Origin of the sequence: Nocardia africana NBRC 100379 (genome assembly GCF_001612635.1) — a bacterium.
GTDB classification, from domain to species: domain Bacteria; phylum Actinomycetota; class Actinomycetes; order Mycobacteriales; family Mycobacteriaceae; genus Nocardia; species Nocardia africana.
Genome location: NZ_BDAV01000006.1, coordinates 452,599 through 567,941, shown reverse-complemented (window position 1 = coordinate 567,941; position 115,343 = coordinate 452,599). Strand labels below are relative to the sequence as shown.

The following is a 115,343-nucleotide window of genomic DNA, read 5'->3' as shown; positions in this document are numbered from 1 at the left end:
TTCCGGCGGTGCCGCCTCGCTCAACGAGGAACGCAAGGATTATCTGCGGTCGATCGGCGAGAACCGCAAGACGGTGCACACCGCCGAAGCCGAGCTCTACACCTATCTGCGCCACACCCATCCCGGCCCGGCCGAGATCGCCCGCCTCATCGGCGGGAAGCGGATGTGGGAGGTGCAGGTGGCCAGCCCGCAATTCCTGCGGGTGCGCATCGGCCGGGGGCGCATCGCCAATCAGGTCCGCGTGATCGTGCCCGAGGCCGCCCCGACCTCCGATCTCGATCCCGTCGGCGTCGTCGAGGTCACCCGTTTCGCCAAGGCGTATTCGACGGTGGGCGGGATGCCGGTCGCGATCAACCTGCTGTCGGCCCCGCAGGTGGGATTCGACGGCGATCAGGAGGCGGTGGCCGGCTTGGTGCGCGCGATGGTCGCGGAGATCGCGGTGTTGCACGGACCGGATCAGGTGGCCGTCGCCGCCGTGCTGTCCGATCCCGATGCCCCGCGGTGGGCGTGGCTCAAATGGCTTCCGCACACCCAGCATCCGAGCGAAACCGATGCCATCGGTTCGAGCCGGATGGTCTATCGCACGGTCGCCGAACTGCGGTCGAAGGTGCTCGCCGGACTCAACCGCGGCCCCTTCTCGGCCAACAGCCAGCCCACCCTCGATCGCACGCATTACATCCTGCTCGTCGATATCAGCGGCCCGGCCAGCGAACGCGATGTCTCGGGTGTGGACGGCTGCACCTGGGTGCGGTTGGGCAGCACAGAACAGAGTTTGCCGCGCGCACTGAAATTCACCGTCTCGCAGGATCGCGAGTTGCACGAGGTGACCGCACGCGGGCTGCGCCGGGTGGGTGTCGCCGATACGATCTCGGTTCCGGCCATGACGGCCCTGGCCCGCGCCCTGTCGCCGTTCCGGCTGTCCACGGTGGTGGAAGCGGTGGTCGCCGAACAGGCCGGTACCGGGACATCCTGGGAGGAAATGGTCGGAATCGCCGACCCCGGCGCGATCCGCGCGGAGCAGCAGTGGCCGCGACGCCGCGACATCGACCGGGCCCGGCTCAACATCCCGTTCGGCCACGACCCCGCCGGACAGGTGGTCTACCTCGATATCAAGGAGTCGGCCGAGGAGGGCATGGGCCCGCACGGCATGTGCATCGGCGCCACCGGATCCGGTAAGTCGGAATTCCTTCGAACCCTGGTCCTTTCGGCCGTCGCGACCCATTCGCCGGATGTGCTGAACCTGCTGCTGGTCGACTTCAAGGGTGGTGCGACCTTCCTCGGCTTCGACCGCCTGCACCATGTGACGGCGGTCGTCACCAACATGGAGGAGGAAGCCGATCTCGTCACCCGTATGGAGGACGTGATCAACGGCGAGATGGCGCGCCGGCAGCGCGTTCTGCGCGATGCCGGCAACTTCGCCAATGTCGCCGACTACGAGCGCGCCCGCGAACAGGGCGCGCAGCTGGCGCCGCTGCCCACCCTGCTGATCATCCTCGACGAGTTCGCCGAACTCCTCGAACAGCATCCGAACTTCGCGAAACTGTTCGTCGCCATCGGCCGGCTGGGCCGCTCGCTGCGCATCCATCTGCTGCTCGCCTCGCAGAAGGTGCCCGCGAACCGGATGGGTGAGCTCGAAGCCCACCTGTCCTACCGAATCGCGTTGCGCACCAACCAGACCAGCGACTCCCGCGACGCCATCGGCACCGCCGACGCCTATCACCTGCCCAAGAAGCCAGGGTCGGGGTATCTGCGGGTCGGCGCGGGCGATCTGCAGCGATTCCAGGCCGCGTACGTGGGCTCGCCCTATACGCCGCCCGCACAGGCTTCCTCACCGGCGGACGCGCAGCGCGCCCGCCGTCCCGGTGGCGGATACAAACCGCCGCAACGGTTCACCGCCGCCCACGTCGCCGCCACGCGCCCGGAACCGGTCGTCGAGCCGCGGCTCGTCCTGCCCGACGCCGAGGACGACAACGATGCGGTGACTCTCATGGAGACCGTGCTCGCGCAGCTGGCCGGACACGGCCGTCCGGCCCACAAGATGTGGTTGCCGCCGCTGGGTGTGCCGCCCACCCTGGAACGTCTGGTCACCGCCGTTCAGCCCGGGACGCTGCAGATTCCACTGGCGATCGTGGACAAGCCGCGCCAGCAGCGTCAGGACGTGTGGACCGTGGATCTGTCGGCCGCGGGTGGTCACCTCGCCGTTGTCGGTGGACCGCAGTCGGGTAAATCGACCGCCTTGCAGACGTTGGTGATCGCGACCGCACTGACCCACACTCCCGAACAGGTGCAGTTCTACTGCCTCGACTTCTCCGGCGGTCTGTCCGGCCTGCGCGGCGTGCCGCATGTGGGATCGGTGGCCTCGGCGCGGGAGGGGGACCGGATCCGGCGAACCTTCGCCCTGATCACCAACCTGATCGCCCACCGGCAGACGCTGTTCAGCGAGCTGGGAATCGACAGCATGCGCGAATTCCGCCGCCGGCGTCAGTCACCGGCGGAATCGGCGGAGCTGACCGCCCGCGGCGACGAACACGGTGACGTTTTCTTCGTCATCGACGGGTGGGATATCGGATTCTCCGTCAATGGGCCGTATTTCGACGAATATCTGCCCGTGATGGAAACCATTGCGCTGCAAGGCCTCAACTTCGGAATCCATCTGGTGATCAGTAGTTCGCGCTGGGCGGCCATCCGGCCGAACGTCAAGGATCTGCTGCAGACCCGGCTGGAATTGCGGCTCGGCGATCTCACCGACACCGTCTTCAACAATCATCGGGCCGTGGTCGCGTCCATTCCGCCCGACCGTCCCGGCCGCGGCATTTCGGCCGACGGCCTGCACATGCTCACAGCGCTGCCCCGGATCGACGGATCCGGCGACGCCGAGACCGCCGCACAGGGAATGAGCGCGGCGATCGCGGAATTGGAGCGGCGGTTCGAGGGACGCCGGGCACCCGCGGTCAAGCTGCTGCCGGCCCAGATCACCATGGCCGAGATCGTCACGGGGCGGCAGGCGCCGCAGACACTGGCGCAGCGGCTGGTGCTGCCGTTCGGGGTCCGGGAATCCGATTTGAGCCCGGCCACAGTCGATTTCGGAGTGTCCACGCATTTCGCCGTCATCGGCTCGCCGGGCTGCGGCAAGTCGACCGTGCTCGCCGCGCTGCTGGAATCGATCCGCACCCAGTTCACCCCTGATCAGGCGGTGGTGGTGCTGATCGACTACCGGCGTCAGCATATGGAGGCGATTCCGGACGAACAGCTGATCGGCTATCTGACCAGCGAGCGCGACCTCATCGACAGCCTGCCCGGCTTCGCGCAGAAGATGCGCGGCCGGCGCCCACCGGACAACGTCACTCCCCAGCAGTTGCGGGAGCGTTCGTGGTGGAACGGCCCTGAGGTCTTCGTGGTGGTCGACGACTATCACATGGTGGCCGCGCGTGGTGGACTCAATCCGCTGGATCCGTTGAAGGACCTCATCGTCGACGGTCGCGACACCGGATTCCATCTCATCGTCGCCCGCAATATCGCGCAGGCCGATATGGCCCTGTACGACAACGTGCTCGGGCAGATCAAGAATCTGAACAGCTCCGGATTCATCATGGACGGCTCGAAACTCGACGGCATGTTGATCGGTGACGTCAAGGCCACCAAACAACCGGTGGGCCGGGGCATCTTCGTCGAGCCGCTGCAGTCGCGCCGAGATCTGGTCCAGGCCGCATGGATACCACGGCCGGAATAGCGCGAAGGTGTGGTGTATTCCGCACGACATTCCCAAGGGCGGGAATGCCATAGCGTTCTTTCTGTAACCGCTCACACCAGAGTCGGCGTCACTTGTGAGGAGACCTCCATGTATCTCCAGTTCAGTCCGGAAGTCATCGCTGCTGTTTACAGCACGAACACTGCTGTCGCCACCACGTTGTCCGGCTTGATGCAGTCCGCGGCCGCGGCCAGTACTCCGGCTCCGCCGAGTGCGGATCCGGTGAGCGCGGGGCTGTCGTCCGCCTTCACCAGTTATCAGGGCGGCTTCTTCAACATCACCAACAACGGCATCACGAAGTTCCACGAAGGGAACAGCAAGCTGCCGGAATCGATTCAGCGATACGAATTCAGCGATGGCGAGGGCGGGGCGCAGGTCGGTTCCGCCGGCGCCGGCGTCGTATCTATCTGACGACTCGGCTGGGAGTGCGTGATGGACGCGGTTTCCGGTGCGGCGGCTGGGGCCGCGGCCGGTACGAGTGTGGCCGGAGACATCGGCTGTTCCGCGGCAGACCCCGCTGCTACTGCGCAGGCGGCGCTCGAGCTGGCTATTGTGGCCGGCCTGGCGGTGGAAGCGATGCAGACGCTCGCTTTCGGCGCCCTTCCGCCGGAGGTGAATTCGGCACAGCTGACCGCGGGCCCCGGTCCGGCTCCGATGATGGCCACCTCGGCCGCCTACGGGGCGGTAGCGGAGGCATTGTCGGCAGCGGCCGGCGGATTCGAGGGATCCAACGGAGTGATGCAAGCTTCGTGGCAGAGCGAAGCCGGTGATCGCGCACACAGCGCATTCAGCAATCACACGATGTGGTATCGGGAACAGGCCGGCGTCGCCCAGCAGATGTCGAACCTGGCAGCCAACGCCGGAGCGGCCAACCTCGCTGCGCGCGCGGCGATGCCGCCCTTGCCGGTGATCCTCGCCAACCGGGCAGCTGCCGCGGTGCTGACGGTCGAGAACATCGCATGTCAGGGCGCGGTGACGCCGCTGCTCCTGGAAAACGAAGCAGAGTACCTGTGGATGTGGGTACAAGCGGCGCAGACGATGGAGTCCTACCAGGCGGAATCGACAGCCCTGATCGCCGCCATGCCGCCACCGTTGGTGGCGCCGACCATCGCCGGCGAGGGCGGAAGCCCTCCGGGGACAACGTATTTCAGTCCAGCCGATCCACCGCCGCACAGCGGTGGCGGCGGGTACCACGGGACCTCAGGTCCCGGCGGACCGAGCGGGCCGAGCGGGCCGAGCGGGGGTTCCGGCGACGGTTCCGGCCATGTCACCGGAGACGGGCTCGATCCGGCCAAGCCCGCGGGGCCGACCGATACGGCCGTCGATCCCGCTCAGACCACGCCAGGCGGGTCCGAGGCCCAGAGCGCGCTGTCGGATGTCAACAACACCATGTCGTCGATGACCGACTCGCTGGGCAATTCCGGCGGTGACGGCGGCTATCTGACCGAAGAGCAACACGGCTTCTACGGCACGTCACCGTACTCGACGACCCTCATGGGCCTCAACGGTGGTGTGGGCAGCGCGGTCACGTTCTCGATGGTCCGTGGCGGGCTCGGCGCGGTGCCCGCGTCCGGCACCGGATTCCGGATGCCGGCCAACTGGGGCCAGATGGGAGCCAAGGCATTCGGCCCGCTGCCCGGTGAACCGGCCACCGGTCCGGTGCCGCCACGCAACGTGCCGCGAGGTGCGGTGGCGCCCAAGGCGCGGATGCGCCGGCGTCGCGACGACGAGAGGAAGCCCTCGAAGGTCTTCGTGCCGGGTGACCACGAGGAGGTGCCGGTGCTCGAGAAGGCGCCCGTGGTCGGCGTCATCGAATACGCGGACGACGACCACACGATCGACTCCGTACCGGAATTGGTGCCGGCACTCGGTGTGCTCGACCGCATCGAGGACGAGCCCGTCCCGGTCTCGATGGATGTCCCCGGTGAATACCGGAGTCGCGACTAGCGCGCCGGTCACCGGCCCCGGGCATCCCCTCAACGTCTCCGCCGAGCGCGGAGCCGACTGTGAAACGAACTTCGAAAGGAATGAGAAATGACCAACCCCAATATCTTGCAGGGAACATCGGACGACTGGAACACCGGTGCCACCAAGACCGCACTGGCGCTCGGTGAGCTGGAGAACCAGCTCCGCACCCTGGATGCGACTCGGCACGGTTTGAACACCGCCGTCAAGAGTCAGCACACGGGCACGGCGATCGACAGCACCCTCAACGATCTGCACATCAGCGGTAAGAATCTCGCGAACGAACTGCAGCGCATCCTGTCCGAGATCCAGAAGCGCGGTGGCAAGGTCGACATGGACGACCTCGACGCCGCACAGAAGGTGCTCGCCGGCGATGGTAGCGACGGGAGTCTCAACATCACCGACGGATCCGGCGGTGCCTTCACCAGCACCGGAATGTCCGGCAAGATCAACACCTCCTTCCCCTCGTAGCCGCTGGTAGCGCCGCAGATCTCATTCCCGGAAAACACACGAAAGGTCCGATGAATCATGGCCGGAAATATGTACTTCAATTTCGCTCAGGTCGATGAGCACCACACCACGCTCAAAACGCTCGGTCAGGCGATGGAGGACAATGTCAACAACCTGAAGAACCTTCAGGGAACGCTGGCAAACCTCCTGGGTGGTGCGGCCTCGGAGGCATACCAGGAGGTCGCGGGGAAGCTGAACGGTTTGCTGCTGGCCCACCAGTCGAACCTGGTTCGCCTCAACACGCAGATCCACTTCGCCGCCGGTAGCCAGGGCATGGTCCAGATCGCCGACAAGGCCAGCGCCGCGAGCATGCGTGGCTGATGCGCAGGAGGATCCGATAGCGATCGATCTGAATGTCGATGCCGCCCTGCTGCTTCGGCATCTGGTCGGCATCGACTCCTATCCTCCGGTACTGGCATTGCTGCCCAATATCTACCGCGTCGAGGATCGGGAACGGGTGTACTCCGTCGTCACCGATCAACTGACCGAGGCGGGGATGATCGTCGACGGTCAGGTCCACCCGACGATCGAACATTGGCTGCACTGCCTGTACCGGCCGGATGTGGAATTGATCGCCCGGATCGTCGACACCGGTCTCGACGGCGGTCCGAAAGGCATGCTGCGGCTGTCGTTGGTCCGCTCGGACGAGACACAGGTGCTCGCGGTGCGGTCCGACGACCATGTCGTCATCCAGTCCGTACCCGCGGGCGACCATCGCCTGGACACCCTGACCGAGGCGTTGTCGGCCGCGCTCGGGCCCGCCCAGGCGCTGGATTTCACGCCGCTGTCGGCGTGGGCCGAAGACTTCGACGAGGTTCCGTCCGAGCCCGACGAGCGCCGGCGGGCGCTGGTCGAACTCGGCGCCGAGCCGCGCACGGCGAGTCTGCTCTCCCGCGTGCTGAGCGAGGTCGCCCGGCGTGCGGAAATCGTCGTGACCGAACATCATGACGGTGCCACACCTCGGCCCGAGGTCTGTATGACCGTGCTCGACAGCCTGCCGGGCCGAATCATCGTGACTCCGAGTGTGGCGTTGGACGGACGGATTCGGGCGACGTACGCGCCCGGGGACGACGCGGCATTGCACGCCGGCGTCGCGGCACTGGTGGACCTTCTACCCGGGCGCAGCTGGTTCGAAACCAGTCGGGTCGAATAGGACCGTCCGCCGCGTGTTTTCGAGAGGATGAGTGACATGAACCGAGCACCGAGTACGAATGGGCATGCGGCCGAGGCCGTCCGGGCTCGGGGTGGTTACGACGCCTTCTTCGCGGCGGTGCCCGATCAGCCGGGTCCGGCGCCCACCGGCGCCGGTGACTCCGCTGCCTCGATGTCGCCCGCCTCCACAGGTGTTCCCGGAAATGCCGCCACGACAGCGGGTTCCGCATCCGGCGCGGCCGCCCCGCTCCCGAGCGAACCGGTCGGCGCGATGTCCGCGGACGCCGCACGTCCTGCCGCGCCCCCGACCGGAGCACCGCAGTCGAATACGGCACAGACGAATTTCCCCCCGCAGGCTTCGGTACCACCGGGATCCGCGCAGCCGGGTTCGGCAGCACCGAATTCCGCCCAGTCCGGCGCGGCGTCGGCCGCGCCCACGCAGCCGGGTCCGGTAGCTCCGAGTTCGGTGCAACCGGGGGCCGCGCATCCGGGTGCGACGCAATCGGGATCCGTGCAGCCGGGCCCCACGCAGCCGAGTTCGGTACAGCCCGGACCGGCGCAGTCGGCGGCGGCGCGGCCGGAAGCGCACGCGACCACCACGGACACCGCGGCGTCGCAGGCTGCCCCACCGGCGGCCGAAACCGCCGCTGCCGGTTGGCATTCCGCCACCCAGGCCGCGCCGGCGACGTGGCAGCAGACGGCGACCTCACCGCACACCGCCGCGCCGACTCCCTACTCCGCGACGCCGTCGTCCGGTGCATCGGCCGCCTCCCGGGTACCGGAGCGCGTCGAGCGCGGTGTGCAGAACTCCGAGCGCGTCGAGATCCTGCCCGCCGCATTGACTTCCGCGGAACTGCTGGCCGATATCGCCGCGGCCCATCGCGCGCAGCTCAAATCCACCAGCGGAGTGCGGGGTGCGCTGAACAAGGTCGGCTTCAATCTCGGTCTGTCGCCGTCCGAACAACGCAAACAGGATCGCCGTGGCCGTATCCGCCGTCAGCTCAACAGCACCTATCAGATCGCGGTGATCAGCGTGAAGGGCGGCGTCGGCCGCACCACGGTGACCGCTGCACTCGGTTCCACCTTCGCTCGCCTGCGCCCGGACCGGGTGGTGGCGATCGACGCGAATCCCGACTTCGGCGATCTGCCGACCCGGACCCGGCCGCATCCCTACGGTTTGACGCTGCGGGATCTGGTTCGCTCACCGAATCTCGAGGCGTTCTCGGCGGTTCACTCGTTCACCTCGATCAACGATGCCGACCTGGCCGTGGTGGCCTCGCCGTGGAATACGGAATCGGTCGAGGCGCTCTCGGGTGGTGAATACTCCGCCGCCGTCGAGATCCTGCGCCGCCACTACAACCTGATGCTCGTGGATTGTGGTACCGGAGTTCTGGATTCGGCGACCGGGAGCGTATTGAACACCAGTGACGCGGTTCTGGTCGTCACGCCCGCGACCGTGGGCGGGGTGAAGGGCGCGGTCGCCACCCTCAACTGGCTGAATTCGCATGGGATGCAACATTTGATCGCCAAATCGATCGTCGCGATCGTCCACCACCACCCGGTCAAGCCGACGGTCGAGGTCGACCAGATCGAAAAGCTCTTCGCCACTGCTCAGCGGCCCACCTTCGAACTGCCCTACGACGCACATCTGTCCGAGGGCGGCGAGATCGATCTCCGATTGCTCGACGAGGATACGGCCCTGGCGTTCGAGGAACTCGCCGCCGCCCTGGCCGACGGCTTCCCCGGTTCGCCGATGGCCGGCGGCGAACGCGGAGGGTGGCGATGACCGCTGCCTACGCGACCGCCCCCGCGGCGGCCGCGCCCACGGCCGAGGTGGCGCGGGCCCGGATCGCGATCATGGTCGCCACCTATCAGGTCGATGTGGTGGTACCGACCAAATTCACCATCGAGACGTTCATCGACGATCTGCTCGGCGTCCTGGCGCGCGCGATCGACGACGAGAACGTGGATTTCACCCCGCCCAGCGGCCAGTGGAGTCTCGCTCGGCCCGGTGAGCCGCCGATTCCCCGGTGGCGCAGTCTGGCCGACCACGACGTGGTCGACGGCACGGTGCTCATGCTCACCGCGGTGGAGTCGGCGGAGATGTTCACCCCGGTCGTCGAGGACATCACCGACGCCCTGGCGATGATCAACGAACGCGAATTCGCCGAATTCGACCGCGGCACCATCGCGATCGTGGGCGTCAGCGCTCTGGGCGTGAGTGCGGCCGCGGCGGCCGGCATGCTGGCGTGGTCGTGGACCGAGACGGGCTCGGTGTGGTGGTGCGGTCTGCCCGCCCTCTTGCTCGGCGTGGCCTACTGGGTGGCGGCGCTGGTCGTGCGCGGTCGGCGCGTGGCGCTGGGCATCTCGCTGGGCCTGGCGCTGTCGGCCGTGCCGCTGCTGTCCGCCGGTGGCGCGATGCTCGTCCCGCCCGCCTACGGCGAGCCGGGCGCGTTCGCCGCGGCCAATATCGCCGCCGGGGCCGTGGTGGCCGCGGTGTCGGCCGCGACCATGATGCGCGTGACCCGTTTCGGGATCGCCACCCTGATGTCGGTCACCGTGCTGGGTGTGGTGATCACCGCGGCCGCGGTGCCGGCCACCTATCTCGACCTCGCGCTGCGCCAGGTCACCGCCGGACTCGTCTTCGCCGGCCTGATCGTGTTGACGGCCGCGCCCCGGCTGGCGGTCGTGATCGCACGCATCCGTCCTCCGGACCTGCCCGACCCGGGCAGCGAGGTGTCGCCGTCGACCCTGACCGACATCTTCGACGCCGAGGCGGCCCGGGAGGCCGATCCCGAACTCGACGAACAGGACGAGCGCGACCGGCGCCGGGCCCATTCCGGGATCGAGGCCCGTGCCCGGCTGGCCGTGACCAGCCTGCGGGGACTGATGGCCGCGGTCGCGGTACTGCTGTCGGTGGCGACGGTCGTCACCGCGGCGGCGAGTCCGGGCGGGATCCGCGAGATCGTGTTGTCCGTGGCGGTCGCCGGAATTCTGGTGCTGCGCTCGCGCTGGTTCCCGGATCGTGTGCAGGCTCTCGCGCTGGTCTCGGCTGCCGCGGTCACTCTGACCGGCCTCGGGTTCGTACTGGTCGGCGCCTATCACACTCCGGCGGCCCGGCTGGTGGTCGTACTCCTCGCGGTGGCCGCCGCGGTCGCGGCCTGCGTCGCGGCGCTCCGGCTTCCCGGTACGCGCCTGTCGCCGGTGACCCGCCGCGTCATCGATCTGATCGAGTACGCCCTGATCGTGATCGTCCCGGTGATCGCGTTCTGGATCATGGGCATCTACACCGCTATGCGAGAGATCTGATGCGTGCGATCCGATCCGCGAGCACGGCGCTGGTCGCGGTGCTCCTCCTGTTGGGTGCCGGGCCGGCCGCCGCGTTGGACCCGCCGGATGTGGTGGTCGGCGCGGCACCGCCGGACGGTCCGCCCGGACCCGAGGTGCCGACCAAACAGGACAAGGGCTGCCTGGCCGTCGGCCTGCTGCCCAACAGCGACGTCAAACAGACGCCCCCACCCGAACAGGCCCTGGATCTGCGCCAGGCGCGAGCGCTGAGCCGTGGCGGCGGGGTCACCGTCGCGATCGTCGATACCGGTGTCGGTCCCAACCCCCGGCTGCCCAATCTCAGCGGTGGTGGCGACTACGTGTCCGCCGGTGGCGACGGGCTCTCGGACTGCGATGCGCACGGCACGCTTGTCGCTGGAATCATCGGTGCCACAGCGGATTCCGCCGACGGATTCAGCGGTGTCGCACCGGATGCCAGACTGGTGTCGATCCGCTACCGGTCGGGCGCCTTCAGCCCGGAACAGCCGCAGGGCGACGAGGCCACCCAAGCTCCCGCCCGTGAGCTGCGGAACATGGCCCGCGCCATCACCCACGCGGCGAATCTCGGTGCCGGGGTGATCACGGTGTCGTTGCCGATCTGTGTGCCCGCGGATTCGAAAATCGATCAGTCGATGCTCTCGGCGGCCATCGGATTCGCCGTGCATGTGCGCGGCGCGCTCGTCGTGGCCGGAGCCGGCAACACCGGCACCTCGGGGTGTCAGCAGAACCCGCCGATCGATCCGAGCCGTCCGCGCGACTCCCGGAACTGGGGTGCGGTGCAGACGATCTCGACGCCCGGGTGGTTCGGACCGGATGTGCTGACCGTCGGATTCACCACGGCCACCGGCGCCCCGATGGCGGATTCGCTTGCCGGACCCTGGGTTTCGGTCGCCGCGCCCGGCACCGGGATCGAATCGCTCGGACCGGGCGGTGGCGGCCTGATCAACGGCGTCGGCGCACCCGACAAACTGGTCGCCGTCGGCGGCGCCTCGTTCGCGGCGGCCTACGTGAGCGGGGTGGCGGCGTTGCTGCGTTCGCGCTATCCCAACGAGACGCCTCGGGAGATCGCCGCGCGCCTGCAGGCCAGTGCGCACGCACCGGCCCGTGGCATCGACAACACGGTCGGTGCGGGCATGATCGATCCGCTTGCGGCACTGAGTCTTCGGACCGCACCGCGGCAACCGGCGGGCCTGTTCCGCTCCACCGAACTCGTCGTGCCGCCGCCCGCGCGCGCGGCCGACCGCCGCCCGGCGATCGTGGCAGGCATCGTCATTCTCGTCGCGATCGCGGCGGGGGTGGGGGCGAGCTACGCCGGCACGGTGATCGGGAGACGCCGTTGAGCGTGGCGAACATCCGAATCGGTAGTCCGGAGGGCGGACCGATCGTGACGGCTTCGATCGCCGCCAGTTTCGTGCTGGTCGGTGTGTGGGGGCGCGCACCGCTGTGGGTGGGTCCGCTGGTGGTGGTGGCGATGGCGACCGCGGTACTGGTCCGCGTCGACGGGCGTACCGCGGTGCGCTGGTTCCTGGACTGGTGCTCGTACCGGGCCGGTATGGCGGCGCGGGCCCGGGAGCGGGCCCGGCCCCGCGAGATCCACGATGTGGAGGTCGCCGCCGGAGTGTGCGGTATCCACACCGACGAATCGACGCTGGTCGCGATGATCCAGCTGGCGCCCGACCTGGACCTGCCCACCGTGATCGGTGAGGAGACGCTCTACACCGAGGACGTCGTACCGATCGACACGCTGATGTCGATGCTGGATCAGTACGGGATCGCCGTCGATATCGACATCGTGACCACCGGCCAGCGGGTCCGCCCGGCCACCAGCTACAGCATGCTCTACGACCAGTTGATCGGCACCCATCCGGTGGTGGGGGAGCGGATGACCTGGCTGGTGCTGCGCTTGGACCAGCAGCGCAATCTGGCCGCGCTGGCCCGCCGCGGCCCGGTCGAGGTCACGGGTCCGAAAGCCCTTGCCACCGCGGCACATCGGATCGCGTCACGGCTGCGGGAGCGGGGTATCTCGGCGCACGCGCTGCCCGCGGACGCCTTGCGGGAGGCGACCCGGTTGCTGCACGCCGGGGTCGAACCGGCGGAGCTGCGGGAGCGCTGGGGGCAACTGGAATCCCCGGCCTCCGGACGTTGCGTGACCAGCTTCTCCATCGACTGGACCCGGCTGCACGGTGCGGGCCTCGACGATTGCTGGAATTGGAATCGCGGCCGGACCACCCTCGTGGTCAGCCTGGCCGGCGGCGCGCTCGGACCGCGCGGAATCGTGCGCTATGTCGGTCCACCGGTCACCTCGGCGCCGGTCGATTATCTGCGGCGGCTCGGCGGACGGCAGTCGACCGCCCTGCTGGCGACACTGCCGACCGGAACCCCGGTATCCGCGCTGCCGCCCGACGACACCGGCAACGACATCGCCTCCCCGGAGCTGCTGGCGGAGCTGCCGATCACCATCGGACCCAACGGGCAGATTCTCGGATCGATCAGCGGCCGGCCGCAGCACGCCCTGGCCCTGCCGCTGTTCGACCCGGCGCGCTACAACCCGCGCCGCCGCACCATCGATGTGCACGCGGATCTGCCGGTGGCCCAGCAGATCGTGCTGCGCGCCATGGTGGTCGGCGCCGACGTCGAAGTGCATTCGGCGCGGCCGCACCGCTGGTCGCAGCTGGTGTCGGCGGTCGGCGACCCCTCCTCGCTGCGACTGGCGGCCGAATCCGGGCACACCGACGGGGACGGCGGCACCACCGGCGCGCCGGCCACCATCGCGGTGTTCGACCAGATGTCACCGCGTGCCTCGTCCGCGCACACCACCGTGACCATCAACGATCCGGGTACCTCGCGTCGCCGATCCGTGGATCTGGCGATCAACCAGGTCACCGCGACGTCCGTGGATGTCAGCATTCCGATGCGCACGGTGCGGGTGGATCTGATCGAGCCTCGCGGCGAGACCCGCTATTACGACAATCCGGCGCCCCCGGCGGCGGCAGGCGATAGACTGGCGATCACGGCCCCGCAGGTAGGTGGTCCTGGTGCCGACTGACGAATCGGGACGGTAATGTTGATCAATGTGGTGGCGGACTCCCAGACCGATGGTGATATTCAGCCCCCGGACGGCGACGACTCGCTAACACCCCGGCAGAGCGCGGCGGCGATCTTCTCCCGCCGCCTGTCGGAGCTGATCGCGGAATCCGTGGTGTCGACCGAGGACGGCTCGACGCGCTCGCTGACGCTGTATTCGCTGGCGCAACACCTGGAACTGGCGTACCCGGACGTGCCGGTGTCGCAGTCTGGGCTGTACCGGCTGGTGCACGGAGAAGCGATCCCACGGTTGGATCTGATCATCGCGCTGGCCCGGGTCTTCGACGTGCCACCGGAGTACTTCGTCACCGACCGTCCGGACTGACCGGCGAAAACTGTTCTCCCCAGCGGGAATAGTGCCGATGAGGCACGGGTGTGATTGTCGCTACCATCTCCGAACATGCCCGCCGAGGACCAGGAAGATCTCTTCCTACGCCATCGCGGCGCGGTCCTGGACACGCTGCTCTCCGACCCGTCGTTCGGATCGCCCGAATTCACCGCCGACGCCCCGGCTGCCGGTCCGTCGGCCGGCGAGCACCCGAATGGCGTTGGTGCCGTGGCGGATTCCGATTCGGTGCCATCGGTCCGCAGGGTGAACTCCGGTCCGAAGGCCAGTGACCGGATCATGGCGCTGCTCAGCGGTGAATCACCCGCCGGGTCCGCTCAACTCGAATTCACCTCCGACTTCTCCGAGCGTTCGGCCCGGCTCGGCGCGGCGGCGGAGGAGTCCGAGCAACGGGCCGCCGCCGCGCCCGAATCCGGCGAGAAGCCGCCCGAGCGCACCTCGGCCGGTGGGCCGCAATTTCCGCAGGTGGTGCTGGCCCAGCTCCGGAAGCCGAAGATCGCCCTGGCCGTCGCCGCGGCGCTGGCCCTCGTGCTCATACTGGTGCTGGTCACGACCGGCGGTAAGAAGAACGACCACGACCACCTGGCCGTGGTCACTCCGGTGGCGGCCGCACCGCCGTCGTCGAAGCCGGGCTCGGGTCCGGAATCGGCGCCTTCGGAGCCGAACAGCGCCCCGATCAAGGTCCGGTCCGCGCAGGCGCATTGCCCGGCCGGCAGCACGGATGCGATGGACGCCTTCTCGGGTGAGCCGGGCAAGGCGTGGTCCTGTGTGCGGGCGTTCAAGATCGACGGACAGGTCATGACGATCGACCTCGGCAAGAAATACCAGGTCGATTCCATCGGGATCGTGCCCGGCTGGGACAGTGTCGGCAGCGACGGTGCCGACCAGTGGAACAAGTACCGCACGGTGAGCCGGGTGTCCTACCTGTTCGACGATCCGACCGCGACGCGATATACGCAGCAGACGCTGGATCAGCGCAGTCTCGTGGTCACCAAGATGTCTCCCGCGGTGAGCGCCTCGAAGATCACCTTGACGGTTCAGCAGTCCAAGGGCGACCCCTCGATAAACACCACCGCCATCTCCTCGATTGTGATCACGGGACATTGAAACCTCCCCATTCGATCTGCCGGTACTGCTCCCATCGCAATGGCGGAGACGAAACCCGTTGCGGCCATTGCGGAGCCCCGTTGCCGCTCGGTCCCGAGGCCCGCGTCGACGGCGCCGCCGCCGGTCATCCGCTGCTCGCCGATGCCGCCCACACCGCGCTGGAGGCGGGCCGGCTGATCGCGCGCACCGCGGGTGCGGCGGAGAAGGTGGGCGCCGAGGTCGCGAAGGCGGGAGAGGGCGCGACCAAAGCGGCCGCGGAAGCCGAGAAGGGCGCTGCCGCAATCGCTTTGCCGGAGGTCAGCTGGAAGGTGGCGATCGCCGCGATCGCCGCGCTGCTGGTGGTCGCCGTCGTGGTGATCCGTTCCTGCGCGGTGGATGCACCGCCGATGATCGGACAGCTCACCCCCGTCGAGGCGCTCCCCGATCTGGTGCGGGCGGCGTCCTCGTGCCGTCATGTCGACAGCGGGCCGGCGGTGGACAACTGTGTGATCGCGGCCGATCATCCGCTGTTGGCCGGCGGCATCGCCGACGGCCGGCAGCTGACCTTCACCGTGCGGGCCGATCCGCCGCAGAATCTGACGGCGGTGGTCAACGGCTGGCGCGTCGCCGGCGGCACGGTCATCGCCGACGGCACGGTGTTCGTCGCCATCGGTCCCTCGGCAACGGTGTGGTATGCAGATACCCGCAGCGGTCTGCGCATCGAGACCGCGACGTTCGCGAATCGTGCAGGCGCGCAGACATTTCTGTTCCGATCCGGTTTGGTTCGCTGAGAAACCGGGTAAAGGCGCCCAATCCTTGTTACACTGAATAACGTGCCGTTGTTTAACGGTACGTTCAGACAGTCCGCACTACTGCGGTACCGATTCCGATCTCGGGAAGGCACGGGTCGATGGTGGCAACTACCCAGCAGACGATTTCATGGAAGCGATTCCGTGATGATCCGACAGATCTGGAGGCGGTGTACTTCCGCTGGATTCAGCCGGGAGCCGCGGCGCCGACGATCACCGACCGTGCCGAGCAGATCTTCCGGCATCATCTGGAGCTGGCCGCGGGACGGCGGCCGGGAACCGCGGTGACCAGGCTGTATCGCTCCGAGGACGGCAGTGGTCTGGGTCCGGCGCTGCAGATCGTCAACGACGATATGCCGCTGCTGGTGGATTCGCTCACCGCGGCGCTGCAGCGCCTCGGGGCCACCGTGACCGAGGTGGTACATCCGGTCTTCGACGTCCTGCGGGACCGGCGCGGCCGGTTGCGGGCGATCGCGCCCAGCGAGGGATTCGATGTGGCGCAGGCGAATTCGGCGAGCCGGTCGGAGGGCAGCGGAAACGTCGTCACCGAGTCGTGGATCCATGTGCAGCTGGGTGCCGGGGATTCCGACGCGGTGCTGGACCGGATCGAGCGGGCGCTGCCACCGCTGCTCGGCGAGATCCGTCAGGTCGCCCACGATACCGAGGCGATGACCCGCACGATGGGAACGCTGGCCGCGCGGCTGGATTCCGTACCGCAACCGTCGGCGACGGAGGCGGCCGAATGCGCGCAGCTGTTGCGCTGGCTGACCTCCGGACACTTCACGCTGCTGGGATACGGCTACTACCGGGTGCATCCCGGCGCCGATGGTCCTGAGCCGCAACAGGTGTCCGGCACCGGGCTCGGCGTGCTGCGCAACGGATCGGGCGTGGATGTGGGCACGCCCGCACCCGGTACGGAGCAGATTCTGCGGCTGTCGAACGGCTCGCTGGACTCGCTGCTGCCGGGGTCACCGGATGTGTACGTGGTCAGCGTCGCCGACTACGCGGCCGAGACCACGCCGTCGGTCGCCGGAAAGGTGGTGGGCGAGCACGTTTTCGTCGGCACCTTCACCGTCAGCGGCTTCCACGAGAACATCCTCGACATCCCGGTGATCTCCCGCCGCGTCCACCAGGTCATCGAATGGGCCGGCCTGGCGCTGAATTCGTTCTCCGGGCAGGCGCTGCTGGAGATGTTGCAGACCTTCCCGCGTGTCGAGCTGTTCTCCACCGATGCGCGCCGCCTCTTCGAAACCGTCTCCGCCGTCATGAATCTCGGCCTGCGGCGCCAGATCCGGCTGTTCCTGCGCCGCGATGTGGGCAGCAATGCCGTGTACTGCCTGGTGTATCTGCCGCGAGACCGCTACTCGACCGAGGTGCGGTTGCGGATGCACGAGATCCTGCGCCGGGAATTCGATGCCGAGCAGATCGCCTATTCGGCGCGCGTCACCGAATCCGAGCTGGCCGTCGTCTATTTCACGGTGCACCGTGGTGCCGACGCCGAACCGGCGGACATCACCGAATCCAATCGCGAACGCATTCAGGACCTGCTGTTCGCGACCACCCGCAGCTGGAGTGACCGGCTGGTCAGCGAGGCAGCGGGCATCGCGGAAATCGCCGCCTCGGTCGTCCAGGACTACGCGAACGCGTTCCCGGCGACCTATCAGCAGGAGTACGAGCCCGCCCGGGCGCTCGACGATCTGTGCCGGCTGCAGCGGCTGGCCGACGGGCAGATCGACACCGATCTCTACCGCACCGCCGGCGCCGCGTCGGGCGAGTGGCGATTCACCCTGTACGTCGCCGGCACCGAGGTGTCGCTGAGCCGGGTGCTGCCGCTGCTGCACAGCCTCGGCATCGAGGTCGTGGAGGAAAAGCCCTACCGGCTCGAATTGCCCGGCGCCAGTACCCGGTGGATCTACGACTTCGGCCTGCGGGTCGCGCCGAACGTGCTGCGCGGTGCCGGTGAGGGCGATCCGGAGGCCGATCTCGATCGTGCCGTGGCGCTGGAATCGCTGCCGCACACCAGTATCCGGAAACGCCTGCCGGAGGCGGTGTCGGCGATGTGGTTCGGCGATTGCGAGGTCGACGGACTCAACGAACTCGTACTGCGCGCCGGGTTGCACTGGCGCCAGATCGCGATGCTGCGCGCCTATGCGAAATATCTGCAGCAGGCGGGATTCGCCTACACCTTCGCCAACATCACCCGGGTGCTGCTGGCGCAGCCGAGCACCGCGCGCGCCTTCACCGAATTGTTCGAGGCCTATTTCGATCCCGAGCATCTCGGGCCGGTCGCGACCGCGCGGGCCGCGGGAATCTCGTCGCGGCTGCAGGACGAGATCGATGCCGTGGTGAGTCTCGACACCGACCGGATCCTGCGGGCGATTCTCGGGTTGATCACGGCGACCCTGCGCACCAACTATTTCCGCCGCGACGAGGACGGAAATCCGCCCGCGCATCTGTCGTTCAAGTTCGACCCGCACGCCATTGCCGAATTACCGCGTCCGCGCCCGAAATTCGAGATCTTCGTCTACTCCCCGCGGGTCGAGGGCGTGCACCTGCGCTTCGGCGCGGTAGCGCGTGGTGGATTGCGGTGGTCGGATCGCCTGGAGGATTTCCGGACCGAGATTCTGGGTCTGGTGAAGGCGCAGGCGGTGAAGAACGCGGTGATCGTGCCGGTCGGCGCCAAGGGCGGATTCGTGGTGAAGCGCCCGCCGGCCGCGACCGGTGACGCGGCGGCCGACCGCCAGGCCATGCAGGCCGAGGGCATCGCCTGCTACCGCACCTTCATCTCCGGGCTACTGGATCTCACCGACAATGTCGATCACGCCGGCGGTGAGGTGATCCCGCCGGCGCGGGTGGTGCGCCGCGACGGTGATGACACCTATCTGGTGGTGGCCGCCGACAAGGGGACGGCGACGTTTTCCGATATCGCGAACGATGTCGCGAAGAAATATGGTTTCTGGTTGGGTGATGCGTTCGCGTCGGGTGGTTCGGCGGGGTATGACCACAAGGCGATGGGGATTACGGCGAAGGGTGCGTGGGAGAGTGTCAAGCGGCATTTCGCGGAGATGAATGTCGATACCCAGCGTGAGGAGTTCACGGTGGTGGGTGTCGGTGATATGTCGGGGGATGTGTTCGGTAACGGGATGTTGTTGTCGGAGCATATTCGGTTGGTGGCGGCGTTCGATCATCGGCATATTTTCATCGATCCGGATCCGGTGGCGGCGTCGTCGTTCGTGGAGCGGAAGCGGTTGTTCGGGTTGGCGCGGTCGTCGTGGGCGGATTACGACACCTCGCTGATCAGCGAGGGCGGCGGCGTATTCGATCGCTCCGCCAAGGCCATCGCGATCACGCCGCAGATCCGCGCCGCGCTCGATCTGGACCCGGGCGTGAGCACGCTGTCCCCGCCAGAAATGATCCGGGCGATCCTGCTGGCGCCGGTCGATCTGCTGTGGAACGGCGGTATCGGCACCTACATCAAGGCCAGTACCGAATCCCACGCCGACGTGGGTGACAAATCCAACGACGCGGTCCGCGTCGACGCGGATCTGTTGCGAGTCAAGGTGATCGGCGAGGGCGGCAATCTGGGCGCGACCGCGCTCGGGCGGATCGAGTTCTGCAAACTCGGCGGCCGGATGAATACCGACGCACTCGACAATTCCGCCGGTGTGGACTGCTCCGACCACGAGGTGAACATCAAAGTTCTGCTGGGAGCGGCGATTTCCTCCGGCGAGCTGGCGGCCTCGGACCGCAACGCCCTGCTGGCCGAGATGACCGACGAGGTCTCGGCACTGGTGTTGCGCGACAACATCTCCCAGAACTTCCGGATGGGTCTGTCGCGCTCGAATGCGGCAGCCATGGTGGAGGTGCACCGGCGGTTGATCGCGGAACTGGAGACCCGGCGCGGCGTGGACCGGCAGCTCGAGGCGCTGCCCTCGGACGCGGAACTGGACCGGCGCGCCGCGGCCGGCACCGGGCTGACCTCGCCGGAGCTCGCCAATCTGCTTGCGCACGTGAAGCTCTCGCTCAAGTCGGATCTGCTCAGCGGTGATCTGCTGGACAGTAGTGCGTTCGAGGCGCTGCTGCCCGGTTACTTCCCGACACCGTTGCGGGAGCGCTTCGGCGCCGCGATCGGCCGGCATCCGCTGCGCCGGGAGATCCTGGCCACCATGGTCGTCAACGATATGGTCGACTACGGCGGCATCACCTACGCCTTCCGGCTCGCCGAGGAGGCCGGCGCCACCACCGACGACGCGGTGCGCGCCTTCACCGCGGCCGTGGAGATCTTCGATCTGCGGTCGTTGTGGGAGCGCATCCGCACCGCGCCGATGCCGGCGGCGGCGCGCAACGAGCTGGAGCGGGAGACCAAACGCACCCTGGATCGGGCGGCGCGCTGGCTGCTGACCAACCGGCCGCAGCCGATCGCGGTCGGCGCCGGCATCGCGCGCTACCGCGACGGGGTGCGGGCGCTGGCGGCACGGGTGCCGGCCTGGCGGCCCGGCGCGCTCGCCGACGATCTGATGTCGCGCTCCGGCGGACCGATCGCTCACGGCGCACCCCGGGAACTGACGGAGGAGGTGTTCCTGCTGATCCATCGGTTCCCGCTGCTGGACGTGCTCGACATCGCCGATATCTGTGAACGCGACGCCGACGAGGTGGCCGCGCTCTACTACGCGCTGGACGCCCACTTCGATATCCAGCGGCTGCTGTCCGCGGTGGCCGGACTGGATCGCGGCGATCGGTGGCAGACGTTGGCGCGCTTGGCCGTTCGCGAGGATCTCTACGATTCGCTGCGCTCGCTCACCGCCGACGTGCTGACCACCACGGAACCGGTCGACACCCCCGAGGAGAAGATCGCCTACTGGGAATCGACCAACCGCTCCCGGCTCAGCCGTGCCCGCGCGGCACTCGGGGAGATCTTCACCTCCGAAGCCCACGACCTGGCGACCCTGTCGGTGGCCGCACGCCAGGTCCGCAGCATGGTCGGCAGCGCCGAAACGACGGCGACGGTGCCCAGCTGACCTGCCGGTGGGTTCGGGTGCGCCGCCTGGGACCGGCACACCCGAACCCACTCCGGAAACCCGCCGACGCCGCCCACCCGAACCCGGGTGGGCGGCGGCGGTATATGCGACCCGGTGCCGGGGATGGGCAGCTCGGCGGCTCACGCCCCGGCGGCAGTTCCGCAGTCGCCGCAGAACCGGGCTGCCGGCGGAAGTTCCGCACCGCATTCGGTGCAGTGACGCGGGGCGGCGGCCAACCGGGTACCGCAGTGCATGCAGAATCGCGCGGTGCGGGGATTGTCGGTAGCGCAGGATGCGCAGAGCACCTGCTCCGAAGCGGCGGAGTCGTCACCCTGTGGCGCTGCGGACGGAAGCGGCGACTCGGCGCTCGACGAGGCGGCGGGGGAGCCCGGCGTCGCGGAAACGCCGGCCGGCGGGGGAGGCGGCGGCGAATCCGAGATCTTCGGCCCCGGTGCGGGTGAGGGCTGCAGGGCCGGTCGGCCCGCGGGCTGCGGGAACGGTTGCGCGGGCGGCGGTGTGGATTGCTGCGAGGCCCAGGGCACCGTCGACTGCTGCCCCATGCCCGCTATCGCGTTGAGTCCCAGGGCGGCGCCGAGGAATCCACCTTCACCCCCGCCGCCGTGCGAATGCGCCATACCCTGTCCCGCGCCCAGGGCCATTTCCCCGGCGGCGTAACGCTGGAAGTCGCCGGCGAGCCGGATGTAGGTGACATCCTTGGCGAGTCGTTTGAGCCGCTCGGCGTCCTCGGGCGCCAGGGTGATGTCGAAGTTGCCCATGCGCGAGATCCGCATTCCGTACTCGTACAGCGTGAGATTGGTCTGGCGCACCACCGCGGACTCGATCGACTGCAGTTGCGCCGAGAGCCCGAGCACCTGCCAGTCGCCCTGCGAGATGCCGTGCGACACGGTCATCTTCATCGACTTGAGCAGCAAGTCCGCGCACCAGGCCCGAACTCCGGCAGGATCGGTGAGATCGGTGGTGCCGACCAGGGAGGTGATCAGTTGCGCGGGATCGCGGACGGCCAGGGCGAATTCCCCGAAGACCCGCAGCGTCACGATCTGTTCGCTGGCGGGGTCGACGATGTCGTCGAGCCGGCCGCCGAACTTGACGCCCGCGAATTCGCGCGTGGAAACGAAATACAGCTCCGCGCGGTAGAAGTTGTTGCCGGTGACGGTGTCGACCAGAGCGCCCAGCACCGGAAGCTCGTCGGCGTCGACGCGATGGCGTCCCGGCCCCATCGTCGCGACGACCCGGCCGGACTTGACGAACAGCGCGATCTGATCGGCGTTGACGATCGTCCGGCTGTAGCGCCGGATGTTCAGATCGGGCCACTTGTAGACCAGCTGGTCCTTGCGGCCGTCCGGGACGGCGATGAATTCCCGTTCGAACCAGGCCATATCCTCGCCCTTCCTCGGCCGTTGACGTTATCCAGCGTACCGATACCTATCGGTATGTTCCACCGCCGACCTCGGCGGATGGCATTTCCGTTGTGTTACAACCTATCCCACCTGTTGAACGTGCCGTTGAATGACGGTACATTGCCCATAGATATGATCGCCGTCACGTGAAAGGTCCTCCCCCATGACAACTGTTCGACCTCCCTCGGAGGCGACGGCGCCCGCGGACGCGCTGCATGCCGAGGATGCGGGCTATCACAAATCGCTGCGCCCCCGGCAGCTGCAGATGATCGCCATCGGCGGTGCCATCGGCACCGGCCTGTTCCTCGGCGCCGCCGGCCGCCTGCACGACGCGGGGCCGGGCCTTTTCCTCGTCTACGCCGTCTGTGGAATCTTCGTCTTCTTCATCCTGCGAGCGCTCGGCGAGCTGGTGTTGCATCGCCCCTCCTCGGGATCGTTCGTCTCCTACGCGCGCGAGTTCTACGGGGAGAAACTGGCTTTCGGCGTCGGCTGGATGTACTTCTTCCACTGGTGTATGACCGGGATCGTAGACATCACCGCGATCGCGACGTATGTCCACTACTGGGGAGGGACCCGCGCCATTCCGCAGTGGCTCATCGCGTTGATCGCGCTGGCGATCGTGGTGAGCATCAACCTGATCTCGGTGCGCTGGTTCGGTGAACTCGAATTCTGGGCGGCGCTGATCAAGGTGATCGCGCTGGTCGCCTTCCTCATCGTGGGCGTGGTGATCCTCGGCGGCCGCTTCGAGCTGGACGGCCAGACCACCGGTCCGAGCCTGCTGTCCGCGCACGGTGGTCTGTTCCCGACCGGACTCCTGCCGCTGGTCACCGTCACCACCGGTGTCGTCTTCGCCTATGCGGCAGTCGAATTGATCGGCACCGCCGCGGGTGAGGCCGAGAATCCGGAGAAGATCATGCCGCGCGCGATCAATTCGGTGATCGCCCGCATCGCGCTGTTCTACGTGGGTTCGCTGGTACTGCTCGGGCTGCTGCTGCCCTACAGCGACTTCCACGCCGGCGAGAGCCCGTTCGTCACCTTCTTCTCCAAACTCGGGGTGAACGGCGCCGGGACCATCATGAATCTCGTCGTGCTGACCGCCGCGTTCTCCAGCCTGAATGCCGGGCTGTATTCCACGGGCCGGATTCTGCGCTCGATGGCGATGAACGGCAGCGCGCCCAAGGTGGCCGCGCGCATGTCGAGTTCCGGTGTGCCGTACGTCGGCATCCTCGCCACCGGCTGCATCGCGCTGATCGGTGTGGGACTCAACGCGATGGTGCCGGACAAGGCGTTCGAAATCGTGTTGAACATGTCGGCGCTGGGCACGATCTTCGCGTGGACGGCGATCATCCTGTGCCAGTTGCAGTTGTGGCGGTGGTCGCGCATCGGGAAGGCGGAACGGCCGTCGTTCCGGCTGATCGGCGCCCCGTACACCAGCATCGCGACCCTGGTGTTCCTGGCGGCGGTGGTGGCCCTGATGGCCGCCAGCGACGACGACGTGCAGCGTTTCGCCGTGCTGGCCATGGTGTGCGTCATGTTGCCGGCGCTGGTCGCGGGCTGGTTCCTGGCCCGCCGGAAGGTCCTGGCCATGGCCACCGAACGCCTGGGCTACACCGGCCAGTTCCCGGTGCTGGCGGAACGTCCGCTGCAGAACGAGGCGGCCGAGCCGGCAGCCGAATCCGGGGAGCCGGAATCAACGCCCGACGCCCAGAAGTAGTCGCCGCCTCCGCCCCGGTACCACCGGGGCGGAGTTGTTCCCGGCCTTGGGAAGTTGGCGAGCGCGGGACCGGGAACGGGGAACGAGAATGAGGCCCCGGTTCATCAGCGGCCTCGGGAGGTTTCTCATGCCGGAGCGACCCGATACGCCACTCCCACATCCGTGGGCGAATCGCCGCATCCGCCGCAGCGAGGTGCGCGGACCCGACGCGCATCCGTGGGCGACGCGGCGCAACGGTGGGGGAGAACCCTCGCAACGACTGCGCGTCGCGGTGGAATCTCCGGGCGAACCGTCCGCGCGGCAGTTCGGCGGAAGCGCTATCGAGAAGGACGGTGCCGCAACAAGTTTCGCGCCGGATCCGTTCTCCGGTCCGGTGACCGCGGATGTGGAGGCCGACACGCTCGGCGCCGACACCGGTTCCGGCCGCAGCGCGCGCTCGCGGCCGAGTCCGCGCCGGCTGGGCGCCGGCCTGGTGGAGATGCCGCGGGTGGTCTCGGTGGATCCGCGGGCCGCGGTGCTGGACGACCCGGAAGTGCCCGAGGAGAAGCGGTTCTGCTGGAAATGCAACTCCCCGGTCGGGCGCTCGGGCGACGCGGGCCCCGGACAGGTGGCGGGAGACTGCGGAAAATGCGGGTCGCCGTTCAATTTCCGGCCGATTCTGCAACCGGGCGAGGTCGTCGCCGGACAGTACGAGGTGCAGGGCTGCCTGGCGCACGGAGGTCTGGGCTGGATCTACCTGGCCGTCGACCGCAACGTCAGTGATCGCTGGGTGGTGCTCAAGGGCCTGCAGAATCCGCAGGATTTCGAGGCGCACGTGGTCGCGTTGGCGGAGCGGCAGTTCCTGTCGGAGGTCGCCTATCCCGGCATCGTGAAGATCTACAACTTCGTCAAGCATCGCGGCCCGGGCCGCGATGTCGCCGACGGCTACATCGTGATGGAGTACGTCGGCGGGCAGTCGCTCAAGCGCGTGCTCGATCAGCGTGCGCCGCAGCGTATTCCGGTGGCCGAGGCCATCGCGTACGTGATGGAGGTACTGCCGGCGCTGGACTACCTGCATTCGTTCGGGTTGTCCTACAACGACCTCAAACCCGACAACATCATGGTCAGCGAGGACGAGGTCAAACTCATCGACCTCGGCGCGGTGGCGGCCATGGAATCGTTCGGAAGTATCTACGGCACACCGGGTTTCCAGGCGCCCGAGATCACCGAGACCGGGCCCACCGTCGCCTCCGACATCTATACCGTCGGCCGCACGCTGGCGGCGCTGGTGATGCAGTTGCCGCGCGACGAGCGCGGCCATCAGCTCCCCGAAATGCCGGAGCCGCAGGCGCATCCACTGCTGGTTCGCTATCCCTCGCTGTATCGGCTGCTGTGCCGCGCCACCGATCCCGATCCGGCGCGCCGATATCCCTCCACCTATTCGATGTACTGCCAGCTCACCGGCGTGCTCCGGATGGTGCTGGCCACCGACACCGACCGGGAACATCCGCAGGCCTCGGTCGAATTCGGTTCTATGCGTGGTGATTTCGGTATCGAGACGCTGATCGGACAGACCGACGGAATCGTGGACGGCCGCCATCGGATGCCGACCCTCGACGCGCGCGCGGTGGTGGCCGCCCTGCCGGTTCCCCTGATGGACAGCACCGACCCCAGTGCCGAACTGATGTCCACGCTGCTGCACGGAGATCCGCGGCACGCGCTGGACACGTTGCGGCGCATACGTGATCGGATCGCCTCCGGCGTGCTGGCCGACACCGGCTCCTTCGAACTCGAGGGCGCCCTCACGGCGGTGCGCGCCCATCTCGATCTCGGTGAGGTGGAGCCCGCGCGGGCCCTGCTGCGGGAGCTGATGATCGACTACGACACCGACTGGCGGCTGGCCTGGTACCGCGGTATCGCCGATCTGCTCGACGGCGCCTTCGAGCACGCCTACACGCAATTCGACACCGTGCACGCCATGCTGCCCGGCGAGATCGCCCCGGCGCTCGCGCTGGCCGCCACCGCCGAACTGGTCCTGCAGCATCTCGAACTGCCGGCCGATCCGGATCGATGGCATCGGGCCGCGGTCGACTTCTATCGGACCGTCTGGCGCACCAACCACGGGGTGGTCAGCGCCGCGTTCGGACTCGCCCGGCGACTGGCCGCCGACGGCGAGCTGCTCGACGCCGTCGCGGTACTCGATCGGGTGCCGGTGTCCTCGCGGCACTACGCGCTGGCCCACATGACCGGCGGCCTGCTGCTGGTGTCGCGGCCGGTGGCGGAGGTGACCGAGGAGGACCTCGTCGCGGCGGCGCAGCGCCTGGAGGCGCTGCCGGAGGAACCGCGGGCGCTGCAGTTGCAGGTCGTCGTGGTGGGCGCGGCGCTGGAATGGCTGCGCGCGGGCGGGCAGCCGCGCCGGCCCGACGCGACCCTGCTGGGCTTCGCCCTCACCGAACCGGGTCTGCAGCGGGGGCTCGAGACCTCGCTGCGCGCCCTCGCCCGCACGGCGCCGGGCCGGCTGCATCGCTACCGGCTCGTCGATCTGGCCAATCAGGTGCGTCCGCGCACCCGATGGTGAACCGGCTCAGGCGACTCCGCGCACGCGCCAGAGCACGACGGCCACCGGCGCCGCGGCGATCAGCAACAGCCACAACCAGTTTCCGGCCGCCCACGCGGCCGCGACCGCGAAGACCGTGATGGCGCCGGCCAGGACGGCCAGGGAGGGCAGCGGATTGGCCGGCGCGGGCGCGGCGGGGGGATCGGGGGTGACGACGGGCAGATCGGTGAACAGCGCCGCCAGCTCGACGCGGGTATCGGCATGGGTCGCCAGTGCGGTGCGCTCGTCGAATTCGGGCAGGGTCAATCTGCCGGCGCCCAGTTGCTGTGACAATTCCTGCAGTGCGCGCTCTCGCTCGGCGGCGCTGGGGCGCGCGTCCGCCATATCGTCCATGCACAGCAGGATAGGTCCGCTACCCCCGCGGATCGCAATCGAACCGCCAAGGATGGGAACCGGCATGCCGCCGCACACTTTCGATCCGCGCATGTTTCAGTGTGGTTTCCTTGATGTATGACGACCCGGACCGAGTACACCATCGACGAGCTCGCGCGTGAGGCGGGGACCACCGTGCGCAGCCTGCGGGTGTACCACGAGCGTGGTGTGCTGCCGCCGCCGCAGGTCAAGGGTCGCACCGGCTTCTACAGCGCCGAACACCTCAACCGGGTGCGGACCATCAGCCGACTGCTCGACCGCGGCATCAAACTCAACGGCATCAAGGAACTGCTCAACGCCTGGGATCGCGGTGACGACCTCGGCGACATTCTGGGCGTCGCGGAGCCCGATGCGTCCTCGGGCGCCGAATCGCCGGCCGGTGCGACGATCGCCGCGACCGACCTCGCGCAGCGATTGAGCGAGGTGCCCAACGGACTGGCCCGGGTCGTCGCGCTCGGCCTCTACGAGCCGGTCGACGCCAGTACCTATCGCGCCGCCGATCCGGTGCTGCTGCAGGCCGCCGACCGGCTGGCCGCCGCGGGCGTGCCGGAGCCGGAGATCATCGCCGAATTCGAGCGGCTGGCGACCGAATGCGACCGGATCGCGCGCCGCTTCACGGCCCTGTTCCAGCGCACGGTATGGACCGGCTTCCAGGATTCGACGGGCACGCCGGCCGATGTGGCCGGGCTGGCCGCGGGCTCCGAGGCGATCCGGACCGTCCCGGCCCAGGCCGGCGCCGAACTGATCGGCCGGTTCGTGGCCCGATATCTCGATCAGGACAGCGCGCTGAACGAGGCGCTCGCCGACTCCTGAGCGTTCGCCGCGACAATTTCCACCCTCCATCCCTGGGGATAGTTCGCGGTATAACGTGCCGTTGTATAACGGTACATTAATCGTGTGGCCAATACTTCCGTCCACGAGCGTCGGAAGTGCACGATTGAACGGAGACACACCGATGACCGCAGCCACCTTTGCCCGCACCGCCCGAGCCCTGCTGCTGGCCGCGACCGTCGCGGGTGCCACGGTTGTGGGCCTGTCCGCCGGTCCGGCCGCGGCGCAGGCGCCCGGACCGTACTGTATGTGGGCCGGCGCCGCCTTCGCCCCGGGGGCGCAGGTGCACGCCGGCGGCTGGGCATTCAGTTGCCACAGCGACCTTTTCGGTGCCGCCCGGTGGAATGCGGACGGCCCGTCCCGCCGCGCCGACACCGTGGCCAATCCGGGCGCGCTCGGTAACCCGGCCGGTCGCTTCAGTCCCGGCGCCCGCCAGCCGGGCACCTCCTACAACGACTACTGCGTGGGCGATCAGCTGATCGCGGGGACCGAGGACGTGTACGAGGCGGTTCCGGCCTCGGGCGGCCTCTACTGGCGCGCGGCCGGGCCGATCTCCTCGTGGCGTTTCGAAGGCGAGGGCCCGGCGCCGACTTGGCGCTCGTCGAGCCTGTGCCGCGACGGCGAACTGCTCTGATCCGGCCCCTATAGGTATCGGGCGCAACCTACTTAAGTAGGTGCGCCCGAACATTACCGATGCGCGCCGCCCCCACTCGGGGGAACAATCACTCGTCGGCAAGTAACGGCAGATGGGTGAGCGATGGCAGGCGTGACACTGTGGATGCAGATGTCGCTCGACGGATACGCGGAGGGGCCCGACCAGGAAATTCACTGGCCGGTGGTGGACGAAGAGCTGTGTGAGTCCTTCCTTGACGAACTGCGGGCGGCCGAGGTGTTCGTCTACGGCCGCAAGACATTCGAGATCATGGCCGCGTTCTGGCCCTATGCCGATGCCGATCCGGCCATCTCACCGTTCTACGTCGAATTCGCGCGCTGCTGGAAGCGCACCCCGAAACTGGTGTTCTCCCATACGCTGCGCGATCCGGGCTGGAACACCCGGGTGGTCGGTGCGGATCCGATCGCCGAGATCGCCGCGCTGCGGGCGGGCTCGACCGGACCCGTCGTGGTCTTCGGCGGTGCGCAAACCGCCTCGTATTTCCTCGAACACGATCTCGTCGACGAATACCGGCTGTTCGTGCATCCGCTGCTGCTCGGCGGCGGTGTGCCGCTGTTCCCGAAACCGCTGGACACGGCGGGATTGCAGCTGGTGGACATCATGACCTTCGACAGTGCGGTCGTGCAGATGCACTATCAGCAGGCCGCACCGGTCGCGCGAACGGGGTAGCCGCAGATCGCGGTATCGAATCCGGACACGCGACGGGGGCGCGGTGGGCTAACTTGTTCCTACTATGTTCCAGCGATCGCGTATCGGTGTCCTGCCCGCCACCAGCAGTGAGTTCGTGGGCAGGCGCGCGCAGCGAGAGCGGATAACCGCGCTGATCGCCCGCGGCGCGCGGCTGATCACCCTGACCGGCCCCGGCGGCATCGGCAAGACCAGGCTGGCCATCGAAACGCTGCGCCGCGATGTCGACCTGCCCACGCGCTGGCTGGCGCTCGCGGAACTGGACGGCGACACCGCGATCGCCGAACTACGCGATTTCGCACCCCGGCCGGACGGCGCCCCGCACATACTGGTTCTGGACAGCTGCGATCGGCTGGTGAGCGCCCTCGCGCCCGAGCTCGCGGATCTGCTCGAGGCCGACCCGGCGCTGACCGTCGTGGCCACCAGCCGCGAGCCGATCGGCTGGATCGACGAGCAACTCGTTCCGGTGCCGTCGCTGGATCCCGCACAGGCGTTGCGGCTGCTGCGAATTCGCATGGAACTCACCGGCCGCACGGCCGGCGCCGAGGACGACGATATTCTCCGGCGGATCTGTGCGCATATGAGCCACAATCCGTTCGGCCTGCGGCTGGCCGCCATCAGGTTGCGGCACCATCCGCCCGCCATCGTGCTGCACGAGGTGAGCGGCGATGCCTACGACCGCCGCCTGCAGTGGTCCGACAGTGCCCGGGTCGGGGTGGAAGCGCGCCACCGCGATATCGGCGCCAACATCGCCTGGTCCACCAGTCGCTGTTCGCCGGCGGAATCCCTTCTGCTGCAACGTATGTCGGTTTTTCCGGGCGGTTCGGCGGGTGGCGGAGCCGATCGGGAGGCGATCGTGGCGATCTGTGCCGACGACGCGTTGCCGGAAGCGTCGATCGAATCGACGCTGGACCGGCTGGTGGAACGTTCGCTGGTGATCGTGCGGCTGACCGGCACCTCGGCACGGTGGTATCTCACCGAATGTGTACGCCTCGTCGCGCGCGCCGAACTGCACCGGCGTGATCCGGTCGAGGCCAATCGGCTCGCTGCCCGGCATCTGCAGCTGCGCCGGCTGGAGGTGCGCCGCGCCGAGGGGGCCGTGCCACAGCAGCCGTGTGTGGCCGCGGCGCCACCGCCGGCCGAGACAGTGGCGGTGCCGCGCCCGGAGTCGGATCGCTGGGAAAGCCTGTCGCGCGCGGAACGTGAGGTGGCGGTGCTGGCGGCCGCGGGCTGGCCCAACAGTGCCATCGCCGTGCGCCGCCACAGTTCGGTGCGCACGGTCGACGCCCAGGTGGCGATGGTCCGGCAGAAGTTGCAGATCACCTCGCGCGGAGAGATCGCCCGGCATCTGCCCGCCGAGGCCCGGGAACGGATGCGCTGCGAGGCCCGGGCCCGGCGCGAGAAGACCCGGTCGTGACCACACCGTGGCTCTCCCAATTCGTCGGCCGGACAGCGGAATTGCGCAGCATCGCCGAACTGCTCGACCCCGGTGGGCCCCGGCTGATCACTCTGCTCGGGCCGGGGGGAATCGGTAAGACGACGCTGGCCACCGAGGCGTTGCGCCGATCCCAGCGGCCCGGCCGCGATCACGTGCTGTGGGTGCGGTTGGCGCGGCTGGAAACCGGCGCCGATGTCGAGTCGGTCGCCGAGGAGATCGTGCGAACCGTCGCACCGACCGCCACCACCGGCCGCAGCGCGGAGGATTGCCTGCTCGACGCGTTCGCCTCGCTCGGCGCCGCTCGTACCATCCTGGTCCTCGACAACTGTGAACACGTCCTGGCTCCGGTGGCGCGGCTGATCGTCGAGTTGCTGAGCGTGAATCCGGACGTCACCGTCGTGGCCACCAGCAGGGAACCGATCGGCTGGACCGACGAGCGGTTGGTGCCGGTCCCGCCACTCGCCAAAGACCATGCGGTGGAACTGTTCCGGCGGCGCGCGGAACTGACCGGCCGGCCGATCGCCGCGGATCCCGCGACTCTGGAACTCGCTGCCCGGATCTGCCGGCAGGTGGACAACAATCCGCTGTTCATCCGGCTGGCCGCGGCCCGGCTGCGCTACCGCCCGCTCGCCGAGGTGCTGCGCGATCTCACCGGCACCGACTCCGAGGCGTGGATGCGCTGGTCGTCGGGCGTGCGGGCCGGCGCCGACGAGCGTCATCGAAACGCCGGTGACGTGATCGCCTGGTCCTACGGGCTGTGCACCGACGCCGAACGCCTGCTGCTGGAAAGGATGTCGGTCTTCGCGGCCGGATTCGATCCCGGTGACGAGGAAACCCGCAGCGGCGGAATCGAATACAGCGCGGTGGCGCAGGTCTGCGCCGACGAGGCGTTACCCGAACCGGTCATCGCCGCCACGCTGGAGCGTCTGGTCGAACGGTCGCTGGTGTCGACACGCATGACGGCCACTTCGGTGCGCTATTTCCTGCCCGAGAGTGTGCGGGCGTTCGCCCGCCTTCGGTTGCAGGAGCGGCCGGACGGTTCGGCCTCGCCGTCCGGTATGCCTGCCCGCCATCGCCGCTACTTTCGTGACAAAGTCGTTGCCGGACAGGCGATGTGGTACGGCCCGGACGAGATGGAGTGGATCGACTGGGTCCGCGGGGCATGGAACGACGTGCTGCTCGCGGTGGAGACCAGCCTGTCCGATCCGGCCGAGGCCGTGATCGGACTCGAGATCGCGACCGTGGTCATGGCGTTGCGGGTGCCGTTCCTCACCGGCACCAACCGCGCGGTCACCGGGCTCACCGAACGCGCCCTCGCGGTGATCGGCGACGATCCGGCGTTGTCGTCGCTGCGGATCACCGCCAAGGCCTTGGTCGGCTGGATCGCGGTGTGGCAGGGACGATTCGACTATACGTCCCGGCTCCTCGGCGAATGTGCCGCCGAATGTCTCACCGATCCGGTGCTGCGCCGGGAATGGCGGGAGCACACTGCCGACGACATCGGACTGCCGGCCCAGGTCGAATTCACCTGGGGACTGGAACTGTTCCTGATTCGCCTGGACCTGCGCTCGATCGAGGTGTTCTCGCGCGCCCGGCGGAAGTTCGCCGCCGTCGGGGATCGCGGCGGCACCCAGCGCAGCGATCTGTTCACCGTGCTCGCGGCAGCCAGCCTGGCGACCCCGGAGGTCGCCGGACGGGTGGTGCGCCGCCATCTGCACGACGCGGCGAAAACCGATGCGCCATGGGCGGTTTCGTGGGCCGAGTTCGCGGAACTGGTCGCCACCATCCGCCACGGCGACCCCGCGGACGCCGTGCGCCGGGGCCGGGCGGCGGTGGCCGCGCATCTCGATCGCGGAGATACCTGGACCGCGGGCTGGATCATCCATTTCTGCACCGTCGCGCTGGCCACGATCCTGTCGCGGCGTCTCGAATCCGGCACGCGCCCGGACGAGCTCGCCGCGGCCGCGCGGGAGATCGCCCACCTGCAGGGTGGTACCGCCGCACTGCATCGCTCGATGGGGATCGCCTCGGACCGGGTGCCGCTGGTGGTGGAGGGATCGTCGGCGGCGCGTGCGGCCGCGACCGCGGTGCTCGGTGCCGAGCGCTACGCCGCCGCGGTGCGTCGCGGTGCGCGGATGCGGCCGCAGGAGAACGAGCTGCAGCGGTATTTCCTCGGACAACTCCAGATCGCCGACGACGCCGACGCCGGCCCGGACGACAGGCGGTGGCGGGAATTGTCCCCCGCCGAGCGCGATATCGCGATACTGGTGGCCGCCGGTTGGACCAACAGCGCGGTCGCGGTGCGCCGCGGGACGTCGGTCCGGACGGTCGATGCCCAGGTCGCGACCATTCGCCGCAAACTCGCGGCCGCGGACCGCTCGGCGATCATCCACCGCATTCCCGGCGAATTGCGCGATCGCGTGCGTGCCGAATCACTGCAGCCGCCGGGACGCCCGCGCCGAACCTTCTGAGCCCGCGCTCGGTCGACTCCAGTTGTCGCCCAAGGCTTTCAAGGCCCGGTCCACGTCGTCGGAATCGTTGTGGACGTGAAACGACACCCGCAGCGCACCCGCTCGGGCCGTGGTCACCACCTGGGCGTCGGCCAGAGCGTCGGCGGCGGCCGCGGCGCCCGGGATCGAGACGATCGGCGCTCGTCCGGGCACGGGCGTGTAGCCGAGATCGGCGAGTCCGGCGCGGAAGCGGTCGGCCAGTGCCAGGTCGTGCGCCTGGATCGCCGGAATCGTCAACTCTTCCAGCAGTTCGGCCCCGGCCAGCGCACTCACCACGCCGAGCCAATCGGGGGTGGCGTCGAAGCGGCGCGCGGTATCGGCGAGTCGTTGCGGCGCATACATTTCCGCCCAGCGATCCGCGGCCGCGTACCAGCCCGGCGCATGCGGGCGCACCCGGTCGGCGATCTCCGGCCGGATCGCCAGCAGCCCGACACTGCGGGCGCCGAGCAGCCATTTGAAGCTCGCGCACACCCAGATGTCGGCATCGGCGAATCGCAGCGGCAGCCAGCCCGCGGCCTGCGAGACGTCGAACAGCAGCAGCGCGTCGTGCGCCGCGGTGGCCTCGCGCAAGCGCGCCGCGTCGACCGTCCGGCCGTCGGCGGACTGAACGAGACTGCAGGCCACCAGCGCGGTATCCGGTCGAACCTCGTCGGCCAGTCGCTCCAGTTCCACCGTGCGCACCCGCAGGTCCCCGCGGTAGCGGAACGGATTGGGTACGGAAGCGAAATCGCCTGCGGCGACGAGCACTTCGGATCCCGGGGCGAGCGCGGCCGCGGCCGGGCCGATGAGAGCGGCGGCCGAATTGCCGATCGCCACATCGGCTGCCGTCGCGCCGTCGAGGATGCGGGCATAGGCCGCGCGCAGCCGATCCACCCGATCGTCGTAGCCGGAGGGTGCGCGATGTCCGCGCGCCCACCCGTCGAGCACCTCGCGTACCGCGGTGAACGCACGGGCGGGTGGGATGCCGTACGAGGCGGTGTCGAGATAGGTGGTCTCGACCGCGAATTCGTGGCCGGCCGGAGCGGGAACATACGCCGAGGAGGTCATGAGCCCATGGTCACCAGCGAGTGGCCCGCCGGTCCATAGCCACCCGTGCCTCGCTGGACCGGTCGAAGGAGCCGTGCGGACTCGCGACGACCGGCCGGGCGACGTCCGACCTCAGCTCTCGTCCGGCGCGCCGGCCGTCTCGCCCTCGGCCCGCAACCGCTGGGCGGCCGCGTGGTCGTGGGTCGGCACCACCGTCACCGTCGTGCGCGCCAGGTGCAGCCGGTGCAGGGTGCGGAAGGTCAGTTCGCGGTCGTCGTCCGCCAAACCGCCTGGGTAACTGGCCTTCTGGCGGACCTTCTCGATCTGCAGGTGATGCCAGGCGGCATCCCCGGCGAGCAACACCCAGCCGCGCCGCGTATGCGCGAGCACGCCGATACTGCCCGGCGTGTGCCCGGCCAGATCGACCAGTACCACGGTCCCGTCGCCGAACAGATCGTGGCTCGCGGTGAAGGTCAGCACCGGCGGTCCGTCGAGGTCGTATTCGACCACCGGCCGTTCCCGCAGCGCATCGCGGACGCCGCCGACCGGCGCGACCGGACCCGTCATGACCCACCGCTGCTCGACGCGATGCATGTGCACGGGAAGTCCGGGCAGATCCAGCAGACCGGAGACATGATCCCAATGCGCATGCGTGGGCAGCGCGAAATCCAGCGGTCGCGGATCGTGTTCCCGCAGCGAGTCGACGGTCGCCACGGTGGCGGCCGGTGGCCGCACCGCGACCCGCAGGACCGCCGGGAGCTGCGCGATCGCGCGCCGTTCGGCATCCAAGCAGACGCCGGGATCGACCACGAACCGGGCCCGCGGATGTTCGACGACGAAGGCGGTCAGCGCGTTGTCGATGCGGCGCGGGGTGAACGTTCCCTCGACGACCGCCGGCGTCGGCACCGACCGCGGCACCTGCGGCAGTGCGCGCACCGAGACGACGCCCTGGGGTTCGGGCAGCCCGGCGTCGGGAATCGAGGCCAGCAAGCGCCGGTCGAGACGGCGGGGCAGCATCAGCCCGCGCACGGAACCCACTGCGGCAGCGCAGCATTCGAGCACACTCGGTGTCTTCACCGGATCCGGCATGTCAATCGTCCGTTCTGTGGAGGGGCCGCGAACGACGGGATCGTCGCCACGTTTCGTGGCACGATAAAACTCGAGGTCGACATGAAGTAAAGGGGTTGAGGCCGGCGATGGACGACGGACTGAGGATCGGCGACGCCGCCGTGGTGGTCGGGGTCGAGGCGCATGTGCTGCGCCACTGGGAATCGGTCGGGCTGCTGCATCCGGCCCGCAGTCCCTCCGGGCATCGCGCCTACGACGAACAGACCCTCGACCGCGCACGGCTGATCCGCACTCTGCAGCGCACCGGGTTGTCGCTGCGCAGGATCCGGGAACTCGGCATCGCCGGACGTGACGAACGGCTGGCCCTGATCGCCGACGAGCGGGCACAGCTGCGGCGCCGCATCGACCTGTTCGAGGCCACCGATCGTTTCCTCGCCCACATTCTCGACTGCCGGCATCCGATCCTCGCCGAATGTCCCGACTGCTCCGGTTTCCTGGCCGAGTACGGCGACGAACGCGACCTCCACGAATTCGCGGATCGAGCCCACTCACCGCTGCCGGCTCACTGAGGCAGGCGTGACCGGCTGCCGGGCCGTTGCCGCGCGGTCTTGTTGCGGTACATCGCGGTATCGACGGCGTGCATGAGATCGTCGACCGCCTCGGGCTGCCGGGTGACCAGCGCGGTTCCGATCGACGCGCCCACCGTGATCGAGCCACCGGCCACCACGACCGGTTCGCCGAGTGCGGCCAGCACCCGCGACGACATGTCGACCAGTTGTGCCTCGCCCGCACACCGCTCGATCAGGACGATGAACTCGTCGCCCCCGATGCGCGCGGCCAGCCCATCCGGCTCTGCTGCCGCCCCCAGGCGTTCGGCGACCGTGCGCAACACGCGATCACCGACGGTGTGCCCGTAATCGTCGTTGATCTCCTTGAACCCGTCCAGGTCGAGGTAGCACAGTCCGATCGGCGGCTCGGCCTGCGCCAGCCGGTCGAAGAACAGCAGCCGATTGGCGAGCCCGGTCAGATCGTCGTGATGGGCTTCGTGCCAGAGCCGGTCGGCCAGCGCCTTGCGCTCCGTGATGTCGACGGCCACCCCGATCAGGAATCGCACGTTGCCGCGCGCGTCCCGCACCACCGACATGGACAGGTCGATATCGGAATGGTGACCGTCGGCCCGGGTGAGCGAGGTCTCCATCCGGAACCGGTCCGAGGCGCCGCTCAGCAACTGCTGGAACTGGGTGTAGGCCTCACCGATGTTCTCCTCGCCCAGCACCGCCGCCACCGACCGGCCGATGATCAGGTCGATCGGCACACCGAGCATCTCGGCGAACGCGGCGTTCACGTCGCGGACCCTGCCGGTCGCGGCGTCGATGGTGCCGATGCCCACCGAGGCGCCGGCGAAGATGGCACCGAACCGGGCCTCCGACAGTTGCCGCCGCGCCTGTTCCTCGCGGACCGCGGCCAAGGCCGCGCTGAGCGTGGTCTCCTGTTCGGCCAGCGCGGCGCCGCGCAGTGCCGCTGTGAAGCCGGCGGCGAACTCCCCGGCCACGGTGACGGCGCGGTCGCGCACGGTCTCATAGCCGGGGTCTGCGGGGTCCGGGCAGATCTCGGCGACCATATCGCGGCAGATCACCGCGACCGATCGGCTCACCGCCGCATCGTCGCGATAATTCGCGGCGACCAGCGAGGAGGCGGCGAGCCGGGCCGCCTCGATGCCGACGGTGCCGCGCAGTGTGCCCAGCAGTTCCTCACACAGGCCGGTGAGCAGGGTTTCGATCTCGGTTCGCGTCAGCGTCGGCGCGACCACGCCGTCGAGTGCGTCGGCCCACCGCGCCGCCAACTCCTGCGAACCCACCCTGCGACCCCTGCCTATCCCGTGGACCCCGTCACGCCTTGCGCCCCACGCCGGCCAGACCGAGGGAGCGGCCCGGTGTTTCGTGCAGGTCACGCTCGGATTCCGGGCGCCACAGGGGTAGTTCGACAACCCCCGGTTCGACCGGTTCCCAGCCGGTGAACATGTCGACGATGGCGGCGCGGTCGCGAAAACGGATGCCGACGCCGCTGGTCGATTCCTCGTGGATGCGAGCAGCCGCCTCGGGCCGGTGTGCCGAGGACAAATGGGAGATCGCGATATAACTTCCCGGCACCACGGCGTCCCGCAGCGCGGCGACCTGCTCGCGCGGACGTTCCTCGTCCTGCAGCAGGTGCAGCACGGCGACCAGCAGCAGTCCGACGGGACGATCGAAGTCGATCAGGCCGGTCGCGCGGGCGCGGGCGAGCAGTTCCTCCGGCTTGCGCAGATCGGCCTCGATGGCGTCGGCACGGTCGTTGCCGTGCAGGATGGTGGCCGCATGGGTGACCGCGACCGGGTCGATGTCGGCGTAGAGCACCCGGATCGTGGGATCGATGTCGTGCGCGACCTCATGCACGTTCCCGGCAGTGGGAATACCCGATCCGATGTCCAGGAACTGCCGGATCCCGGAGTCGATCATGAACCGGACCGCTCGGCGCAGGAAAGCACGGTTGCTCAATGCCAGCCGCGGCAGATCCGGCACCAGTTTGCGCCCCTCCGCCGCGGCCTGCCGATCCACTTCGAAGTTGTGGGAGCCGCCCAGGAGCGCGTCGTACATCCGGGCCGGGCTGGGCCGTTGCATATCCACGCCCTCGGGAGCCCATGCTGGCCTGTCCACTCGAATCCCCTCTTGCCGATCGAGAATCGGCTCGCCGGACCGGAAGGCTCGGAGCCGATCTTGTCGAAGCCCAACTGTACGCCCACGCGTGCCCGGTCCGCGGCCACGCGTCGGCAGCTCAGACCAGATTGATCGAGTCGAGGACGCGCGCCCCCAGCTCGGCGTCCCCGGTGATCGCGACCGCGCCCGCCCGCCACGGCAACCGCCGGGTGCCCCACTGCGGAAACTCCAGCGCCAGCGCGGCGATATGGGCGGCGGCCCCGGCGGCCTGGCCGGGGCGCACCCGCAGTCGCCCTCCCCGCGGCTCGATCCGCCAGGTACCGCCGCCGGGCCCGGTGAAGGTCAGCGCCACCGGGGCATCGAGCCAGCTCAGCGCCTCGCGATGAGAGCGTTCCAGCAGTACGGTGAGCCAGGTCAGGATGGCGTTCATGCGCAGCGCGTCGGTGGGTGGCGGGGGGAGGTCGAGCGCGGGCGCGATGTCGTGGCGCAGATGCGTGTGCCAGTCGAAGAGGAGCATCGCCGGAATCAGATCCAGCCGGTACCAGCCCAGCTCACCGATCGGGAGCTGCATGCGCCGGATCCCCGCCGCGGTGAACACCGACAGCGCCCGCACCCCGCGCCGCGACCAGGTGTCGAATTCCGGTAGGACGTGACGCGTTGTGTGCGAACGTTTTTCGTCCACCAGCTGTTCGTTGAGGCGCTCCAGGTCGCGGGTGGCCACGATGGCGGCGGCACTGGGGGTGAGCAGGGCGCGCACGCCGGTCGTCATGTGGATGACGACCTCGGCCACCGACCATCCGGCGGCCGCGCTGGGCGCGGCCCACTGCTCCTCGTTCAGCTCCCCGCAGAATTCGATCACCGCGCGGCGCTCGTCACTCAGGCCGGGCAGGTATCGCGAACTCATCGGCAGACCTCGACGACCACCGAACTCCTCATGAACAGCGCACGCTACCGGTTCGTGGTCGCCGGGAGCCAGAGCGCGCGCCGATGCCGGCCCCGGACCGGCGCCTCGGCACACACTGCGGCGCCCTCGTCGCCCGCGCCCGCCCGGGTGCGCTGGAGAAGGGCCCGTCCGAGCTGTTCGCCGAAACATTGCAGTGGTCTCGTCCGAGGACCAACCGGCGGCCATCGATGATTCCGCATGCCGCGTGGTGCGCGCGGCCGAGTTCGCCGCCCGCGGATCGGCCGGTTCGCTGTGCTGTTGCCGATGGGTTCGCCGGAACCTCGGCGCCGTGCACGATGTGGACTTGTCGGTGCCATGGGGCATGCTCTTGGCACGCAGATGTCTACGAGCCCGCCCGGAGTACACCATGTCGTCCCCACGAACGAAACCGCAACCGTTGTCCGACACCGAGATTCGACAGATAGCGGCCGAGCTCGCCGACGGCCGGCCACCCATGGTGTGGTTCACTCCGGCGGCAGTGGGAGTATCCGAGGGGCGTTCGGGCAAGGTGATCGCACTCGGCGATCCGGCCGACGGCGATTTCCTGCAGATCCGCCCGACCGGATCGAAGGACGTCATGTCGTTCTCGCCGACCGAGGTGACATTGGCCAAACCCGCCCGCAAGGACAAGCGCACCACCACATCCGAGACCACCGGCGCCACGCCGCCGGCAACGAGGAAGGACACCGCAGTGAGCATGTCGTCGTCTGTGACCGCGCCCTCCGCGCCGCCCACTCCGGCAGCGGTGCCCGCCGCGGCGTCGAAAGCGCCCGCGCCGCAACCTGCTTCGGAGCCGAAACCGGCCGCCAAACCCGCCGCCACGCCCGCCCGCACGCCGCGCGAGAAGCCGGCCGCCGCCGCCCGCAAGACCAAGGCTCCCGAGGTGACGGTCACCCTGTCCGGCACCGCCGACGGTGAATGGACCGTCGATGTGGTGCACGGCAAGAAGCGCACCATCAAGGGGCTGTCCGTGGCCGGTGCCGCGGTGGCCCAAGCGGCGAATCTGCTGCACCCCGAGGTCGCCGAGGTGGTGGACTCCGTCCTCGACGCGGTTCGAAACTCCCAGCGCGCCAAGGTCGAACAACTCCAGGCCGAGCTCGAACAGGCCCGGCGCCTGCTCGACGAGCTGTCCGGCTAGCCGGGCCGCACGCCGCGATTCACTCGCATACACGGCTCCCTCCGAATACCCGGCCGCGGCCTTGCGTTGACACCGATGACAACGTTTAGCGTGGCGGCTGCAGTGGCGAGAGGGAATTCATGCTGATCGGAGAACTGGCCGAGCGAGTGGGAACGAGCGCCCGGATGCTGCGGTACTACGAGCAGCAGGGGCTGGTCCGTTCCCGGCGGTCGGCGAACGGCTACCGCGTCTACGACGAACACGAGGTGGACGTCGTACGCAAGATCCGGGATCTGCTGGAGCTGGGATTCGATCTGGCCGACACACAACCGTTCGTCACCTGTCTGCGGGGTGGCAACGGGTCGGGTGACGAATGCCCGGAATCGGTCGAGTCACTGCGTCGCAAATTGGCCGAGATCGACGACGCGATCGCGCGACTCGGCGCCGCACGCCGGCATCTGACGGACCGGATCGACGCTGTCACCGGACCGCCGCCGAAGTGTGCGTTCACCTGCTAACTCGGAGGGTTTCCGGATGCGTTTCGCGGTCAGCTACAGCACGGCATTCAACGGCACCGATCCCGATCGGCTCGTTGCCTTCGCCCGGCATGCCGAGGACTGTGGATTCGAGGGGCTGTACGTACAGGATCACATCGCGTTGTATCCGGGAGCGGACTACGGCGCGGGCGAATTGCCGCCCACCCTGCCGTATTTCGATCCGCTCGATTGCCTGAGTTTCGTCGCGGCCGTCACCCGGCGCATTCTGCTCGGTACGGGTGTGCTGTTACTGCCCTACCGTCATCCGGTCGTGCTGGCCAAGCGGCTGGCGACGATCGATGTGCTGTCCGGCGGCCGGATGCGGCTGCTCACCGTCGGCCTCGGCAGTCTGCCGGGGGAGGCGCGGGCGCTCGGGGTCGACTACGGCACCCGCGGCCGCCGCGCCGACGAGGCGATCGACGTGCTGCGGTTGCTGTGGTCGGGCGGCGCGGAGGGTGTCAGCCACCGTGGTGAGTTCTTCGCTTTCGACGATCTGTGCAGCTACCCCAAACCGCACGGTGTGAGCGAACTTCCGATCCACGTCGGAGGTTCCAGCGCGGCGGCCGCCCGTCGTGCCGGGCGGCGCGGCGACGGCTACTTCGCGGGCGGCATGCTGACCGAAGCCGAGCGCGACCGGCAGTTCGCGCTGGCCCGCGACGCCGCCGTCGAGGCGGGCCGCGACCGCGCGCCTCTCGAATACACGCGATGGGGGTCGGCCGATATCTCCGTCGACCGTGCCGGACAACTCGCCGAACACGGGGTGCATCGCCTCGTCGTCGGATTCGCCGGAGCCGAACCCGCCCGGCAGCATGATCAGATGTCGGAATTCGCCGAACGTTTCGCGCTCGCATCCGAGAGCGCGGGCAGCGACCGGCTGCCCGCGATGTGACGCCTCCTCACACGGCCGGTTCGTGCCGGCGCACTCGCCGCCGGCTCTCGGCCTGGGGGAGGTGACGCAGGTCGTCGTGGAAGGCGCAGCCGAGCGAATAGTCCTTGGCGTGGTACATGGCCGAATCCGCTTCGCGCAGTAGGTCGTAGATGGTGGCATCGGTGCTGCGCGGACCGCTGCAGGCGATGCCGATGCTCGCGCCGATGGTCACCTCGGTGACCGACAGTTCGAAGGGTTTGCCGAAGGCGGCCAGCAGTTTCTCGGCCAGCACCGCCGCCTCGGCGCGGTTGGCCCCGGCCAGCACCACGAATTCGTCGCCGCCGTAGCGGGCCGCGACGTCGTCGCGGTGAATGACGCGGCGGATGCGGGCGGCGGCATTGGCGATCAGTTCGTCGCCGACCGCGTGGCCGTAGCTGTCGTTGATGGTTTTGAAGCCGTCCAGATCGAGAAACAGCAGGCAGATCGGGCGACCGGCCCACAGTTCGCGATTGCGCGCCGGGGCGCGCAGCAACGCCGACCGGTTGAGCAGGCCGGTGAGCATATCGTGGTCGGCCTGGTATTGGGCCCGGCGTTCGCTGCGCGCACTGCGCACGATCGCGCGCTCGCTGCGCACCAGGACCCCCACCAGCAGCGTGGCGAGCAAGGCGGACACCACCACCCGGTCCACCGTGCCGACCCGCGCGCCGACGGTCGGCACCAGCGAGGCGACCACCAGCGTCACCGCGATCACGCTGGCGCGCTGCCGGGACTGGTGCGGATGCACCCGCCGGGCGCCGCCGAGGGTGACCATGGTCGGATGCAGCGCCGCCAGCCCGACCATCGCGTAGGCGACGAGCAGCGGCGTCAACAGGACACGTGCGTCGAGATGCACGGAGCCGGCGGACTGCAGGTTGTAGCCGAGGTCGGCCAAAAGGATCGCCAGCAGGCCGACGTGTACCAGCCGCAACGAGGTCTCCGAGCGCGACGACGTGACCACGGAGTGGGTGACCAGCGTCAGCAGCAAGGCGTCGATCACCGGATAGATCGGCATGATCAAAGCCGAGGCGTCCCACTGCCGGGTGTTGTGCAGCACCGGGGAGATGAGGAAGGTCCACGAGGCGAGCAGGGCGCCGAGCGCGATCAAGCCGGAATCCAGCACCAGGTCGCGCTGACAGCTGGCGCGCCGCGGCCACAACCAGAGGAAGGCGGCGACGCCGACGCCGCCGTAGCCGGCCAGCGTCGCCAGATCGTCGTACGGCGGGAAGCCGCTGCCGGTGAAATCGCGCAGCACTGTTCCGGCGGCGAACAAGACGCCGGAGAGGGCGAGCAGATACCAGGCCGCCGGTGCGGGCGGCCGATGCCGGCGCACTCCCGTCCCGATCATGGTCAGCGTCGCGACGACGACACCGAGCACCGCGGTCAGCGACAGCGCCGGTGATTCGGCGATCGCCAGGAGCACCACGATCAACACGACGGGGACCGATAGTGTTGTGCGCCAGAGATTTTCCGGCGGCCAGGTGCGTAACGGCCGGATGCGGTCGGTGTGGTGGTGCTGTGTGCCGGATGTCATCAGCCCCCCTGCTCCGCGTCGTCGTTCGGGAACCGAGCCGCGTAGTAGGTTTGTGAATCCTCGATCGCGACTTCTACGTTCGCCTGTTCACCGATCGCACTGCGCAGTGCGTCGGCAAACGAGAATTGAGAATTGTTGTACGAGCAGATGTCCCAGCCGACGACCCCACCATCTGCCGCCAGGATCTGGACAACTGTACTGATCATGGCATGAAAAGCCACCCCGTGTCGCGCAGTTGGGGTAACAAGGGTGAAACCTGCATAGTAAATCGCATCGCGCTCGGCGTGTTGCGGAAACCGTGTCGCAAAATACTCCGGACTGATCCACGGCACGGTGTCCAGATGTCGCGTCAACGTGGTGAGCCCGACCGGTTCGCCGCCCGGTGTGCGGGCCACGATCTTGTCGACCCGGGTGTCGGTCATCTCCGCGCGGAACTCGTTGCGATGCAGCACCTGCCGGGCGACCGCGCGCGTTCGCAGCGGTCCGAAGGCCTGCTCGTAGAGGTCGTGGAAGAGGTCGATCTCGGCGTCCGCGATCGCCGCCTCGATGGTGATCTCGATGCCCGGCCACGACGCCCCGGTGCCGAGGGCATCGCTCACGGACGATCCCAGCCGCTGGCCCGGTACGCGGCCAGCACCAGCGCGCACGTGTCGCGGCCGTCGGCGCGCGCCGCGACGGTGGCGGTGTGGACCGGGCCGAAGCGCCCCGGCCGCGCGGCGGTCATATCGGCGAGGCTGGCGTGGATGAGATCGTCGACCTGCTCGGTCGTTTCGGCGGCGTGTTCGACGAACAGGCCCGCGCCGGAGCCGTCCGCGCACAGCGTCCAGCCGATCCCGGCGGCGGCGGTGGAACCGGGGGACCGCGCGTGCCCGAGGGCGTAGACGCAGTAGAGACGATCGCCCCAGCCGATTCGCTGGCGCACCCGCGCCGTCCGTCGCAGCTGCGCCCGGGGCGGGATCACCGAGGATAATCGGATCAGATTCGCCTCTCCCACACCGAGTTCGCACAGGGCCGCGTCGAAGGCTGCCACCTCGGTAGCGCCCGTTCCCGTCGCCGTGCCGATCTCGATGGTCAGCGTCGCGGAGCCCTCGCGATCGCGATCACGGCGGCCGAGCGGGTCGAGCGAAGTGTGAGTTGTGAGCATCGTGTTCGATCCTTCCCGGGGCTCACCAGTGTGGCATTTTGCAGGGCGGTGTTTCTCTAAATTCTTCCTTCGAAGAGTGGCAGATCGGCCCGGCGCGCGCCGCGCGGGCGGCGGACTGGCCCCGGAGATGCACTGGGGCGCGCTACGATCCGGGCACATCGTGACCCGGTCGACCGCTGGTCTTTCCGACAGGAGATCCGTATGCAGCCTCTAGCTCAGCTACCGCACCGGCTCGATTCAGCGGCGGCGGTGCTGGGTTCGGATCAGCTCCGGCTCGATGCCGCACCCGTCGATTACGCCTTGGTCGCCGTGTATTTCGTCTTCGTCCTCGGCATCGGACTGATGGCCCGCGCACGGGTCTCCTCGAGTATCGATTTCTTCTTGTCGGGTCGTTCACTGCCGGCCTGGGTCACCGGTCTGGCCTTCATCTCCGCGAATCTCGGTGCGGTCGAGATCATGGGTATGTCGGCCAACGGCGCCGAATACGGCATGCCGACCATGCACTACTTCTGGATCGGCGCGGTGCCGGCCATGCTGTTCCTCGGCGTGGTGATGATGCCGTTCTACTACGGCTCCAAGGTGCGCAGCGTCCCGGAGTTCATGCGGCGCCGCTTCGGCACCGGCGCGCATCTGGTGAACGCGATCAGTTTCGCGCTCGCCCAGGTGCTGATCGCCGGGGTGAACCTCTATCTGCTGGGTTCGATCGTCAACGTGCTGCTGGGCTGGCCGCTCTGGGTGTCGGTGATCGTGGCGGCGTTGATCGTGTTGTCCTACATCACCCTCGGCGGCCTGTCGGCGGCGATCTACAACGAGGTCCTCCAGTTCTTCGTCATCGTCGCGGCGCTCCTGCCGCTCACCCTGGTCGGGCTGCATCGCGTCGGCGGTGTGAGCGGTTTGAAGGACCAGGTGAGCGCCCGGCCCGACGGCGCCGAACAGTGGCATTCCTGGCCGGGCCACGAGCTCAGCGGTTTCTCGAGCAGCGTGCTGTCGGTGACGGGCATCGTGCTCGGCCTGGGCTTCGTGTTGTCCTTCGGGTACTGGACAACGAATTTCGTCGAGGTGCAGCGCGCGCTGGCGACGCATTCGATCTCGGCCGCGCGGCGCACCCCGATCATCGGCGCCTATCCGAAGATGTTCATCCCCTTCATCGTCGTCATCCCCGGCATGGTCGCCGCGCTGCTGATCCCGCAGATCGCCGAGTTGAAGAACACCGGCCACGGTGACGCGACGTACAACCAGTCGCTGCTCTATCTGATGAAAGAGGTTCTGCCGAACGGACTTCTGGGCGTCGGGCTGGCGGGACTGCTCGCGGCGTTCATGGCCGGAATGGCGGCCAACATCTCCGCGTTCAACACCGTCTTCAGCTACGACCTGTGGCAGCAGTACGTGATCAAGGACAAGCCCGACGGTTACTACCTGACTGTCGGCCGCCTCGCCACCATCGGCGCCACGGCCATCGCGATCGGCACGGCGTTCATCGCGGGCAGCTTCTCGAACATGATGGACTACCTGCAGACGCTGTTCTCGTTCTTCAACGCGCCGTTGTTCGCGACCTTCATCCTCGGCATGTTCTGGAAGCGGATGACCCCGACCGCCGGCTGGGTGGGTCTGGTGTTCGGAACGCTCAGCGCGGTGGTCGTTTTCATCCTGAACAAGGCCGGGGTGTTCCATCTGTCGGGGCAGGGCTCGAGTTTCGTCGCCGCCGGTGTGGCCTTCGTGGTCGATATGGTGCTCAGTATCGCGGTGAGTATGTGGACCGCGCCGAAACCCGACGCCGAACTCGTCGGGCTGGTGTATTCGGAGACGCCGAAGGCCCAGCTCAGCGATCCCGATGCCGCGACGCTGCCGTGGTATCAGCGACCGGTGCTGCTCGCCGGCATCGCCCTGGTCATCGTGATCGCGCTGAACATCTTCGTCGGATGAGGAAGTGACGCCATGCTTTTCGATATTCGCACCATCGTCGGCTCCCTGCTCGGGTGCTACGGACTGATCCTCGTCGTCACCGCGCTCGTCCACGACACCGCGGCCGATCGGGTGCGCACGGGCGGCTGGAACATCAACCTCTGGGCCGGGATCGGGATGCTCGTCGCGGCGGCGGCGTTCCTGCTGTGGGTGGTACTACGCCCGGTGCGGGAACTCACCGAAGCCGAACCGGAGCCGTCCGGCACACCCGGCGACTCGGCGGAACACTAGCGGCTCAACGGTATTCGCCCTCGTGCTCGAGCACGTCGAGCACGTGCTCGGCGATGGCCATACTCGAGGTGGCCGCGGGGGAGGGCGCGTTGCGGACCGCGGTGATCGGGCCGAGGCGGTGGATGCGGAAATCGTCGACGAGGTCCCCGCCGGCATCGACGGCCTGCGCCCGCACACCCGAACCGGCCCGGAACACATCGTGCACGCCGATATCCGGGATGTACCGTTGCGCCGCTCGCATATACGCTCGCGCCGACAGCGAGCCGTGGACCTCACGCACCCCGGTGCGCCAGTGCCGGCGTGCCATTCGCCAGGACCCGGGCCAGGCCGCGAGGTCGCGCAGGTCCCGCGCGGAGACCGCGGACCGGCGGTATCCCTCCCGGGCGAAGGCGAGCACCGCGTTCGGCCCCACCTCGACCTCCCCGTTCACCCGGCGGGTGAAGTGCACGCCGAGAAAGGGATACCGCGGATCGGGCACCGGATAGATCAGTCCGCGCACCAGCTCCTTCTTCTCCGGCCGGACCAGCATGTACTCGCCCCGGAACGGGACGATCCTGGGGCCCGGCACATCACCGGCCAGTCCGGCCACGGTATCGCTGTGCAGGCCCGCGCACACGATGAGCCGATCCACCACGATCGCTGCGGCGTCCGAACTGACGCGGATGCCGTCCGGGGCGCGCGTGACGTCGGTGACCGGGAACGACAACCGGATCTCCCCGCCGGCGGCGGTGATCTCGTCGGCGAAGGCGGCGGCGATCCGGGGGTAGTCGGTGATGGCGGTGTGCGGCGAATGCAGCGCGGCCAGACCCGTCGCATGCGGTTCGATCTCCCGGATCTCGCCGGCGTCGATGCGCCGCAGTCCCGGCACGCCGTTGCTGCCCGCCCGTTCGGCCAGCGCGTCCATCCGCACCACGTCGCCCGGGGTGACGGCGACGACCAGTTTGCCGACCTCGTCGTAGGGCAGCCGCTTCTCGGCGCAGTAGTCGCGCAGCAGCTGCCGTCCGCGGGCGCAGAGGGTGGCCTTCAGCGAGCCGGGCTCGTAATAGATTCCGGCATGGACGACGCCGGAGTTGTGCCCGGTCTGGTGGGCCGCGACGCGGTCCTCCTTGTCCACGACGACGACCCGGATGCCGGGCCGGCGGCGGACGAGTTCCCGGCCGATCGCGAGTCCGATGATGCCGGCGCCGATGATGCCGACGGTCTGCTCCGGCACGCTCACTCCCACTCTCGCCCGAGATCGGCCATTGTGCTCGTGGTCAATCTACGGGCGGTCTCCGGCGATCGCGTGTCCGCGGCGGGCCGAACACCGCGGTGGTCCGGCTACCGTCGAGACCGGTTTCGCGTGAACCTCGTGGCCGCGGCGAGGACACCCAGTGCGCCGAGCACGATGCCGATACTGCCCAGCCATCGAGCCGTGGTGTCGGTGTCGTGTTCCTCGGCCGAGGCCGCGGCGTGGACGTCGCCGTGGTTGTGCGCCCCGCCCGCGTGTGCCGGCGCCAATAGCAATGTGGGAGCGGGGAATTCGGGTTCGGTGTCCCCGGAGGAGGGTTGGTCCCATGTCACGACCCGGCCGTCGGCATAGCTCTGGGTGGCGGGCAGGGTGACGGTGTCGGCATCCGGCAGCCCGTCGGCCAGCACGGCGAACTGTTCGAACTGCCCGGCCTGGATACCGCTGCCGGGGTCCGCCATCCAGGTGACGGCGACGACCCTGTGCTTGTCGTCGCGGATGACCTTGGTCTTCCAGCCCGGCACCGGTTCGGTTTCGGCTTCGGTCAGGGCCGGAAGCTGCACGCTCAGCTCGGTGGTAGCGCTACCGGTGGCCGATTCATTGGGGACCCGGAAGGTCAGCACGGCCGAACCGCCGCGCGCCGCGTCCGGACCGGAGACGGTGACGTGGGCCGATGCGGGGGCGGCGGCGAGCACCGACACCACCGCGGCGGCGATGCCGGCGCATGCGGTGCGGTGGAGCCGGGATTCGTTCATAACGCGGTCACTCCTTCGCGAAAGGGGAAGCGGAGACAACCTGTGCCGATCGTCTGCACGATATCCCGGAAGGGCGGTGCCGGTGCCGATCCCTGCGGATTGCGCTGGGCACCTTCGCCGTTCGCCTGTCGGCGGACAGCCCGCACCCCGATGTCCGGCAGATCACCGGAGATCGGGGTGCGGGCGTCGCACGGTCTCGCTACCTCACTTCGCGGGGAACGGAGAGTTCACCGTGGTGAAGTACTGGGCCGCGGCCAGGACCGCGACCGGGGCGGTGACCAGCAACTGACCCGCGAGAGTGCCCAGCGCGCCGATGGCCACGATGCCGCCGAGGCAACCCACCACCGCGGCCGGAACGAACGGGCCGAACATGCCGACGATGGTGGCCGCCGCGATGGTCGCGCCCGCGATTCCGCCCAGGACGCAGCCGATTCCGGCGCCGCCGATGCCGCCCACCAGGGTGCCGATCGAGGCGCCCGCGCTGAGCGTGCTGGTCATCCGGCTCCACGCGGCCTGCTCGCGGTCGTAGGGAGTCTTCCACGGCGCACTGTCCTCGAACGGCATGGCGACCGGCTGATAGGCCGCGTGCGCGAGATCGAACTTCGGAGTCAGGGTCGCGGTGCGGTCGTGGATCTGCGCCTCGATCGGGAAGACGAAGTCGTCGACCCGGAACGACAGCTGCGTGCCGGCCAGCACGGTGCCGTCGGCCGCCTTGACGGTGAAGACGCCGTTGTCGGCCGACAGCGATCCGGCATCGGTGGAGATGACGGTGCCGGTCGGCGTGGTGGTCGCCTGGAAGCCGACCGCGCCCGCGTCGGTGGGGGTGGCGCCGACGGTGGCCGTGCTCAGGCCCAGGGCGGCGGCGACGAGGGCGGCGGTGGCGGCGATGTTCTTGATTCCCATGGTGATGAATCCCTTTGTGATATCAGGTCAGTGAGAGTTGCTGTAGGTGTGCCGACTGCGCCGAATGCGGGCATGAGGCAGCCCCGGACGACCGAAGACGGTGTGTCCGCTGGAGGTACGGCGCACTCGGTAGATGCCGGCCGATGGCTGTCGGCGGCTGTTACGATCCCGGCCGGGCGCGGTCCATCGCGACGGGCGACGTGATGTCGCGCGTATGCGCGGGAAACACGTTCCGGCGCAGCGGAATCAGGTCGGCAGGTGCCGTAACCGAATGCGGTTCAGGACTTCAGGCGAGTGCTCCCCGGCGCCGTCTCGCGATCAGGCCGAGGACGACATCGACGATCAGGAACGCGAGCAGGCTCATGCCCAGGACCGGTGCGAACCATCCGATCCCGACGGTGACCGCGATCAGCGGCACACCGATCCACAGCGGCGCCCGGCGCAGCACTCCCCGCGCCGGTGCCCGCCCGACGGTGAACGGGCTGTTCTCGCGGGTCGGACGCCGTCGCCACCACATCAGATAGCCGCGTCCGATCACGGTGATCAGCGCGATCATCGTGGCCAGCAGCAACAGCTGATTGGCGAGGCCGAACAGCATGCCCATATGCAGCTGAATACCCCAGTTGGCGAGTTTGGCCATCAGCGGCCAGTCCGCGTAGCGCAGGATGTCGGTGACATCGCCGGTCTTCCCGTCCACCGCGATCGCGTCCTGGGTGTAGACCCCGGACAGGCGGCGTTCCTTGACGGTGAAGGCGGTGGTGTCCTTCGCCGGGATCGTGATCTCGACCGGACCGTCGATACCGTGCCCACGGGCCACCGCGAGGACCTTGTCCACTTCGGCGGCGCGGTCGGCGGAAACGGGCGTCGACATGTGGTGGCCGCCGGTGTGTTCGGCATGTTCACCACCGGCCGGCATCGACGGCATCGGCGCACCCGGCAACGCCGTGTTCACGACCGGTGTGGTCCAGCTCAACTGCTGCCGCATCGACGTGATGTGCTGACCCGCATACTGTGACCAGGTCATACCGGTCGCCGAGAGGAAAAGCAGCGGCAGCACGATCCACATCCCGACTGTGGCATGCCGGCCGACGCTGCGCGGGCGACTGGACTTCGACCGATCCGGCCACAGCAGCCGCCGCAGCGAGCCACGCGAGCGGCGCAGCCACATCACCACACCGGCGAGCGCGATGATCCACATCCACGACGCGGCCATCTCGCTGTAGAGCCGGCCCGCGTCGCCGAGATGCAGGTTGCGGTGCAGCACATCGATCCAGGTGCGCATGGGTAGCGCACCGGTGCTGCCGTACACGACGCTGTCGCCGACGGACGTCGCGGTCGCCGGATCGATGAAGACCGCGCGCCGCTCGGATTCGCCGAGGCCGGGATCGGTGAAGATCACGCGGGTGGTGTCGCCCGCGTGCTGCGCCGGGTCGACCGCGACCAGCGCGAGTCCCGGTTCGGCGGCCACACCCGCCGCGATCTGCTCCGACAGCGGCCGCGCCGGGCCGGTCGAATCCACATGCAGCAGATCGCGATTCACGATCGACTCGATGCTGGGAGCGACCGCGTACAGGGCTCCGGTCACCGCCGCGATCAGGATGAACGGCGCGACGAAGACGCCGGCATAGAAGTGCAGCCGCATGGCCAGCGCCTGCACCGCCCGTCCGGTGCCGGCCCGAGGCGGTCGCGACTGTTCGGCCGCGTCCGGTGGCGACTGGCCGGCCGAACCGGGTGGTGACTGCTGCGCCGCGCCGGGCGGCGACGTGTCCGGCTGCGGCGGCTCGGTGCCGGCAGCCGGAATATCGGTGATGCTCACTGGTAGTGCTCCTGTTTCGAGGGCACCCACACATGGCTGTGCGCGACATCGCGTCGCCGCGACTCGAATCGCCTCGAGCGCGCCGCGCGGCGATATGCCATGCGGCGCGACCGAATCCGGGCACCGGCTGGTCTCGTCTTCCGCCGCACTGGGACTGTGGCGGTACCAGGGTCCGCGGGTTACCAAGGGGCCGCAGACCGTGTGGACCCTACGATGCCCGGGTCGCCGCGGGTGCTCGCATCGGTGGCGTTCCGAGACAGCCGAATTCGCGCCGGAACGACGCGGTCCGGATGCGCCCGGAAGGCTTCGGTGCGGCCGATATGCCGCCCGATCTCGAGTACGAAGCACCCGGCATGCCGCACCGGTTACCCGGAACGCACTGTCGGCGAGAAGGATTCGCGAGTGTGGGTGTTGAGATGGCTCAGCAGTACGCAGCGGGCGGGGGTCCGCGAGTGCGGAAGGTCTCGGTGGGGAAGATCCGCAGGATCACCCGGTCGCGGTGAACGCTGCGAGGAAGAATCGGTTCGTCGACGGCCGGGAGGCTGACCGGGACAGGCAGCGCCCGCGCGACGGCGGTGCCGATCCGGTAGGCGGCCTCGGCGCCGAGAATGACGACGGCGGCGCACACCGCGCCGACCAGGTGGGCGCCCAGCATGGCGGGCGTCCACAGCGGCATATCGTGCATCTGCGCCATATCCGCCGACATCACCAGGTGGCCGATCAGCTGCCCGCCCCACAGCGCCGCGACGAGTCCGACAGCGGTGGTGCGCAGCGGTGCCAGCCCCGCGACGAGCGCGCCGACCACGGTCGCGGCGGCCACCAGCAGCATCAGGGTGCTGGACTGCACCGGCATCCCGCCGGCCGCCCACCCGTGCGCGGCGATGGACAGGGCCCCCGACACGGATCCGGCAGACGCGCCCCGCAACCGCGCCACCGCGGCCCGACGCGCACGCGTCGACACCTGGGCGCGGGCCGATACGCGGCCGGACGGGGGAAACACGAGCTGAATGATAGCCGACCGCTTCGACGCCGATTCACAGATCCGCCGAACTCTTTCCGCGTGGAAGCTCCGCGGAAACACGATCGGCCCGGGAGTCGGACTCCCGGGCCGAGGCGTGCCGGTGAACTCAGTCGCCGGTGACGTCCATTTCCGCCAGCGGCTTGCGCAGCAGCTTGCCGGTGGCGTTGCGAGGCAGCTCGTCGAGGAAGATCACCTCGCGCGGCACCTTGTAACGCGCGAGGTTCGCCTTGACGTAGTCCTTGATCTCCTGGGCGTCGCGCTTGGAATCGGGACCCGGAACGACGAAGGCGCGCAGGCGCTTTCCGAATTCCTTGTCGTCGACACCGATGACCGCCGCCTCCTGCACGTCGGGGCGGTCGGCGATGAGGTGCTCGACCTCCTGCGGGAAGACGTTCTCGCCGCCGGAGACGATCATGTCGTCGTCGCGGCCGTCGATGAACAGCAGCCCGTCCTCGTCGAAGTGCCCGACGTCGCCGCTGGACATCATGCCGTCCACGATCTCCTTGGTGCGGCCGTCGGTGTAGGCCTTGAACGAGTGCGCGTTCTCGATGAAGATCGTGCCGGTGACGTTCGGTTCGGTGATGCGCTTGCGGTTCTCGTCGAACAGCGCCAGCCGGATTCCGAGCGGCGGGCGGCCCGCGGTGCTCGGAGACTTGCGCAGATCCTCCGGGCTCGCCACGGTGATCAACGCGCATTCGGTGGAGCCGTACACGTTGTAGAGGACATCACCGAAGTAGTCCAGGCTGCGCGTCACGACGTCCGGCGGAATCGCCGAGCCCGCGGCGAAAATCATTCGCAGCGAGGACATGTCGTACTTGGCGAGCGTTTCCGGCGGCAGGTCCAGCATGCGCTGCAGCATGGTCGGCACCACCACCAGCGACTCGGCCTTGTACTTGTCGATATTGGCGAGCGTCTTCTCCGGATCGAAACGCCGCTGCTGGAAGATCATCCGGTTGCCCAGCGAGAGCCCGAGGGTGAACTGCGAGAGGCCGGTGGCGTGGAAAACCGGCGCCGCGACGACCATGGAACCATTGCGCGGCAACGGAATTCGATCCAGGAACTGCGCGGAGATGAACGGGCTGACCTTGTCACGCGGCGCACCCTTCGGGGTGCCGGTGGTACCGGAGGTCAGGATCACCATGCCGCCCGGCTTCGTCGGCGCGCTCACCGCATCGGGGGACTGGCCCTCGCGCAGCGAATCGACGGTCGGGATCGCGGGATCGACGTTGTCGGACTCGTCCACCCAGGTCAGGATGCGGGGGATCTCGTCGGGGATGGCGCTCATCAGGTCGAAGAACTCGCTGTCGTGCAGCACCAGTTTCACCTGCTCGCGCGCGGCGACATCGGCGAACTGCGGCTTCGCGAAGCCGGTGTTCATCAACACTGCCCGCACACCCAGCTTGCCGGTGGCGGCCAGGCTCAGCACCATGCCGCGGTGGTCGCGCGCCAGCAGCGCCACCACATCACCCTCGCGCAGACCGTGCGCCGCCAGGCCCCGGGCCAGCTGGTTGGACTGCTCGTTGACCTCGGCGAAGGTCAGCTCGCCCCGCTCGTCCAGCAGCGCCGCAGACGTCGGATTGGTCTTCGCGGCGTGCATGATCACGCCCGCGAAGGGCCCGAACCTGGTGACGTTGAGCGCCGAGCTGACCGCGTGGTCCGGCCGCAGCGGGCTGAACAGCCCGCGTTTGCGCATGACGTTGACCCCCAGAGCCAGATCTCCGGCCTTTCGGAGGGCAGTGCTTGCTGACGGAAGGACAGCTGACATAGGTACAACCTTCCGCGGATTCCGCCAGGCAGGCGGGACCGCAACATCGAGATCCAGTGCGTGCTAACCCTAGCAAGCAGGGGCGCGTGGATGTGGTTCGCGTCTCTGTAACCGACGGTACCGTACAACTGGTCGGGTGACCGATTATGTGATCTGGTATTCCACCAATGCCCGGCGCAGCAGCTTGCCGGTGGCGTTGCGCGGCAGATCGTCGAGGAACACCACGTCACGAGGCACTTTGTAGCGGGCGAGCGTGCCCTTGACGTAGGCCTTGATCTCCTCCGGATCCAGGGTGGCGCCGGGCTCCGGCACGACGAAGGCGCGCAGGCGTTTGCCGAATTCCACGTCGTCCACCCCGACCACCGCCGCGTCGAAGATGTCCGCCCGCTCCAGCAGCAGGTTCTCGACCTCCTGCGGGAAGACGTTCTCGCCGCCGGAGACGATCATGTCGTCGTCGCGGCCGTCGATGAACAACAGCCCGTGCTCGTCGAAGTGGCCGACATCGCCGGAGGACATGTAGCCGTCGATGATCTGCTTGTGCCGTCCGTCGGTATAACCACCGAACGGTGCGCCGGAACGAATGAAAATGCGCCCCTTGACATTCGGGCCGTCCACGCGCTTGTCGTTCTCGTCGAACAACACCACTTCGCACGTGACGGGCGCGCGGCCGGCGGTGCCCGGGGCGATGGCCAGATCGGCCGGCTGGGCCACCGTCGCCACCGCGCATTCGGTGGAGCCGTAGAGGTTGTACAGCACCGGGCCGAACGCCTCGGTGGCACGCACGGTCAGCTCCGGCGACAGCGCCGATCCCGCCAGCACAATGGATTTCAGCGAGGACAGATCGTAGCGCTCACGCACGGCCGGATCGAGTTCGACCATCCGATGCAGCATCGTCGGCACCGCTACCAGCAGGTCGACGCCGTGTTCGGCGATCAGGGCCAGGGTGCGCTCGGCGTCGAAGCGGCGCATCATCACCGTCGTCGTGCCGAGGGCGGTGGCGATCAGCCAGGTGGCCTGGCCCGTGCTGTGGAAGATCGGCGAGACGATGAGCATCGTGCCCTGCCGCGGGAACGGGATCCGATCGGCGATCTGGGCCGAGGCGATCGGCGAAACCGCTTCCCGGGGAGCGCCTTTCGGCAGTCCGGTGGTGCCGCTGGTGAGGATCACGAAGCCGCCCGGCTTGGCCGGCAGCGGCAGCTCGTTCGGTGGGTGGGCCGCGATCAGTTCCTCGATCGTGATGGCGCCCGCGGGCAATTCGGCGCCGTCGTCGACCCAGGTGATCACCCGCGGCAGCTCCGGCGGCAGCGCGTCGAGCAGGCCGACGAATTCACTGTCGTGCAGCACCACCTTCACGTGCTCGCGTTCGCAGACCTGCGCGAACTGCGGCTTCGCGAAGCCGGTGTTCATCAGCGCCAGCCGCGCCCCGGCCTTCCCGGCGGCCGCCATCGCCAGCAACAGTCCACGATGATCGCGGGCGAGAATGCCGATGACCGTTCCGGGTTCGACGCCGAGCGATCGCAGGCCGCGGGCCAGCCGCGTGGAATTGTCGTCGAGTTCGCGGAACGTCATACTCCCGTGCTCGTCGACCAGCGCGGCCCGCTGCGGCCACATGCGCGCGGCATGCCGGACCATCGTCGCCTGCGGCCCGAGCCGGCGCCCCTCCTTCGCCGACCACACCGTCTCACCGAGATCGCGCGGATCGATGAAACCGCGCTCCCGCAGCACATTCAACGCCCGCACCGCCTCGGTCACCTCGACCGCCTTGCGCGCAACCCCCTGCAGAACCGACCCGATACCGACGCCCACGTCAACCACCTCCACACGACCCGACCGCGTGCTGGGGACGGTAGCAGCCGCAAGTGTGACTTGGTACACACTTCCGGTCAACGACTTGGCCTCGATTGTGGGTCGCGGACAAGTTCGATGGCGACAATCGGCATGAGCGATCGGCTCACGATCGGCGGGCGGAAATCGTCGGCACGCCGGTTCAGTAAGACCGTGTGTCGTCTTCGGTACTGTCCGGAAAGGGATCGCGCAGGCTTGGCGCCCCGGGAAGCAGGTCGGGCAGGTCGGGGAGAGTACCGACGATGTCGGTCACTGGCGCGATCTTCTCTGCGGTGTATTTCCCTGCATGAGCGGCAGCTTCGCGTATGACCTCGGTCAGTTTGCGGGCCAGATCGTCGGGCTTGGCCCGCATGGCGGCGGGCTGCAGCTTGATTTCGGTGACGATACCGGCGGAATCCACGCTCACCGTCACGGTGTCGTCCACTGAACTGGCTTGGATACGAACGGAATCGAGATGGGCTCGTATTCCCGCGAGACTCGCCTTCTGCTCTTCGTAAGCGTCGAGCATGTTGTTGATCTCCATACGCGCCTGCCGCCGGAAGTCGTTGTCTTCCGGGGCGAGCGGATCGGTCATCGGGGATCGTCCCCGAGCGCCGCGGTGGCTTCGGCTCGGTGTTTCACCATCGCTGCGGCGAGGGTCTCCCGCAACTTACGCGGCCAGGTGGTGTTCGCGATCTCGCGCAACAACCACTCGGGCTCCTTGTCATCCAAGCGAAGCAGGGCGAACAGGACGACGTCCTCTTCGAACATCGCTCGATTACGGTCGGCGTCGATCTCACCGCGTAGCAACTGCAGGACAATCTCTTTGGACGCAGACAGGTTCGCGCCACCCATAACGATCTACTCCGTTCGTTTGCCTCGCGAGCACGTCCGGAACGTGCATCTCGAAACTGTCGTACATCACGCCCTGCCGCCAACAGTGAGCATTCCCATTGTCGGGAAAGTGACCCCGCAGACGGAGAATCGTCGATAACCGAGTCAGGGGGTTGAGATGGCGCAGGAGCTGCGGGTCGATGCGGATCGCCTCCATGCCGTCATGCAGGAATACGAGTCCATCGGGGAGGCCGCCCGCCGGGCCCACGATGAGCTTCGGGCCGTCCTGGCGGCGGAAGGCGATTGCTGGGGTGAGGATACCCCCGGTCGCTCGTTCGCGGAAACCTATGTGCCGGATGCCAGAAACCTGCTCGACAGTCTGAGTAAGACGCTCGGATCGCTCACCACCGAGGGAAATCTCCTGGGCGACATAGCGAAACGAGTCAACAACGCCGATGAGCTCGGCCGGTCATCGGTTCTCGGTGCGATGCCCGACCGCGAGTACGGCTCAGGAATCGAGCCGTACTCGGCCGCTGCGCCTCCGAATACGACGCCTTCCAGCGTCGCCCAGACGCCCGGATCTGCACGTCCATCGCAACCCGTCGTCGGACCGGGCGCGTATGCAGGGCAGAACAGCGCATATGCAGGGCAGAACGGTACGCCATCGAACGGTGAGCGAGCAGCTGGTGTCGGACAGCCGGCCTCGAATCCGCCGGGCGCCACCTCGAACAACACACCGGCAACGTCCGGAGATTCGCAGACGACAGGTCGATCCGATTCCCCGGCACCGAGTACAAACGGGGCACAGCCGCCTTCGGGGGCACTGCCACCGGATACCGGGCGTAGGCCGTCCCGGGAAGCTGCGGCTAACGGAACTTCCGGCAAGAGCGACGGGGTGCGGGCCGCGGAACCGGCGCGACCGAACACGCCCTGGTCGCGTTCGCCGGGCGCCGCGCCGACCGGCCCGAGTGCTCCGAGGAGAGTATCGGCTCCGTCGAATCGGCCCGGTGAATCGCATGGGGCGCGGCCGAATTCGCCCTCGGCGCCGAAGGCTCCTCCCGGCAAGACTGCGCCGCGGAAGGCGGTCTCGGCATCTCAGGCTCGTCCCCGGCGCGAGGACAAGCAACAGAAGGTGCGCCTTGCTACGCCCGACGAAGCCCGGGAGCTTGCCGAAGCGCTGATGGAGCGCCACGGTTTGCGAGTTCTCGGTTTCGAAACTCCGGGCATCGGGCTGGATGTTCTCCGGGAGATCGCTGCGGCTCTCGACGATGTTCTCACCGCGTATCCGTATCTCGCACTTCCGAAATTCGCGATCGCCGAATGCGGGGAGGCTGTCACCAGGCTCGAACGGTCTCGACATGCAGGCGGCTCAGGTCCCCTGCTCGCGGGTTTGACTCTGAACGTGGCGTTCGCGAAGGACGCTGCCGCACTGGCGGAGAAGGTCACCTCGGAAATCCGGCGCGGCAAGATTTCTCGCGGATCCGAGAATCGGCCGGTGTATTCCACCATTGTTCGTCAACTCGGCCATGCGCTCGATATTTCCGGCGGCCTCGCGGCTCACGCGGTGTCGCAGCGGACCATGATTTCCGAATACCTGTCCGAGTGTGGTGAAAGCAGACTCGAGACGCCACTCGGCGCTATCGTCCGAGGGTATTTGACATGGCGTGACGGGTTGAGCCGATACGGTTTCCCGAACGGCCGTTTCGAGCCCGGAATGGCCCTGGCGGACGCGTTCGTCGAGGTGCAGATGAACCCGGCAGACGCCGGCGCACCCGCGCGCGTATTGCACCGGTTGCTGGTGGAAACCGCCAGGCGGCACAGCCCGAAGGACTACATACGCGAGCAGGTGTAATCGCCTCATGACCCTGCGGTTGCCGAGTGAGTTCCCGGATTGGCTGGTTACGGCCTGCGCCGGGCATTTCCCGGAGGGCGACGAGGACGCAATGCGACGGTGTGCGTCCGGCTGGTCGACTTTCGCGGACCACTGGGATTCCGAAGCAGGTCGATATGAGCAGGCTTCCGCGGCGGAGCAGCTGGCTATTTCGGGGCTCACCTCGAACGCGAAAGATGGGAGAAATCAGCAAGTCGTCGCGGACATGCGCAACTCGGCAAAATGCTGCCGCGTTATGGCCGATCAGCTGAACAAAACCGCACAGAATGTCGAGTACACGAAGCTGCTGGTCATATCCACTGGCGTGGCGCTGCTCGTGCAGATCGCGGTCGACCTCGCTCTCGCCGGGCCCGGCGCGATGAAGGCCGCCGCGGACAAGGCGCGGGCCGAGGTCGCATGGAAGGCGGCGGGACGCACGCTCCTGAACAGGGTAGAGGAGGACGGTGCCGCGGCCGTGTTGCGGCGTGGGGGTATTCCATTGGCGAAGGTGGCCGCGATCAGTGTGGGGGTGGGTGCGGGAACCGGTGGCCTCGTCGACCTTTCGGCGCAATCGATTCAGAAGTACAAGCTCCATCATCGGGACGAAATCGACTGGGGCAGCGTCGGCCGATCGACTGCTATCGGCGGAATCGCCGGTGGTGCCGGCCTGGTCGCCGGCCTCAAACTAGCGCCGATCGTCAATCGGGCATATGCCCGGGTGGCCCAGCAGGCGACGTCCAAGGCGATGAAGTATCTGGCCCGGGTGGGGCCGACCGCGATGATCGGCACCGTGGGGGGTGTGGCCGGCGGCGTGGCGGGCGTGGGAGCCCAGGCCGTGCTCACCGGACATCTGCCGACGAAAGAGGAACTCAAACAGGCCCTGATCACCGGATTCGCCGGTGGTTTTCTCGGGTCGGCCGCCGTGCTCGCCCATCCGGGACCACCCCCACACGGCCCAACGGTGACAGATCCGGGACCGGTTCGACCGCCGAGCAATCCCGACGAGGTGATTTCCCGAGCGCTGGCGGACCATCCGGATATCTTCGATGAGCCCAGGTCGTTGAGTGATCTGCGGAATCGATTGGGTAACGACACATCTTTCGGCGACCTTTTTGTGCTGCGGGAGGAATCTCACGCCCGCAACGGTGTCGAACCGCCCTCGCTGTCCAGGGAGAGCCTGAACGATTTTCTGCACGAGGTGTGGCTCGACCGCGAATTCACATACGATGCAAACGATGTATATAGGGCGTACGCCAAAGCGTACGAGTCCAATCGCGTCAACGACGGAAGGGGATATATAGACGCTCTGGGGGATTTGTCTGCCGACCGGCCGCCCGGCGCGCGGGCCGTGTATCAAATGTCTCACGGCGTTTCAGAATTCAGTCCTTCTGTTGCAGCGGGTATGAGTCCGCACGACAGGGGTTTTGTTCACTACCTGAGGGAGGGTGCCGACTCGGACGACGTCGGGTACCGCGTATATGTCAATGCGCGAGGTGATTCGGCACCTGCTCTGATGCGCTCTCTCGTGCATGATGTGATCGATAGTCCGGGTAATTTTCCTGACGTGTACGCCGCGAAGATTTCCGGGCCGGGCAGTCATCGTCCGGACAATATCGTCATCTATGTCAAGGATATCGACTCTGCGAATCGAGTCACGGACTGGCTCGGTGGGTTTTCGGATAACAATCCCAATGCCTTCATGCATCTGACTCCTGCCATGACCCATCAGGTCATGGACGGTGTTTCTATCGGTGCCGAACCCACCGTAGCGGGACACAGCTTCGGTACAAGACGTGCAGAAGCGATATATGACGGGCTTCATGAGACATTGGAGAACGGCGGGACTTTCGAGGATTTCGCAAGAAATGTCGATGTCCAACTGCAAAGCAAAGGGATCTGGCCGGACAATCCATTCCGTAATGTCGGTGATTCACAGGCCACAACCAATCCAGCTCCCAGTCAGAGGCCGGCAGCGGCAAGAGAAGGTGGCGAAGGCGGTGCCGCGAGGGCCGGCGCTCCGGCCGGTGCGCAGCCGCCACCCGCGTCACCAGCTCCCGGTCCGGCGCGAGGCGAACCCGGCGTGGGTCCGTCACCGGTGCGGCCGGAAGGCGGGCGGACTCCGGGCGAACGGAGAGCTGTCCCCGTGCCGGGTGATCCCGTAGAGGGTTCACCTCCGGGTGCGCCTTCGCACGAGCCGCTGGCGGGGGAATCCGGTGAGCCGCCGTTCGGCCGTCCGCCAGAAGCGCCGCCGCAGGAGCCGGATGGTGTTGCACTGGCCGGTGAGGGCGGGGATGACGGTCGGCCTGGCAGCCCGGACGGGGTTTCCGGTGACGGAGAGGGCGCGGATGGTCCCGGCGGAAACAGGGGCCTGGTCGACGAGCAGGGATACGACAGCCGCGGATATGACGAGGAGGGATACGACCGGGACGGGTACAACGAGTACGGATACGACAGGTGGGGCTGCAAGCCGGACGGGTACGACGACAACGGATTCAACCGGCTCGGGTATGACCGGCACGGATACGACAGGGAGGGCTACAACGAGCGGGGATACAACCGGGCCGGGTACGACCGGGAGGGGACCTTCCACCCCGAACGCGTTGTTGCGCCTGGCGAGGCGGGAACTGATCCGAGCCCCTCACCTACGGGCGAGCGGCGCGCTGACGGTCAGTCGAACGACCCGGACACAGGCTCCGGTGAAAAAGTTCCTGCGGGATCCGACGGCAACGGGCCGGATGGTGCGGCCGAGGCGAAGGGCCCGCCCGAGAATCCTGTCGCTCGTCCGGGTGACGGCGGTGACGAAGCCGGTAGTGGCACATCCGTGAAGGGTGACGACGGCGCCGACAACGGCGGCCCCGGGAACGGAGCAGACAGGGCGGGCAACGAGGGCGACGGTTCCCCGGAGGCCGGTAGCGACGACTCGGGAAACAACTCCGGAAAGGGCGACTACGACAAGGACGGCTTCGACAAAGAGGGCTTCGACCGGGACGGGTACAGCCGGGAGGGGTACGACAAGGACGGGTACAACCGGGCGGGATACGACAAAGAGGGGTATAACCGCGACGGCCACGACAAGGACGGGTACGACCGTTCCGGTGCCCATCGGGACGGCTACGACGAGAACGGATACGACAAGAACGGGTACGACCGGGCCGGTTTCGACCGTGGTGGGTACAGCCGGGACGGATACGACAAGAACGGGTACAACCGGGCGGGGTACGACAAGGACGGGTACAACCGCGGCGGTTACGACAAGGACGGGTACAACCGGGCGGGCGCCCATCGGGACGGGTACGACAGCCAAGGCTACGACCCGAACGGTTTCGACAAGGACGGGTATAACCGGGCCGGGTTCAACCGCGAGGGGTACGACAAGAACGGCTATAACGCGGCCGGACGCCACAAGGACGACGTCGACGGCTCGAAGGACGGCGGGGACGACTCGGGTAAGACGGGCGACACCGGCGACGGCAACGCCGCAAGCGCGAACAAATCCGAAGGCACCGACGACAAGGCCGCCGGTGACAAGGACAAGGCGGCCGACGACAAGAGCAAGGACGACAAGAACAAGAAGAAGCCCGACGACGGTGACGACGGCGACAAGAAGAAGATGAGCAAGGGCAAGAAGTTTCTTCTGGGAGCCGGTGCCGTCGGCGCCGTCGGCTTCTTCGCGTCGAACCACTGGTCGCCCTGGGGACATCAGGGCGGCGACGGGGGGTCGGGCGATGGATCGGGTCAAGGCAGCGGATCCGGCTTGGGATCCGGATCCGGCTCGGGATCTCCGGCGCCGATCACCCCGGCCGTTCCGAGTACGGCGACCGAGCCGACTCTGCTCAGGCCGACGGCGCCCTCCGGCTACACCTATACGCCTACTCCGCCGTCCGCGCTGACGCCGACGCCGCTGGGCCCGTCCTCGTCGGGTTCGGTACCGAACGACGGTGCGTGGTCGAACGATCCGGGTTCCTTGGGCCCGAACACGCCGGGTTCGCAGCCGACCACACCCGGCTCGCTCCCGAGCAACGGCTCCTCCTCGGATGGTGCGGGCAGCCTCGGCCAGGACCCCAGCCAACTGTCGCCGGGAACCGGTCTCGGCAGCGGTGGTGGCGGCGTTTTCGGAGGTGGCGGCGCGAGTGCCGATCCGATGGGGGGAATGGGAAATCTTCTCGGTGCCGCGATGGCCGCCATGACCATGATGTCGATGGGATCAGGGATGGGACCGGGCGACAACGGTCAGGACCCGTACTACGACGATGGCGCCGTCGCGCAAGCGCCACCACCCGCGCCGCCCCCCGCACCGGCCGCCGAGAGCGGTGAGGGCTCCGGCTCCGGTTCGGGTTCCGGCTCCGGTGAGGGTTCCGGTTCCGGCTCAGGTGACGGTTCGGGTTCCGGCTCTGGCGAGGGCTCGGGTTCCGGCTCTGGCGAGGGCTCGGGTTCCGGCTCGGGTTCCGGTTCGGGTTCCGGTTCCGGTGACGGCTCGGGTTCTGGTTCCGGTGAGGGTTCTGGCTCCGGTCATGGTTCAGGGTCTGGTGACGGTTCTGGTTCCGGTCATGGCTCCGGCTCCGGCTCCGGTTCTGGTTCCGGTGACGGTTCTGGTTCCGGTTCTGGTTCCGGCTCCGGTCATGGTTCGGGTTCGGGCGACGCTTCCGGTTCCGGCGATGCCTCGGGTTCCGGCTCCGGGGAGGGTTCGGCGTCCGGCCATGGCTCGGGCACGGCATCGGCCCAGACCTCCGGTTCGGGCGAGACAGCGAATTCCGCTGCGGATTCGGCGAATCCGAGTACCGATTCGAACCGCACCGGCGAGCCCACCGCCGTCCCGGCGAACTATCGCCCGGGAGATCGCTGGCAGTTCGGCATTTCCCCGCCCGGCTCACACCCCTGGCAGCGACTCGCCACCACCGGTCCCGCGAACGGTTCCAACCCACCGCCGACCGAGACCTGACGTACCGACGAAAAAACCGGTGCGGGATGGACCCACACCGGTTTTCCGTTGTCCCGCAACCTACTTCAGCTGTGCGCTGCTCAGCTCCAGCACGCGCCGTGCCACGATCAGCTGCTGGATCTGCTGGGTGCCTTCGAAGATGTCGAGAATCTTCGAGTCACGGCTCCACTTCTCCAGCAGCGTGCGCTGGGAGTAGCCCACCGCACCGGCCAGTTCGACGGCCTTCAGGGTCACATCGGTGCCCATGCGGCCGGCCTTGGCCTTGGACATGGAGGCTTCGAGGGAGTTGGGCTTCTTGTTGTCGGCCATCCACGCCGCGCGCAGGGCGAGCAGGTAGGCGGCTTCCCAATCCGATTCCATGCGAAGGAATTCCGCGGCGGCGGCGGACTGGTTGTTGGCGGGGATGTCGTAGGAGATCTCCACGCCGGACTCCTCGAGGATGGTGCGCAGTTCCTCGAGCGCGGCGCGGCCGACGCCGATGGCCATCGCGGCCACCAGCGGGCGGGTGTTGTCGAAGGTCTGCATGACCCCGGCAAAACCCTTCTCCACGTTGACTTCCGGGCTGCCGAGGATGTTGTCGGCCGGAATGCGGCAGTCCTCGAGGCGCAGCTCCGCGGTGTCGGAGGCCTTGATGCCGAGCTTGTGCTCGAGGCGAGCGACGGTGAGGCCCTTGGCATCTCGCGGCACGACGAACGACTTGATCGCCGCGCGCCCCTTGGACTTGTCGACCGAGGCCCACACCACGATGTGGGTCGCGCGCGAGCCGGCGGTCACGAAGATCTTGGTGCCGTTGAGGACCCACTCGTCACCGTCGAGCACCGCGGTGGTCGACACGGCCGCGGAGTCCGAACCGAAGGACGGTTCGGTGATGGCCATCGCCGCCCACACCTTGCCGAAGCGCTCCAGCTGCTCGTCGGTGGCGACCGCGGCGATCGCGGCGTTGCCCAGACCCTGGTAGGGGATCGACAGCATCAAACCGACGTCGCCCCAGCAGGTTTCGAGCGCGTTCAGCAGGGCGGACATGTTGCCGCCGTTGCTGTTGCCGAGCAGTTCGGTGGCATGGCTGTCGGCGGCCTCGTCACCGGACTTGGCCTTGCGGCCGCCGGTGGCACCGGAGATGTCCTGGGTGCCGGAGTCGGCCAGGCCCTCCACCATGGCGGCCATGGTGTCGAGCTCCACCGGGTATTCGTGCTCGGCCAGGTCGTACTTGCGCGAGATGGGCCGGAAGATCTCGGCGGCGACCTGATGGGCCTGGTTGGCGCTGGCCCGCAGCTTCTTGGGGAGTTCGAGATTGATCATCGGAATGTCTCCATCAATACGGTTCAGGGGGTCGAGGAGACCCGGATCAGATCAGGACCACACCTTCGGCGACGCCGATCGCCCGCAGATCGCGGTACCAGCGCTCGACCGGGTGTTCCTTGGTGTAGCCGTGACCGCCGAGCAGCTGCACGCCGTCCAGGCCGATCTGCATGCCCTTGTCGGTGGCGAACTTGCGGGCCAGCGCCGCCTCCCGGGAGAACGACAACCCCTGCTCCGCGCGTGACGCACCCCGCAGAGTCACGAGCCGCAGGCCGTCGAGTTCGATGGCGATATTGGCGACCATGAACGCCACCGCCTGCCGGTGCGCGATCGGCTCGCCGAACGCCTCGCGCTCCTTCACATACGGCTTGACGTAGTCCAGCACGGCCTGACCGGTGCCGACCGCGAGCGACGCCCAGCCCAGGCGGGCCAGTCGCACGGCGTCGGCGTATTCCTCGGCGCGCTGGGCGGCGTCGCCGTCACCCAGGATGGCCTCGGCCGGAACCGCGACGTTGTCCAGGATCAGCCTGCCCAGACCGGCGGCGCGCAGGCCCATGCTCGGATCGGCCTCGATCACCACACCCGGCGTATCCGATTCGACGATGAAAAGCGCGGGGCGGCCGTCGATTTCGGCGCCCACGATGAACAGCTCGGCGTCGGCGGCGGCCGGAACCAGGCTCTTGACACCGTTGATCCGGTAGCCGCTGGGAGAGCGGGTGGCCTTGGTCTGCAGCGCGAACGGGTCGAACAATGCCCGCGGCTCGCTGATCACGACCGAGGCCTGCGGCACGTTCTCACCCGTGAAGGCGCCCAGGTAGGTCTGCTGCTGTGCGTCCGAACCCCACTGCGACAGCGCGACGGCCACACCCGAGGGGGCCAGAATCGGCAACGCCAGGCCCATATCCCCGTGCGCCAGCGCCTCGGCGACCAGCGAGTTGGTGACCGCGCCACGCTCGGTGGCCGCGCCCTCGAGCTCCTCGGGCACGTTGATCAGCGTGATACCCAGTTCGGCGGCGCGCTCGAGCAGATCCTTGGGCGCCTGGGCCGCGCCGTCGGCCTCGTAGGCCGCCGGGCGCAGGATCTCCGCGGCGAATTCGCGCACCGTCTCGACGATCATCTGCTGTTCGTCGGTCGGGGTGAGATCGAAGTAGTCCTTGCTGCGGGACTCGTTGGCGGGCAAGCGCTTCGGCTTGCCGCCCCCGGATACCTTGCCGAATGCGCGGGTCGCGGCGCCGAGCGTGCGGAAGCCGGTCTTGGTGCCCTCGTAGGTCAGCCGTTCGATGGGCTTGCGCAGGTTGTACTTCTCGGCCAGTTCGGAACCGGTAATGGTCGTCATGACCCGCATGGCCGCGCCCATCCAGTCGCGCTTGACCGGGTTGAGGCCGACAGCGGAATCCGGACGTCGCGTCGTTGCGGTGTCTCGAGTGCTCATAGTCACCAGTCTTCTCGGGTGTGGGGTTCGGGTGATCGGTCCCAGGATCTTACTTTCGAGTAAGTCTATCTTACTCCAGAGTAAGAACGCAGTCGAGAGGCTGCGGATATCACCGTGGTCTCGATCCCATCGGCTGCCCGGGCAACCGGCCCGCACAAGCAGGGCAATTGACCAGGACGACCACCGGGTACCCAGGTGACGACGGGCCGAACGTCGGTGCGCGCACACGGCGAACGCCGCATCGGCCGGGCTTCGGCGCGATGCGGCGTTCGATTTCGTCGAGTGTTCCGATTTCGTGTCAGACGGTCGCGCTCGGCAGAGTCGGCAGGCCGAGACCGTCGCGCGTGCCGAGGTGCCGTCCTCAGCCGCGCAGCGCTTCGAGTACGGAATCGTGCAGCAACCCGTTGGTGGCGACCGCGCTGCCGTGATGCGGTCCGGGGGTCCCGTCGAGGGCGGTGAAGCGGCCGCCGGCCTCCCGCACGAGCACGTCGAGCGGCGCGAGGTCCCACAGCGAGACCTCCGGTTCGGTGGCGATATCGACCGCGCCCTCGGCGAGCAGGCAATAGCCGAAGAAGTCGCCGTAGCCGCGGGTGCGCCACACCTGATCCGTCAGGTCGATCAACTGGTCACGCAGCCCCAGGTCCCGCCAGCCGGAGAGACTGGAGATCGCGAGACTGGCCGAATTCAGCCCGCCGACCTCGGAGACCGTGATCGGCTTCGGCTCCCCGGCCTCGAAGCGGGTCCACGCGCCGGAACCCGTTGCGGCCCACCATCGTCGGCTCAACGCGGGCGCGCTGACGACGCCGACGACCGGAACCCCGTCCTGCAGCAGCGCGATCAGACTGGCCCACACCGGAACTCCGCGCACGAAGTTCTTGGTGCCGTCGATCGGATCGATCACCCACTGCCGGCCGGTGAACTCGGCCGCACCGCCGAACTCCTCACCGAGCACGGCGTCGTGCGGCCGCCGCTCGATGAGAATCTCCCGCAGCGACCGCTCGACCGCCAGATCCGCATCCGAGACCGGGGTCAGATCCGGTTTGCTGTTCACCTTCAGGTCGAGGGCGCCGAAACGATCACGGGTGATCGCATCGGCCGCATCGGCCAACAGCAGGGCAAGGTCGAGATCGCCGGCATGATCGCTCACACGGCCACCGTAATGGGCGCACCCCATCGGAGCCATTCGCGGCCTTGCGGCGCTCTGCGCTACTGCTGCGGATTCCAGACCGCGGGCCAATCCTTGCCGCGGAAGGCCGCATCGATACCGCCGTCGCAGAAGATGACCGAGCCGACGAAGAAGCCGGCCTTGGCCGACAGCAGGAAGGCCGCGAGTTCGGCGATCTCCTCCGGGCGTCCCGGCCGCCCGATCGGGGTCATGGCGAGGAACTGCTTCATGCCCTCACCGGTGAGCGCGTCCTTGCTGCCCTCCTGGGTCATCGGGGTGTCGATGATGCCGGGCGCGATGGCGTTGAGGCGGATGCCGTCGGCGATGTACTCCGCCGACTTGGTGCGGGCGTACCAGGCCAGGGCCGCTTTCGTCGCCGGGTAGGCCTGGATCGCGCCCAGGTCACCGAACGATTCGGCGATGCCGCGGGCGCGTTCCTCCGCACCGGCCAGGCAGGCATCGGCCAGCTCCACCGGCCAGAGTGGTTGTGTCGTCGTGGAATTCGACGACACCAGCACCACCGAGGCGTTGCCGGACTCGCGCAGCAGCGGCCGCAGCCCCTCCAGCAGCGCGATCGCGCCGAAATAGTTCACCGACACCACGAGCCCACCGGGACGCCCGGTCGCGGCGGCGACCCCGGCGAAGGGCAGGAATCCGTCCAGCCGGCCCGCGCTGATCCGGGTGACCTCGGCGACCGCGTGCGCGCGTCCCTCGGCGGTGCCCAGGTCGGCGGTCACCTCGGCGTCGCGCAGATCGACCCCGATGACCCGGTGCCCTTCCTTCTCCAGGTGGGCGGCGACGGCCGCCCCGATCCCCGACGCGCTCCCGGTTACGGCGATGGTCCCCATCGACCCTCCTGTTTCGGCTGGATGAAACCACGAATATTCGAAATCGAGGCTAGTGGCGGGCTCCGGTCGTGTGGGGCTTCGTTCCGCTGAGCGGGCCTGGCGGACTCCGTGCGTCCGGCCGTCGGGACTTTCACCCTTCGCGGACCTCGAGCCCGCGTCGGCCGTTGGTCACGCCGCGACCCGCGCCGCCGCCAAAGCGCTCGCCCACCAGCGCAATTGGTCGAGCATTCCCGCTGCCGCCGCCTCGGATCCGGTCGGTGCGGTCCACCGTCCCTCGGCGTCGAACTGCTGGTAATACCGGGGGAAGGACACGTAGTCGCGGATCGTGTGGGCGTTCAGCTCGGCGAACACCTGGCGCAGGTGGGCGATGGCGTTCAGCCCACCGCTCGCACCGCTGTAGCCCACGAAGCCGACCGCCTTGCGGTCCCACTGCGTGTAGTGCCAGTCGATCGCCGTCTTGATCGAGGCCGGGTAACTGCTGTTGATGTCGGGAGTGACGATGACGATCGCATCCGCGGCATCCAGACGCCGGGTCAGATCGACCATTCCGGCGGGACGCGGCGGATTCGGTTCCATTCGCGGCGGGACCGCCGGCAGTGCGACGGGCAGATCGGCCTCGGCGAGATCGATCAGGTCGACCTCGAAGCCGTCGTGCCGCCGGGCCTGTTCGGCGAACCACTCGCCGACCACCGGCCCGAACCGGCCCTCCCGGACGCTGGCGATGACAACGGCGAGCCGCAGTGTGCTGCTGGACATTTCGGATCTCCTTCGGAAAGCGTCGTTCGCTGTCGTCGACTCTGCCGTCCGGGCGCGAGGCCAGGGAGCCCGCTGTGAGGGTGGTAGTGAGAGGGATACCCTCGGCGCGCCCGGCGCTGTTAGCGTCGATCTGTGAGCGATAACGAGCTGGGCCTTTTCCTGCGTACTCGGCGGGAGGCGGTCACCCCCGCCGAGGTCGGGCTCCCGGCCGGACCCCGCCGCCGCACCCCGGGCCTGCGCCGCGCCGAACTCGCGACACTCGCCGGCGTCAGCGTCGAATACCTGATCCGGTTGGAGCAGGGCCGCGACCGGCATCCGTCGGCGGGCGTGCTGTCCGCATTGGCCGATGCCCTCCGATTGAGCCCGAGCGAGCGCGTTCAGCTGCATCGCCTGGTCAAATCCGCCGATCCCGGATTCAGCTGCACCGGCGGCGCGCTGCCGAATCGCCTGGTCCGGCCCGCGGTCCAGGCGATTCTGGACCGTCTCGCCCCGGCGCCCGCGGCCGTCTTCAACCGACTCGGTGAGGTCCTGAGCTGCACCGATGGCTACCGCGCGCTGGTCGGCGGCACCGGCTTGCTCGACCATGGCCTGCCCGCGGGGTATCCGCGCTGGCTGTTCACCGATCCGCGGGCCCGCGAGGTGTATCCCGAGTGGGACCGTTGTGCCGATCTCGCGGTGGCGAATCTGAAGGCCGGTCCCTTCCGCTCGGATCCGGCCGTCGCCGCGCTCGCCGACGAGCTGACGCTGCTGGCGGGCGCCGAATTCACCCGTCGCGTCGCCGACATCGCCGGACTGCCGGATACCAGCGGCATCAGCCGGATGGACCATCCCGAGGCGGGCCCGCTGCGGCTGGCCTACGAGCGGCTGGACCTGTCCGCCGACGACGACCAGTACCTCCAGGTCCAGCTGCCCGCGGACGACGCGACGGCCGCGGCCCTCGATGCGCTGCTGGGCCGCCGCCCGGGGGGATTGCGCGCGGTATCGGGCTGAGCCGGCCGCCCGCCGCGTCGCCCGGGCTGCCGAGGACTCGCCGCATTTCACCGCCATCTGCGTGAGCGGTAGATTGGACAACCGTGCATCCTGACGTTTCCGCTGATCTCGCCGAACTCGACACCACGTTGAAGACTGTCGAGTCGGTGCTCGACATCGACGAGCTGCGCCGTCGCATCGACGAGCTCGAACATCAGGCCGCCGACCCGGAGCTGTGGAACAACCAGGAACACGCCCAGCAGGTGACCAGCGAGCTGTCGCACGCCCAGGGTGAGCTGCGCCGCGTCACCGAACTGCGGCAGCGGCTCGACGATCTGCCCGTCCTCTACGAACTCGCCGAAGAGGAAGAGGGCGAGGCGCGCACGGCCGCCCTCGCCGATGCCGACGCCGAACGGGCCGCGCTGCACGCCGACGTCGAGGCGATGGAGGTTCGCACCCTGCTCTCGGGCGAATACGACAAGCGCGAGGCGCTGGTCAACATTCGTTCCGGCGCCGGTGGGGTGGACGCCGCCGACTGGGCGCAGATGCTGATGCGCATGTACGTGCGCTGGGCCGAGCGGCACAAGTATCCGGTCGAGATCTACGACACCTCCTACGCCGAGGAGGCGGGCATCAAGAGCGCCACCTTCGCGGTGAAGGTGCCCTACGCCTACGGCACCCTCTCGGTGGAGATGGGCACGCACCGCCTGGTGCGGATCAGCCCCTTCGACAACCAGGGCCGGCGTCAGACCTCCTTCGCCGAGGTCGAGGTGCTGCCGGTGGTCGAGGGCACCGACCATATCGAGGTCCCGGAATCGGAGATCCGCGTCGATGTGTACCGCTCGTCGGGTCCGGGTGGTCAGAGCGTCAACACCACCGACTCGGCGGTGCGGATCACCCACATTCCGACCGGCATCGTGGTGACCTGCCAGAACGAGAAATCGCAGCTGCAGAACAAGATCTCCGCCATGCGCGTGCTGCAGGCGAAACTGCTCGAGCGCAAACGGCAGGAGGAGCGCGCCGAGATGGATGCGCTCAAGACCAACGAGGGCGCCTCCTGGGGTAATCAGATGCGCTCGTACGTGCTGCATCCGTACCAGATGGTCAAGGACCTGCGCACCAACTTCGAGGTGAACAATCCGTCCTCGGTTCTCGACGGTGATATCGACGGCTTCATCGAAGAGGGAATCCGGTGGCGAATGCGGCAGGACGCGTGAAACTCGCCTATCACGGCACAATCACGGCATATCGGTCGGCGGTCGGTCGTAGTAACCTGGCTGGCGTGTGTTCGGGCGGCAGAATGGCTTGTGTCGGTGCACGGTTGATACCGGAAAGGATGCGCCGATGACGACGACTCTCGCCACCGGGACCGGTGCGGAATTCACGTCGTGGCTGCGTGGCAGCGGGCTCGAGATCGTGCTGCTGGTCGTCGGCGCGATGCTGTTCAGCCGCTTCGCCACCTTCGTGCGCGACCGCATCACCCGCCGCATCGACTCCGGTTTCCAGAGCAGCGATTCGCTGGTGCGCACCGAGGCCGCCAAACATCGGCATGCGCTGGCCCAGGTCATCACCTGGGTGGTGCTGGTGATCGTGTACTTCCTGGTATCGCTGGAAGTGTTGCGGCGCTTGGGCTTCCAGCTCAGCGGCCTGGTCGCGCCGGCGGCGGTGCTCGGTGCCGCGCTCGGTTTCGGTGCCCAGCGCATCGTGCAGGATCTGCTCGCCGGATTCTTCCTGATCACCGAGCGGCAGTACGGATTCGGTGATGTGGTGCGCATCGCGGTCACCGGACAATCCGAGCCGGCCGAAGGTACCGTGGAGGACGTCACGCTGCGGATCACCACATTGCGCAATCCGGACGGGGAGGTCATCACGGTGCCCAACGGGCAGATCGTGAAAGTGACCAATCTGTCGAAGGATTGGGCTCGTGCGGCGATCGATGTGCCGGTGCCCGCCACCGCCGATATCACGAAGGTCAACGAGATCCTGCACGAAGTGGGCGCCAAAGCATTTCAGGATCGCCGCCTGAAATCGCTACTGCTGGACGAACCTACGGTGATGGGTCTGGAAGATCTCACCGTCGATCAGATGAACATCCGGATGGTGGCCCGCACATTGCCGGGTAAACAATTCGACGTCGGACGCGAGCTGCGAGTGCGTGTCGCCGCGGCGCTGCGTCGGGAGGGCTTGAGTGAAACCGCGTAAATCGACCGCGATCCTGCTCAGTGTCTGGGTCGCGACGCTCGTGCTGTATCTGTTCGTGAAACCGGCCACACCGGACCATTCAGGTTTCAACATCGCGAATACCGTTTCCGGTTCCGCGCTGACGACCGGGCCCGCCCGCTGACCTCTTTGTGACACGTCGCATGCCGTGGAGTGGGCCGAAGTGTGCCATGACTTCGCTGGCTACACTGGCACCTCGTGATCACCCTGCGGAACGTCACCAAGTCATATAAAACCTCGACGAGACCCGCGCTGGACAATGTTTCGGTCGAGGTCGACAAGGGCGAGTTCGTCTTCATTATCGGACCGTCCGGGTCGGGTAAATCGACGTTCATGCAACTGTTGCTGAAAGAGGTCAAGCCGACCACCGGCGAGGTGCATGTCGCGGATTTCCGGGTCGACCGGTTGCCCGGGCGGCGGGTGCCCAAGCTGCGCCAGCGCATCGGCTGCGTCTTCCAGGATTTCCGGTTGCTGCAGCAGAAGACGGTCGAGCAGAACGTGGCGTTCGCGCTCGAGGTGATCGGCAAGAATCGCAAATTCATCAATCGGGCGGTGCCGGAGGCGCTGGACCTGGTGGGTTTGTCCGGTAAGGCGGATCGCCTGCCGACCGAGCTGTCCGGCGGTGAACAGCAGCGCGTCGCGATCGCCCGGGCGTTCGTGAACCGGCCGCTGGTGCTGCTCGCCGACGAACCCACCGGCAACCTGGACCCCGACACCAGTCAGGACATCATGATGTTGCTGGAACGCATCAACCGCACGGGCACCACGGTGCTGATGGCCACCCACGACAATCACATCGTCGACGCCATGCGCCGGCGTGTGGTCGAACTCGATCGCGGGCGCCTGGTCCGCGACGAGGCCACCGGCGTGTACGGGGTGGGCCGGTAATGCGCGCGAGCTTCCTGTTCGGTGAGGTTTTCAACGGCCTACGCCGCAACGTCACCATGACCATCGCGATGATCCTCACCACCGCGGTCTCGCTCACCATGCTCGGCGGGGGCATGCTGGCGGTCCGGATGGCCGACAAGACCGAGCAGTACTTCCTGGACCGGCTCGAGGTGCGGCTGTATCTGACCGAGGACGTCTCGGCCACCGATCCGGACTGCTCACAGGATCCGTGCAAGGCCCTGATGTCGGCGCTCAAAGCCGAGCCGGGCGTGGAATCGGTGCAGTACCTCAATCGCGAGGAGGCGGTCCGCGAGGCGAAGGAGAAGACCTTCAAGGACCAGCCCGAGCTGGCCAAATACGTCAGCGAGTCGCCGCTGCCGGCCTCGCTGCGCGTCAAGATGACCGACGCCGCGCAGTACCCGCGCATCTTCAAGGACTTCCAGGGCAAGCCCGGCGTCGGATTCGTGCGCAACGACAAGGACATCGTCGACCGGCTGGTGAGCCTGTTCGACGGCCTGCGCAACGCTGCCTTCGGCCTGGCCGTGCTGCAGGCCCTGGCCGCCCTGCTGTTGATCGCGAATATGGTGCAGATCGCGGCGTTCACCCGTCGTGAGGAAGTCGGCATCATGCGCCTGGTCGGCGCGACGCGCTGGTACACCCAGTTGCCCTTCCTGCTCGAGGCGGTGGTCGCCGCCCTGGCCGGCTCGGTGCTGGCGGTGATCGGACTGATGATCGCGCGACCGCTGGTCATCGACCGCGCCCTCGGCGACCTGTTCGCGTCGAAGGTCTTCCCGCGCATCACCGGCGACGACATCGCGGTGGTGGCGCTGACCGTGGTGCCGGTGGGTATCGTGTTCGCCGCGCTGACCGCCTACGGCACGCTGCGCTACTACGTGCGCGAATAGGAGTTCCGGGGTCCGGCCGGAGCAGAGCAGGTCGATGGCTTCGCCGACCCGGCCGGTCTCGCAGGTGAGCATCTCGACCGCGGCCGGCTCGGCGAACCAGCGCCGGAACCGGCCCGCCGCGGCATCGGCGGTGCCGGTCTCGGACGGACTTCGGCGGGATCGGGCCGCGCTGCGCCTCGCTGCGGCGGGGAGCCTCGTGGACGGGGTGCGGCTGTGGATTGGGGGTTCGGATCGTCGGTGGGGGTCCGTAGGATGGCTGGCGTGAATTCCCCGGAGACGCTCGAGACGGCCGACGCTTCGTCGCGCACTGTGGAAACCGATGCGGCGCAACAGGTTCTGCAGCGGGTATTCGGGTACGACAGTTTCCGGGGATTACAGCGCGAGATCGTCGATCAGGTCGTCTCCGGTGGTGATGCGCTCGTTCTGATGCCTACCGGCGGCGGCAAGTCGCTGTGTTATCAGATTCCGGCGCTGGTGCGGCCGGGGGTGGGTGTGGTCATCTCACCGTTGATCGCGCTGATGCAGGATCAGGTCGATGCGCTGACCGCACTCGGCGTGCGTGCCGGTTTCCTCAACTCCACCCAGTACCCGGACGAGCGGCGTACGGTCGAGGCGCAGTTCGTCGCGGGTGAGCTGGATGTGCTGTATCTGGCGCCGGAGCGGTTGAAGCTCGAATCGACCGCGGAATTGCTCGATCGCGGCAAGGTGTCGGTCTTCGCCATCGACGAGGCGCACTGTGTGTCGCAGTGGGGCCACGACTTCCGGCCCGACTATCTGGCGCTGTCGGTCCTGCACGAACGCTGGCCCGACGTGCCGCGGATCGCATTGACCGCCACCGCCACCGAGGCCACGCGCCGCGAGATCGCCGAGCGGCTCGACCTCACCGGGGCGAAGCACTTCGTCGCGGGTTTCGACCGGCCCAATATCCAGTACCGGATCGAGCCGAAGAATCGTGCCGATCAGCAACTGCTGTCGTTCATCCGCACCGAACATCCGGGGGACGCGGGCATCGTCTACTGCCTGTCCCGCAATTCGGTCGAGCGGACCGCGGAATTCCTGTGCCGCAACGGAATCGAGGCGGTGCCCTATCACGCCGGACTGGACGCGCGCACCCGCGCCACCAATCAGGCCAGGTTCCTGCGCGAGGACGGACTGATCGTCGTCGCGACCATCGCCTTCGGCATGGGCATCGACAAACCCGATGTGCGGTTCGTGGCACATCTGGATCTGCCCAAGTCGGTGGAGGGCTACTACCAGGAGACCGGCCGTGCCGGCCGCGACGGCCTGCCGTCCACCGCCTGGATGGTCTACGGCCTCAACGATGTTGTGCAGCAACGCAAAATGATCGACTCCTCCGAAGGAGACGCGGCACACCGGCGGCAGTTGCAACTCCATCTGGATGCGATGCTCGCGCTGTGCGAGACCGTGCAGTGCCGCCGCACCCAGCTGCTCAACTACTTCGGCCAATCCGGTGAGACCTGCGGTAACTGCGACACCTGCCTGAACCCGCCGGAATCCTGGGACGGCACGGTCGCCGCGCAGAAGGTGCTCTCGACGGTCTTGCGGCTCAAACGCGAACGCGGACAGAGCTTCGGCGCCGGACATATCGTCGACATCCTGCTCGGGAAGTCGAATCCGAAAGTGTTGCAGCACAAGCACAACGAGTTGAAGGTCTTCGGCGTCGGCGCCGACCTGCGCGATACCGAATGGCGCGGCGTGATCCGCCAGCTGCTCGCCCAGGGCCTGCTCGCGGTGCACGGTGAATACGGCGTGCTGACCCTCACCGAAGCCAGCGACGAGGTGCTGTTCAAAAACCGCACGGTACTCATGCGTCGCGAGCCGGAACGCGTGAAGCCACCGCGCGCCGCCAAGGCGAAGGCCTCGCGTCTCGCCGCGGCCGAGCTGGCACCCGCGGCGGCGGATCTGTTCGAACAGCTTCGTGCCTGGCGCGCCTCGGTCGCCAAGGAGCAGGGCGTTCCCGCCTACGTCGTCTTCCACGACGCCACCCTGCGCGACATCGCCGGCCGCGCCCCCTCGAGCCTGGCCGAACTCGGTGGCATCAGCGGTATCGGTGAGAACAAACTCGCGAAGTACGGCGAGGGCGTCCTGGAGGTGGTCGCGGGCTTCGATGCGGGTGGTTCGGGCGGTGCGGAGGCGACGGCCTCGCGCCCGAACCGAGCCGAGCGACCGGCCGACCAGCGCGGCTCCTCCCGCGCACCCGCATCGAGTGCGCGCTCGCGCCCCGAACGCTCTCGCGGCCCGGTCACGCGCTCGAGGTTCGAGGCCGCGGAACCGGCAGCCGCGCACGATTCGACGAACTGGGATATCCCCGACGCGGACTTCGAGCCCCCGCCGGACGACTTCTACTGAGCCGATCCTTCCGCTCACCAGTCCTACGTTTATCGATCCGCTCGGCGAGGGTAACCGTCTCGCCGTGACGCATGGCCAGGACGGAGTGATCGAGAGCAACGGGTTGCCGGGAACCCACGGCACGGCTTCAGGCGCCGATTCCGCCGTGCCCGCGACGCCGGGTCCTTCCCGGATCGAGGTGCGGCCCCTGGGCCGGATCGGCATGCCCCGGCGGCTGCGGCCGGCGCGGACCGGTATGCGGCCCTCGACGCTGGCACTCATTACCGTGTGGATTGCCGTGTTGGCGCTCTATCTGGCGGTGCGGCCCGGCGGATAGCGGTAGCGTGCCGCTATGTCCCACGACCATCACGACGACCGCTCCGATCAGTCGTCGGATTCCGGGCCCGGCGACGATCCGCCGGATGCCGCGAAACCCGGACCTCGCCGCACCCGAGCGGATTCGGTCGACGCCGGGTGGCTGCGTCCGCACACGAACCCGCTCGGTCGCCCGCGGCTGACGACCGTGGTGCTGCTGCTCGCCTGGATCGCCCTGCTGATTCTGTATCTGCAGGTCCGCCCCGGCGGCTGACCGCGCGTCAGCGGTCGGTGCTCACCCGCTCCCACATCATCGCCTCGTGCCAGCCGTAGCGCTGAAAGGCCCAGTCCTGCACGGTCTTTGCGACGAGTTCGAAGGCGGGGGAGTGCGGGGTTCCCCAGCGCGCGGTGTCGCGCACGCTGGCCCGGAACTGCATCCCCGGCCCGCCCCCGCCGTATTCGACGATATAGCCGCGACCGTCGTCGGGATCGATGCGCCGATCCATCTCGACGCGCAGATAGTGTTGGGCCGCAGGCGAACCCGGGCGTTCGACGACGAGTTGGGGTTCTCGATAATCCAACTCGGCCAAGAGGTCGTGTAGTTGCGCATCGGTCGGGTCGTCGAGTACACGATCCGAGGCGGTGCTCACTCTGAATCTGGGTACCGTTGTCACGCAATCATTTTGCGCGCCCGGGCGCTGATGGGTACACGGAATCGGTTCCCGGCGGTGGGGATGTCCGCAATCGTCCGCAGCCGCCGCTGTCCGGTGCGGTGGTTCCTCCCCGCGTCACCGCTCCCGGGCGGGTTGCCGGATATCGCCGACCGTGAGCCGGATCACGGCATGTTCCGGGCCGGAATTTCGTTGTTCTTCTGTTCGGCAGCCGTGTAAACCGGACAGGTCCGTAACGCTCGACGGGCATCGAGGCACAATGACAGCGTGGAGCGCCGCCGAGCTGCGCGGAGTCGAGGGAAAGGTGTTCATGAAGGAGAAGGGGCGCAAGGTCATCGCCACCAACCGCAAGGCGCGGCACAACTACACGATCCTCGACACCTATGAGGCGGGGATCGCGCTGGTCGGTACCGAGGTGAAGAGCCTGCGGGAGGGGAAGGCGTCGCTGGTGGACGCCTACGCCACCATCGACGACGGTGAGGTGTGGCTGCGTGGCCTGCACATTCCCGAATACGGGCACGGCACCTGGACCAATCACGCCCCGCGCCGGACCCGGAAGCTGCTGCTGCACCGTCGCGAGATCGACAAGCTCACCGGGAAGACCAAGGAGAGCTCGCAGACCCTCGTCCCGCTGTCGATGTACTTCACCGACGGCAAGGTGAAGGTCGAACTGGCGTTGGCCAAGGGTAAGCAGGACTACGACAAGCGTCACGACCTGGCCCGCCGCACCGCGGAGCGCGAGGTGACGCGCGAGCTCGGCCGCCGCGTGAAAGGCATGCGCTGACCGGCGGGAATGTATGACGGCGAAGTGATGTTAATATGAACAGCCCGGCCACCAGCCGGGTGTTCAACTGAGTTGACTACGGGGCTGATCGGTTTCGACTGCGTACGTCGATTCAGGGGAAGCGTGTCGGTGCAGGCAGGAGACCACCGTAAGCGTCGCTGTAACCCAATAAGCGCCGATTCTCATCAGCGCGACTACGCTCTCGCTGCCTAAGCAGTAGAGCGTGTCTGTCAGTCCGGGTTTGCTCTCGGCCCGGGTACTGGCATCAGCTAGAGAGCTTCACCGTCCGGCTCGGTCGCGGAGTCGTACGGGACAGCAAACAGCGACTGGGATCGTCATCTCGGCTTGTTCGCGTGACCGAGAGATCCGAGTAGAGGCTCAGCGAACTGCACACGGAGAAGCCCTGAAGAAGCGGCGGAGGACCCGGGTTCAATTCCCGGCAGCTCCACCACAGGCCCCTCACCTGAGCCCCAGGTGAGGGGCTTTTTCATGCTCCAGCGGGGTGCCGGCTGGGTGGCGTGGGCAGTAGTGGGCGCATGAAGGTGCGCTCGTAGCGCAGGACGCATCCGCTGTCGTCTCTGATGCGATCGGCGTCGACGAAGTCGGGATCCACACCGAAGCGGGTGCGGTATTGCTCGTAGGCCGCCAGGCTCGCAAAGCTGAACAATGCCAGCTCCTTGTCGCTCGTGCCTTCGCCCGGCAGGAAGTACCCGTGGTGGGTGCCACCGTGGGCGTCGACCAGTTCCATCCAGCGGCGTGCGAATCGCGAACGCGGTGTCGGCTTACGTCTGTCCACGAGGGTAGAACTGAGGTCGTGACGCGGTATGCATACGACTCGGGGGCCGGCGCGCTTGTCGCGAGTTGGGGGACCGGCGGGGGTGACGTGGCCGAGACCATCGCGACTCTGCCGGGAACGGTGGAGGCGGAGGTCGGGCTCGCGCTGGCGGCGGCGCTGACGAAACTGTCGGAATACCAGTGGCGGACCTATACGCATCCGGCGTCGGCGGCGGGGGATCCGGAGGTGCCCAACAGTGTGGCGTGGCATCGGGCCGAGGAGCGCCATCGGTTCCGTGACGTGGAGGCGGCCGTGCGGGAACCGAATCTGCCCGACGAGGACGGGATGATGGCGGTGTCCTACAGCGTGGTCGAGGAGGCGGCGCATCGAGTCGGGCGGGTGGCTCATCTGATCGGCGACGCGACGCTGGTGGACGCGCTGGTCGCCGAGGTACGGACCGAGCAGGCGGCGATCGAGGCGGCGGAGCTGGGCGATCTGTCCGGACGGGCCCGGCAGGCGGTGGAATTGTCGCGCGCGGATATTTCGCCCGTGCAGGTGCACGCGGCCGATGCGCTGTTCTACGCCGACCCGCTCGCCTCCCTCGACCGGTTCACCGATATCGATCCGGCCGCCGCCGCGGTGGCCGCCGCACGCTGGCTGCACCTCGCCGCCCAGGTCGCGGCCGAGGCCGCGGAGGTACATCCCGTGCACGTGGTCGCTGAGGCGGACAATCTGGAGGCGCTTCGAGTGGAGACGCCGACGCTGGTGCTGGAGCGGTTGTGCGCGGGCGAGAGCCCGACCGCCGTGGTGGTCGACCTGATCGCCGACGCGCTCGCCGCCGCCGAGGGCCGGGTGCGCAACCCGGCCCGCATCGTCGAGGCCGCCGAGGCGATCGAAAGACGCCTGCGCGGAGACGAACTCGACGAGGAGGGCCTGACCGCGCTCACCGACGAATTCCGGATCTCGTGCCTCGATCCGGCCCGCCCGGCCGTCGATCTGCTGGAAGACTTGTTGGACGCCATCCGCGGCTGCCGGCTGCTGTACTGCGAGGAGTACGAGTCGGGGTTCGAAGACGCGGTGCGGGCCGAGGCCGACGACCAGCGCCCGCCGCTGTTGTAGCCGCTCAGGCGCCGGGTTCGCCGTAGGCCGCGGCGATCTCCTTCGATCCACTCCACCGGCTGTAGGTGGGCGATTGCGGCCATCCCTCGGGGGAGTCCTGCCATTCCTCCTGGCGGCCGTAGGGCAGCAGGTCGATGAGTGCGAAGTTGTAGCCGAGCTGTTCGGTGCCGCGGCCGTCGGTGTGCCAGGTGCGGTAGACGGTGTCGCCGTCGCGCAGGAAGACGTTGACCGCGAAGCCGCCGCCGGGAGGTGCGCCGACATCCGCGCCGAAGGAGCTGTTCGCGGTCGAGTACCAGGTCATCGTGTTGCCGACACGCCGTTTGTAGGCCAGTGCCTCGCCGATCGGTCCCTGGGTGACGATGACGAAGCGGGCGTCCCAGTTGTCCAGGAACTCCAATCGGGTGAATTGCGAGGTGAATCCGGTGCAACCGGGGCATTGCCACGTTTCGCCGGGGAACCACATGTGGTTGTAGACGATCAGCTGCGACCTGCCCTCGAAGACGTCCGCCAGCCGGACCGGCCCGTTCTCGCCCTCGAGGGTGTAGTCGGGCATCCGCACCATCGGCAGGCGGCGGCGCGCGGCGGCGATCGCGTCGAGTTCCCGGGTCACGGCCTTCTCCCGCACCCGCAGCGCGTCGAGTTCACGCTGCCAGGTCTCGGCGTCGACGACGGGTGGCAGTGCTGTGGTGCTCATGGGTCCTCCCTGACCGTTCTCCCGGATTGCGAGCTGTAGATACAGACGCGGTACCGCTTCGGAACTCATCGGTCGCGGCCCGTCGATTCACGAGCGGGTGCGGCGGAAGGTGGTGCGGTAGTCGCCGGGGCGCTGTCCGGTGTGTTCGGCGAACAGGGCGGCGAAGGTGCCCGCATCCCGGTATCCGACGGCGCCGCAGATGTCGGTGACGGTGCGGTCGGTGGTCTCGAGCAGGTGGCGGGCGCGGCGCACGCGTGCGGACTGCAGATAATCGAGCGGACTGCGTCCGGTCTCATCGGCGAAGCGGCGCAGCAGGGTGCGGGTGCTCACGTGGAAGGCGCTCGCCAGTGCGGTGAGGTCGTAGCGGGCGGTGAGATTGCGATCGAGGTGACGCATCACCTTGCGGGAGAACGTGTTTCCGGGTTGTGGAAGCAGACGCGCGTCGACGTACGGAGTCTGCGACGAGCGGGCGTCGTCGACGAGGGCGATCCGCGCGGTGGTCCGCGCGACCCGCGCGCCGCTGTGCCGTGCGATCAGATCCAGCGCGAAGTCGTACATGGCGCTGAAGGCGGCCGTCGTCGTCACCCCGCGGTCGGTGACGACCAGCCGATCCGGCCGGATGTCGGCCTCGGGGCATTGCTGCGCGAGCTCGTCGGCGAACAACCAGGCCGTCGTGGCCTGCCGGCCCGCGAGCAGCCCGGCCCGGGCGAGCAGGAACGCGCCCACACAGATCGAGACGACGGCTCCGCCCGCGGCGGCATGGTCGCGGATCGCCGCGATCTCGGCGGACAGCGGTGGCAGCCGGGCATCCGGATCGAGACCCGGAACGAGTTCGAAGCCCGGCACCACGAGGATGTCGACCTCGCGCAACGGCGAAACCGACAGTGCCACACCGCCGGACGCCACCACCCGGCGCCGCGGCGAGATCACCGTCACCTGGTATCCCGCGCGATCCGGGCCCGCGATGTGCGCGGCCATCGTCAGCAGATCGGGAATCCCGAACACCTCGGAGGCGAAGCAGCCCGGATACGCCAGCACACCCACTCGATACGCGCTCACGACCCGCCTCCTCGTCCGATGGCGAGATTACCCCTGAATATGGCGATCCCGCCGATCGCTTTCCCGGCGATTCCGGTCGACGCTGACCGCATGGATATCGACGACGACCCGCTCGCCGCTTTCGCACCCCGCCTCGTCGACGTGGACGGGGTGAGCAAGACCGTCTACACGGCCGGATCCGGCCCGGCCGTCGTGGTGATGCCGGAGATGCCGGGAATCAGCCCCGACGTCCTGCGGCTCGCACGCTGGATCCGCGACGCGGGGTTCACCGTCTACCTCCCCTCGCTGTTCGGCGTCGACGGCGCCCATCCCACGGTCGAGGAGGGCGCCGACGTCGTGCGGCGCGCCTGCGTCAGTGCCGAATTCCGGGCGTTCGCGGGCGGCGGAACGAGTCCCGTCACGCGATGGCTGCGCGGGCTCGCGCGGCTGGCCCACGACGAATGCGGCGGTCCCGGAGTCGGCGCGCTCGGGCTGTGTTTCACCGGCAATTTCGCGCTCACCATGACGCTCGAACCGGCCGTCGTCGCGCCGGTGGTGAATCATCCCTCGCTACCGCTGGACGACCCCGCCGGGATCGAGATGAGCGACGAGGACGCGGCCGCGATCCGCGACCGTATCCGGCGCGACGGTCTGACCGTCCTGGCCTACCGTTTCGACAACGACCGCTGGTGCACCGGCCGCCGCTTCGCCGCCTACCGGGCGCTGCTCGGTGACGCCTTCGACGGCCGCGTGCTGGCGGGCGATTCCGCCAACCCCGCTCCGCCGCCGTTCTTCCGCGACGTCGTCCAGACCCCGCACAGCATCGTCACCGCGCATTTCGTCGACGAGGAGGGCCACCCCACCCGCGCCGCCCGCGACGAGATTCTCGAGTTCCTCAGCGCGCGCTTACACACGCCGACAACGGAATAGCGCCGCGATCGACCATGGCCGGTCGCCCCCGGATTCCTCGACGCCGGCTCACTCGATGCCGCACGAACCACACCCGGCGGCGTGAGAATTGCCGGCCGATAGCCGATCCGCTCCCGAAAAGCCTTCCGCCGCATCGGACTCTGCGTCCGCACGCGTAGTCGGCTACAGTTCCGGGAACTCTGGAAGTGATGGGGAGCACTCACGATCGGGGATGGCAATGGCGGACCGCGAGCGCTACATCCGCAAGTATCTGAAGGCGTTGCGGGCGGTATACGTTCCGGATGAGCGACCGCGGATTCTGCCGGCCTTGGTGCGCCGCCGGAAGAATCGGCGTCTGCCCCCGCCGATCGTGCGGCTGATCGCGCCGGAGACAACCGAATTCGACCGCAGCACGGGCCTGCTGCCGCGCACGGGGGAGTGGCTGGCCGAACCCGGAGGCCGGCGGGCGGTGCCGCGGGCGGTGATCGACGTCGCCGACGCGCTGCCGGATATGTTCACTCCCGGTTTCGCCCCCGCCGGCGATCGGGAGATGGAGGGGCACTGCCTGCCCATTCTGCACGACCTCTACACCTGCTTCGCCAGTGACGATACGGCCATGGGCCCCATCGCTTTTCCTCGCTACCGCACCGCCGACTGGTTGACCAGGCAGCGATTGCACGGTTCGGCGACCGACGCCTCCGACGAACTGCGGGAACGGCTGCCGCAGCTACTGCGAGGGATACCGTCGGCCGATCGTTCCGCGACCGCACTGGGCGCGGTGGGCGGCACCGTGGCCCGGGTCCTGGCCGTGTTGTTGTCGCTGTGGCCGGTGGTGCGGTTGTGGTTGTTCGTGAGTTCGCATATTCCGGGACTCTCGCGGGTGAGCTACTGGTTCATGCACCAGCGCTACCTGTCTCCGGGCCTGTCGCACAGTTTCGTCGGCTTCGGCGTGCGCCTGACCGAGCCGATGCGCGCCCGGGAGAACAAGGACCAGATCGCGAAACTGCTGGTGAACGCGTTTCTCGAGGACTTGCGTGCGGCCTATCGCCGCGTGCCGTGGCGGCCTTCGGGGTGGCGGCGAACGGCCTATCCGGTCGCGCTCCTCGACGGCGTCACCGCCGATGACGGTGCCGACCGAATAATTCGGTTCGTCAACGAGATTCGCAACGAGACCGGGCTTTTCGATCCGCTGGTGATCGTGGCGCGGATCGAGCATTCGAAGGAATCGCCGGATGCCCGATTCGACGATCTCGGTGTCACGGTCGACGGTGAAACCCGGGATCCGCTGCTCTCGTGGCGCGACGATATCGACGAGAGCCGCCGCCACCGCAACACCGACAGCTGGTATCTCACGCTGCCCCTGCCGGAATCGCTGAGCGAATCACTGCCGCGGTTCGATCGGTCCGAACTGGCCTATCCGCCCGCACCACCGTGGGCGGCCCGCCGGTCGATGGTGGCCGCGGTGGCGTTGCTCCCGGTCGTCGCCCTGGTGGCGGCGGCCGTTGCCGTCGTCCAGCCCCGGATCGTCGCCGGATGTACCGCGTCGCCATGGCGGTCCGGGGTGGACGTCGCCGTGCGCGGTACCGAATGTGTCGGCCTGAGTAGTACTGCGACACAGGTCTTTTCCGACGATCTCGAACTCGGCGAGATGCAGCGCGAGGTTTTCCACCAGAACGACGTGGCCGCCCGGTTGCGCCACGACAATCCGCGCCGTCCCCTCGTCACGCTGGTCTACTTCGCGGGGATGACCTACGTCGATCGCAACGGGCGCTATCCGCACGCCCAGGCCGAGGAACTGGCCGGATTGGCGGTGCGCCAGCGCTGGGCCAACAAACAGAGCGGTGCGTCGGAACCGCTGCTGCGCGTCGTGATCGCCAACGGCGGGACGACGATGCGATACGCCACGTGGGTGGTCGACCATCAGATCGGCCGGTTGGTGCGTTCGGATCCGACCGTGGCCGGAGTGATCGGCCTGGACCGCAGTACCGCCGAAACCCGCAGGGCGATAGCACGATTGGGTGAGCTCGGGGTTCCGACCATGGCGACCACCTTGTCCGCGGACGGCCTGGAGGAGGTCTCACCGCTCTATTTCCAACCCGTACTACCCAACTCGATGCAGGCGAAGTTGGTCGCCGATTATGTCCTCGGCGCGCGGAATCTCGATGGCACTCCCCGCTACGGCACGGTGAACGTCTACGTCTCCGACGACCCGGCCGACATCTACGTCAGGACGTTGGAGAGCGATCTGCGACATGAGCTCGGGGACCGGTTCGGCGAGATCCAACCTTGGTCCGATCAGGGACAGATCCCCAGTCGGCGGATGCCCTGCGCCCCGACGGACCGCTCGCAGCCGAGGGATCTGCTGTTCTTCGGCGGTCGCAATCCGGATTTCGGCCCCTTCGTCAGTGCGGTGGCCCAGCACTGCGGTGCCGACATGCCGCCGATCCTCGCCAACGACACCGCCACGCGCGCGGTCTCGGACAAACTGGTCCAGAATTCGGCGCCGACCGGATTTCCCGTTCACTACGTCGCCAAAGGCGTGCCGGCACTGCTGGCGGGCAGAAACTGTGTTCGCGACGGCGAGCCCGTTCGACCCGCGAGCCCGAACATGCACACACTGTGTGCCGAGCTGCGGGATCTCCGCCGGGCGCTTCCGCATTTCCAGGTGAGCTGGCCCGGTGATCGCACCGGCATCGGATTCGACGTCGCCGAACTGTTCCTGGGAGCGGTGAAGCGCAACCGAGCGCGGCCGGAGTACTCGGGAGCGGTCGTCAACCGCGCCGCCATCGCGCTCGAACTGCGCCGAGGCGATCTCGATGCCGACACCGTGACCGGGAACCTTCGCTTCGACGGTCCGCGCGGACTGGTCAGCGGCGCATCGATCGCGATCCTGATGACCCCGGATCTCAACGACGCCGAGACCCCGCCCACGTGTCTGCTGCAACTGCCGCTCCCGCCCGAAGGCGGCAACGGCTGCCCGCCCGGCACCGGAAGCGACACCGAAAGGTGGGTGCGGCCCGGGTGAGGCCACACCACCGCATCGTCGGCCGATGCGGTGCGGTAGTAAGGATCCATGGAGGCCTTCTATCGACCCGATCCCGCCGATCCCGCGCTGTTCCACTCCACCGAGCTGACCCGCGGGCCGTGGTCGCCGGATGCGCAGCACGCGGGGCCGCCGTCGGCGCTGCTCGGGCATGTGATCGAGCGCTGCGAGCCGCGGCCCGGATTCCGGGTCGGCCGGGTGGCGGTCGAGATTCTCGGGCCCGTCCCGATCGCGCCGCTGCGGGCCGAGGCCCGGGTGGTGCGGCCGGGGCGCAGCGTGGAGTTGATCGAAGCCACCGTCGCCACCGACCGTGGACCGGTGTTGAAGGCGAACGCGTGGCGGCTGCGAGTGGCCGATCCGGAGGTCGAGGTGCCGGCGGATGCGGTGGCGGCCGGCGCGTATCCCGGACCGGACACCGTGGCGCAGAGTGGGGAGTTCCCCAGCAACCAGCCCGTCGGATTCCACACCGGAATCGACTACCGCTTCGTCGCCGGCTCCTTCCAGCAGCCCGGACCGGCGGTGTGCTGGATCAAGCTGCGCTATCCGATCGTCGCCGGGACCACGCCGAGCCCACTGGAGCGGACCCTCGCGGCGGCCGATTCCGGTAACGGCGTCAGCGCGGTATTGGATTGGGAGCGTTACCTTTTCATCAATACCGATCTCACCGTCACGCTGCATCGCGAGCCGGTGGGGGAGTGGGTCTGCCTGGATGCGGTCACCTACCCCGAACGCAGCGGCATCGGGATGGCCGAATCCCGGCTCTACGACGAGAAGGGGCCGGTCGGCCGCAGCACCCAGACTCTGCTGATCGGCGACCGGTAGGCGGGCGCGGCCGCCGCATTCTTCCCGCCACGGGCGACCCCGTACCCCTCGGCTACCGTGGCGACGTGGACGAGTGTGGAACCTGTTGATGTCGAGGGTATTTCGCTGGGGAGCCGCCGTGCTGGCGGTGGCGGCCGTGTTCGCCACCTCGGGTGCGGTGGTTCCGTCGCCCGTCACCGGCATGGACCGCTTCTATCGCCAGCAGGCGATGTGGAAGCCGTGCGGTATCGACACCGTGGACGCCGCCGGCGGATCCTGCGCGACTGTGCGGGTACCGCTGGACTACACCGACCCCGACGGCCGAACCCTGAACATCGCGATATCCCGGGTGCCGGCGACCGATCCGGACCACAGGCGTGGCGCCCTGCTGGCCGATCCCGGCGGCCCGGGAGCTTCGGGGCTGGATACCGTCGATCTGCTGGGAGACGTTCTCGCGCCGGACGTTCGAGCGCACTACGACCTGATCGGAATGGATCCCCGCGGCGTCGGGCGGTCCGGCGGGGGCCGGAGCTGCGGCTGGCCGATCGGTGAGATGATCCGCTCCGCCGGCGTCGGGCTGGACGGATTCCTCGCCGACACCGCCCGCGCCGCGCGTCTGGCAATGGCCTGTCTGGCAGGCGATTCCGCCGCGCTGCGGCAGGTGACGACCCGGAACACGGCTCGCGATATGGAGGTGATCAGGCGCGTCCTCGGGGAACCCGCGCTGAGCTATTACGGCGTGTCCTACGGCACCTATCTGGGTGCCGTTTACGCACAGATGTTTCCGCGGTCGGTCGATCGCATGGTGCTCGACAGTGCGATCGATCCGGACCGGTACTGGACCGGGATGGTGCGTGACTGGGGTGCCGCCGACGAAGCGGCACTCGACGACTGGGCCGGATGGGCCGCCGGCCACGACCCGGACTATCACTTCGGCACGACGGCAACGCAGGTACGCGACACCGTCGAACAGTTGGTGAACGACCTGGCTCGCCGGCCGGTCACGGTGAACGGCTTCGCCGTCGACGATCACTGGCTGCCGTTCCTGCTGCACAACCTGCTGGGCAACTTCCGGCTGAACGGGAAGGCCGCCGACACCGTCGCCGAGTTGCGGGCGGCGGTGAGCGGAACGCCCGTCACCGACCGCACACCCTGGCTGACCGATACGCTGGATTCCCTTCGGCAATACGAGGATTCGGCACTGGCGTTCGTCGCCTGCGGTGACGATGCCGCGCCCGAGGATCCGGCGCGCTACTGGTCGGACATCGAAGAACGTCGCCCCACGCAGCCGATCTTCGGCGCGCTGGCGGCGAACATACAACCCTGCGCGTTCTGGCCCCGGCCCGCGGAAAGCCGCACCACCGTGCGGAATTCGGTTCCGGCGCTGATCGTGCAGGCGACCGGCGACCCCCGCACCCCCTACGATCACGCGCTCGCATTGCACCGCGATCTGATCGCGTCCCGCCTCGTCACGCTGGCGGATGTGCGGATTCACATGACGTTTCGTCCCGGTCTCAGCCGCTGCGTCGGCGCGGCGATCAACGGGTACTTCGCCGACGGCCGGTTACCCGCAGCCGATGTGGTGTGCGCGCCCGACACCGGAGCCGAGCCGTAGCACGGCTCCGGGCCTCGCCTCCGCGAAATCAGCGCGGCGCCATGCGAATCGCGCCGTCGAGGCGGATGGTCTCGCCGTTGAGCATCGGGTTCTCCACGATGTGGCGGGCCAGGGCCGCGTATTCGGTGGGGTCGCCGAGGCGGGCGGGGTGCGGGACCTGCGCGCCGAGGGCCTTGATGGCCTCCTCGGGCAGGGTGGCGAACAGCGGGGTGTGGAACAGGCCCGGCGCGATGGTGTTCACGCGGATGTTCACGCTCGCCAGGTCGCGGGCGATCGGCAGGGTCATGCCGACGATGCCGCCCTTGGAGGCGGAGTAGGCGGCCTGACCGATCTGGCCGTCGAACGCGGCGACCGAGGCGGTGTTGATGATGACACCGCGCTCCTCGCCCTCGAGTTCGGTGGCGGCGATGCGCTCGGCGGCCAAGCGGATCACGTTGAACGTGCCGATCAGGTTGACGTTGATGATCTTGGTGAAGTCGGCCAGGGGGAATGCGCCCTTCTTGCTGACCGTCTTGATCGCATTGCCGATACCGGCGCAGTTCACCGCGATCCGCAGGGTGCCCAGCTGCGCGGCGGCATCCAGCGCGGCGCTCACCTGCTCCTCGTTGGTGACGTCGGTCGCGGCGAAGACCACACCGTCGCCCAGCTCCTTGGCGATCGCCTCACCGTTGGACGACGGCAGGTCGATGATCACCACCTTGGCGCCTTGGCCGTGCAGTTCCTTCACCGTGGCCAGGCCCAGACCCGACGCGCCACCGGTGACCACGGCGACCGCATTCTCGAGCTTCATACGAGGTCCTTTCTGATCGGTATCGGCGTCAGACTAGTCGCCGCACCATCCACAAGTAAATAGCGGTTCGCCTCTCCGCTCGGTGTGGGGCGGGAGGTGAGCCGCAGTTTGTTCTCTGGTTATACCAGCTCACAGCGATACCACCGCGATGTTCCGGTGGATCGCGCAACCTGGATGTTCTGCCGAGTTCGCTATCTATCACTGGCCGGGCAAATACTAGAACATGTTACAGTTTCGGTGGAAGCGGCGGCAACCGCCGTGGTCGGGGCAAGGGTCTCCCGCAATGCGGTGACCGCCGCGGTGACGGCGGCGCCGCCGGTGGTCCACGCGGTTCCGGCGGGCTGGGTGGTGAGTACGACGACCACATAGCGGCCGGGCCGGCCCGCATCGGCGGAAACCAGGCCCGGTCGTGTTCAGCGTCGTGGAGTCGTCCAGTGTCATCCAGCCCTGTTTGATCGCCCAGTCCGTCCCGGGGAGGGCATCGGGGATTCCGAAGTATTGATCGGTTCCGTCGGCGGCGGTGGCGCTCGCCTGATGCAGCGCGGTGAGGATGAGATCCCGCGCGGGCTGCGGGATCTCGGCATCGATGTAGTGGTAGATCCGGACCACATCCGCCGGAGTGGTGAGTGTTTCGCCCCACTGGGCCGGATCGTCCGGCGGCACAGTGCCACCCAGTCCGATGTCCGCCGCGACCCGGGAGACGATGCCGGGGCCACCGTTGGTGTCCCAGAGCGCGTCGGCGATATCGTCGTCGCTGGCCGACAACATCTGCGACAGCATGGCAGCGGTATCCGAATCCGCCTGCCAGTTCGCACTTTTCAGCTCGTCGAGCGCGATCAGCAGTTTCACCACCGACGCGGTGTAGAACTGCTGATCGGTGTTCAGTCCCACGAGGATGGCTCCGGTGGTGGTGTCGACCACCTCGATACCCACCCGGCTGCCGGGTTCGGCGGTGAGGATCGCGTTCTGCATCCGCTGCGCCGGCGAGTTCGGCGACATCGGCTGGGCCGCAGCGGGAGTCGCATCGGTCGCCGCCGGGGCGACGGCACCGACGGTGGCGGAAGCGGGATGCGCCGCGGCGGTTCCGGTCGCCATATGTGTCACCGCGATCCCCGAAATCGCGAGTACGACAGCGAATCCCGCGACAGCCAGGGCGCACCGGCGCGGACGACCGGACAGAGTTTGCATATCTTCCAGAAACCGCGCAAAGCTGTGTACAGCTCGAGTGCCGGTTGGTAGAACGCTGTCGGTTCCCCGTGCGGTTGCTTTCGGGCGTGTTGGTGGACTCGGGCCCGGTCCCTGCGCCACGATCGTCGGGTGACCAAGAGCTCCTACCACCACGGAGATCTGCGGGCAACGCTGCTGACGGCGGCGGCCGAGCAGATCGCTGCCGACGGCGTCGACGCGGTCTCGCTGCGAGCGCTGGCCCAGCGCGCCGGCGTCTCACATGCCGCGCCCGCCCACCATTTCGGCAATCGGCAGGGCCTGCTCACCGCACTCGCGATCCGCGGATACGAGCTGCTGGCCGAGGAATTGCGAGGCTCCCGCGACGATTTCCGGGAGATGGCGGTCGCCTACATCCGCTTCGCGCGGCGCCACCCCGGGCACTTCGACGTCATGTTCCGCCACGACCTGCTGCGCGTCGACGATCCGGAGCTGATCGCGGCGCGCACCGTATCCGGCGAGGAATTGCGGTTCGGGGTAGCCCAATTGGGCGTCGCGGAATCCGCGCGACCGGCGACCGAACTCGCCGCCTGGTCGCTCGTGCACGGCTTCGCGTCGTTGTGGCGCGAGGGCGCGCTCACCGACTCCGATCTCGGCGGCGCCGACCCCGAACAGCTGGCCCGGCAGATGGTCGCCACCGTCGACTTCGTCGGTGCGAAAAGGTAACGACTACAGAGATTTTCGGCTCAGCGCTCGTGAACCATCTCGGCGACCCGGCGCTGGGCTTCGGTCGCGTCGGTGTCCACGACGGCGTCGGTGGTGGCGGATTCGCTCCGGCCGGCCAGCAGATCGCGGATTTCGATCAGCAATTCGGTTTGGGTCGGGACGGCCTTCTTCTTGCGGCTGAACCGTTTCTGCAAGGTGTTCATCGGAAGAATGAGCACGAAATACAACACCGTCGCCACCATGAGGAAATTGATCGCCGCACTGACGATCGGGCCGACCGCGATGAATGTGGCCGGTTTTCCGGCGACCAGTTGCACCCCCAATCCGAGCTGCCCGTTGGTCCCCACGACCGCGAGCAGCGGCTCGACGATTCCCTTCGTCACCGACGTGACGATCGCGGTGAAGGCCGTACCCATCACCACCGCGGTCGCCAATTCGATGACGTTGCCGCGCATCAGGAAGTCTTTGAACCCTTTGAGCATGTCAGCCTCACGATCGATCCGAACACATCACGCTGTCTCGGACCGGCAGTCTAACGGCGAGCAGCGAACCAGCAGCAACTCGATGTGTGCTCGATCACGTGTTCGGATCCGATTCCGTCGGTGCCGGGCGATAACCTTTCGGCGTGGCCGAGAATTCGCCGAAGCTCTATCGCGAACGCCGCTCGCGGGCGTCCGCGGGCGCGATCGTGTGGCAGCGGGAGGTGGCGGGGGAGTCGGCCACGGTGTTGCCGGACGGCTGCATGGATCTGCTGTGGCTCGGTGGCCGGTTGCTGGTGGCCGGTCCGGATACCCGCGCCTACCACAGCGGTGCCGCCGCGCAGACCGTGTACGGGATCCGCTTCGCACCGGGTACCGCTCCGGCGCTGCTCGGCGTGCGGGCGCCGGAACTGCTGGATCGCCGGGCCGGACTGGACGAGGTGTGGACGTCGCGGCGGGCCCGCGTCATGGCCGATGTGGTCGCGGCGGCGCCGGATCCGCTGCGCGGGCTCGAGGAGGTGGCCCGCCTCTGTGCGGCGGCGACCGCCCCGCCCGATCCGGTGGTGGCGCAGATCGTGCGCCGGCTGGACGCCGGGGAGACGGTCGCGGCCACGGCCGACGCGCTGGGCCTGGGCGCCCGGCGACTGCATCGGCTCTCGGTCTCGGCCTTCGGATACGGCCCGAAGATGCTGGCCCGCGTGCTGCGGATGCGCCGGGCGCTGGATCTGAGCCGCACCGGCATCGGTTTCGCCGAAACCGCGGCGCTGGCCGGATATGCGGATCAGGCCCATATGACCCGGGAGATCCGGACCCTGACCGGGCGGTCACCGGGCCGTATCCGAGGGGCCGCCGCGCCCGCCGAGGAGTATCAGCTCAGCGGCGCGTAGAGGTCGACGCCATTGCCGTCCGGATCGTGCACGGTGGCGTAGCGCTGGCCCCACACCGCGTCGAAGGGCTGTGTTTCCCCGTGGTATCCGGCCGCGACCAACTCGTCGAACAGCGCGTCGACCTCGGCCGCCGAATCGCATTCGACGGCCAGCCCGATCCGGCCCGCCGCGGCGTTCCAGTTCCGGTCGCCGACGTCGTGCGCGATGTTCTCCTCGGAGTCGAGCATCAGCCGGAATCCGCCCGGTAGCGGAGCTTCCACGTGCCCACCACCGACGACGTCGCCGAATTCGAGACCGAGCCGCCGGTAGAAGCCGAGCGCGGCCGTCACGTCGGAGACGACCACGCCGATTGCGTTGAGTTGAGGTGCCATGGCGTCACCGTAGAGCGCCGCCGCCGGTGCCGTCTTGAACGAATCGGACGGCGTGGCTGGGTTTGTCACAATTCGGGATCGAAAGCCCGGTGACCAGGATCAATCTATTGCCGAAACGTGCTGACCACCACAATCGGAGTGAATTTCGGTCGAAACGCTGGTCGGAGTGATTAGCGTTTCCGGCAACGTGTTCGGGGACGCGAATCAGGGCAGGAGGGATATGGGTACCGACCAGACATTGCTGCATCGTTTCGTGATCTCGCAGATGACCGACGCCGGGATCGATCGTGACCGACTGCTGCGCGAATGCGAACTACCGGAATGGACACTGGCCGGCGAAGGCGTTCATGTGCCCGCGCGGGTCTTTTCCCGGTTGTGGGAGATCGGGGAGAAGTGGCTCGACGATCCCGATGTAGCGCTGCACGTCGCCAGCAGATATCAGCTGGCCGCCACGCGGCTCTACGACTATCTGTTCGCCAGCGCGCCGACGGTGGGCGCCGGACTGGCGACCTGTGGTCCGTACGTCACCGCGGTCACCACCAATCACCGCTTCGATCTGGTGGTGGAGAACGAGGCCGAGACCACGCTGTACCTCGACATGATCGAGGGCGAGGGGCGCGGGCGCGAACTGGTGCAGCTGTGGGGGCTGGTCGCCGTGCTGACCCGCGCCCGCCGCGTGGTGGCCGCGCCGCTCGACCCGGTCCAGGTATCCCTGCGACAGCCGGCGCCGCGTCGGCTGGAGGCGTTCACCGAGGTATTCGGTTCGGCGGCGGTGGAATTCGGTGCCCCGGTGGATTCGATGACCTTTCGGTCGGCCGATATGGATCTGCCGCTGACCACCGCCGATCCGGTGCTCGCGGAGGTGTTGCAACCGCTGGCCGCCGCGTTGCCGCCGCCACCGCCGCTGGCCTCGGCCTGGCCGGAGCGGGTGTCGCGGGCGTTGGCCGACGCTTTCACCGAGGGCGCGGTCTCGCTCGAGCAGGTGGCGCGGCGGCTCGCCATCAGTCCGCGCACCCTGCAGCGGCGACTGTCCGAGGCGGGGACCACGTGGCGGCGCGAATTGGATCGCGCCCGCCTGGCCCGGGCCGAGGCCGCGGGCCCGCTGAGCCGGGAGCGGCAGGCGGCATTGCTCGGCTACGCGGACGCGGGGTCGATGCGGCGTGCGGCGCGGCGCTGGTCGATGGTGGCGCACACGCGCACTGCGGGATCGGCCGGCTGTCAGGCCTAGTTCATCGGATGCGGGCCCCGATCGCGGGGCAGGCGGAGCCGCGGAGCGCTTCGCTCGATCACCGGCCTCGGCGTCCGGGTGTAGCGACCGACGCCGGGATGGGTGATCGAGCGGCACCGCGGGCCGCGCTATGCCCGCAGATTGCTCGCCGCGATACTCCAGAACGTATGCCGGTCCAGCGCCTGGAAATCCCAGCTCTCGGCGATCGCGTGGGAGGTGGCGACGATGGCCGGTACATCGAAGTCCTCGCGGGTCGCCGTGCCCTTGGCCTCCAGTTCGGCGATCACGTACTGGGTGGCGGTTTCGAAGGTGTACAACACGGTGCTCTCCCATCGGTCGTAGCTACACATCCGGAACGCGCTGCGCGTACTTTGTCAGTCTTGTCACGCTGTCACAATCGGGCCAGCGCCGAACGCGCCACATCCGGGCAAATGTGCCATTTTCACATTCTGACGGCCGCGAGGAATCTGCGTGAGAATTCTGCACTCGCAGGCGGTTTCGACCAAACTTTTCATCGAAAGTGTAGCGCCGCCGGCAAGGGGCCGGCGGCGAGCAACTCATCGGCAAAGTCGCAGCGAACCGCTAACCGGTCGGTTGCGCAAGGACATCCTCGTAACGGAATTCCTGGGCGATCCCGGTGCCGGCGGCGTGGGCGGCCTCCTCGCGCTGACGCAACTCGACGCGGCGGATCTTGCCCGAGATCGTCTTGGGCAGTTCGGTGAACTCGATCCGCCGCACCCGCAGATACGGGGCGAGGTGGTCGCGCGCGTATTCCAGGATGGCCCTTGCGGTTTCGCGGTCGGGATCCCAGCCGGCGGCCAGCGTGACATACGCCTTGGGCACGGCCAGGCGCGTGTCGTCGGGTTGCGGTACCACCGCGGCCTCCACCACCGCGGGATGCTCGATCAGCACGCTTTCGAGTTCGAACGGGGAAACCTTGTAATCGGAGGATTTGAACACGTCGTCGGTACGGCCGATATAGGTGATGTAGCCGTCTTCGTCGCGCGCCGCCACATCACCGGTGTGGTAGTAGCCGCCTTCCATCACCGCCGCATTGCGTTCCGGATCCTGCAGGTAGCCGTTCATCAGGTTGACCGGGTGGGCGCTCAGATCCAGGCAGATCTCGCCCTCCTCGGCGGGCGCGCCGGTGACGGGGTCGACCAGCACCACCGGCACCCCCGGCATGGGGCGGCCCATCGAGCCGGCCTTGACCGGTTGCCCGGGGGTGTTGGCGATCTGCAGCGTCGTCTCGGTCTGCCCGAACCCGTCCCGGATGGTCAGTCCCCAGGCGTTTTCCACCTGTGCGATCACGTCGGGGTTGAGTGGTTCACCGGCGCCGAGGATTTCGCGCAGGCCGGCCGGGCGCTCGCCGAGATCGGCCTGAATCAGCATGCGCCACACCGTCGGTGGCGCGCAGAAGGTGTTGACCTCCGCGCGGCGGAGCTGACCGAGCAGCGCCTCGGCATCGAACCGGCCGTAGTTGTAGACGAAGATCGTCGCTTCGGCGATCCAGGGCGCGAAGAAGCAGCTCCAGGCGTGTTTCGCCCAGCCCGGCGCGCTGATCGCGAGATGGACGTCGCCGGGGCGGACGCCGATCCAGTACATGGTGCTCAGATGTCCGACCGGATAGCTGGTCTGGTTGTGCTGCACCATCTTCGGCTTGCTCGTGGTACCGGAGGTGAAATAGACCAGCAGTTCGTCGCCCACCTGCGTCACGGCCGGGAAGGGGCCCGCCGATTCCACCGCGGCGGCCTGCGCGTAGTCGTGCCAGCCCTCGACCGGACCGCCGACCGCGATACGCCGATAGTCGCCGGGCACCTCGTCGAATTTCGCGGTGTCGCGGGCGTTGGTGATGACGAAACGCACGGCGCCCCTGGTGATCCGGTCGACCAGATCGGCCGGCCCGAGCGCACCCGTGGTGGGCATGACCACCGCGCCGAGTTTGGCGACGGCGAGCATCGACTCCCAGAGCTCGACCTGGTTGCCCAGCATCAGGATGACCCGATCCCCTCGGCGCACACCGAGTTCGGCGAGCCAGGTCGCCACCCGATCCGAGCGCTGCGCCATCTCGTCGAAACTCACCCGCAGTTCGCTGCCGTCCTCCTCGACGATCCACAGCGCGGTGCGATCGTTGCCCCGTGCGATGACGTCGAACCAGTCGACGGCCCAATTGAATTCACCGGTCAGCCGGGGCCAGTGGAACGTCCGCACCGCGGTGTCGTAGTCGGTCGCCAGCTCGACCAGCCGGTCGCGCGCCTGGCGATACAACTCGGTGTTGGACGTCATCACTGCTCTCCTGTCTGTTGCTGATCCAGCTCCCGCGCGCCGAACAGACGTTCGGACGTCGCGCGGATGTCGACCTTGCGCACCTTGCCGGTGACGGTCATCGGGAATTCCTCGACCACGTGGACGTAGCGCGGAATCTTGTAATAGGCCAGGCGGCCGCCGCAGAACTGGGCCAGCGTCTGCGCGTCCAATGCGGCCGCGCCCTCGCGCATCCGGATCCAGGCCACCAACTCCTCGCCGTATTTCGGGTCGGGGATCCCGACCACCTGGGCGTCCAGGATGTCGGGATGGGTGTAGAGGAATTCCTCGATCTCGCGCGGATAGATGTTCTCGCCGCCGCGAATCACCATGTCCTTGATCCGGCCGGTGATCGCGACGTAACCGTCGTCGTCCATGGTGGCCAGATCGCCGGTGTGCATCCAGCGGGCGGCGTCGATCGCCTCGGCGGTCTTGCCCGGATCGTTCCAGTAGCCGAGCATCACCGAATAGCCGCGCGTGCACAACTCACCCGGTTCACCGCGCGGAACGGTCAGCCCGGTGTCGGGATCGACGATCTTGATCTCGAGGTGCGGGCCCACGCGGCCGACCGTGGCGGTGCGCTGGGTGATGGTGTCGTCGCGGCGGGTCTGTGTGCTCACCGGCGACGTTTCGGTCATGCCGTAGCAGATGGACACCTCGGCCATGCCCATTCGCTCGATCACCTGCTTCATCACCTCCACCGGGCACGGTGAGCCGGCCATGATGCCGGTGCGCAGCGAACTCAGGTCGAAGGATTCGAAGTCCGGATCGGCCAATTCGGCGATGAACATCGTCGGCACCCCGTACAGCGAGGTGCAGCGTTCCTCGGCGACCGCGGCGAGCGTGGCCCGCGGCTCGAAGGAAGCCGCCGGAATCACCATGGCCGCACCGTGACTCGTCGCCGCCAGATTGCCCATCACCATGCCGAAGCAGTGATAGAACGGCACCGGAATGCAGATCCGGTCGGCCTCGGTGTAGCCGCACAATTCGCCGACGAAATAGCCGTTGTTGAGGATGTTGTGGTGCGACAGCGTCGCGCCCTTGGGGAAACCCGTCGTGCCCGAGGTGTATTGGATGTTGATCGGATCGTCGGCGGCCAGCCTGGCTCCGGCCTCGGCCAGGCGCTCGGGATCGGCGGCGCGGCCCGCGGCGACCAGTGTCTCCCATTCGGCGCTGTCGAACAGGACCACCCGCTCGAGATCCGGGCATTCGGGCCGCACCCGGCCGATGATCTCGGCGTAGTTCGAGCTCTTGTGCTCGCGCGCCGAGATCAGCATCCGGATCCCGGCCTGGGTGATCACATAGCGCACTTCCTCGCTGCGATAGGCCGGATTGATGTTGACCAGGATCGCGCCGATCTTCGCGGTGGCGAACTGCACCAGCGTCCACTCGGCACGATTGGGCGACCAGATGCCGACCCGATCGCCCTTGCCGATGCCCGCCTCCAGCAGACCGAGCGCCACCGCAGCGACCTCGGCGGCGAATTCGCGATAACTCCAGCGCACTCCGGTCACCCGGTCGACGAGTGCGTCTCGATCACCGTGGATGGCCACCGTGCGATCGAGATTCGCCCCGATCGTCTCGCCCAGCAGCGGCGCATCCCATACCCCGTGCGTATAACTCACCGGCCGGACCCGGTCCATACTCGCGCTCACGGATATAGGATTCACGTCACACTTTGCTCTCCACCACCCCCGGAAAGGGGTAGCGCCCATGGCCTCCGCCGACTTGCTCCGCCCGCGCGACGTCGATGCGTTGCGGGCCGAGTTGCGGCAGGTCTCGGCGCTGTCCGGGATGCCGGTGGTGTTCGGCGGGGAGGTCTGCGACGGGGCGCTGATCCTGAGCGAGTTCTTCGGCACGCGCACCGCCGCCATGCGCGGACTGGTGGTATCGCCCACCTCGGGGGTGGGTGGTGCGGCCGTGGCCAGCCGGCGTCCGACCTCGGTCGCGGACTACCGGGCGGCGGCGACCATCACCCATCACTACGACGGTCCGGTGTCGATGGAGGGACTGCGCGCGGTGGTCGGGGTGCCGGTCGTGGTGGACGGGAGTTCCCGGGCCGTGCTCTATGTCGCCAGTCGCGAACCGGGGCCGATCGGTGATCGCATCGCCGAGCTGGTGCTGCGGTCGAGCCGGCGCCTGGCCGTGGAACTGGCGGTGCGCGACGAGGTGGACCGGCGGCTGCGCCTGCAGGCCGCGACGCGCGGACCCTCCGAGGTCACCACCGGTCCCGCGCCGGATGCCGTTGTCGCGGAACAACTTCGGGATCTGCACGCCGAGGTGCGAGGGATCGCGCAGACGCTCACCGATGCCGAGGCGCGCAAGCGGTTGCGCGCGGTATCGGACACCCTGGTGCGGTTGATGGGCGGGCCCGAGGAGGCCGTGGCCGCGGACTCCGTGCCCGCCCTCTCCCCGCGCGAACTGGACGTGCTGTCGTATGTGGCACTCGGCTGTACCAACGGTGAAGCGGCGCAGCGGCTTTCGTTGCGTCCGGAAACGGTGAAGAGCTATCTGCGCAGTGCCATGACGAAACTCGGCGCCCACAGCAGGCACGAGGCGGTGGTCCGGGCCCGGCGCTGCGGGCTGCTCCCGTGATGGTGCGGTCTGCTGTGAAGCCGGCCCCGGATACGCGACTGCCGGCCCGGAGAACCGGACCGGCAGGTGCTGTGTCCGCCCGGCGGCGCGGCCGCGGCGGTGTGACCGGGATCGGTGTCGACTAGGCCTGCGGCTCGACCAGCTGGATGTCGAGCTCGATGGCGACCTTGTCGCTGAGCATGGCGGTGGGCAGGCCCGGCGCGACATCGAACTCGCTGCGCTTGATGGCGCCGGTGGCGGTGAATCCGGCGTGGCGGCTGCCGTCGGCGAACGGCTGCACGCCGCCCCACTCGACGTCGAGGGTGACGGGCTTGGTCACGCCGCCGAGGGTCACCTCACCGGTGACCTCGAACTCCTCGGCGACCCGCACCGGCTCGACGGCCTTGAAGTGCAGGGTGGGGCGCTCGGTGACGTTGAGCAGCTCCGCGCTCCGGACGTGCTCGTCACGCTGGGAGTTGCCGGTGTCGAACGAGTCGAGGTAGATGGTTGCCTCGATGGTGGCCGCACCGGAGGCGTCCACGACGAAGCTGGTCTCGAAGTTGTTGAAGCGGCCGCGGACCTTGGAGATGCCCAGGTGGCGGACGGTGAAGTTCACCGAGGAGTGGGCGGGGTCCAGGGCCCAGGAGCCGGTGGCGAGAGTGGTCTGCTCGGAAGTGGTCATGTCCACCAGATTTGCGGACCGTGGTCCGGTTAGCCACACCGCGGTTATCCTGGGACTGCCAGGGCGTGGATAACAAGGCCCGGACGGATACAGGATGGTGTGGTGGCACGATCGGAATTCGGCGAGTTTCTCATCGCCCGGCGGGCTCAGCTGCAACCCGAGGATGTCGGGTTGCCGGCCGGCCGGCGGCGACGCACCCCCGGACTGCGGCGGGAAGAGGTCGCCGCGCTGGCCGGGGTGAGCGTCGATTATCTCGCCCGCCTCGAACAGGGCCGCGATACCAACCCCTCGATGGCGGTGCTGGGGGCACTGGCGGAGGCGCTGCGGCTCAACGAGGTCGAACGCCACCATTTCGGCAATCTCGCCGTCGGCATGGAACACGCCCGCGAGTGCCCGTCCTCGGGCCAGGCGCGGGAACAGGTCACCGACACCGTCCAGGCCGTACTGGATGCCATGCATCCCACGCCCGCCTTCGTGGCGGGCCGGTGGCTCGACATCCTCGCCTGGAATCCGGCGTGGCGCGATTTCGCCGAACCGCTGGGCCTGCTCGACGAGGTCGCCGAACACAATCTGGCCACCTATTTCTTCGCGCATCCGGAGGCGCCGCAGCGGTGGCGGGACTGGCCCGTCGCCGCGGAGATGATGGTGTCGACGCTGCGCTCGGCGCGCACGCACTGGCCCGACGATCCCGGACTCGACGCGCTGATCCAGCGATTGCACCGATTCCCGGAATTCTCCTGCCGCTGGCAGGAACACCGGGTCACCGAATTCCGGTCCGGTGCGCTGCATATCGATCATCCGCAGCGCGGTGAGGTCGAGGTCGAGATCCAATCCCTCAGTCCGGCAATCGATCAGAGTGTGCAGGTGTGGCTGGTCGACCGGCGCGCCGTGCGCAGTCCGGCGCTGCGGCTGGTCAACGAGTAACCTCCGCGCGCCCGAGTCGGCTCAGCTGTCGATCCGGACACGGAATCCGCGGTCCGCGACTCGTGAGACGCCGATCACGCATAATCCACCGTGAGGATTCCTGCCGGCCGGTGTCTATCGATTCGAGCAGCGGAGGAGGTGCTGTGTGACCGAAGCGGCAACGGCACCCGAGGCAGCGCTGGACGACGCCACCCTGACCGGGCGGGCACGAGACGGCGATGTCCGGGCCTACGAGCAACTGGTGCTGCGCTATCAGGGAGCGATGTTCCGGTTGGCGGCCCGGATGCTGGCCGATCGCTCGGAGGCTGAGGACGTCATCCAGGAGGTTTTCCTCACCGCCTGGCGCCGCCTGGCTCAATTGCAGGACGACAGCGCCTTCTCGGGGTGGTTGTACCGGATGACCACCAATCGCTGCCTCAACGTCATCCGGTCGCGGCCGGACCGCGCCGACGTGGATCCCGATTCCACCGAATCGCCGCAGCGCGCGACCCAGCCCGAACACGCGGCACAGGTGCACAGCGAGATGGCCGCGCTCACCGCGGCGTTGCAGCGGCTGACACCCGAACAGCGCGCCTGCTGGCTGTTGCGGGAGGTGCACGGCCGCTCCTACGAGGAGATTGCCGAGATCGTGGGCACCAACACCACCGCGGTTCGGGGGCGGATCGCCCGAGCCCGGGCGCAATTGGCGGAGGTGATGAAGCCGTGGCGCTGAAGGAGATGACCGACAGCGACTACTCGCTGCCCTGCGGGCGCAGCGTCGAACAGGTGTGGGACCGCCTCGATGCCGTGGAGGCGGGGCAGGCCGACGACCACGAATCGGAATGCCCGCACTGTGCGGCCGCGCGCGACAGCCTGCTCACGCTGCGCGCCGCCACCCGGGAACTCGTCGACGAGCCGGACCCACCGCCGCCCGCGATGTTCGACCGGATCATGTCCGCGGTGCGCGCGGAGGTCCGGCGCGGCCGGATGGTGAGCCTGGCCACACCCCATCCGGGCTCGGTCGAGGTCAGCGAGCAGGCGATCGCCACGGTGCTGCGCTATGCCGCCGACACCGTGGCGGGCGTGCGCGCCCGCAGCTGCCGCATCGACGACCACGGGCCCGACGCCGACGGCGGCCATGCGATCGCGGTGGCGCTGTCGATCGCGGTCCGGCACGGCGACACCGTCATCGAACGCGTCGTTCCGCAGGTTCGCGAACGGGTGCGCGCGGCGGCCACGGCCCGCGCCGGTCTGGCGCTCGAGCGGCTCGACATCACCGTGGTGGATGTCTACCAGGAGGAGTCGTGAGCGCGGGATTCGCGGAGAAAGCGGAATATATCGCCTCCGATGCGGTAATCGCTGCAGTAGCGGCTCGGGCCGCGGCCTCGGTTCCAGGGGTGGCGCGGCTCGAGCCCGGTGTCCTCGGTTTGCTCGGTCACCTGGCCCGGACGGGGCGGCAGTGGTGGAGCAGCCAGGACATCGCACCCGATGCGGGCGTGCGCGTCCGGCGCAGCGGTGGCTGGCTGAAGGTGCAGGTCGACCTGTCGGTGACGGGCGGATGCCAGGCCGGCGAGGTCGGCCAGGCGGTACAGCAGGAGGTGGTCCGGATGGTCGCCCAACAAACGGGGATGGTCGTCGACGCGGTGTCGGTGGCGATTCTCGACATTCGACCGGACGCGTCGTGACGGCCGTGAGCGAGGACGAGCTGGCCGGCGAGATCGTCACCGCCATCGAATCGGTGGCGGGATTGCATCCGGACGTGCCGCCGGGCGTCGCCCTCGCCGAATGGGTGCCGCGGCTGGGTCCGCGCTCGGCGGTGGACGTGAGCCCGGAGGTCGTCGAGATCCGGGTGACCGCCTCGGCGCTGCCGCTGCCACCCCTGCTGGACAAACTCGCGGCGGCCGTGCGTGAGCTGCTGGCCGCCACCCGGTGGGCCGGTGCGCGGCTGCGCATCGTGGTCACCGATTTGGACGCGGATGTCTTCGACACCGCGGTTACCTAGAACACCGGTCTCTCGCCCGTGACATTTCGCCGGCGGCGGGGTCGTAGCAGTGAAGGTTCGTTGTCCGCTGTACCGCAAGGGAACTGAACTGGAGGTAATCATGACCAGCACGACAGCCGGCAAGGGCGCGGAGAACGCCAAGTCCGAAGCGGGTAAGGACACCGGGCCGGGCCAGGGCGCGGCCGCGGCCAAATCTCCCGCCCGGACCAGCAGCGCGCTGGTGAGCGAACAGGGCACCACCAGCATCGCCGACGCCGTCGTCCAGAAGATCGCCGGATTGGCGACCCGCGAGGTCCGCGGGGTACACAACCTCGGCGGTGGCGCGGCGCGTGCGTTCGGCGCCTTCCGCGATCGCATTCCGGGCGCGTCGGCCAGTGTGGGACAAGGGGTTTCGGTCGAGGTCGGCGAGACGCAGGCGGCGGTGGACCTGGAGATCGTCGTCGAATACGGCGTCTCCATCGCCGAACTGGCGCGCGCGGTGCGCCGCAACGTCATCACCGCGATCGAGCAGATGACCGGTCTCGAGGTGGTCGAGGTGAATATCAACGTCAACGACGTCTTCATCGAAGAGGACGAGGATCAGCCGCCGGCCCGCGAACGGGTGCAGTGATATGAACGCCACCACGATCTGCCTGATCTTCGGTCTGTCCCTCGGATTCGCCGCGGCGTTCGGCGGTTTCGGGGCGTTCGCGGTGGTGCTGATCTTCGGTGCGCTGGGACTGGTGATCGGCCGCTGGCTCGACGGCCACGTCGACCTGTCCGGTCTGATCCGCTCGGCGCAGGATCGGGGCCGGAAATGAGCGCCGCCGCGGAGACGGCGGCACCGCTGCTCTCCGCGGCCGAGTTCCGGGGGCGCACCACGGTGTCCGAACGCACGGTGCGGCGCTTGGCGGCCCGGGCCGCCCGTGAGGTCGACGGTGTCGCCGCCGGCCCGGAGGTGTCCGCGCGCGTCACGGCCGATACCGCCGTTCTGCGGGTACGACTGCCGGTCACTTATCCGATGCCCGTCGCGGTGGTCACCGAGGCGTGCCGCGAGCATCTGATGCAGCGCACCCACGAACTGTCCGGACTGGTGGTTCCCCGGGTGGACATCGAGGTCTCCGAACTGGTCAACACGATCGAACCCGCCGGGGGGCTGCGATGAACCGCAGGCCCCGGCGCATCACCCCGGCCGTGGTGGTCGCCGTGGCGTTGCTGGTGATCGCGGTCCTCGTGGCGGTGTCGCTGATCCAGCACCTCGGCAACGCGAAGGAATTGGTGTCCTACCACAGCATCGCGGTGCACCTGCACGACACCACCTGGCACAGCTATTGGGTCCTCGGGATCGGCATCGCGGCCGTGGTGCTCGGCGGGGTGCTGATGCTCGCGGCGGTACTGCCCGGGCGCCGCGTGGTGGAGCCGCTGGAGGACGAGGAAGGGATGGACGCGGGCATCACCCGGCGCAGCCTCGACGGCGCGCTGAACGATACCGCGGCTTCGGTCGCCGGACTCGAGGCCGCGCGAGTTCGCCGCGGGCGCAGGAACATTCGAGTCAGCGGCCGTGCCGCTCACCCGGACCACGCCGAGCTGGAGCAGACGGTCAACGCGGCCGTCGGCGACCGGCTCGCCCGCATAGGCCCGAAATCCGCCCCGCCGGTCAGCACCCGCCTGCGCGCGGCGCAGCAGCCGGGGCGGGTGGACAAGCGAGTGCATGTTCGCAAGGAGGTGTCGTGAGTTCAGCTTCGGCCAATCGCCCCGCGCGGCTCAATCGGGCGTTGCTCGCGCTCATCGGGCTGGCGCTGATCCTCGCCGGTGTCTATGCCATCCTCGCGTACGCGGGCGTGCTGCACTGGGTAGACCGGGATGCGCCGCTGGTGCCCGGCACCGCCGAACCGTCGCAGTGGGTGTTCGTGGCGGTGGTGGCGGGCGCGGTCGTCGTGGGCCTGGCGGCGTTGCGGTGGCTGGCGGCGCAGTTCGCGCGGCTGCCGTCGCGGATGCGCTGGCATATCGGCACGGTCGGCAATACCGGTGAGACGCTGATGGATTCGAATGTCGCGGCCGCCCCGGTGGCGACCGATATCGAGTCCTATCCGGAGGTGCGGTCGGCGCAGGCCAGGCTGTCGGGCCCGGGCCGCGCGCCGCATCTGCACCTGGTGGTCACGGCCGAGCCCGATGCGGATCTGACCGCGCTGCGCCGGCGCATCCTCTCCGAGGCGGTGAGCCGGCTGCGGCAGGCGCTGGAGGTGGACGCGGTGCCGGTGTCGCTGGAATTGCGGCTCGCCGATCACGGCCGCACCGCGCGGGCGAAATAGCGGCCGTTCAGTCGAGGGGCCCGAGAACCCGCTCGACGTAGGCGTTCGCGAAGCGCCCCTTCGGGTCCAGCCGGCGGCGCACGTCCTGGAACCGATCCCAGTCCGGATAGCGCCCGCGCAGTGTTTCCGCGGTCTGGAAGTGCCGCTTACCCCAGTGTGGGCGGCCGTGGTAGCGATCGAAAATCGCTTCGCAGGCACGGAAATACGGTTCGTAGTCCATACCCCGGTACTGGTGGACGGCGATGTAGCAGGTGTCGCGGCCGCCGGCGGGGGACAGGAACGCGTCGTCGGGCGCCACGAACCGCACCTCGGTCGGCATCGGCGAATCGAACTGCTGCCCAACGGCTTTGATCTCGCGGATGGCATCGACGGCATATTCGCGCGGGATGGCGTATTCCATCTCGGTGAAGCGAAACAGCCTGGGGGAGGCGAAGACTCGGTAGGAGCGGTCGATCTGGCGGCGGTAACTGCCGGCGTAGGCGGCGCCCCGGTGGATCCACGGGATCAGATTCGGCTGCCGGCGCGCGAGGCGGCACAGCGCGTCGAACGTGTGATTGGACATCAGGATGTCGGCGAACCAGTCGACGGCCTTGGCGCGCGGCTGTTCGGCCAGGTGGACGCGGTTGTTGCGCTTGGTCATCGCCAGCGAGCTGTGCGCGAACATGTAGAACTCGAAATGTTCGTTGCCGTCGACGAATTCGTCGAGGTCGGTCAGCACCTCCTCGACCGGAACGGGCCGCTCGATGCCTTCGAGGACGAACGACGGCACCAGCTGCAGCGTCACCGCGGTCACCACGCCGAGGGCGCCGAGATTCACCCGTGCCGCGCGCCAGCCGTCGGGGTCGCTGCGCTCGTCGAGTTCGACCACACTGCCGTCGGCGAGCATCAGCTCCACCGAGTGGAGTGCGGCGGAGATGTTCTGCAGTGCCGCGCCGGTGCCGTGGGTCGCGGTCGCGGTCGCCCCGGCGATCGATTGGACATCGATGTCGCCGAGGTTGGGGAAGGCCAGTCCGAGCGGGTGCAGGGCCGTGCTCAGCGCGTTCAGGGTCGCGCCGGCTTCCACCCGGGCCAGGCCCGTGGCGCGGTCGACCTGCAGAATCCGGTTCAGCCCCGAGAGCTGCAACAGGGTGCCGTCGGTGAGCACGGTGTCGGTGAACGAATGCCCGGCTCCGGCCACGCGCACGGTATGGCCCGCGGCTTCGGCCCGGGCGAGCAGTTCGGCGACGTCGTCGCGTGTACGCGGAGCGGCGTAGGCGGCCGGCGCGCACCGTTGATCGCCGGCCCAGTTCACCCACGAATTGGTCATGCGTCCAACTTTAGAACATGGCCGAACTGTGCGCCAGCCCTCGTTCGCGCGCGAACGTGTCCGATCACACGTCCGTGATCGGGGCGCGGTACTTACGGTGCGGGGTGATCGCTCGGTAACGTTGGCGGGTGCACGGTGCCGGACAGGGAATTACTTTCTGCGGCAGGCGAATACGGCTTCCTTCGCTTGATCGACGTCCTCGTCGTTCAGCGGCGGAACCGTCAGCTGTTGCCGCGGGATGCAGTCGCCGCGCACACCGTCCAGCACGATGCTCATGTAGCGGCGCCAGACCTCGGGATTCACCGGCTTGGCGAAGCTTGCGATCGCCTCCACCATGTTGATCATCGCGAAGAAGTCCGACGCGGCGATTCCGGGTCGCAGGACGCCCTCGGCGGCGGCCTTGTCGAACAGCCGGGTGACCATCGGCTTGATCCGCTCACGAACCGAGACGAAGCGTTCCATGGCGTCGGGCAGTTCGAGCATCACCTCACCGAAGCCGCGGTTGCTGGCCATGTGTTCGCAGCACCACTCGAACAGCCGGGTCAACCCGTGCCAGGTGTCGGGATCGGCGTAGGCGGCCTCGGTGGCCTCGGCCATATCGGTGACGGTCTGGTCGAAGACCTCCCCGATGAGCTCCTGCTTGTTCGCGAAGCGGCGGTAGACCGTGCCCACGCCGACGCCGGCCGCCTCGGCCACGTCGTCGAGAGTCACTTCCAGACCGCGATCGGCGAACAGTTCTCTGGCCGCTCTGAGGATCCGCGCGTGGTTGCGGGCGGCATCGGCGCGAAGGCGCCGGGGAGCGGGAGCGGCCGTGGCGTGATTCACACCGCGATATTACCAAGTTCGGGGATTAACCGGAGGCGCTCTCTCCGTTATCGTGATAGCTTTCCATACAAGCGGAGATGACTCCTCCACTTCAACGTCCCCCTCAACCGCCGTCGGACAAGGAACCCCATGACTTCCGCGATCGATCTCGAAAAGAGCCGGTCGGACCTGCCGTCGAGGCATTCGTCCGGCTCCGCGGGCCGCCGTGGCTCGCATGCAATGCGCTGGTGGGTGCTCGCCGTGCTCGGCGTCGCCCAGCTGATGGTCGTGCTGGACGCGACCGTGGTGAATATCGCACTTCCCGAGGCGCAATTGGACCTCGGCTTCTCCAACGCCGACCGCCAGTGGGTGGTCACCGGCTACGCCCTGGCCTTCGGCAGCCTGCTGCTGCTCGGTGGCCGGTTGAGCGATCTGTTCGGCAGGCGCACCACCTTCATCATCGGATTGGTCGGCTTCGCGGTCGCCTCCGCGGTCGGTGGCGCCGCCAACGGATTCGAGATGCTCGTGGTGGCTCGCGTCGCTCAGGGTGTGTTCGGCGCGCTGCTCGCCCCCGCCGCGCTCTCGCTGCTGACGGTGACCTTCACCGAACCGTCGGAGCGAGCCAAGGCCTTCGGCATATTCGGTGCCGTCGCCGGTACCGGTGGCGCGCTGGGCCTGCTGCTCGGTGGCGCGCTCACCGAATGGGCGTCGTGGCGCTGGGTGATGTACGTCAACCTGATCTTCGCCGCCATCGCGCTGGTGGGCGCCGTGCTGCTGCTGGCCAAGCACACCGCCGAACACCGGCCCAAGCTCGACATCCCGGGCACGGTCACGGTCAGTGCCGCCCTGTTCGGCATCGTCTACGGCTTCTCGCACGCGGAATCGCACGGCTGGTCCAACGGGCTCACCCTGGCCTTCCTGATCGGCGGCGCGGTGCTGCTGGGCGTGTTCGCGTGGCTCCAGACCCGGGTCGAGCATCCGCTGCTGCCGCTGCGGATCCTGCTCGACCGCACCCGGGCCGGGTCCTACATGACGGTCTTCGTCATGGGTATCGGGATGTTCGCGATCTTCCTGTTCCTGACCTACTACATGCAGCTGACGCTGAAGTACTCACCGATCATGACCGGCGTCGCGTTCCTGCCGATGATCGCGGCGATGATCGCCTCCTCGACCACGGTGCCCTCGCTGCTGCTGCCCAAGATCGGACCGAAGATCACCGTCGCCGCGGGCTTCCTGGTTGCGGCCGCCGGAATGGCGTGGCTGACCCGCATCGGACTCGACACCGGCTACGCCTCGCACATCCTCCCGGCGCTGATTCTGCTGGGCCTGGGCCTCGGTGGCGCCATGTCGACCGCCTTCCAGGGTTCGACCGCCGGTGTGCACCACGAGGATGCCGGTGTGGCGTCGGCGATGGTCAACACCAGCCAGCAGGTCGGCGGTTCCATCGGCACCGCGTTGCTGAGCACCATCGCCTCCTCGGCGGCGGCGAACTACCTGTCGGGCCGCCAGCCCACTCAGCTCGCGGTCGCCGAATCGCTGATCAAGAGCTACACCACCAGCTTCTGGTGGGCGACAGCGATTTTCGTGGTCGGCGCGATCGCCGCGGCGGTGCTGATGCCCAGCACCGCACCGGCTCCGGCCGAGGGCGAGCCGGTGCTGGCGCACTGAGCACGGCCGCGATCACAGGGTGAACCGCCCTGCGGGACAATCGGATAGGGGTGCCCCGGACTCGACGAGTCCGGGGCACCGTCGTCTCGCGCCCGGAGTCACCGCCCGTCCGGCCGCCGCACGCGGGACGCGCCCGAACATCGTTCGGTGCCTACCGCCGTGGAGTGGCCGCGATGCGCCGGCGCCCAGCCGGCAGTGACCCGTGCGAATTCGGTTGCTACTGTCCGTGCCGCCGGAGAGCAAACCGACGGCTAGCGGCAGGGCGGTGCTGGTGACGCGGTTCGAGACGGGTGCCGCCGAGTCGCACGCGGCCCGGCCGCCCCTGAACGGGAGCCGAACAGGGCAGGCCGAGTCCGTCGGCCGGACATCCGCCGGTCGGGGTCGCGCAGCCGGTGCGGCGAGCCCGCGGGACCCGGATGCCGACCGTGGCTCGGTCGCTGACAGTTAGCATGGCTCCACACATTCGGTCGGGCAGGGAGGTGCACCAGGTGGGTTCGCGAACCGGCGCCGCGGTGGTGGTCACGCCGGAGGGGGCGAGCGTGCTCCGCACGAGTTTTTGCTCGTCGCAAGCGAATCCGTTAGTCTGGACAGCTCTCTGTGGCATATGCGACCGCTGCTCCGCCCGTTCGGACGACGCTCTAGACTGCACGGATCGGGTGTGGTGGGTCCGCCGCCCGGATGGGCGGGCGGACGGTGGTGACAGCGCACGGCGCGGCAGAACGGACAACTGGTACGGCACGACGACAGGGGGTTGGCGATGAGTGAAGCACCGGACGCGTCCGCGATGCAGATCGTCACCGAAGCCGATGCGTGGCAGCCGGATCCACGCTGGCGGTCCGCGGCCCGCTTGACGGTGCTGCTGGGTGAGGACGACCACTACAAGCATCGGCCCCGCTATCACGAGATCGTGCGGCGGGCTCGCGACAGCGGCCTGGCCGGGGCCAGCGTCTGGCGCGGGATGGAGGGCTACGGCGTCTCCTCACGCATCCACACCACCCGCATGCTGGATCTCGCCGAGAACCTGCCCGTGATGGTGATGATCATCGACGATTCGCAGCTGCTGCGCGACTTCGTGGTGGCCAACGCCGAACTCTTCGAATCCGGGACCGTGACCCTGTCCGCGGTTCAGGTGTGGCAGTCGGGCGGGGTGTCGCCGTGATTGTGATGACGAGCCGGGCGCAGGTGCCGAGGAAGGGAGGCCCGAGCATGGCCCACGATCGAGCCGGCCGACCGGCGCGGGCCGGCGATCTCGAGGATCTGCCACATCTGGTGACGGCGTACTACAGCCGCATCCCCGACCCTGCCGAACCCGCGCAGCGGGTGGCGTTCGGCACCTCCGGACATCGTGGTTCCAGCCTCGATTGTGCGTTCAACGAGGCTCATATCCTCGCCATCACACAGGCGATCGTGGAGTATCGCGCCACCCGCGGCATCACCGGCCCGGTATATCTGGCTCGCGACACGCACGCGCTCTCGGAACCGGCGTGGACCACCGCGCTGGAGGTGCTGGCCGCCAACGACGTGACCGCCGTGATCGACAGCCGCGGACGCTACACGCCCACTCCGGCGCTCAGTCACGCTGTGCTGCGCCACAATCGGGGCGGCACCCGCCATCAGGCCGACGGCATCGTGGTCACGCCCTCGCACAACCCACCCCGCGACGGCGGCTTCAAATACAACCCGCCGCACGGCGGACCGGCCGACACGGTCGCGACCGACGCCATCGCCGACCGCGCCAACGAACTGCTGCGCGGCGGGCTGGCCGGGATCAAACGCACCACGCTGCAGCACGCGCTGGCCACCGGTGTGCAGCGCTACGACTACCTCGACCAGTACATCGCCGATCTGCCGAACGTGTTGAATCTGGACGCCGTGCGCGGCGCCGGAATCCGGCTGGGCGCGGACCCGATGGGCGGGGCGAGCGTCGACTACTGGGAGGAGATCGGCCAGCGCTACGACCTCGAACTCGAGGTGGTCAATCCGTTCGTCGATCCGACCTGGCGGTTCATGACCCTCGACAGCGACGGCAAGATCCGGATGGATCCCTCCTCGCGCTATGCGATGGCCTCGCTCGTGGCGATCCGCGACGACTACGACATTTCCACCGGCAACGACGCCGACGCCGACCGGCACGGCATCGTGACACCCGATGCGGGATTGATGAATCCGAACCACTTCCTGGCGGTGGCGATCGAATATCTGGTCGCGAACCGGATGGGGTGGGACGCGCTGACCAAGATCGGCAAGACCGCGGTGACCTCCTCGATGATCGATCGAGTGGTCGGCGTGCTGGGCCGGCAGACCCACGAGGTGCCGGTCGGCTTCAAATGGTTCGTCCCCGGATTGTTCAGCGGTTCCCTGGCTTTCGGTGGCGAGGAGAGCGCCGGGGCCTCGTTCCTCCGCCACGACGGCACGGTGTGGACCACGGACAAGGACGGCATCCTGCTGGCGCTGCTGGCCGCCGAGATCACCGCCGTCACCGGCCAGAGTCCGTCGGCGCGCTATGCCGAGCTCGAAAAGCGTTACGGCACACCGGCGTACGCCCGCATCGATGCCGCCGCGAATGCCGAGCAGAAGCGGCGGCTGGCCGCGCTGACGCCGGACGACATCACCACCACCGACATCGCCGGGGAACCGGTGCTCTCGGTACAGACCCGCGCCCGCGGCAACGGCGCGGCGCTGGGCGGGGTGAAGGTGACCACCGAGAACGCGTGGTTCGCGGCCCGTCCGTCGGGCACCGAGGACAAGTACAAGATCTACGCCGAATCCTTCGAAGGGCCCGAACATCTGGCCCGGGTACAGGCGGCGGCGGAGGAAGTGGTCGGACGCGCACTCGGCATCGAGGAGCCCGCGGTCGACTGATTCGCGGACATGTGGTGAACGACAGAGACGGAGCCGGTTCCCGGCTGCCCGCCGAGATCTGGGTGCTGATCGGCGCGGCATTCATCATCGCGCTCGGATTCGGGCTGGTCGCACCGGCATTGCCGCAGTACGCGCGCAGCTTCGGCGTCGGTGTCGCGGCCGCCTCGGCGATCGTGAGCAGCTTCGCGCTGATGCGCCTGCTGTTCGCGCCGGTGAGCGGGCGACTGGTCCAGCGGTTCGGTGAGCGGGCGCTGTATCTGACGGGTCTGCTGATCGTGGCCCTGTCCACCGGCGCGTGTGCGCTGGCGCAGACCTATTGGCAGTTGATCGTGCTGCGTTCGCTGGGCGGCATCGGATCGACCATGTTCACGGTGTCCTCGCTGGGGCTGGTCATCCGGTTGTCGCCGCCCGGCGAGCGCGGGCGGGTCTCCGGGCTGTGGTCCACCAGTTTCCTGATCGGCTCGCTGGCCGGTCCGCTGCTCGGCGGTGCGCTGAGCGGGCTCGGATTGCGCGCCCCGTTCGCGATCTACGCGGTGGCCCTGCTGGCGGCGAGCGCGGTCGTGTTCTGGAAGCTGCGCGGATCGCGGCTGGCCGAGCCGGTGGGCGCGGAGCCGATGCCGGTGGTGAGTTTCGGCCGCGCACTGGCCGATCCGGTGTACCGGGCGGTGTTGTGGTCCAATTTCGCCAACGGCGCGGCCGTGTTCGGGGTGCGGATGGCGCTGGTGCCGCTGCTGGTGGTCGAGGTACTCGGCGAGTCCCCGGGAGTCGCCGGGGTGGCGTTGACGGTGTTCGCCGCGGGAAATGCCGCGGTGCTGTTCGCCTCCGGCCGGATGTCGGATCGATGGGGGCGCAGACCCTTCCTCATCGCCGGCACCCTGGTGTGCGCGACGGGCACGATCGCGCTGGGGCTCGCGCCGAATCTGGTGTGGCTGCTGGGGGCCTCGTTCGTGGCCGGTCTCGGCTCGGGGATGTACACGCCCGCGCAGCAGGCCGCTGTCGCCGATGTGATCGGCCCGAGGGCGCGCGGCGGCCCCGTGCTGGCCGGATTCCAGATGGCCGCCGATCTCGGCACCGTGGTGGGCCCGGTCGCGATCGGGTGGCTGGCACAGCGGGCATCGTTCGGATTCGCGCTCGCGGCGACCGGCGCGTTGCTGGTGGTGGCCGCGGCCAGCTGGACGGTGGTGCGCGAGCCGCTGCGGCGGCATCCGGTCCCCGCGACCGTCGGCTGATTTCCGTCGCTTCGGCCGCGTGGTCCTACCTGGCGGGAGGATCGGCTTTCGATCGCCGCGACCGCCCTACCCTGTGGCCGAACTACTGGATCCACAGATCGGAGATCACTGTGCCGGCTCGTCGAATGCGGAAATCGGCTCGGATCGGCGTCGGTGTCCTGGCAGTGGGCTTGTTGGCCGCCGCCTGCTCCGGCGCCTCGGACACCGATTCCGGCACCCCCGCCCTGCGCGCGGGACAGTTGCTGACCGCGCGGCCGCTGACGAGTGACGCCGCCCTGTCCGGTGCGGCGAGCACTCGCCTGATCACCTATGTCTCCGACGACGCGCACGGGCAGCCGATCGTGGTGTCGGGCACGGTCGCGGTGCCCGCGGGAGCGCCGCCGAAAGACGGCTGGCCGGTGCTCAGCTGGGCGCACGGCACCACCGGCTACGCCGGCACGTGCGCCCCCTCCGCCGACACCGCGGACGGCCCGGATCACGACTACCTGGGACCGGTGAACCGGATCCTCGACACCTGGATCGCCAAGGGCTACGCGGTGGTTCAGACCGACTACGAAGGGCTCGGTACGCCCGGCGGGCATCCGTACATCAACGGCACGAGCGAGGCCGATACGGTCGTCGACATCGTGCGCGCGGCTCGGGCACTGGATCCCACGATCGGAAAACGCTGGGTGGTCGCCGGCCACAGCCAGGGCGGGCACGCGGCATTGTTCACCGCGCAGGCCGGAGCCGAGCGGGCTCCCGAGCTGGAACTGAAGGGCGCGGTGTCGATCGCGCCCGGCGGGGTGGGGCTCAGCGGCACCGTCGACTACCTGCGATCGAATCGCCCCGGCGCCGAAGCCGCCGAGGCGTTCCTGCCGGTGATTCTGCTGGGGGCGCACGCCGCCGAACCGGCCATCGATCCGGACGCGTTGGTGACGCGACAGGCCGCGCCGCTGCTCACGGCCGCGCGGACCGGATGCCTCGCCCAGATCCGCGCCGTGCCACCGGTGCCGCCGGCCCAGGTCTTCGCGCCGAACGCGGACGTCGGCCCGCTGACCCGCTATCTGGACGCGCAGGACCCCAGCCGGGTGACACCGGCCGTCCCGACATTGATCGCCCAGGGCACGGCCGACGCCGCCGTCGCGAAACCGGGTACCGACGCTCTGGTGAAAACCCTGTGCGGCAAGGGAATACACGTCGATTACCGCGTCTACGCCGGCCAGGATCATCGCGGCAGTGTGCCCGCGTCCCTGGCCGACGCCCAGGATTTCGTGGCGCGGGTGATGGCGGGCGAGTCGACCCCCACTTCCTGTGGTCGCTGAATAACACTGTGACGCACGATGTCTCGCCGCCGGTGCCGCCGGCGGCGATTCGTCGTGCGCGGCCGGAGGTGGGTGCCGATAGCCGGCGCATCGGGCCGGAATCCCGGTTCACCGCGAGTGTCCCGCTGACCGAGAGGCACGCCCCCGCTCGCGCCGCGCTGTGACATGTTCCACAGCATGTTGTTTGCACATTGGGTAGCCGCCACCACGCTCGCCATCGCGACCGTCACCGCCTCGTCCGCATACGCCGCGGCCGACCCCGTCACGCCGGATGCAGCAGCGTCGAGCGCTACCGTGCCCGACGGTGCTGTGCACTACCGGGCCGTGAATACCGGTGCCGCGGCGGTGATCACGACCGATTCCGGTTCGATGGACGTCTCGGACGGGATCTTCCGAATCCGATCCGCCTCCGGTACGGTGCTGGCCGGAATCCCGCTGTCGATTCGCGTCGACGACATCGAGTATCCGGTCGAGGCGTCGATTCGTGACCACACCGCCACCCTCACCCCGGTCGCGTTGCCCTTCGAGGACGAGGCGCCGTGGCGCACCCGCTACGAGCGCGAGCAGGCGGCGTTCTCCCGTGCGGCCCTGCAGATTACGACCGCCGCGGCCGGTGGCGCGGCGGTCGGCACCGCGATCGGCGGCATCGCCGGATGCGTGGGCGGAGCGCTCGTCGGCGCCGTCGTCACCGGCATTCTCGCCGCGCTGTTCGGCGCGGGCCCGTTGGCGGGCTGCCTGGCCGGTATCGCCGTAGGGGCGGGAATCGGCGCCTTCGCCGGCGCCTTGCTGGTCGCGGCTCCGGTGGCCGTCGCCTCGGTGATCCAGTACTTCACCACCGTCAACGAGCCGTTCGTCCCGAAGGGCCAGCCGGCGAAGTGAGTGTCACTCCGAACTCGCGCCGGCCACGTGACATCCGGCGCGAGTCCGGCGTCGGTCTGTGAATAGCGTCAGCGGAGAGCGTCTTTCGGTCAGCGAATGGTGCCGGCCCCTGGAACGAGAGGCAGATCCAGCGGCGTCACCCAGCCGGGCGGCAGGGCGTTGACGGCGGGGACGGCATTCAGGGCCCGCATTCCGGTGGCGAGACATCCCGCCACGGCGGGAGTGCGCCCGGATCCGTCGGTGAACCGGAACGAGGTCTCCTGGGAAATGGACGGCGAGCCGACGATATCGACCCGGTACACATCGTCCTTCGTGCCGGCGGGCCAGTCGGGAGCCGCGTCGGTGCCGATGCGGTTGACGTGTTCGAGGGTGATGACCTCGCGGCCGTGGTAGACGCCGTTGATGGTGAACCGGATGGCGGCGACGTTGCCGGCCGCGACGACGCCCTTCGCGGACGGGCGATCCACGGGCGTCACCCATTTCTCCCACGTGGTGGTGACATCGTCGAGTTCGATGCCCACGGCGGTCGCGATCATCGGCACGGTGGCGCCCCACGCCATGATCAGCAAGTCGGGGATCTCCAGCATGGCCTGGTATTCCGGCGGCCGCCCGATACCCATTTCGACTTCGTAATCGCCTTCGTAGGCGGTGTAGTCGAGCAACTCCGAGGCGCGTACGGACTCCACCTCGCCACACAGGCCCAGCAGGGTCATCGGGAACAGGTCGTTGGCGAAGCCGGGATCGATACCGGTGGTGAAGCAGGACGCGCCACCCGCGGCGCACGCCTCGGTGATCGGATCGCGCCAGGCGGCCGGTGTCTGCGCCATATCCGGCCACACCCACGGTGTCATCGCCGTGGAGCACACGTCGATACCCGCCCGCAGGAACGACCCGATGA

Annotated in this window: 103 protein-coding genes and 1 other RNA gene (2 of these 104 only partly in view); 65 read left to right on the top strand and 39 right to left on the bottom strand. The window is 68.3% G+C overall.

The window, feature by feature from the left end:
• From eccCa to NA3_RS10760, 14 genes are all read left to right on the top strand, one after another.
• Positions 1-3,730, top strand: partial view of a type VII secretion protein EccCa gene (gene eccCa / locus NA3_RS10830; RefSeq protein ID WP_062963383.1) — the 3' portion only. 287 nt of this gene lie to the left of the window's left edge; 3,730 of the gene's 4,017 nt are visible here — the last part of the coding sequence; the start codon falls outside the window, past its left edge; its stop codon occupies positions 3,728-3,730.
• Positions 3,731-3,838: 108 nt separating this feature from the next.
• A complete protein-coding gene (locus NA3_RS10825; RefSeq protein ID WP_062963382.1) occupies positions 3,839-4,159 on the top strand; it encodes a PE domain-containing protein in 321 nt (106 codons plus the stop codon).
• A 21-nt stretch (positions 4,160-4,180) separates the two neighbouring features.
• The gene (locus NA3_RS10820; protein ID WP_128145123.1) at positions 4,181-5,695 is read left to right on the top strand and encodes a PPE family protein; all 1,515 of its coding nucleotides are present in this window, start codon (positions 4,181-4,183) and stop codon (positions 5,693-5,695) included.
• 87 nt (positions 5,696-5,782) lie between these two features.
• The gene (locus tag NA3_RS10815; protein WP_062963380.1) at positions 5,783-6,184 is read left to right on the top strand and encodes a hypothetical protein; all 402 of its coding nucleotides are present in this window, start codon (positions 5,783-5,785) and stop codon (positions 6,182-6,184) included.
• Positions 6,185-6,241: 57 nt separating this feature from the next.
• Complete coding sequence (locus NA3_RS10810) at positions 6,242-6,544, top strand: hypothetical protein (protein ID WP_128145124.1); 303 nt, start codon at positions 6,242-6,244, stop codon at positions 6,542-6,544.
• Positions 6,537-7,376 (top strand): ESX secretion-associated protein EspG, encoded by an 840-nt coding sequence (locus NA3_RS10805; protein ID WP_062963378.1) that lies wholly within the window; start codon positions 6,537-6,539, stop codon positions 7,374-7,376. Before NA3_RS10810 ends, NA3_RS10805 begins: the two co-directional genes overlap by 8 nt.
• Positions 7,377-7,412: 36 nt before the next feature.
• Positions 7,413-9,161, top strand: a complete 1,749-nt coding sequence (locus NA3_RS10795) for a CpaE/TadZ family protein (RefSeq protein WP_227995347.1) — start codon at positions 7,413-7,415, stop codon at positions 9,159-9,161.
• The gene (gene eccD / locus NA3_RS10790; RefSeq protein WP_062963620.1) at positions 9,158-10,684 is read left to right on the top strand and encodes a type VII secretion integral membrane protein EccD; all 1,527 of its coding nucleotides are present in this window, start codon (positions 9,158-9,160) and stop codon (positions 10,682-10,684) included. Before NA3_RS10795 ends, eccD begins: the two co-directional genes overlap by 4 nt.
• Entirely contained in the window at positions 10,684-12,042 is a 1,359-nt protein-coding gene (gene mycP, locus NA3_RS10785; RefSeq protein WP_062963376.1) for a type VII secretion-associated serine protease mycosin, read from the top strand. The genes eccD and mycP overlap by 1 nt, the downstream gene beginning before the upstream one ends.
• 44 nt (positions 12,043-12,086) lie before the next feature.
• Positions 12,087-13,748: a type VII secretion protein EccE gene (eccE, locus tag NA3_RS10780; RefSeq protein WP_227995346.1), complete on the top strand. Its 1,662-nt coding sequence runs from the start codon at positions 12,087-12,089 to the stop codon at positions 13,746-13,748.
• Between the two features lie 27 nt (positions 13,749-13,775).
• Positions 13,776-14,111, top strand: a complete 336-nt coding sequence (locus NA3_RS10775; protein ID WP_227995345.1) for a helix-turn-helix domain-containing protein — start codon at positions 13,776-13,778, stop codon at positions 14,109-14,111.
• A 75-nt stretch (positions 14,112-14,186) separates the two neighbouring features.
• Positions 14,187-15,239 carry a hypothetical protein gene (locus NA3_RS10770; RefSeq protein ID WP_062963374.1) on the top strand — a complete coding sequence of 351 codons (1,053 nt, stop codon included), beginning with the start codon at positions 14,187-14,189 and terminating at the stop codon, positions 15,237-15,239.
• Between the two features lie 80 nt (positions 15,240-15,319).
• A complete protein-coding gene (locus NA3_RS10765) occupies positions 15,320-16,009 on the top strand; it encodes a hypothetical protein (protein ID WP_062963373.1) in 690 nt (229 codons plus the stop codon).
• A gap of 119 nt (positions 16,010-16,128) precedes the next feature.
• The gene (locus NA3_RS10760; RefSeq protein WP_062963372.1) at positions 16,129-21,045 is read left to right on the top strand and encodes an NAD-glutamate dehydrogenase; all 4,917 of its coding nucleotides are present in this window, start codon (positions 16,129-16,131) and stop codon (positions 21,043-21,045) included.
• Positions 21,046-21,185: 140 nt separating this feature from the next.
• On the opposite strand, the gene NA3_RS39020 is transcribed toward NA3_RS10760, so the two are convergent.
• Positions 21,186-22,442: an SPFH domain-containing protein gene (locus NA3_RS39020; protein ID WP_062963371.1), complete on the bottom strand. Its 1,257-nt coding sequence runs from the start codon at positions 22,440-22,442 to the stop codon at positions 21,186-21,188.
• A gap of 184 nt (positions 22,443-22,626) precedes the next feature.
• Here NA3_RS39020 and NA3_RS10750 point away from each other — a divergent pair, with 184 nt between their 5' ends.
• A complete protein-coding gene (locus tag NA3_RS10750) occupies positions 22,627-24,177 on the top strand; it encodes an amino acid permease (protein WP_062963370.1) in 1,551 nt (516 codons plus the stop codon).
• Between the two features lie 127 nt (positions 24,178-24,304).
• Positions 24,305-26,734, top strand: a complete 2,430-nt coding sequence (locus NA3_RS10745; RefSeq protein ID WP_062963369.1) for a serine/threonine-protein kinase — start codon at positions 24,305-24,307, stop codon at positions 26,732-26,734.
• A 6-nt stretch (positions 26,735-26,740) separates the two neighbouring features.
• On the opposite strand, the gene NA3_RS10740 is transcribed toward NA3_RS10745, so the two are convergent.
• Complete coding sequence (locus tag NA3_RS10740) at positions 26,741-27,106, bottom strand: DUF1707 SHOCT-like domain-containing protein (protein WP_062963368.1); 366 nt, start codon at positions 27,104-27,106, stop codon at positions 26,741-26,743.
• A 117-nt stretch (positions 27,107-27,223) separates the two neighbouring features.
• On the opposite strand from NA3_RS10740, the gene NA3_RS10735 reads away from it, so the two are divergent.
• The 5 genes from NA3_RS10735 to NA3_RS10715 all read left to right on the top strand — a co-directional run bounded on the left by NA3_RS10735 (position 27,224) and on the right by NA3_RS10715 (position 33,245).
• Positions 27,224-27,958: a MerR family transcriptional regulator gene (locus NA3_RS10735; protein WP_062963367.1), complete on the top strand. Its 735-nt coding sequence runs from the start codon at positions 27,224-27,226 to the stop codon at positions 27,956-27,958.
• Positions 27,959-28,100: 142 nt separating this feature from the next.
• The gene (locus tag NA3_RS10730) at positions 28,101-28,610 is read left to right on the top strand and encodes a hypothetical protein (RefSeq protein WP_062963366.1); all 510 of its coding nucleotides are present in this window, start codon (positions 28,101-28,103) and stop codon (positions 28,608-28,610) included.
• A 123-nt stretch (positions 28,611-28,733) separates the two neighbouring features.
• On the top strand, positions 28,734-29,318 hold the full coding sequence (locus NA3_RS10725) for a dihydrofolate reductase family protein (protein ID WP_063917408.1): 585 nt from the start codon (positions 28,734-28,736) through the stop codon (positions 29,316-29,318).
• A gap of 64 nt (positions 29,319-29,382) precedes the next feature.
• Positions 29,383-30,753 carry a LuxR C-terminal-related transcriptional regulator gene (locus NA3_RS10720; RefSeq protein WP_062963365.1) on the top strand — a complete coding sequence of 457 codons (1,371 nt, stop codon included), beginning with the start codon at positions 29,383-29,385 and terminating at the stop codon, positions 30,751-30,753.
• Positions 30,750-33,245, top strand: coding sequence for an ATP-binding protein (locus tag NA3_RS10715; protein WP_062963364.1), 2,496 nt, complete (start codon positions 30,750-30,752; stop codon positions 33,243-33,245). Before NA3_RS10720 ends, NA3_RS10715 begins: the two co-directional genes overlap by 4 nt.
• Here the strand turns inward: NA3_RS10715 and NA3_RS10710 are convergent.
• Complete coding sequence (locus NA3_RS10710) at positions 33,207-34,331, bottom strand: aminotransferase class V-fold PLP-dependent enzyme (RefSeq protein ID WP_063917406.1); 1,125 nt, start codon at positions 34,329-34,331, stop codon at positions 33,207-33,209. The two genes, NA3_RS10715 and NA3_RS10710, sit on opposite strands and share 39 nt — an antisense overlap.
• 111 nt (positions 34,332-34,442) lie before the next feature.
• Positions 34,443-35,399 (bottom strand): MBL fold metallo-hydrolase, encoded by a 957-nt coding sequence (locus NA3_RS10705; RefSeq protein ID WP_062963363.1) that lies wholly within the window; start codon positions 35,397-35,399, stop codon positions 34,443-34,445.
• A 107-nt stretch (positions 35,400-35,506) separates the two neighbouring features.
• On the opposite strand from NA3_RS10705, the gene NA3_RS10700 reads away from it, so the two are divergent.
• The gene (locus NA3_RS10700) at positions 35,507-35,947 is read left to right on the top strand and encodes a MerR family transcriptional regulator (RefSeq protein ID WP_062963362.1); all 441 of its coding nucleotides are present in this window, start codon (positions 35,507-35,509) and stop codon (positions 35,945-35,947) included.
• Here the strand turns inward: NA3_RS10700 and NA3_RS10695 are convergent.
• From NA3_RS10695 to NA3_RS37635, 3 genes are all read right to left on the bottom strand, one after another.
• On the bottom strand, positions 35,941-37,236 hold the full coding sequence (locus tag NA3_RS10695) for a sensor domain-containing diguanylate cyclase (RefSeq protein ID WP_062963361.1): 1,296 nt from the start codon (positions 37,234-37,236) through the stop codon (positions 35,941-35,943). The two genes, NA3_RS10700 and NA3_RS10695, sit on opposite strands and share 7 nt — an antisense overlap.
• Before the next feature lie 31 nt (positions 37,237-37,267).
• Positions 37,268-38,071, bottom strand: a complete 804-nt coding sequence (locus NA3_RS10690) for an SAM-dependent methyltransferase (RefSeq protein ID WP_084491426.1) — start codon at positions 38,069-38,071, stop codon at positions 37,268-37,270.
• 118 nt (positions 38,072-38,189) lie between these two features.
• Positions 38,190-38,975 (bottom strand): maleylpyruvate isomerase N-terminal domain-containing protein, encoded by a 786-nt coding sequence (locus NA3_RS37635; protein ID WP_062963360.1) that lies wholly within the window; start codon positions 38,973-38,975, stop codon positions 38,190-38,192.
• Positions 38,976-39,381: 406 nt separating this feature from the next.
• Here NA3_RS37635 and NA3_RS39015 point away from each other — a divergent pair, with 406 nt between their 5' ends.
• The 3 genes from NA3_RS39015 to NA3_RS10670 all read left to right on the top strand — a co-directional run bounded on the left by NA3_RS39015 (position 39,382) and on the right by NA3_RS10670 (position 41,556).
• Positions 39,382-40,152, top strand: a complete 771-nt coding sequence (locus NA3_RS39015) for a DUF6319 family protein (RefSeq protein WP_062963617.1) — start codon at positions 39,382-39,384, stop codon at positions 40,150-40,152.
• 119 nt (positions 40,153-40,271) lie between these two features.
• Positions 40,272-40,649 (top strand): MerR family transcriptional regulator, encoded by a 378-nt coding sequence (locus tag NA3_RS10675; RefSeq protein WP_062963359.1) that lies wholly within the window; start codon positions 40,272-40,274, stop codon positions 40,647-40,649.
• Between the two features lie 16 nt (positions 40,650-40,665).
• Positions 40,666-41,556: a TIGR03619 family F420-dependent LLM class oxidoreductase gene (locus tag NA3_RS10670; RefSeq protein ID WP_062963358.1), complete on the top strand. Its 891-nt coding sequence runs from the start codon at positions 40,666-40,668 to the stop codon at positions 41,554-41,556.
• A gap of 7 nt (positions 41,557-41,563) precedes the next feature.
• Here NA3_RS10670 and NA3_RS10665 read toward each other — a convergent pair whose 3' ends face one another.
• Genes NA3_RS10665 through NA3_RS10655 form a run of 3 tightly spaced genes read right to left on the bottom strand, consistent with a single transcriptional unit; the run spans position 41,564 to position 44,249 of the window.
• Positions 41,564-43,105 (bottom strand): GGDEF domain-containing protein, encoded by a 1,542-nt coding sequence (locus NA3_RS10665; RefSeq protein WP_062963357.1) that lies wholly within the window; start codon positions 43,103-43,105, stop codon positions 41,564-41,566.
• Positions 43,105-43,704, bottom strand: a complete 600-nt coding sequence (locus tag NA3_RS10660; protein ID WP_084491424.1) for a hypothetical protein — start codon at positions 43,702-43,704, stop codon at positions 43,105-43,107. Before NA3_RS10660 ends, NA3_RS10665 begins: the two co-directional genes overlap by 1 nt.
• Positions 43,701-44,249 carry a pyruvoyl-dependent arginine decarboxylase gene (locus NA3_RS10655; protein WP_227995344.1) on the bottom strand — a complete coding sequence of 183 codons (549 nt, stop codon included), beginning with the start codon at positions 44,247-44,249 and terminating at the stop codon, positions 43,701-43,703. The genes NA3_RS10660 and NA3_RS10655 overlap by 4 nt, the downstream gene beginning before the upstream one ends.
• Before the next feature lie 201 nt (positions 44,250-44,450).
• Between NA3_RS10655 and NA3_RS10650 the strand changes: the two genes are divergently transcribed.
• Both NA3_RS10650 and NA3_RS10645 read left to right on the top strand, forming a co-directional pair.
• The gene (locus NA3_RS10650; RefSeq protein WP_265337393.1) at positions 44,451-46,172 is read left to right on the top strand and encodes a sodium:solute symporter family protein; all 1,722 of its coding nucleotides are present in this window, start codon (positions 44,451-44,453) and stop codon (positions 46,170-46,172) included.
• A gap of 12 nt (positions 46,173-46,184) precedes the next feature.
• Positions 46,185-46,442, top strand: coding sequence for a hypothetical protein (locus NA3_RS10645; protein ID WP_062963355.1), 258 nt, complete (start codon positions 46,185-46,187; stop codon positions 46,440-46,442).
• 4 nt (positions 46,443-46,446) lie between these two features.
• Here the strand turns inward: NA3_RS10645 and lhgD are convergent, their stop codons facing one another.
• The 9 genes from lhgD to NA3_RS10600 form a co-directional block, all read right to left on the bottom strand.
• Positions 46,447-47,655, bottom strand: coding sequence for an L-2-hydroxyglutarate dehydrogenase (gene lhgD, locus NA3_RS10640; RefSeq protein ID WP_062963614.1), 1,209 nt, complete (start codon positions 47,653-47,655; stop codon positions 46,447-46,449).
• A gap of 107 nt (positions 47,656-47,762) precedes the next feature.
• Entirely contained in the window at positions 47,763-48,425 is a 663-nt protein-coding gene (locus tag NA3_RS10635) for a YcnI family copper-binding membrane protein (RefSeq protein ID WP_062963354.1), read from the bottom strand.
• A 204-nt stretch (positions 48,426-48,629) separates the two neighbouring features.
• Positions 48,630-49,328 (bottom strand): DUF8020 domain-containing protein, encoded by a 699-nt coding sequence (locus tag NA3_RS10630; protein WP_062963353.1) that lies wholly within the window; start codon positions 49,326-49,328, stop codon positions 48,630-48,632.
• Between the two features lie 286 nt (positions 49,329-49,614).
• On the bottom strand, positions 49,615-50,970 hold the full coding sequence (locus NA3_RS10625; protein ID WP_128145703.1) for a PepSY-associated TM helix domain-containing protein: 1,356 nt from the start codon (positions 50,968-50,970) through the stop codon (positions 49,615-49,617).
• 595 nt (positions 50,971-51,565) lie between these two features.
• Positions 51,566-52,144 carry a hypothetical protein gene (locus NA3_RS10620; RefSeq protein ID WP_062963352.1) on the bottom strand — a complete coding sequence of 193 codons (579 nt, stop codon included), beginning with the start codon at positions 52,142-52,144 and terminating at the stop codon, positions 51,566-51,568.
• A 127-nt stretch (positions 52,145-52,271) separates the two neighbouring features.
• Positions 52,272-53,930: an acyl-CoA synthetase gene (locus NA3_RS10615; RefSeq protein ID WP_062963351.1), complete on the bottom strand. Its 1,659-nt coding sequence runs from the start codon at positions 53,928-53,930 to the stop codon at positions 52,272-52,274.
• A gap of 144 nt (positions 53,931-54,074) precedes the next feature.
• The gene (locus tag NA3_RS10610) at positions 54,075-55,736 is read right to left on the bottom strand and encodes an acyl-CoA synthetase (RefSeq protein ID WP_372464242.1); all 1,662 of its coding nucleotides are present in this window, start codon (positions 55,734-55,736) and stop codon (positions 54,075-54,077) included.
• Between the two features lie 181 nt (positions 55,737-55,917).
• Positions 55,918-56,349 (bottom strand): YbaB/EbfC family nucleoid-associated protein, encoded by a 432-nt coding sequence (locus NA3_RS10605; RefSeq protein WP_062963350.1) that lies wholly within the window; start codon positions 56,347-56,349, stop codon positions 55,918-55,920.
• Complete coding sequence (locus NA3_RS10600) at positions 56,346-56,609, bottom strand: hypothetical protein (RefSeq protein WP_062963349.1); 264 nt, start codon at positions 56,607-56,609, stop codon at positions 56,346-56,348. Before NA3_RS10600 ends, NA3_RS10605 begins: the two co-directional genes overlap by 4 nt.
• Before the next feature lie 157 nt (positions 56,610-56,766).
• On the opposite strand from NA3_RS10600, the gene NA3_RS36825 reads away from it, so the two are divergent.
• Positions 56,767-58,440: a hypothetical protein gene (locus tag NA3_RS36825; RefSeq protein WP_128145127.1), complete on the top strand. Its 1,674-nt coding sequence runs from the start codon at positions 56,767-56,769 to the stop codon at positions 58,438-58,440.
• A gap of 7 nt (positions 58,441-58,447) precedes the next feature.
• Positions 58,448-63,397, top strand: a complete 4,950-nt coding sequence (locus NA3_RS39010) for a T3SS effector HopA1 family protein (RefSeq protein WP_218021801.1) — start codon at positions 58,448-58,450, stop codon at positions 63,395-63,397.
• A 60-nt stretch (positions 63,398-63,457) separates the two neighbouring features.
• Here NA3_RS39010 and NA3_RS10585 read toward each other — a convergent pair whose 3' ends face one another.
• The 5 genes from NA3_RS10585 to NA3_RS10565 all read right to left on the bottom strand — a co-directional run bounded on the left by NA3_RS10585 (position 63,458) and on the right by NA3_RS10565 (position 68,897).
• Complete coding sequence (locus tag NA3_RS10585) at positions 63,458-64,696, bottom strand: acyl-CoA dehydrogenase family protein (RefSeq protein WP_062963346.1); 1,239 nt, start codon at positions 64,694-64,696, stop codon at positions 63,458-63,460.
• A gap of 46 nt (positions 64,697-64,742) precedes the next feature.
• Positions 64,743-66,128 carry an acyl-CoA dehydrogenase family protein gene (locus NA3_RS10580; protein WP_062963345.1) on the bottom strand — a complete coding sequence of 462 codons (1,386 nt, stop codon included), beginning with the start codon at positions 66,126-66,128 and terminating at the stop codon, positions 64,743-64,745.
• Positions 66,129-66,489: 361 nt separating this feature from the next.
• Entirely contained in the window at positions 66,490-67,275 is a 786-nt protein-coding gene (gene hisN, locus NA3_RS10575) for a histidinol-phosphatase (protein ID WP_227995343.1), read from the bottom strand.
• Positions 67,276-67,334: 59 nt separating this feature from the next.
• Positions 67,335-68,141 (bottom strand): SDR family oxidoreductase, encoded by an 807-nt coding sequence (locus NA3_RS10570; protein ID WP_062963344.1) that lies wholly within the window; start codon positions 68,139-68,141, stop codon positions 67,335-67,337.
• A 168-nt stretch (positions 68,142-68,309) separates the two neighbouring features.
• A complete protein-coding gene (locus tag NA3_RS10565; RefSeq protein WP_062963343.1) occupies positions 68,310-68,897 on the bottom strand; it encodes an NADPH-dependent FMN reductase in 588 nt (195 codons plus the stop codon).
• Between the two features lie 132 nt (positions 68,898-69,029).
• Between NA3_RS10565 and NA3_RS10560 the strand changes: the two genes are divergently transcribed.
• The 9 genes from NA3_RS10560 to NA3_RS10520 all read left to right on the top strand — a co-directional run bounded on the left by NA3_RS10560 (position 69,030) and on the right by NA3_RS10520 (position 76,817).
• On the top strand, positions 69,030-69,887 hold the full coding sequence (locus tag NA3_RS10560; protein WP_062963342.1) for a helix-turn-helix domain-containing protein: 858 nt from the start codon (positions 69,030-69,032) through the stop codon (positions 69,885-69,887).
• Positions 69,888-69,970: 83 nt separating this feature from the next.
• Positions 69,971-71,083 carry a peptide chain release factor 2 gene (prfB, locus tag NA3_RS10555; protein ID WP_062963341.1) on the top strand — a complete coding sequence of 371 codons (1,113 nt, stop codon included), beginning with the start codon at positions 69,971-69,973 and terminating at the stop codon, positions 71,081-71,083.
• Between the two features lie 127 nt (positions 71,084-71,210).
• Positions 71,211-72,068: a mechanosensitive ion channel family protein gene (locus NA3_RS10550; RefSeq protein WP_062963340.1), complete on the top strand. Its 858-nt coding sequence runs from the start codon at positions 71,211-71,213 to the stop codon at positions 72,066-72,068.
• On the top strand, positions 72,055-72,210 hold the full coding sequence (locus NA3_RS36820) for an Rv3103c transmembrane domain-containing protein (RefSeq protein ID WP_157126544.1): 156 nt from the start codon (positions 72,055-72,057) through the stop codon (positions 72,208-72,210). The genes NA3_RS10550 and NA3_RS36820 overlap by 14 nt, the downstream gene beginning before the upstream one ends.
• A 74-nt stretch (positions 72,211-72,284) precedes the next feature.
• Entirely contained in the window at positions 72,285-72,974 is a 690-nt protein-coding gene (gene ftsE, locus NA3_RS10545; protein WP_039780105.1) for a cell division ATP-binding protein FtsE, read from the top strand.
• A complete protein-coding gene (ftsX, locus tag NA3_RS10540; protein WP_062963339.1) occupies positions 72,974-73,879 on the top strand; it encodes a permease-like cell division protein FtsX in 906 nt (301 codons plus the stop codon). The genes ftsE and ftsX overlap by 1 nt, the downstream gene beginning before the upstream one ends.
• A gap of 261 nt (positions 73,880-74,140) precedes the next feature.
• Positions 74,141-76,249, top strand: a complete 2,109-nt coding sequence (gene recQ / locus NA3_RS10530) for a DNA helicase RecQ (protein WP_372464241.1) — start codon at positions 74,141-74,143, stop codon at positions 76,247-76,249.
• 64 nt (positions 76,250-76,313) lie between these two features.
• Positions 76,314-76,565: an Rv3103c transmembrane domain-containing protein gene (locus NA3_RS10525; RefSeq protein ID WP_062963336.1), complete on the top strand. Its 252-nt coding sequence runs from the start codon at positions 76,314-76,316 to the stop codon at positions 76,563-76,565.
• 15 nt (positions 76,566-76,580) lie between these two features.
• A complete protein-coding gene (locus NA3_RS10520; protein ID WP_062963335.1) occupies positions 76,581-76,817 on the top strand; it encodes a WLR motif membrane protein in 237 nt (78 codons plus the stop codon).
• A 7-nt stretch (positions 76,818-76,824) separates the two neighbouring features.
• On the opposite strand, the gene NA3_RS10515 is transcribed toward NA3_RS10520, so the two are convergent.
• Positions 76,825-77,193: a hypothetical protein gene (locus NA3_RS10515; RefSeq protein WP_062963334.1), complete on the bottom strand. Its 369-nt coding sequence runs from the start codon at positions 77,191-77,193 to the stop codon at positions 76,825-76,827.
• A 331-nt stretch (positions 77,194-77,524) separates the two neighbouring features.
• On the opposite strand from NA3_RS10515, the gene smpB reads away from it, so the two are divergent.
• Together smpB and ssrA are read left to right on the top strand one after the other, a co-directional pair.
• Positions 77,525-77,998 carry an SsrA-binding protein SmpB gene (smpB, locus tag NA3_RS10510; RefSeq protein WP_040720876.1) on the top strand — a complete coding sequence of 158 codons (474 nt, stop codon included), beginning with the start codon at positions 77,525-77,527 and terminating at the stop codon, positions 77,996-77,998.
• Positions 77,999-78,078: 80 nt separating this feature from the next.
• Positions 78,079-78,449: a transfer-messenger RNA gene (ssrA, locus tag NA3_RS10505) on the top strand.
• Between the two features lie 36 nt (positions 78,450-78,485).
• Here ssrA and NA3_RS38510 read toward each other — a convergent pair.
• Positions 78,486-78,794: an NIPSNAP family protein gene (locus tag NA3_RS38510; protein ID WP_062963333.1), complete on the bottom strand. Its 309-nt coding sequence runs from the start codon at positions 78,792-78,794 to the stop codon at positions 78,486-78,488.
• Between the two features lie 18 nt (positions 78,795-78,812).
• Here NA3_RS38510 and NA3_RS10495 point away from each other — a divergent pair, with 18 nt between their 5' ends.
• Positions 78,813-79,892: a hypothetical protein gene (locus NA3_RS10495; protein WP_128145129.1), complete on the top strand. Its 1,080-nt coding sequence runs from the start codon at positions 78,813-78,815 to the stop codon at positions 79,890-79,892.
• Positions 79,893-79,896: 4 nt separating this feature from the next.
• Here NA3_RS10495 and NA3_RS10490 read toward each other — a convergent pair whose 3' ends face one another.
• Positions 79,897-80,586: a DUF899 domain-containing protein gene (locus tag NA3_RS10490; protein WP_062963610.1), complete on the bottom strand. Its 690-nt coding sequence runs from the start codon at positions 80,584-80,586 to the stop codon at positions 79,897-79,899.
• An 87-nt stretch (positions 80,587-80,673) separates the two neighbouring features.
• Positions 80,674-81,645: a GlxA family transcriptional regulator gene (locus tag NA3_RS10485; protein WP_062963331.1), complete on the bottom strand. Its 972-nt coding sequence runs from the start codon at positions 81,643-81,645 to the stop codon at positions 80,674-80,676.
• 90 nt (positions 81,646-81,735) lie between these two features.
• Here NA3_RS10485 and NA3_RS10480 point away from each other — a divergent pair, with 90 nt between their 5' ends.
• From NA3_RS10480 to NA3_RS10465, 4 genes are all read left to right on the top strand, one after another.
• Positions 81,736-82,554, top strand: a complete 819-nt coding sequence (locus NA3_RS10480; protein WP_062963609.1) for a dienelactone hydrolase family protein — start codon at positions 81,736-81,738, stop codon at positions 82,552-82,554.
• Between the two features lie 211 nt (positions 82,555-82,765).
• On the top strand, positions 82,766-85,558 hold the full coding sequence (locus NA3_RS10475) for a type 1 periplasmic-binding domain-containing protein (protein WP_227995342.1): 2,793 nt from the start codon (positions 82,766-82,768) through the stop codon (positions 85,556-85,558).
• A 48-nt stretch (positions 85,559-85,606) separates the two neighbouring features.
• Positions 85,607-86,398 (top strand): thioesterase family protein, encoded by a 792-nt coding sequence (locus tag NA3_RS10470; RefSeq protein ID WP_062963329.1) that lies wholly within the window; start codon positions 85,607-85,609, stop codon positions 86,396-86,398.
• Positions 86,399-86,486: 88 nt separating this feature from the next.
• Complete coding sequence (locus tag NA3_RS10465) at positions 86,487-87,992, top strand: alpha/beta fold hydrolase (RefSeq protein WP_062963608.1); 1,506 nt, start codon at positions 86,487-86,489, stop codon at positions 87,990-87,992.
• 28 nt (positions 87,993-88,020) lie between these two features.
• Here NA3_RS10465 and NA3_RS10460 read toward each other — a convergent pair whose 3' ends face one another.
• Both NA3_RS10460 and NA3_RS10455 read right to left on the bottom strand, forming a co-directional pair.
• On the bottom strand, positions 88,021-88,782 hold the full coding sequence (locus NA3_RS10460) for a 3-hydroxyacyl-CoA dehydrogenase (RefSeq protein ID WP_062963328.1): 762 nt from the start codon (positions 88,780-88,782) through the stop codon (positions 88,021-88,023).
• Positions 88,783-88,998: 216 nt separating this feature from the next.
• Positions 88,999-89,877: a serine hydrolase gene (locus NA3_RS10455; protein WP_062963327.1), complete on the bottom strand. Its 879-nt coding sequence runs from the start codon at positions 89,875-89,877 to the stop codon at positions 88,999-89,001.
• Positions 89,878-90,099: 222 nt separating this feature from the next.
• Here NA3_RS10455 and NA3_RS10450 point away from each other — a divergent pair, with 222 nt between their 5' ends.
• Complete coding sequence (locus tag NA3_RS10450) at positions 90,100-90,672, top strand: TetR/AcrR family transcriptional regulator (protein WP_062963326.1); 573 nt, start codon at positions 90,100-90,102, stop codon at positions 90,670-90,672.
• 20 nt (positions 90,673-90,692) lie between these two features.
• Here the strand turns inward: NA3_RS10450 and mscL are convergent, their stop codons facing one another.
• On the bottom strand, positions 90,693-91,154 hold the full coding sequence (gene mscL / locus NA3_RS10445; protein WP_062963325.1) for a large conductance mechanosensitive channel protein MscL: 462 nt from the start codon (positions 91,152-91,154) through the stop codon (positions 90,693-90,695).
• Positions 91,155-91,297: 143 nt separating this feature from the next.
• Between mscL and NA3_RS10440 the strand changes: the two genes are divergently transcribed.
• Positions 91,298-92,038 carry a helix-turn-helix transcriptional regulator gene (locus NA3_RS10440; RefSeq protein ID WP_062963324.1) on the top strand — a complete coding sequence of 247 codons (741 nt, stop codon included), beginning with the start codon at positions 91,298-91,300 and terminating at the stop codon, positions 92,036-92,038.
• On the opposite strand, the gene NA3_RS10435 is transcribed toward NA3_RS10440, so the two are convergent.
• On the bottom strand, positions 92,020-92,478 hold the full coding sequence (locus NA3_RS10435; protein WP_308189548.1) for a VOC family protein: 459 nt from the start codon (positions 92,476-92,478) through the stop codon (positions 92,020-92,022). The genes NA3_RS10440 and NA3_RS10435 overlap by 19 nt on opposite strands.
• Before the next feature lie 151 nt (positions 92,479-92,629).
• On the opposite strand from NA3_RS10435, the gene NA3_RS10430 reads away from it, so the two are divergent.
• Positions 92,630-93,637: an AraC family transcriptional regulator ligand-binding domain-containing protein gene (locus NA3_RS10430; protein ID WP_062963322.1), complete on the top strand. Its 1,008-nt coding sequence runs from the start codon at positions 92,630-92,632 to the stop codon at positions 93,635-93,637.
• A 128-nt stretch (positions 93,638-93,765) separates the two neighbouring features.
• Here the strand turns inward: NA3_RS10430 and NA3_RS10425 are convergent, their stop codons facing one another.
• From NA3_RS10425 to NA3_RS10415, 3 genes are all read right to left on the bottom strand, one after another.
• Positions 93,766-93,957 carry a hypothetical protein gene (locus NA3_RS10425; protein ID WP_030515537.1) on the bottom strand — a complete coding sequence of 64 codons (192 nt, stop codon included), beginning with the start codon at positions 93,955-93,957 and terminating at the stop codon, positions 93,766-93,768.
• Between the two features lie 262 nt (positions 93,958-94,219).
• Complete coding sequence (locus NA3_RS10420) at positions 94,220-95,923, bottom strand: AMP-binding protein (RefSeq protein ID WP_062963321.1); 1,704 nt, start codon at positions 95,921-95,923, stop codon at positions 94,220-94,222.
• Positions 95,923-97,584, bottom strand: a complete 1,662-nt coding sequence (locus NA3_RS10415) for an AMP-binding protein (RefSeq protein ID WP_062963320.1) — start codon at positions 97,582-97,584, stop codon at positions 95,923-95,925. Before NA3_RS10415 ends, NA3_RS10420 begins: the two co-directional genes overlap by 1 nt.
• Positions 97,585-97,654: 70 nt before the next feature.
• On the opposite strand from NA3_RS10415, the gene NA3_RS10410 reads away from it, so the two are divergent.
• Positions 97,655-98,536, top strand: a complete 882-nt coding sequence (locus tag NA3_RS10410; protein WP_062963319.1) for a LuxR C-terminal-related transcriptional regulator — start codon at positions 97,655-97,657, stop codon at positions 98,534-98,536.
• Positions 98,537-98,657: 121 nt separating this feature from the next.
• Here NA3_RS10410 and NA3_RS10405 read toward each other — a convergent pair whose 3' ends face one another.
• Positions 98,658-99,197, bottom strand: a complete 540-nt coding sequence (locus tag NA3_RS10405; RefSeq protein WP_062963607.1) for a YceI family protein — start codon at positions 99,195-99,197, stop codon at positions 98,658-98,660.
• A 102-nt stretch (positions 99,198-99,299) separates the two neighbouring features.
• On the opposite strand from NA3_RS10405, the gene NA3_RS10400 reads away from it, so the two are divergent.
• The 10 genes from NA3_RS10400 to NA3_RS10355 all read left to right on the top strand — a co-directional run bounded on the left by NA3_RS10400 (position 99,300) and on the right by NA3_RS10355 (position 104,393).
• Positions 99,300-100,121, top strand: coding sequence for a helix-turn-helix domain-containing protein (locus NA3_RS10400; protein ID WP_062963606.1), 822 nt, complete (start codon positions 99,300-99,302; stop codon positions 100,119-100,121).
• A gap of 145 nt (positions 100,122-100,266) precedes the next feature.
• Entirely contained in the window at positions 100,267-100,833 is a 567-nt protein-coding gene (locus NA3_RS10395; protein WP_084491422.1) for an RNA polymerase sigma factor, read from the top strand.
• Positions 100,824-101,408 carry an anti-sigma factor family protein gene (locus tag NA3_RS36815; RefSeq protein ID WP_218021798.1) on the top strand — a complete coding sequence of 195 codons (585 nt, stop codon included), beginning with the start codon at positions 100,824-100,826 and terminating at the stop codon, positions 101,406-101,408. The genes NA3_RS10395 and NA3_RS36815 overlap by 10 nt, the downstream gene beginning before the upstream one ends.
• On the top strand, positions 101,405-101,785 hold the full coding sequence (locus tag NA3_RS36810) for an Asp23/Gls24 family envelope stress response protein (protein WP_062963318.1): 381 nt from the start codon (positions 101,405-101,407) through the stop codon (positions 101,783-101,785). The genes NA3_RS36815 and NA3_RS36810 overlap by 4 nt, the downstream gene beginning before the upstream one ends.
• Positions 101,782-102,102 carry a hypothetical protein gene (locus NA3_RS36805; RefSeq protein WP_227995341.1) on the top strand — a complete coding sequence of 107 codons (321 nt, stop codon included), beginning with the start codon at positions 101,782-101,784 and terminating at the stop codon, positions 102,100-102,102. Before NA3_RS36810 ends, NA3_RS36805 begins: the two co-directional genes overlap by 4 nt.
• A 100-nt stretch (positions 102,103-102,202) precedes the next feature.
• On the top strand, positions 102,203-102,712 hold the full coding sequence (locus NA3_RS10375; protein WP_062963317.1) for an Asp23/Gls24 family envelope stress response protein: 510 nt from the start codon (positions 102,203-102,205) through the stop codon (positions 102,710-102,712).
• A 1-nt stretch (position 102,713) separates the two neighbouring features.
• Positions 102,714-102,902 carry a hypothetical protein gene (locus NA3_RS10370; protein WP_030515548.1) on the top strand — a complete coding sequence of 63 codons (189 nt, stop codon included), beginning with the start codon at positions 102,714-102,716 and terminating at the stop codon, positions 102,900-102,902.
• Entirely contained in the window at positions 102,899-103,246 is a 348-nt protein-coding gene (locus tag NA3_RS10365) for a hypothetical protein (RefSeq protein ID WP_062963316.1), read from the top strand. The genes NA3_RS10370 and NA3_RS10365 overlap by 4 nt, the downstream gene beginning before the upstream one ends.
• On the top strand, positions 103,243-103,815 hold the full coding sequence (locus tag NA3_RS10360) for a DUF6286 domain-containing protein (protein ID WP_062963315.1): 573 nt from the start codon (positions 103,243-103,245) through the stop codon (positions 103,813-103,815). The genes NA3_RS10365 and NA3_RS10360 overlap by 4 nt, the downstream gene beginning before the upstream one ends.
• Positions 103,812-104,393, top strand: a complete 582-nt coding sequence (locus tag NA3_RS10355; protein WP_062963314.1) for a hypothetical protein — start codon at positions 103,812-103,814, stop codon at positions 104,391-104,393. The genes NA3_RS10360 and NA3_RS10355 overlap by 4 nt, the downstream gene beginning before the upstream one ends.
• Before the next feature lie 7 nt (positions 104,394-104,400).
• On the opposite strand, the gene NA3_RS10350 is transcribed toward NA3_RS10355, so the two are convergent.
• Positions 104,401-105,699 (bottom strand): D-arabinono-1,4-lactone oxidase, encoded by a 1,299-nt coding sequence (locus NA3_RS10350; protein ID WP_062963313.1) that lies wholly within the window; start codon positions 105,697-105,699, stop codon positions 104,401-104,403.
• Positions 105,700-105,849: 150 nt separating this feature from the next.
• A complete protein-coding gene (locus NA3_RS10345) occupies positions 105,850-106,524 on the bottom strand; it encodes a TetR/AcrR family transcriptional regulator (protein ID WP_062963312.1) in 675 nt (224 codons plus the stop codon).
• 129 nt (positions 106,525-106,653) lie between these two features.
• On the opposite strand from NA3_RS10345, the gene NA3_RS10340 reads away from it, so the two are divergent.
• The 6 genes from NA3_RS10340 to NA3_RS10315 all read left to right on the top strand — a co-directional run bounded on the left by NA3_RS10340 (position 106,654) and on the right by NA3_RS10315 (position 114,445).
• Positions 106,654-108,171, top strand: coding sequence for an MFS transporter (locus NA3_RS10340; protein WP_084491421.1), 1,518 nt, complete (start codon positions 106,654-106,656; stop codon positions 108,169-108,171).
• Positions 108,172-108,928: 757 nt separating this feature from the next.
• Positions 108,929-109,330: a DUF190 domain-containing protein gene (locus NA3_RS10335; protein WP_227995340.1), complete on the top strand. Its 402-nt coding sequence runs from the start codon at positions 108,929-108,931 to the stop codon at positions 109,328-109,330.
• 47 nt (positions 109,331-109,377) lie between these two features.
• Complete coding sequence (gene pgm, locus NA3_RS10330; protein ID WP_062963601.1) at positions 109,378-111,033, top strand: phosphoglucomutase (alpha-D-glucose-1,6-bisphosphate-dependent); 1,656 nt, start codon at positions 109,378-109,380, stop codon at positions 111,031-111,033.
• Between the two features lie 14 nt (positions 111,034-111,047).
• Complete coding sequence (locus tag NA3_RS10325; protein ID WP_174561064.1) at positions 111,048-112,262, top strand: MFS transporter; 1,215 nt, start codon at positions 111,048-111,050, stop codon at positions 112,260-112,262.
• Between the two features lie 125 nt (positions 112,263-112,387).
• Complete coding sequence (locus tag NA3_RS10320) at positions 112,388-113,566, top strand: alpha/beta hydrolase family protein (protein ID WP_062963311.1); 1,179 nt, start codon at positions 112,388-112,390, stop codon at positions 113,564-113,566.
• Between the two features lie 177 nt (positions 113,567-113,743).
• Positions 113,744-114,445 (top strand): DUF8020 domain-containing protein, encoded by a 702-nt coding sequence (locus NA3_RS10315; protein WP_063917447.1) that lies wholly within the window; start codon positions 113,744-113,746, stop codon positions 114,443-114,445.
• An 89-nt stretch (positions 114,446-114,534) separates the two neighbouring features.
• Here the strand turns inward: NA3_RS10315 and NA3_RS10310 are convergent, their stop codons facing one another.
• Positions 114,535-115,343, bottom strand: partial view of an NAD(P)H-dependent amine dehydrogenase family protein gene (locus NA3_RS10310; protein WP_062963599.1) — the 3' portion only. 217 nt of this gene lie beyond the right edge of the window; only the last 809 of its 1,026 coding nucleotides appear in the window; its start codon lies beyond the right edge, outside the window — the gene reads right to left on this strand; its stop codon occupies positions 114,535-114,537.

Excerpts from the sequence above, each read along its gene's own strand:
- NA3_RS10825 (WP_062963382.1), top strand. The coding sequence starts at position 3,839 with ATGTATCTCCAGTTCAGTCCGGAAGTCATCGCTGCTGTTTACAGCACG.
- NA3_RS10820 (WP_128145123.1), top strand. The coding sequence starts at position 4,181 with ATGGACGCGGTTTCCGGTGCGGCGGCTGGGGCCGCGGCCGGTACGAGT.
- NA3_RS10815 (WP_062963380.1), top strand. The coding sequence starts at position 5,783 with ATGACCAACCCCAATATCTTGCAGGGAACATCGGACGACTGGAACACC.
- NA3_RS10810 (WP_128145124.1), top strand. The coding sequence starts at position 6,242 with ATGGCCGGAAATATGTACTTCAATTTCGCTCAGGTCGATGAGCACCAC.
- NA3_RS10795 (WP_227995347.1), top strand. The coding sequence starts at position 7,413 with ATGAACCGAGCACCGAGTACGAATGGGCATGCGGCCGAGGCCGTCCGG.
- eccD (WP_062963620.1), top strand. The coding sequence starts at position 9,158 with ATGACCGCTGCCTACGCGACCGCCCCCGCGGCGGCCGCGCCCACGGCC.
- mycP (WP_062963376.1), top strand. The coding sequence starts at position 10,684 with ATGCGTGCGATCCGATCCGCGAGCACGGCGCTGGTCGCGGTGCTCCTC.
- NA3_RS10770 (WP_062963374.1), top strand. The coding sequence starts at position 14,187 with ATGCCCGCCGAGGACCAGGAAGATCTCTTCCTACGCCATCGCGGCGCG.
- NA3_RS10760 (WP_062963372.1), top strand. The coding sequence starts at position 16,129 with ATGGTGGCAACTACCCAGCAGACGATTTCATGGAAGCGATTCCGTGAT.
- NA3_RS39020 (WP_062963371.1), bottom strand. The coding sequence starts at position 22,442 with ATGGCCTGGTTCGAACGGGAATTCATCGCCGTCCCGGACGGCCGCAAG.
- NA3_RS10750 (WP_062963370.1), top strand. The coding sequence starts at position 22,627 with ATGACAACTGTTCGACCTCCCTCGGAGGCGACGGCGCCCGCGGACGCG.
- NA3_RS10745 (WP_062963369.1), top strand. The coding sequence starts at position 24,305 with ATGCCGGAGCGACCCGATACGCCACTCCCACATCCGTGGGCGAATCGC.
- NA3_RS10740 (WP_062963368.1), bottom strand. The coding sequence starts at position 27,106 with ATGGACGATATGGCGGACGCGCGCCCCAGCGCCGCCGAGCGAGAGCGC.
- NA3_RS10735 (WP_062963367.1), top strand. The coding sequence starts at position 27,224 with ATGACGACCCGGACCGAGTACACCATCGACGAGCTCGCGCGTGAGGCG.
- NA3_RS10730 (WP_062963366.1), top strand. The coding sequence starts at position 28,101 with ATGACCGCAGCCACCTTTGCCCGCACCGCCCGAGCCCTGCTGCTGGCC.
- NA3_RS10725 (WP_063917408.1), top strand. The coding sequence starts at position 28,734 with ATGGCAGGCGTGACACTGTGGATGCAGATGTCGCTCGACGGATACGCG.
- NA3_RS10720 (WP_062963365.1), top strand. The coding sequence starts at position 29,383 with ATGTTCCAGCGATCGCGTATCGGTGTCCTGCCCGCCACCAGCAGTGAG.
- NA3_RS10710 (WP_063917406.1), bottom strand. The coding sequence starts at position 34,331 with ATGACCTCCTCGGCGTATGTTCCCGCTCCGGCCGGCCACGAATTCGCG.
- NA3_RS10705 (WP_062963363.1), bottom strand. The coding sequence starts at position 35,399 with ATGCCGGATCCGGTGAAGACACCGAGTGTGCTCGAATGCTGCGCTGCC.
- NA3_RS10700 (WP_062963362.1), top strand. The coding sequence starts at position 35,507 with ATGGACGACGGACTGAGGATCGGCGACGCCGCCGTGGTGGTCGGGGTC.
- NA3_RS37635 (WP_062963360.1), bottom strand. The coding sequence starts at position 38,975 with ATGAGTTCGCGATACCTGCCCGGCCTGAGTGACGAGCGCCGCGCGGTG.
- NA3_RS39015 (WP_062963617.1), top strand. The coding sequence starts at position 39,382 with ATGTCGTCCCCACGAACGAAACCGCAACCGTTGTCCGACACCGAGATT.
- NA3_RS10675 (WP_062963359.1), top strand. The coding sequence starts at position 40,272 with ATGCTGATCGGAGAACTGGCCGAGCGAGTGGGAACGAGCGCCCGGATG.
- NA3_RS10670 (WP_062963358.1), top strand. The coding sequence starts at position 40,666 with ATGCGTTTCGCGGTCAGCTACAGCACGGCATTCAACGGCACCGATCCC.
- NA3_RS10665 (WP_062963357.1), bottom strand. The coding sequence starts at position 43,105 with ATGACATCCGGCACACAGCACCACCACACCGACCGCATCCGGCCGTTA.
- NA3_RS10655 (WP_227995344.1), bottom strand. The coding sequence starts at position 44,249 with ATGCTCACAACTCACACTTCGCTCGACCCGCTCGGCCGCCGTGATCGC.
- NA3_RS10650 (WP_265337393.1), top strand. The coding sequence starts at position 44,451 with ATGCAGCCTCTAGCTCAGCTACCGCACCGGCTCGATTCAGCGGCGGCG.
- NA3_RS10645 (WP_062963355.1), top strand. The coding sequence starts at position 46,185 with ATGCTTTTCGATATTCGCACCATCGTCGGCTCCCTGCTCGGGTGCTAC.
- NA3_RS10635 (WP_062963354.1), bottom strand. The coding sequence starts at position 48,425 with ATGAACGAATCCCGGCTCCACCGCACCGCATGCGCCGGCATCGCCGCC.
- NA3_RS10630 (WP_062963353.1), bottom strand. The coding sequence starts at position 49,328 with ATGGGAATCAAGAACATCGCCGCCACCGCCGCCCTCGTCGCCGCCGCC.
- NA3_RS10625 (WP_128145703.1), bottom strand. The coding sequence starts at position 50,970 with ATGCGGCTGCACTTCTATGCCGGCGTCTTCGTCGCGCCGTTCATCCTG.
- NA3_RS10615 (WP_062963351.1), bottom strand. The coding sequence starts at position 53,930 with ATGTCAGCTGTCCTTCCGTCAGCAAGCACTGCCCTCCGAAAGGCCGGA.
- NA3_RS10605 (WP_062963350.1), bottom strand. The coding sequence starts at position 56,349 with ATGACCGATCCGCTCGCCCCGGAAGACAACGACTTCCGGCGGCAGGCG.
- NA3_RS10600 (WP_062963349.1), bottom strand. The coding sequence starts at position 56,609 with ATGGGTGGCGCGAACCTGTCTGCGTCCAAAGAGATTGTCCTGCAGTTG.
- NA3_RS36825 (WP_128145127.1), top strand. The coding sequence starts at position 56,767 with ATGGCGCAGGAGCTGCGGGTCGATGCGGATCGCCTCCATGCCGTCATG.
- NA3_RS39010 (WP_218021801.1), top strand. The coding sequence starts at position 58,448 with ATGACCCTGCGGTTGCCGAGTGAGTTCCCGGATTGGCTGGTTACGGCC.
- NA3_RS10585 (WP_062963346.1), bottom strand. The coding sequence starts at position 64,696 with ATGATCAATCTCGAACTCCCCAAGAAGCTGCGGGCCAGCGCCAACCAG.
- NA3_RS10580 (WP_062963345.1), bottom strand. The coding sequence starts at position 66,128 with ATGAGCACTCGAGACACCGCAACGACGCGACGTCCGGATTCCGCTGTC.
- NA3_RS10570 (WP_062963344.1), bottom strand. The coding sequence starts at position 68,141 with ATGGGGACCATCGCCGTAACCGGGAGCGCGTCGGGGATCGGGGCGGCC.
- NA3_RS10565 (WP_062963343.1), bottom strand. The coding sequence starts at position 68,897 with ATGTCCAGCAGCACACTGCGGCTCGCCGTTGTCATCGCCAGCGTCCGG.
- NA3_RS10550 (WP_062963340.1), top strand. The coding sequence starts at position 71,211 with ATGACGACGACTCTCGCCACCGGGACCGGTGCGGAATTCACGTCGTGG.
- ftsX (WP_062963339.1), top strand. The coding sequence starts at position 72,974 with ATGCGCGCGAGCTTCCTGTTCGGTGAGGTTTTCAACGGCCTACGCCGC.
- NA3_RS10520 (WP_062963335.1), top strand. The coding sequence starts at position 76,581 with ATGTCCCACGACCATCACGACGACCGCTCCGATCAGTCGTCGGATTCC.
- smpB (WP_040720876.1), top strand. The coding sequence starts at position 77,525 with ATGAAGGAGAAGGGGCGCAAGGTCATCGCCACCAACCGCAAGGCGCGG.
- NA3_RS10490 (WP_062963610.1), bottom strand. The coding sequence starts at position 80,586 with ATGAGCACCACAGCACTGCCACCCGTCGTCGACGCCGAGACCTGGCAG.
- NA3_RS10480 (WP_062963609.1), top strand. The coding sequence starts at position 81,736 with ATGGATATCGACGACGACCCGCTCGCCGCTTTCGCACCCCGCCTCGTC.
- NA3_RS10475 (WP_227995342.1), top strand. The coding sequence starts at position 82,766 with ATGGCAATGGCGGACCGCGAGCGCTACATCCGCAAGTATCTGAAGGCG.
- NA3_RS10470 (WP_062963329.1), top strand. The coding sequence starts at position 85,607 with ATGGAGGCCTTCTATCGACCCGATCCCGCCGATCCCGCGCTGTTCCAC.
- NA3_RS10465 (WP_062963608.1), top strand. The coding sequence starts at position 86,487 with ATGTCGAGGGTATTTCGCTGGGGAGCCGCCGTGCTGGCGGTGGCGGCC.
- NA3_RS10460 (WP_062963328.1), bottom strand. The coding sequence starts at position 88,782 with ATGAAGCTCGAGAATGCGGTCGCCGTGGTCACCGGTGGCGCGTCGGGT.
- NA3_RS10455 (WP_062963327.1), bottom strand. The coding sequence starts at position 89,877 with ATGGCGACCGGAACCGCCGCGGCGCATCCCGCTTCCGCCACCGTCGGT.
- mscL (WP_062963325.1), bottom strand. The coding sequence starts at position 91,154 with ATGCTCAAAGGGTTCAAAGACTTCCTGATGCGCGGCAACGTCATCGAA.
- NA3_RS10430 (WP_062963322.1), top strand. The coding sequence starts at position 92,630 with ATGGGTACCGACCAGACATTGCTGCATCGTTTCGTGATCTCGCAGATG.
- NA3_RS10420 (WP_062963321.1), bottom strand. The coding sequence starts at position 95,923 with ATGACGTCCAACACCGAGTTGTATCGCCAGGCGCGCGACCGGCTGGTC.
- NA3_RS10415 (WP_062963320.1), bottom strand. The coding sequence starts at position 97,584 with ATGGACCGGGTCCGGCCGGTGAGTTATACGCACGGGGTATGGGATGCG.
- NA3_RS10410 (WP_062963319.1), top strand. The coding sequence starts at position 97,655 with ATGGCCTCCGCCGACTTGCTCCGCCCGCGCGACGTCGATGCGTTGCGG.
- NA3_RS10405 (WP_062963607.1), bottom strand. The coding sequence starts at position 99,197 with ATGACCACTTCCGAGCAGACCACTCTCGCCACCGGCTCCTGGGCCCTG.
- NA3_RS10375 (WP_062963317.1), top strand. The coding sequence starts at position 102,203 with ATGACCAGCACGACAGCCGGCAAGGGCGCGGAGAACGCCAAGTCCGAA.
- NA3_RS10370 (WP_030515548.1), top strand. The coding sequence starts at position 102,714 with ATGAACGCCACCACGATCTGCCTGATCTTCGGTCTGTCCCTCGGATTC.
- NA3_RS10365 (WP_062963316.1), top strand. The coding sequence starts at position 102,899 with ATGAGCGCCGCCGCGGAGACGGCGGCACCGCTGCTCTCCGCGGCCGAG.
- NA3_RS10360 (WP_062963315.1), top strand. The coding sequence starts at position 103,243 with ATGAACCGCAGGCCCCGGCGCATCACCCCGGCCGTGGTGGTCGCCGTG.
- NA3_RS10350 (WP_062963313.1), bottom strand. The coding sequence starts at position 105,699 with ATGACCAATTCGTGGGTGAACTGGGCCGGCGATCAACGGTGCGCGCCG.
- NA3_RS10340 (WP_084491421.1), top strand. The coding sequence starts at position 106,654 with ATGACTTCCGCGATCGATCTCGAAAAGAGCCGGTCGGACCTGCCGTCG.
- NA3_RS10335 (WP_227995340.1), top strand. The coding sequence starts at position 108,929 with ATGAGTGAAGCACCGGACGCGTCCGCGATGCAGATCGTCACCGAAGCC.
- pgm (WP_062963601.1), top strand. The coding sequence starts at position 109,378 with ATGGCCCACGATCGAGCCGGCCGACCGGCGCGGGCCGGCGATCTCGAG.
- NA3_RS10320 (WP_062963311.1), top strand. The coding sequence starts at position 112,388 with ATGCGGAAATCGGCTCGGATCGGCGTCGGTGTCCTGGCAGTGGGCTTG.
- NA3_RS10315 (WP_063917447.1), top strand. The coding sequence starts at position 113,744 with ATGTTGTTTGCACATTGGGTAGCCGCCACCACGCTCGCCATCGCGACC.